At 62.3% G+C, this 115,343-nt stretch carries 99 protein-coding genes, 2 tRNA genes and 2 pseudogenes (2 of these 103 cut by a window edge); 59 read left to right on the top strand and 44 right to left on the bottom strand.

Annotation, left to right across the window (positions count from 1 at the left end; translation table 11 throughout):
* Both GC127_RS05505 and GC127_RS05500 read right to left on the bottom strand, forming a co-directional pair.
* Window positions 1–854 carry the 5' portion of a glycine betaine ABC transporter substrate-binding protein gene (locus GC127_RS05505; protein WP_008283082.1) on the bottom strand. 85 nt of this gene lie to the left of the window's left edge, so 854 of the gene's 939 nt are visible here — the first part of the coding sequence; it begins with the start codon at window positions 852–854; its stop codon lies beyond the left edge, outside the window.
* Between the two features lie 425 nt (window positions 855–1,279).
* Window positions 1,280–2,098 carry a prevent-host-death protein gene (locus GC127_RS05500; protein WP_151976905.1) on the bottom strand — a complete coding sequence of 273 codons (819 nt, stop codon included), beginning with the start codon at window positions 2,096–2,098 and terminating at the stop codon, window positions 1,280–1,282.
* Between the two features lie 110 nt (window positions 2,099–2,208).
* Here GC127_RS05500 and GC127_RS05495 point away from each other — a divergent pair, with 110 nt between their 5' ends.
* Genes GC127_RS05495 through GC127_RS05485 form a run of 3 tightly spaced genes read left to right on the top strand, consistent with a single transcriptional unit; the run spans window position 2,209 to window position 4,459 of the window.
* Complete coding sequence (locus tag GC127_RS05495) at window positions 2,209–2,508, top strand: Cys/Met metabolism pyridoxal-phosphate-dependent enzyme (RefSeq protein ID WP_151976903.1); 300 nt, start codon at window positions 2,209–2,211, stop codon at window positions 2,506–2,508.
* Entirely contained in the window at window positions 2,505–3,173 is a 669-nt protein-coding gene (locus tag GC127_RS05490) for a response regulator transcription factor (protein ID WP_151976901.1), read from the top strand. Before GC127_RS05495 ends, GC127_RS05490 begins: the two co-directional genes overlap by 4 nt.
* Window positions 3,170–4,459 carry a sensor histidine kinase gene (locus GC127_RS05485; RefSeq protein WP_151976900.1) on the top strand — a complete coding sequence of 430 codons (1,290 nt, stop codon included), beginning with the start codon at window positions 3,170–3,172 and terminating at the stop codon, window positions 4,457–4,459. Before GC127_RS05490 ends, GC127_RS05485 begins: the two co-directional genes overlap by 4 nt.
* A gap of 537 nt (window positions 4,460–4,996) precedes the next feature.
* Here GC127_RS05485 and GC127_RS05480 read toward each other — a convergent pair.
* The 7 genes from GC127_RS05480 to GC127_RS05450 all read right to left on the bottom strand — a co-directional run bounded on the left by GC127_RS05480 (window position 4,997) and on the right by GC127_RS05450 (window position 10,988).
* Window positions 4,997–5,578 carry a rhomboid family intramembrane serine protease gene (locus tag GC127_RS05480; protein WP_151976898.1) on the bottom strand — a complete coding sequence of 194 codons (582 nt, stop codon included), beginning with the start codon at window positions 5,576–5,578 and terminating at the stop codon, window positions 4,997–4,999.
* Between the two features lie 161 nt (window positions 5,579–5,739).
* Window positions 5,740–6,366 carry an exopolysaccharide biosynthesis protein gene (locus GC127_RS05475; protein ID WP_199861198.1) on the bottom strand — a complete coding sequence of 209 codons (627 nt, stop codon included), beginning with the start codon at window positions 6,364–6,366 and terminating at the stop codon, window positions 5,740–5,742.
* A gap of 111 nt (window positions 6,367–6,477) precedes the next feature.
* Window positions 6,478–6,816: a hypothetical protein gene (locus tag GC127_RS05470; protein ID WP_151976894.1), complete on the bottom strand. Its 339-nt coding sequence runs from the start codon at window positions 6,814–6,816 to the stop codon at window positions 6,478–6,480.
* A 37-nt stretch (window positions 6,817–6,853) separates the two neighbouring features.
* Complete coding sequence (locus tag GC127_RS22755; protein ID WP_008283073.1) at window positions 6,854–7,000, bottom strand: hypothetical protein; 147 nt, start codon at window positions 6,998–7,000, stop codon at window positions 6,854–6,856.
* 84 nt (window positions 7,001–7,084) lie between these two features.
* Entirely contained in the window at window positions 7,085–8,422 is a 1,338-nt protein-coding gene (locus tag GC127_RS05465) for a HAMP domain-containing sensor histidine kinase (protein WP_151976892.1), read from the bottom strand.
* Window positions 8,419–9,096, bottom strand: a complete 678-nt coding sequence (locus GC127_RS05460) for a response regulator transcription factor (RefSeq protein ID WP_151976890.1) — start codon at window positions 9,094–9,096, stop codon at window positions 8,419–8,421. The genes GC127_RS05465 and GC127_RS05460 overlap by 4 nt, the downstream gene beginning before the upstream one ends.
* Window positions 9,097–9,602: 506 nt before the next feature.
* Window positions 9,603–10,988 (bottom strand): DUF3179 domain-containing (seleno)protein, encoded by a 1,386-nt coding sequence (locus GC127_RS05450; protein ID WP_151976888.1) that lies wholly within the window; start codon window positions 10,986–10,988, stop codon window positions 9,603–9,605.
* 444 nt (window positions 10,989–11,432) lie between these two features.
* Here GC127_RS05450 and GC127_RS22750 point away from each other — a divergent pair, with 444 nt between their 5' ends.
* The 4 genes from GC127_RS22750 (at window position 11,433) to GC127_RS05435 (ending at window position 16,402) form a co-directional block, all read left to right on the top strand.
* Complete coding sequence (locus tag GC127_RS22750) at window positions 11,433–11,573, top strand: hypothetical protein (protein WP_199861197.1); 141 nt, start codon at window positions 11,433–11,435, stop codon at window positions 11,571–11,573.
* A gap of 77 nt (window positions 11,574–11,650) precedes the next feature.
* On the top strand, window positions 11,651–12,487 hold the full coding sequence (locus GC127_RS05445) for a hypothetical protein (RefSeq protein ID WP_151976886.1): 837 nt from the start codon (window positions 11,651–11,653) through the stop codon (window positions 12,485–12,487).
* 30 nt (window positions 12,488–12,517) lie between these two features.
* A complete protein-coding gene (locus GC127_RS05440; protein ID WP_151976884.1) occupies window positions 12,518–13,690 on the top strand; it encodes a hypothetical protein in 1,173 nt (390 codons plus the stop codon).
* 63 nt (window positions 13,691–13,753) lie between these two features.
* A complete protein-coding gene (locus tag GC127_RS05435; protein ID WP_151976882.1) occupies window positions 13,754–16,402 on the top strand; it encodes a hypothetical protein in 2,649 nt (882 codons plus the stop codon).
* A gap of 92 nt (window positions 16,403–16,494) precedes the next feature.
* Here GC127_RS05435 and GC127_RS05430 read toward each other — a convergent pair whose 3' ends face one another.
* The gene (locus tag GC127_RS05430) at window positions 16,495–17,082 is read right to left on the bottom strand and encodes a hypothetical protein (protein WP_151976880.1); all 588 of its coding nucleotides are present in this window, start codon (window positions 17,080–17,082) and stop codon (window positions 16,495–16,497) included.
* Window positions 17,083–17,196: 114 nt separating this feature from the next.
* Here GC127_RS05430 and GC127_RS05425 point away from each other — a divergent pair, with 114 nt between their 5' ends.
* From GC127_RS05425 to GC127_RS23350, 7 genes and pseudogenes are all read left to right on the top strand, one after another.
* Window positions 17,197–17,382, top strand: coding sequence for a hypothetical protein (locus GC127_RS05425; protein ID WP_151976878.1), 186 nt, complete (start codon window positions 17,197–17,199; stop codon window positions 17,380–17,382).
* A 343-nt stretch (window positions 17,383–17,725) separates the two neighbouring features.
* Window positions 17,726–18,895 carry a 2OG-Fe(II) oxygenase gene (locus GC127_RS05420; RefSeq protein WP_151976876.1) on the top strand — a complete coding sequence of 390 codons (1,170 nt, stop codon included), beginning with the start codon at window positions 17,726–17,728 and terminating at the stop codon, window positions 18,893–18,895.
* A 29-nt stretch (window positions 18,896–18,924) separates the two neighbouring features.
* Entirely contained in the window at window positions 18,925–19,467 is a 543-nt protein-coding gene (locus GC127_RS05415; RefSeq protein ID WP_151976874.1) for a sigma-70 family RNA polymerase sigma factor, read from the top strand.
* Window positions 19,451–20,218 carry a hypothetical protein gene (locus GC127_RS05410; protein WP_151976872.1) on the top strand — a complete coding sequence of 256 codons (768 nt, stop codon included), beginning with the start codon at window positions 19,451–19,453 and terminating at the stop codon, window positions 20,216–20,218. Before GC127_RS05415 ends, GC127_RS05410 begins: the two co-directional genes overlap by 17 nt.
* A 96-nt stretch (window positions 20,219–20,314) precedes the next feature.
* The gene (locus GC127_RS05405) at window positions 20,315–20,629 is read left to right on the top strand and encodes a hypothetical protein (protein ID WP_151976870.1); all 315 of its coding nucleotides are present in this window, start codon (window positions 20,315–20,317) and stop codon (window positions 20,627–20,629) included.
* A 208-nt stretch (window positions 20,630–20,837) separates the two neighbouring features.
* Window positions 20,838–21,023, top strand: a complete 186-nt coding sequence (locus GC127_RS05400) for an integrase core domain-containing protein (protein ID WP_151976868.1) — start codon at window positions 20,838–20,840, stop codon at window positions 21,021–21,023.
* A gap of 20 nt (window positions 21,024–21,043) precedes the next feature.
* Window positions 21,044–22,363, top strand: a pseudogene (locus GC127_RS23350) (recombinase family protein); the annotation flags it as partial.
* A gap of 15 nt (window positions 22,364–22,378) precedes the next feature.
* Here the strand turns inward: GC127_RS23350 and GC127_RS23345 are convergent.
* Together GC127_RS23345 and GC127_RS05390 are read right to left on the bottom strand one after the other, a co-directional pair.
* Window positions 22,379–22,888, bottom strand: a complete 510-nt coding sequence (locus GC127_RS23345; protein WP_368074210.1) for a hypothetical protein — start codon at window positions 22,886–22,888, stop codon at window positions 22,379–22,381.
* 43 nt (window positions 22,889–22,931) lie between these two features.
* A tRNA-Met gene (locus tag GC127_RS05390) sits at window positions 22,932–23,008 on the bottom strand.
* Between the two features lie 97 nt (window positions 23,009–23,105).
* Here GC127_RS05390 and GC127_RS05385 point away from each other — a divergent pair.
* Entirely contained in the window at window positions 23,106–23,720 is a 615-nt protein-coding gene (locus GC127_RS05385; protein ID WP_151976866.1) for a rhomboid family intramembrane serine protease, read from the top strand.
* Window positions 23,721–23,943: 223 nt separating this feature from the next.
* Here the strand turns inward: GC127_RS05385 and murJ are convergent, their stop codons facing one another.
* Window positions 23,944–25,482: a murein biosynthesis integral membrane protein MurJ gene (murJ, locus tag GC127_RS05380; protein ID WP_151976864.1), complete on the bottom strand. Its 1,539-nt coding sequence runs from the start codon at window positions 25,480–25,482 to the stop codon at window positions 23,944–23,946.
* Between the two features lie 196 nt (window positions 25,483–25,678).
* Between murJ and GC127_RS05375 the strand changes: the two genes are divergently transcribed.
* The gene (locus GC127_RS05375) at window positions 25,679–27,028 is read left to right on the top strand and encodes a glutamine synthetase family protein (RefSeq protein ID WP_151976862.1); all 1,350 of its coding nucleotides are present in this window, start codon (window positions 25,679–25,681) and stop codon (window positions 27,026–27,028) included.
* A 9-nt stretch (window positions 27,029–27,037) separates the two neighbouring features.
* Here the strand turns inward: GC127_RS05375 and GC127_RS05370 are convergent, their stop codons facing one another.
* The 4 genes from GC127_RS05370 to GC127_RS05355 form a co-directional block, all read right to left on the bottom strand.
* The gene (locus GC127_RS05370; protein WP_008281807.1) at window positions 27,038–29,329 is read right to left on the bottom strand and encodes an arginine/lysine/ornithine decarboxylase; all 2,292 of its coding nucleotides are present in this window, start codon (window positions 29,327–29,329) and stop codon (window positions 27,038–27,040) included.
* Between the two features lie 174 nt (window positions 29,330–29,503).
* Window positions 29,504–31,459: a proline/glycine betaine ABC transporter permease gene (locus GC127_RS05365; RefSeq protein ID WP_151976860.1), complete on the bottom strand. Its 1,956-nt coding sequence runs from the start codon at window positions 31,457–31,459 to the stop codon at window positions 29,504–29,506.
* The gene (locus GC127_RS05360; protein WP_081507785.1) at window positions 31,456–32,487 is read right to left on the bottom strand and encodes a glycine betaine/L-proline ABC transporter ATP-binding protein; all 1,032 of its coding nucleotides are present in this window, start codon (window positions 32,485–32,487) and stop codon (window positions 31,456–31,458) included. The genes GC127_RS05365 and GC127_RS05360 overlap by 4 nt, the downstream gene beginning before the upstream one ends.
* A 73-nt stretch (window positions 32,488–32,560) precedes the next feature.
* Window positions 32,561–33,502, bottom strand: a complete 942-nt coding sequence (locus tag GC127_RS05355) for an ABC transporter substrate-binding protein (RefSeq protein WP_008281804.1) — start codon at window positions 33,500–33,502, stop codon at window positions 32,561–32,563.
* Window positions 33,503–33,661: 159 nt separating this feature from the next.
* On the opposite strand from GC127_RS05355, the gene GC127_RS05350 reads away from it, so the two are divergent.
* Window positions 33,662–34,363, top strand: a complete 702-nt coding sequence (locus tag GC127_RS05350; protein WP_008281803.1) for a winged helix-turn-helix domain-containing protein — start codon at window positions 33,662–33,664, stop codon at window positions 34,361–34,363.
* On the opposite strand, the gene GC127_RS05345 is transcribed toward GC127_RS05350, so the two are convergent.
* Entirely contained in the window at window positions 34,336–37,251 is a 2,916-nt protein-coding gene (locus GC127_RS05345) for an ATP-binding protein (protein WP_151976858.1), read from the bottom strand. The genes GC127_RS05350 and GC127_RS05345 overlap by 28 nt on opposite strands.
* A 78-nt stretch (window positions 37,252–37,329) precedes the next feature.
* On the opposite strand from GC127_RS05345, the gene torT reads away from it, so the two are divergent.
* Both torT and GC127_RS05335 read left to right on the top strand, forming a co-directional pair.
* Window positions 37,330–38,376, top strand: coding sequence for a TMAO reductase system periplasmic protein TorT (torT, locus tag GC127_RS05340; RefSeq protein WP_237183457.1), 1,047 nt, complete (start codon window positions 37,330–37,332; stop codon window positions 38,374–38,376).
* Between the two features lie 159 nt (window positions 38,377–38,535).
* Complete coding sequence (locus GC127_RS05335) at window positions 38,536–40,569, top strand: FkbM family methyltransferase (RefSeq protein ID WP_151976856.1); 2,034 nt, start codon at window positions 38,536–38,538, stop codon at window positions 40,567–40,569.
* Window positions 40,570–40,583: 14 nt separating this feature from the next.
* On the opposite strand, the gene GC127_RS05330 is transcribed toward GC127_RS05335, so the two are convergent.
* The gene (locus GC127_RS05330) at window positions 40,584–41,981 is read right to left on the bottom strand and encodes a short-chain fatty acyl-CoA regulator family protein (RefSeq protein WP_081507781.1); all 1,398 of its coding nucleotides are present in this window, start codon (window positions 41,979–41,981) and stop codon (window positions 40,584–40,586) included.
* Window positions 41,982–42,129: 148 nt separating this feature from the next.
* Here GC127_RS05330 and GC127_RS05325 point away from each other — a divergent pair, with 148 nt between their 5' ends.
* The gene (locus GC127_RS05325; RefSeq protein WP_151976854.1) at window positions 42,130–43,365 is read left to right on the top strand and encodes a urate hydroxylase PuuD; all 1,236 of its coding nucleotides are present in this window, start codon (window positions 42,130–42,132) and stop codon (window positions 43,363–43,365) included.
* Here GC127_RS05325 and GC127_RS05320 read toward each other — a convergent pair.
* Window positions 43,328–43,618, bottom strand: coding sequence for a type II toxin-antitoxin system Phd/YefM family antitoxin (locus GC127_RS05320; RefSeq protein WP_081507779.1), 291 nt, complete (start codon window positions 43,616–43,618; stop codon window positions 43,328–43,330). The two genes, GC127_RS05325 and GC127_RS05320, sit on opposite strands and share 38 nt — an antisense overlap.
* A gap of 160 nt (window positions 43,619–43,778) precedes the next feature.
* Between GC127_RS05320 and GC127_RS05315 the strand changes: the two genes are divergently transcribed.
* The 11 genes and pseudogenes from GC127_RS05315 to GC127_RS05265 all read left to right on the top strand — a co-directional run bounded on the left by GC127_RS05315 (window position 43,779) and on the right by GC127_RS05265 (window position 51,080).
* Window positions 43,779–44,663, top strand: coding sequence for a carbon-nitrogen hydrolase family protein (locus GC127_RS05315; RefSeq protein WP_151976852.1), 885 nt, complete (start codon window positions 43,779–43,781; stop codon window positions 44,661–44,663).
* A gap of 83 nt (window positions 44,664–44,746) precedes the next feature.
* Window positions 44,747–44,965, top strand: a complete 219-nt coding sequence (gene infA / locus GC127_RS05310) for a translation initiation factor IF-1 (protein ID WP_005978431.1) — start codon at window positions 44,747–44,749, stop codon at window positions 44,963–44,965.
* Window positions 44,966–45,155: 190 nt separating this feature from the next.
* A complete protein-coding gene (locus GC127_RS05300) occupies window positions 45,156–45,734 on the top strand; it encodes a nucleoside triphosphate pyrophosphatase (protein ID WP_151976848.1) in 579 nt (192 codons plus the stop codon).
* Entirely contained in the window at window positions 45,731–46,756 is a 1,026-nt protein-coding gene (locus GC127_RS05295) for a ribonuclease E/G (RefSeq protein ID WP_151976846.1), read from the top strand. Before GC127_RS05300 ends, GC127_RS05295 begins: the two co-directional genes overlap by 4 nt.
* Window positions 46,753–46,935, top strand: coding sequence for a DNA gyrase inhibitor YacG (locus GC127_RS05290; protein ID WP_151976844.1), 183 nt, complete (start codon window positions 46,753–46,755; stop codon window positions 46,933–46,935). Before GC127_RS05295 ends, GC127_RS05290 begins: the two co-directional genes overlap by 4 nt.
* A 77-nt stretch (window positions 46,936–47,012) precedes the next feature.
* Window positions 47,013–47,087 (top strand) — tRNA-Phe (locus GC127_RS05285).
* Between the two features lie 273 nt (window positions 47,088–47,360).
* Window positions 47,361–47,525, top strand: a pseudogene (locus GC127_RS22985) (transposase); the annotation flags it as partial.
* Window position 47,526: 1 nt separating this feature from the next.
* A partial coding sequence (odhB, locus tag GC127_RS05280) for a 2-oxoglutarate dehydrogenase complex dihydrolipoyllysine-residue succinyltransferase (RefSeq protein WP_217524478.1) occupies window positions 47,527–48,263 on the top strand: 737 nt, incomplete at its 5' end.
* Between the two features lie 73 nt (window positions 48,264–48,336).
* The gene (locus GC127_RS05275; protein WP_151977121.1) at window positions 48,337–48,732 is read left to right on the top strand and encodes an MAPEG family protein; all 396 of its coding nucleotides are present in this window, start codon (window positions 48,337–48,339) and stop codon (window positions 48,730–48,732) included.
* Between the two features lie 142 nt (window positions 48,733–48,874).
* A complete protein-coding gene (lpdA, locus tag GC127_RS05270) occupies window positions 48,875–50,263 on the top strand; it encodes a dihydrolipoyl dehydrogenase (RefSeq protein WP_151977119.1) in 1,389 nt (462 codons plus the stop codon).
* Between the two features lie 13 nt (window positions 50,264–50,276).
* The gene (locus GC127_RS05265; RefSeq protein ID WP_199861203.1) at window positions 50,277–51,080 is read left to right on the top strand and encodes a glycosyltransferase family 2 protein; all 804 of its coding nucleotides are present in this window, start codon (window positions 50,277–50,279) and stop codon (window positions 51,078–51,080) included.
* 27 nt (window positions 51,081–51,107) lie between these two features.
* On the opposite strand, the gene GC127_RS05260 is transcribed toward GC127_RS05265, so the two are convergent.
* From GC127_RS05260 to GC127_RS05250, 3 genes are read right to left on the bottom strand one after another with little or no spacing between them, the layout of a single operon-like run.
* Window positions 51,108–51,854 (bottom strand): 1-acyl-sn-glycerol-3-phosphate acyltransferase, encoded by a 747-nt coding sequence (locus GC127_RS05260; RefSeq protein ID WP_151977115.1) that lies wholly within the window; start codon window positions 51,852–51,854, stop codon window positions 51,108–51,110.
* Window positions 51,851–52,756: an ABC transporter permease gene (locus GC127_RS05255; protein WP_151977113.1), complete on the bottom strand. Its 906-nt coding sequence runs from the start codon at window positions 52,754–52,756 to the stop codon at window positions 51,851–51,853. Before GC127_RS05255 ends, GC127_RS05260 begins: the two co-directional genes overlap by 4 nt.
* Window positions 52,753–53,430, bottom strand: coding sequence for a cell division ATP-binding protein FtsE (locus GC127_RS05250; protein WP_037296773.1), 678 nt, complete (start codon window positions 53,428–53,430; stop codon window positions 52,753–52,755). Before GC127_RS05250 ends, GC127_RS05255 begins: the two co-directional genes overlap by 4 nt.
* 162 nt (window positions 53,431–53,592) lie before the next feature.
* Here GC127_RS05250 and GC127_RS05245 point away from each other — a divergent pair, with 162 nt between their 5' ends.
* The 5 genes from GC127_RS05245 to GC127_RS05225 all read left to right on the top strand — a co-directional run bounded on the left by GC127_RS05245 (window position 53,593) and on the right by GC127_RS05225 (window position 58,135).
* The gene (locus GC127_RS05245) at window positions 53,593–54,447 is read left to right on the top strand and encodes a zinc-ribbon domain-containing protein (protein ID WP_151977111.1); all 855 of its coding nucleotides are present in this window, start codon (window positions 53,593–53,595) and stop codon (window positions 54,445–54,447) included.
* A gap of 63 nt (window positions 54,448–54,510) precedes the next feature.
* A complete protein-coding gene (rpe, locus tag GC127_RS05240; RefSeq protein ID WP_151977109.1) occupies window positions 54,511–55,212 on the top strand; it encodes a ribulose-phosphate 3-epimerase in 702 nt (233 codons plus the stop codon).
* Window positions 55,209–55,865, top strand: a complete 657-nt coding sequence (gene gph / locus GC127_RS05235) for a phosphoglycolate phosphatase (RefSeq protein WP_081507500.1) — start codon at window positions 55,209–55,211, stop codon at window positions 55,863–55,865. The genes rpe and gph overlap by 4 nt, the downstream gene beginning before the upstream one ends.
* 27 nt (window positions 55,866–55,892) lie before the next feature.
* On the top strand, window positions 55,893–56,858 hold the full coding sequence (locus GC127_RS05230; RefSeq protein WP_151977107.1) for a nitronate monooxygenase family protein: 966 nt from the start codon (window positions 55,893–55,895) through the stop codon (window positions 56,856–56,858).
* Entirely contained in the window at window positions 56,855–58,135 is a 1,281-nt protein-coding gene (locus GC127_RS05225; RefSeq protein ID WP_151977105.1) for an acetylornithine deacetylase/succinyl-diaminopimelate desuccinylase family protein, read from the top strand. Before GC127_RS05230 ends, GC127_RS05225 begins: the two co-directional genes overlap by 4 nt.
* Window positions 58,136–58,216: 81 nt before the next feature.
* On the opposite strand, the gene panC is transcribed toward GC127_RS05225, so the two are convergent.
* Together panC and panB are read right to left on the bottom strand one after the other, a co-directional pair.
* Entirely contained in the window at window positions 58,217–59,065 is an 849-nt protein-coding gene (gene panC / locus GC127_RS05220; protein WP_151977103.1) for a pantoate--beta-alanine ligase, read from the bottom strand.
* The gene (panB, locus tag GC127_RS05215; RefSeq protein WP_151977101.1) at window positions 59,062–59,889 is read right to left on the bottom strand and encodes a 3-methyl-2-oxobutanoate hydroxymethyltransferase; all 828 of its coding nucleotides are present in this window, start codon (window positions 59,887–59,889) and stop codon (window positions 59,062–59,064) included. Before panB ends, panC begins: the two co-directional genes overlap by 4 nt.
* Window positions 59,890–60,083: 194 nt before the next feature.
* Here panB and GC127_RS05210 point away from each other — a divergent pair, with 194 nt between their 5' ends.
* Window positions 60,084–62,591, top strand: a complete 2,508-nt coding sequence (locus GC127_RS05210; RefSeq protein ID WP_151977099.1) for an FAD-dependent oxidoreductase — start codon at window positions 60,084–60,086, stop codon at window positions 62,589–62,591.
* 29 nt (window positions 62,592–62,620) lie between these two features.
* Here the strand turns inward: GC127_RS05210 and GC127_RS05205 are convergent, their stop codons facing one another.
* The 4 genes from GC127_RS05205 to GC127_RS05190 form a co-directional block, all read right to left on the bottom strand.
* A complete protein-coding gene (locus tag GC127_RS05205; protein ID WP_151977097.1) occupies window positions 62,621–63,361 on the bottom strand; it encodes a GH25 family lysozyme in 741 nt (246 codons plus the stop codon).
* A 76-nt stretch (window positions 63,362–63,437) separates the two neighbouring features.
* Entirely contained in the window at window positions 63,438–63,779 is a 342-nt protein-coding gene (locus GC127_RS05200; protein ID WP_037296980.1) for a carboxymuconolactone decarboxylase family protein, read from the bottom strand.
* A gap of 70 nt (window positions 63,780–63,849) precedes the next feature.
* Window positions 63,850–64,506 carry a DUF938 domain-containing protein gene (locus tag GC127_RS05195; RefSeq protein WP_151977095.1) on the bottom strand — a complete coding sequence of 219 codons (657 nt, stop codon included), beginning with the start codon at window positions 64,504–64,506 and terminating at the stop codon, window positions 63,850–63,852.
* Window positions 64,507–64,510: 4 nt separating this feature from the next.
* Complete coding sequence (locus GC127_RS05190) at window positions 64,511–65,446, bottom strand: aldo/keto reductase (RefSeq protein WP_037296976.1); 936 nt, start codon at window positions 65,444–65,446, stop codon at window positions 64,511–64,513.
* Window positions 65,447–65,561: 115 nt separating this feature from the next.
* Between GC127_RS05190 and GC127_RS05185 the strand changes: the two genes are divergently transcribed.
* Together GC127_RS05185 and GC127_RS05180 are read left to right on the top strand one after the other, a co-directional pair.
* Window positions 65,562–66,224 carry a phosphatidylserine decarboxylase gene (locus tag GC127_RS05185; RefSeq protein WP_008279464.1) on the top strand — a complete coding sequence of 221 codons (663 nt, stop codon included), beginning with the start codon at window positions 65,562–65,564 and terminating at the stop codon, window positions 66,222–66,224.
* On the top strand, window positions 66,221–66,970 hold the full coding sequence (locus tag GC127_RS05180) for a phosphatidylcholine/phosphatidylserine synthase (RefSeq protein ID WP_037296766.1): 750 nt from the start codon (window positions 66,221–66,223) through the stop codon (window positions 66,968–66,970). Before GC127_RS05185 ends, GC127_RS05180 begins: the two co-directional genes overlap by 4 nt.
* Here the strand turns inward: GC127_RS05180 and GC127_RS05175 are convergent.
* The 8 genes from GC127_RS05175 to xdhA form a co-directional block, all read right to left on the bottom strand.
* Window positions 66,967–67,806, bottom strand: a complete 840-nt coding sequence (locus GC127_RS05175) for a hypothetical protein (RefSeq protein ID WP_151977093.1) — start codon at window positions 67,804–67,806, stop codon at window positions 66,967–66,969. The two genes, GC127_RS05180 and GC127_RS05175, sit on opposite strands and share 4 nt — an antisense overlap.
* Before the next feature lie 163 nt (window positions 67,807–67,969).
* The gene (locus GC127_RS05170; protein WP_081507507.1) at window positions 67,970–69,043 is read right to left on the bottom strand and encodes a BMP family ABC transporter substrate-binding protein; all 1,074 of its coding nucleotides are present in this window, start codon (window positions 69,041–69,043) and stop codon (window positions 67,970–67,972) included.
* Between the two features lie 34 nt (window positions 69,044–69,077).
* Window positions 69,078–69,998 (bottom strand): ABC transporter permease, encoded by a 921-nt coding sequence (locus GC127_RS05165; protein WP_151979656.1) that lies wholly within the window; start codon window positions 69,996–69,998, stop codon window positions 69,078–69,080.
* Window positions 69,998–71,080 carry an ABC transporter permease gene (locus tag GC127_RS05160; RefSeq protein ID WP_151977091.1) on the bottom strand — a complete coding sequence of 361 codons (1,083 nt, stop codon included), beginning with the start codon at window positions 71,078–71,080 and terminating at the stop codon, window positions 69,998–70,000. The genes GC127_RS05165 and GC127_RS05160 overlap by 1 nt, the downstream gene beginning before the upstream one ends.
* A gap of 60 nt (window positions 71,081–71,140) precedes the next feature.
* Window positions 71,141–72,658 carry an ABC transporter ATP-binding protein gene (locus GC127_RS05155; protein WP_151977090.1) on the bottom strand — a complete coding sequence of 506 codons (1,518 nt, stop codon included), beginning with the start codon at window positions 72,656–72,658 and terminating at the stop codon, window positions 71,141–71,143.
* Window positions 72,655–73,578, bottom strand: coding sequence for a xanthine dehydrogenase accessory protein XdhC (gene xdhC / locus GC127_RS05150; RefSeq protein WP_151977088.1), 924 nt, complete (start codon window positions 73,576–73,578; stop codon window positions 72,655–72,657). The genes GC127_RS05155 and xdhC overlap by 4 nt, the downstream gene beginning before the upstream one ends.
* Window positions 73,571–75,922, bottom strand: a complete 2,352-nt coding sequence (gene xdhB / locus GC127_RS05145; RefSeq protein ID WP_151977086.1) for a xanthine dehydrogenase molybdopterin binding subunit — start codon at window positions 75,920–75,922, stop codon at window positions 73,571–73,573. Before xdhB ends, xdhC begins: the two co-directional genes overlap by 8 nt.
* Window positions 75,919–77,325, bottom strand: a complete 1,407-nt coding sequence (gene xdhA / locus GC127_RS05140; protein WP_151977084.1) for a xanthine dehydrogenase small subunit — start codon at window positions 77,323–77,325, stop codon at window positions 75,919–75,921. The genes xdhB and xdhA overlap by 4 nt, the downstream gene beginning before the upstream one ends.
* 159 nt (window positions 77,326–77,484) lie before the next feature.
* Between xdhA and dnaE the strand changes: the two genes are divergently transcribed.
* A complete protein-coding gene (gene dnaE / locus GC127_RS05135) occupies window positions 77,485–80,985 on the top strand; it encodes a DNA polymerase III subunit alpha (RefSeq protein ID WP_151992556.1) in 3,501 nt (1,166 codons plus the stop codon).
* Window positions 80,986–81,082: 97 nt separating this feature from the next.
* Here dnaE and GC127_RS05130 read toward each other — a convergent pair whose 3' ends face one another.
* Entirely contained in the window at window positions 81,083–81,277 is a 195-nt protein-coding gene (locus GC127_RS05130) for a SlyX family protein (protein ID WP_008279452.1), read from the bottom strand.
* 121 nt (window positions 81,278–81,398) lie between these two features.
* Here GC127_RS05130 and hisS point away from each other — a divergent pair, with 121 nt between their 5' ends.
* The 3 genes from hisS to hisG are packed head-to-tail and all read left to right on the top strand — an operon-like array spanning window position 81,399 to window position 84,780.
* A complete protein-coding gene (gene hisS, locus GC127_RS05125; protein ID WP_151977082.1) occupies window positions 81,399–83,003 on the top strand; it encodes a histidine--tRNA ligase in 1,605 nt (534 codons plus the stop codon).
* Window positions 83,003–84,088: an ATP phosphoribosyltransferase regulatory subunit gene (locus tag GC127_RS05120; RefSeq protein ID WP_008279450.1), complete on the top strand. Its 1,086-nt coding sequence runs from the start codon at window positions 83,003–83,005 to the stop codon at window positions 84,086–84,088. The genes hisS and GC127_RS05120 overlap by 1 nt, the downstream gene beginning before the upstream one ends.
* A complete protein-coding gene (gene hisG, locus GC127_RS05115; protein ID WP_151977080.1) occupies window positions 84,085–84,780 on the top strand; it encodes an ATP phosphoribosyltransferase in 696 nt (231 codons plus the stop codon). The genes GC127_RS05120 and hisG overlap by 4 nt, the downstream gene beginning before the upstream one ends.
* 45 nt (window positions 84,781–84,825) lie before the next feature.
* Here hisG and GC127_RS05110 read toward each other — a convergent pair whose 3' ends face one another.
* Entirely contained in the window at window positions 84,826–85,419 is a 594-nt protein-coding gene (locus tag GC127_RS05110; protein ID WP_008279448.1) for an outer membrane protein, read from the bottom strand.
* 408 nt (window positions 85,420–85,827) lie between these two features.
* Window positions 85,828–86,253: a DUF1489 family protein gene (locus GC127_RS05105; RefSeq protein WP_151977078.1), complete on the bottom strand. Its 426-nt coding sequence runs from the start codon at window positions 86,251–86,253 to the stop codon at window positions 85,828–85,830.
* A 91-nt stretch (window positions 86,254–86,344) separates the two neighbouring features.
* On the opposite strand from GC127_RS05105, the gene GC127_RS05100 reads away from it, so the two are divergent.
* Window positions 86,345–88,621 (top strand): adenosylcobalamin-dependent ribonucleoside-diphosphate reductase, encoded by a 2,277-nt coding sequence (locus GC127_RS05100; protein ID WP_151977076.1) that lies wholly within the window; start codon window positions 86,345–86,347, stop codon window positions 88,619–88,621.
* Window positions 88,622–88,723: 102 nt separating this feature from the next.
* Here GC127_RS05100 and GC127_RS05095 read toward each other — a convergent pair whose 3' ends face one another.
* Both GC127_RS05095 and GC127_RS05090 read right to left on the bottom strand, forming a co-directional pair.
* Window positions 88,724–89,695: a pyridoxal-phosphate dependent enzyme gene (locus tag GC127_RS05095; protein WP_254700019.1), complete on the bottom strand. Its 972-nt coding sequence runs from the start codon at window positions 89,693–89,695 to the stop codon at window positions 88,724–88,726.
* A gap of 250 nt (window positions 89,696–89,945) precedes the next feature.
* A complete protein-coding gene (locus GC127_RS05090; RefSeq protein WP_151977074.1) occupies window positions 89,946–91,784 on the bottom strand; it encodes an alpha/beta hydrolase in 1,839 nt (612 codons plus the stop codon).
* Window positions 91,785–92,177: 393 nt separating this feature from the next.
* Here GC127_RS05090 and GC127_RS05085 point away from each other — a divergent pair, with 393 nt between their 5' ends.
* From GC127_RS05085 to GC127_RS05045, 9 genes are all read left to right on the top strand, one after another.
* The gene (locus GC127_RS05085; RefSeq protein WP_151977072.1) at window positions 92,178–94,895 is read left to right on the top strand and encodes a cation-transporting P-type ATPase; all 2,718 of its coding nucleotides are present in this window, start codon (window positions 92,178–92,180) and stop codon (window positions 94,893–94,895) included.
* A gap of 291 nt (window positions 94,896–95,186) precedes the next feature.
* Entirely contained in the window at window positions 95,187–95,762 is a 576-nt protein-coding gene (locus GC127_RS05080; RefSeq protein ID WP_008279442.1) for an ANTAR domain-containing response regulator, read from the top strand.
* Complete coding sequence (locus tag GC127_RS05075; protein ID WP_081507521.1) at window positions 95,759–96,928, top strand: CmpA/NrtA family ABC transporter substrate-binding protein; 1,170 nt, start codon at window positions 95,759–95,761, stop codon at window positions 96,926–96,928. Before GC127_RS05080 ends, GC127_RS05075 begins: the two co-directional genes overlap by 4 nt.
* A gap of 249 nt (window positions 96,929–97,177) precedes the next feature.
* On the top strand, window positions 97,178–98,542 hold the full coding sequence (locus GC127_RS05070; RefSeq protein WP_151977070.1) for a CmpA/NrtA family ABC transporter substrate-binding protein: 1,365 nt from the start codon (window positions 97,178–97,180) through the stop codon (window positions 98,540–98,542).
* A gap of 29 nt (window positions 98,543–98,571) precedes the next feature.
* Window positions 98,572–99,642 (top strand): ABC transporter permease, encoded by a 1,071-nt coding sequence (locus GC127_RS05065; RefSeq protein ID WP_151977068.1) that lies wholly within the window; start codon window positions 98,572–98,574, stop codon window positions 99,640–99,642.
* A gap of 6 nt (window positions 99,643–99,648) precedes the next feature.
* Window positions 99,649–101,307, top strand: a complete 1,659-nt coding sequence (locus tag GC127_RS05060) for an ABC transporter ATP-binding protein (RefSeq protein WP_151977066.1) — start codon at window positions 99,649–99,651, stop codon at window positions 101,305–101,307.
* Window positions 101,307–103,748, top strand: a complete 2,442-nt coding sequence (nirB, locus tag GC127_RS05055) for a nitrite reductase large subunit NirB (RefSeq protein ID WP_151977064.1) — start codon at window positions 101,307–101,309, stop codon at window positions 103,746–103,748. The genes GC127_RS05060 and nirB overlap by 1 nt, the downstream gene beginning before the upstream one ends.
* A complete protein-coding gene (nirD, locus tag GC127_RS05050) occupies window positions 103,745–104,092 on the top strand; it encodes a nitrite reductase small subunit NirD (RefSeq protein WP_008279434.1) in 348 nt (115 codons plus the stop codon). The genes nirB and nirD overlap by 4 nt, the downstream gene beginning before the upstream one ends.
* Window positions 104,089–106,707, top strand: coding sequence for a nitrate reductase (locus GC127_RS05045; RefSeq protein ID WP_151992555.1), 2,619 nt, complete (start codon window positions 104,089–104,091; stop codon window positions 106,705–106,707). Before nirD ends, GC127_RS05045 begins: the two co-directional genes overlap by 4 nt.
* Before the next feature lie 122 nt (window positions 106,708–106,829).
* Here GC127_RS05045 and GC127_RS05040 read toward each other — a convergent pair whose 3' ends face one another.
* Both GC127_RS05040 and GC127_RS05035 read right to left on the bottom strand, forming a co-directional pair.
* A complete protein-coding gene (locus GC127_RS05040) occupies window positions 106,830–107,531 on the bottom strand; it encodes a sirohydrochlorin chelatase (RefSeq protein ID WP_151976842.1) in 702 nt (233 codons plus the stop codon).
* A gap of 418 nt (window positions 107,532–107,949) precedes the next feature.
* Window positions 107,950–108,510, bottom strand: coding sequence for a DUF4202 domain-containing protein (locus tag GC127_RS05035; RefSeq protein ID WP_008279430.1), 561 nt, complete (start codon window positions 108,508–108,510; stop codon window positions 107,950–107,952).
* 365 nt (window positions 108,511–108,875) lie between these two features.
* Between GC127_RS05035 and GC127_RS05030 the strand changes: the two genes are divergently transcribed.
* From GC127_RS05030 to urtA, 6 genes are all read left to right on the top strand, one after another.
* Complete coding sequence (locus GC127_RS05030; protein ID WP_037296964.1) at window positions 108,876–109,850, top strand: quinone oxidoreductase; 975 nt, start codon at window positions 108,876–108,878, stop codon at window positions 109,848–109,850.
* Window positions 109,851–110,001: 151 nt separating this feature from the next.
* Entirely contained in the window at window positions 110,002–111,063 is a 1,062-nt protein-coding gene (locus GC127_RS05025) for an extracellular solute-binding protein (RefSeq protein WP_008279428.1), read from the top strand.
* 55 nt (window positions 111,064–111,118) lie between these two features.
* Complete coding sequence (locus tag GC127_RS05020; RefSeq protein ID WP_081507527.1) at window positions 111,119–112,219, top strand: ABC transporter ATP-binding protein; 1,101 nt, start codon at window positions 111,119–111,121, stop codon at window positions 112,217–112,219.
* The gene (locus GC127_RS05015) at window positions 112,219–113,076 is read left to right on the top strand and encodes an ABC transporter permease (protein ID WP_151976840.1); all 858 of its coding nucleotides are present in this window, start codon (window positions 112,219–112,221) and stop codon (window positions 113,074–113,076) included. Before GC127_RS05020 ends, GC127_RS05015 begins: the two co-directional genes overlap by 1 nt.
* Before the next feature lies 1 nt (window position 113,077).
* Window positions 113,078–113,938 (top strand): ABC transporter permease, encoded by an 861-nt coding sequence (locus GC127_RS05010; RefSeq protein ID WP_008279425.1) that lies wholly within the window; start codon window positions 113,078–113,080, stop codon window positions 113,936–113,938.
* Between the two features lie 339 nt (window positions 113,939–114,277).
* A protein-coding gene (gene urtA, locus GC127_RS05005) for an urea ABC transporter substrate-binding protein (protein WP_237183444.1) crosses the window boundary here: on the top strand, window positions 114,278–115,343 show its 5' portion. 197 nt of this gene lie beyond the right edge of the window; only the first 1,066 of its 1,263 coding nucleotides appear in the window; the start codon lies at window positions 114,278–114,280; its stop codon lies off the right edge, out of view.

Below are 115,343 nucleotides of genomic sequence, written 5' to 3'. Positions count from 1 at the left end.
ACCGAGTAGGAAAATGCGCCCAGATCATCCGCCGTGATGTCTATATTGCGCATAAGGGCGGCCACCTGCGGCGCATTGGCTTCCATGTCTTTGGCAAAGACCGGCTGAATGAAAGCTGGCGGCCAAGCCATGGTAACATTGGAATTCGCCAGATAGTCCGCGTCTTCTTCCGGTGTCAGTGCATTCCACTTGGCCGCGTCATAGGCTGGTTCGGTCAAAAAGGTCATCTCGGGATGGACGGTGAACAAATGGTGCGGCTTGTAGCAGAATCCGGCCCAAGGCTTGGCCCCAGCAATCGCCGTATCAAGCTGGCTATACGCAACGCCCTCGTCCAGCTCCACAAGATCAACCACCAGATCATACCCATAACCATGGGCCTTGGCCTTTTCCACCGTGGTCGACGCCCAGCCAGTGGCACCGATGAAGACCTCACCCTTGCCATTGCCGTCACTGTCGAGAAGTGCGGCCTTGGTCGGGTCGGTCAGATCGCTGATGTCGACAATGCCCGCATCCAGCGCCGCTTGATTCACGCATATCCCTTGCACGGCCGATGTCGAATTGCTGTTAAGTTCAATCTTTGCGGCGAACTGATCAACCAGCCCTTGCTGGTTTGGCAACCAGACTTCTGGATGGATATGCATAGAGCCCTTGTCCAACGCCTCAAAGATCACCGGGTTGGTGCCGGTTTGAAGCTCGACCTTGAGGCCCATGTTGGTTTCGACGACTTGCTTGATGACGTTGGCCGTCACCGTGACCGACGGCCAGTTCGGCACGCCCACGACGACGTCTTGAGCAAAACTCGCAGTGGAAAAGGCAAGCGTGGTCGCTAATGCCGTGGCAATCTTCAGTTGCATTGGGTCAGACCTCCAAGTCGGAAAGGATGTTTTAAGACGAGCTTTTCTTGTCGCGCTCTTCTAAATCCGATCATTCGCAAATTGCCTCGGATGTCGATTCGGGACTTTGACTTTAAGGATTACGCAGCCCGCGTTCCGATCTTATGAAGCCCTTACAAGTGTCCTGTTCAGGTGCAGCGTAGAGCCACTTCAGGTCACTGAAGGATGAGGTCCGCCCTGATCCTCTGGGGGTTTCCGGTAGCCCAAGCACCACCCTGCACGCCACGCCCGACAGGCTTTGTCCGGGTCTTGTCGAAGGGAAGCCCCCCGAACCCCTCGCCGCCAAGGGCGAGACCCGGACCAGCGCACGGCGTCGCAACACGCTGCCGCGCAAGGCTCTAGCGTCGTCGGCGGGACGAGGTGTATCAGTCCTCGTTTGCCCCCCGTCAGTTCTGCCAAAGGCGTTCGCGCGCAACGCGGCCCTGATCGTCCAGCCGCACTTCGACGGTGTCTCCGAACGGGTTGATCGCCAGCGCGGTGACATGCCGCCCACCACGTTCGATGAAGCCGACATCGGTATAGCCAAGTGCAGCCAGCCGGTCCCGTGCCGCCGCTTCCGACAGTGACCGGCGGTCGTCAAGTTCGCGGTCGTACTCGCGCAGGGTGCCGTTGCGGGAAAACTCGATCTCGATCCGCATCCCCTCGGCAGAGAAGCCCTCGACCGAGATTTCACCGTCGTCGTCCAGGTCAATCTCGGTCAAACGCGCAATTTCGGCCAGGCGCGGCTCGGCCCGGACAGCAGCGGGCAGCATCGAATCAATGAGCGCCGGGGGCAGGCCTGCGCCATCGACCTGTACCTCCAGCAATCGCGCGCCACGCGCCTCGGCGCGCAGCCAGCCGGTGCCACTGCGGGCGTAAAAGTAGGTTTCGCCATCGTCATCGGGGCGGCTGCGAATGTCTGTAAGGCCAAGGCCGCGCAGCGCGGCAGGCAGCATCGCCTCTGCCGGATCAGCGGCGGGGCCTGCCGTCAGAGTGGCAGCGGCAAAGGTGTCTCCCGTCCGTGTGCCGGTCAGGTCCAGCCGGGTGCCGGGGGTGGGCACGGTGGCGCCCTCAGGCAGGGTCACAAGCAGGCGGCCCTCCGGGGTGGTCAGCACGATCTGGGTGCCAAAGATTTCGGCCACGGTGCCCGACAGCGGCGTCTCTTGCGCCACAAGCGGGGTTGCAAGGGCCGTTGTCAGGATCAGGGCGGCAAGGGTGCGTTTCATCAGTGTCTCCTTCGGTTCAACATGACACCATCTTGCGCGATTAGCCCCAAATGCCGCCGCAACGGCGCGGTTTGGTTTCCGTTGAGCTTTGGTGCGGTATAAAAGGGCCCATGCGCTATGCCCTTGTCCCTTTGATCTTTGCCCTGTCGGCTACCACAGCCTTTGCGGACCCTCCCGGGGACGCCGTACCCATTGATGCAGGGGCGGCTTTGGCCTGCGTCGCCGACCGCTATCGCGGCGAAGCCCTGCGGATCGAAGACGAGGAGGATGGCCTCGTGCAGGAAATCCGCTGGCTCACCCCCGCCGGAAACGTGCTGGAGATCGAGATCACCGGCCCCGGCTGCCGGTTTCTAGAGGTTGATGGCGTGGGACAGTCCGAGGCCCGCATCCTGCCGGAGGAACCCCGGTGAAGGTGCTCGTGGTCGAGGATGATCGCGACCTTGCCGCCCAGATCGCCGCCGCGCTGACGCAGGCAGGCTATACGGTCGAAAGCGCGCATGACGGCGAGACGGGCGAGTTTCTTGGCGCGACCGAGACAGTGGGTGCCGCGGTGCTGGACCTTGGCCTGCCGGGGATTGATGGGATCGAAGTGCTCAAACGCTGGCGTGGCGCGGGCCTGACCTTTCCCGTCTTGATCCTGACCGCGCGGGACGCCTGGTCTGACAAGGTGGCCGGCTTTCGCGCGGGGGCGGATGATTACGTTCTGAAGCCCTTCCGGATGGAGGAGGTGACGCTGCGCCTGTCCACCCTGATCCGCCGCGCCGCAGGACATGCGACCGCCGAACTGGCGGCGGGAGCGCTGATGCTGGATACGGCCACTGGCCTTGCCACGCTTGACGGAATGCCCCTGCGCCTGACGGCGTTTGAGGGCAAGTTGTTGCGCTACCTCATGCTGCACAAAGGACGGGTCGTCAGCCGGACAGAACTGTCGGAACACATGTACGACAGCAACGCCGACCGCGATTTCCGGTCGATGGAAGTGGTGATCGGCCGGTTGCGCCGCAAGATCGGCGAGGCGCGCGTGGAAACCCGGCGGGGCGAGGGCTATCGCCTGCTGCCCGTTGATCCAGAATGACGCCGGGATCAATCCGCGCGCGGATGCTGGCCTGGTCCGCCGGGCTGACGCTGGGCGCGCTGGTGGTGGCGTGGTTCGCAGTATCGGCGGTGCTGGCGGATTTCGTGAACCGCCGCCTTAACGCGGATCTGACGGCGGCGGCGCGGGGCGTGATGGCGGCCGCGGCTTGGGATGCAGCGGGGGCCTTTGCCGTACTGCCGCCCCCTGCGGATCCACGCTTTGACCGGCCCCTGTCGGGCTGGTACTGGCAGGTCAGCGACGGGACAGCCGTGCTGGCACGCGCGCCCTCGCTTGTCACCGGCAATCTGGGGGCGGATGGCGCGGGGCGGACCGGCCCCGATGGCGCGGCGCTGGTGGCGCATGTCGCAAGGTTCACTGCGCCGGGCGACGGGCGGCGTCTGACCGTTACCGTGACCCTGCCTGCGGCAGAGGTTGTGGCGGAACTGGCGGCCATCCGCCGCCCGCTCGCGCTGGCGCTGGCGGCTCTGGGGGCGGCGCTTCTGGCTGCGCAGGTTCTGGCCGTCCGGGCGGGGTTGGTGGACCTAACGCGCTTTGCCCGCGCGGTCGCCGCTGTCCGCGACGGGCGAGGCGAGACCTTGCCCCCTGCACTGGCCGCCGAACTGCGCCCGCTGTCGGATGAACTCAGCCGCCTGATCGCTGCCAATGCAGCACAGGTGGCGCGCGCCCGTGCCCATGCGGGCGATCTGGCCCATGCGCTCAAGACGCCACTGGCCGTTCTGGCCAACCGGGCAGACCCCGAGGATACCGCCCTGATCGACCGGATGGACCGCATCATCCGCTGGCACCTGAAACGCGCCCGCGCAGCAGCAGCGGGGCTGGACCCCACGGCGCATGCGGCCGTAGCCCCAGTGCTAGAGGATGTGGCGTTGGTCCTGACGCCCGAAGCGCGGCGGCGCGGCGTCAAGCTAGAGATCGCGGCCAAAGGCGTGCCAGATTTTCGCGGCGATGCCGAGGATCTGGCCGAGATCGTCGGCGCCTTGACCGAGAATGCAGTGAAATGGGCGCGGTCATCGGTGCGGCTTGCGGCAGCGCCTTGTCCCGGTGGCGTTCAGATCAGCATCACAGACGACGGCCCCGGCATTCCCGAGCCCGACCGCGCCCGTCTGCTGGCCCGGGGCGCGCGGCTGGATGAAACTGTGCCGGGCCACGGCCTCGGCCTTGCCATCGCGACAGACCGGGTCGCGGCCTATGGTGGGCGGCTGGACATTGGGCAGTCCGAAGGTGGCGGGCTGGCGGTGACCCTGACATTGCCCACTCGGGGCTGATGCCGTCCCGCTCTAAAGTATCCTTCAATCCCTGTGTCAGGGTGAAATGCGGATGAATACGAATATCCAGTCTGACCGGTCCTTGCCGCGCTGCTGAACTAGCCCCTTGAAAATGCCGCGCCGCATCCAAAGACGGGAACGCGCCTATGACTATCGATTTGGCTTTTTCAAACGCCAAGCGTGATACAGGGATGCCCCAAATGCCAATGCAGCCAGCAAGAGCCATGCATCTCCGGATTGCTCCAAATACACGACGCCCGAGTCCGCTTCGTAACACCGGCCTAGGTCGTTAAAACAGCCGCGCCATTTGAAATACTGGGCATAGTAGAAATATCCAAACACCAATGACAGTCCAAGAAGAGCTAAGGCAGCCACCTTTCTGATCATCGAACGCCTCTCAAATCACGGTCGCAAACTATAGCTTCGCCCATTCACGTAAACTTCGTTTGGATCTGGTGCCATTAGGCATAACAAGAACGGTTGTCGCAACCTGCTCGTCAGTGCGAATAATTCTGCCGCACGCCGCGTAGGGCCGCTTCATTCCAGATTGACGTCGCCCAAGCGCGGAGCATGGACCTGTGTTCGTATAAGGAAGGCAGCGGCTGCGCCCGCAATTGCGCCAAACAGGTGAGCCTCCCAAGAGACGCCGGGTTGACCCGGCAGAACGCCCCAGAGAATGGAGCCGTATAGAACTCCGACGAGGAGTGCTGCGCCCAGCGTGATCGGCGAGCGATCCACCAAACCGCGCGCCACGAGGAAGCCGAACCAGCCGAAGACAAGCCCCGACGCACCGATATGGATGGCGGAGCTTCCAAATAGCCAGACGAGACCGCCGCCGAGTCCGATCACCACAGCATTCACAGCCAGCAAGGCCCGCGTGGCAGTGGCCACCAGCAACCCGCCCATCACCAATAATGGCGGTGTATTGGCCATCAGATGCGAGAAGCTTCCGTGCAGGAGTGGCATTGCGATGATGCCATCCAACCCGCTGACGTGCCGGGGGATCAGGCCGAAGGCCGGGTTAAAGCCGTAGCCTGTGATCCAGTTGACGACTTGAACCGCCCAGAGCAGCAAGACAAAGGCTGCAAGCGCCTTGGCGCGCCAAAAGAATGCGCCCATGTGATCCCGTTTCCTCATGTCGGCAACAGTAGCTGTCTTCGCAGCACCTTCAACGGCTTTCGTGCGCGGCACAGGGGGACACTTCTGGACTTTTCCTGCCTGACCCGCCCTGTGTTGGCGTGGGTTCTGGCCCCGCCTAGTCTTACACTGCGGTTGACCGTCTAGACCAAGACCTCTCTGACAACTGCAAGAACGGCTTCACCGGCGAGCGCGATAACTGTCGACAGACCAGTTACGACAAGACCGCCCGCGGTCATCGAACCGGCAACAAGTGCGCCGTCGCGTTGCAGCATGCCGACGGCGATGCCAAGGATACAAAGTGCTGGCAGCATGTTGCCAAATGGGATTGGCAGCGCAATGACGACGGCAAGAACCAAACAGACCGCTCCGATCACGCGTGTCTGGCCGATCAGCCCGGGCCAACGCGGGCGCGACACGCGCTCCAGCCTATTCAGGGCCTGGCCGATCCGGGTGGATCCCATTTTCAGAAGTCGTAGCGGGACGCGGCGTTCGCTCAGCCAGACAGGCAGGCGCGGTTCGGGGCCGAACAAAAGCATCAGCACAGAGACAAGGATAAGTGGGATGGCGAGAATAGTGCTGAGACCTGCCACGGGCAGCGGAAGCGCCTCTGGCAGGGCAAAGATGAGCAAGATCAACGCATAGGTGCGGGGTCCGGCAAAGCGGGCCACGTCTCCCAATGTCGGGGCGCTTTCGTCGAAGCGGTGGCACAATTGCGCGAACAGCTCAGTAGTGGACTGGGGTGGAGTGCCAAAGTCGTATTGAGGCATGGAATGGCGTCCGGCATTGCTGACAAGAGAAAGCGGGCACATAGCCTGCCACGAGGATGAAATCATAAACAGCTGCGGGCCCTCATGGGCCCGCAGCACACCGCAGCGGCGTCAGTCGTAGCGCCGGTCGAACGTAATCACTGTTCCGTCGGCGCGGGTCAGGCTGCGCGCATAGATTTCGCGCGGGAAGACCAGATCGTCATCAACCGAGCCGTTGACGATGACCGTCTCACCGACTTCGGCGGGAACCCAGTTGGGGCCGACATAGATACGGATATCGCCGCTGGCATCGGTGAGGCGGAACTCATCCTCGTCGGTGATCCGTTCGACAATCCCCTGTACGGTGACCATCGTGCCGCGCTGTACATCGGCGATGGGTGTGATCTGACTGGCGAAGGCCGCTTGGGTCGCAAGGGTCACGCTAAGTGCAGCAATGGCAAAGAGTTTCATGGATAGCTTCCTTGTTGAAGGGTCAAGAGTTCGGAGATCAGTCGAGAGCCACGATCAGCAGCACCGCGATCGCGGCCGCACCGATTGCAAGCCAGGCCTTGGGCAGACGGATTTCCACCTCGCCTGACAACCATTTGCGGCTCTCCCGCAGGTCCATCTTCTTCACGTCATTGCCGTCGTTCATTTGTTTGCTCCTCTGCATGTGGATCGCACATCGATCCAATGAGAGCGTAATGAAGCTTGATTCTGACCGCTGACTGACGGCTTGTCAGAATATTGGGGCTTCAAACGTCAAAACGATTTCCAGGCCAGCGCCTTTGGGCTTTTGCACCGCGACTGTGCCACCCTGAGCGCGCTGCAACCGGTCCACGATGGCCAGCCCTAGCCCCGTTCCGCCCGCAACCGCGCCGCGCGCGCGCCAGAAGGGTTGGAATATCCGCTCCCCTGCGTCAGCCGGAAGCCCAGGCCCGTGATCGCGCACCGAAAGGCGCGGGCCTGGGCCAAGGGTAACCTCGACCTCGCCCGGTCCGCCATGCAGTACGGCGTTCTCAACCAGATTTGTTAGCGCCAGCTGCACCGCTTCGTCATTTGCCCTCGCCAGAACCGGCGTATCCGGCAGCGAAAGAGACAGGTCCACCCCCTTGCTATAGGCGAAGGGCGCAAGGGCCGACAGCACCGCCTCTGCCGGTCTGCGCAGATCAAGCGCGCCCTCGGTCGGCGCACTCAGTGCTTCGGTTCTGGATGCCGCCAAAACCTGCTGAACGGTCCGCGCGAGGGCCGCCAGATCAGAGCGCAGCTTGTCGGTTGTTTCGCCCGGCGGCAGCGCGTCCAGCCGGGCGGTCAACACAGCCACTGGCGTGCGCAAAGCATGGGCGGCCTCAGCCGCGTGCCGGGTCTCTGCCGCAAGCGCTGATGCCAGCCGGTCGAGTGCGCGTTGCGTGCCATCAATCAGGTCTGCCACCTCTGAGGGAACGGGACCCGACGGGGGGGATGTCACGGCTCCGGGACTTAGCGTTCGTGCCCAAGCGGCAGCACGGCCTACCGGTGCCAGTTCGCGCCGGATCACGAATGCGCTGGCGCCGATCAGCAACAGCGCCATGGGCAGGATCGGCCCCCAAACATGCTGGCGCAGCTCGCTTAAGAAAGCATGGCGCAACAGGTTCTCTGGGTCGGACGTCATGACGAAGACCATCCGCAAACCATCGGTCCGGTCACGGAATTCGTGCCCTGCATAGAGCAATCGGCCCGTAGGCAAATCGACCGCTGTCACCCAGTCGTCGGCATAAAGATCGAGAGCGGATGACGGAATGAGGGCGCGGTTCATGGCGTCAACGACCGTTCCGGTGCGATCCACCAACGCGAATGCATAGGCTGTTGGATGTTTCGCGAACATTGCCCGTGCCGGGGCATCGGCGGGCAAGCCGCTATCCTCCAAACGTGCCCCTAAACGTTCAGTCACGTCCGCGACGACTTCGGCCTCTAACTCGGCGCGGTCGGAGCCATAGTAGGCCCCGACCACGATCATGTTCAGGACAACGATGATGACCGTGATCAGTACCAGACGCCGTATCAGCACCTGTGCCAGCGGACGGTTCGGCCGTGTCATCCACTGCCCTCGCGCGGCAGCATCCAGCCGACACCTCGCACGTTCACAATTGGCACCGGGCAGCCCGCCGTTTCAAGCGCGCGGCGCAGGCGCGACACGGCTGCTTCCAGTGCGTTGGGTGTGACCTCGTCGTCGATCGTGTAGATTGCCTCTTCCAGAACCTTCCGCGACGCGACGCGGCCCGCATTGCGCATCAAATGTTCCAGTACCCCCAGCTCGCGACGCCCGAGTATGATCGGTGCATCATTCACGCTGACGCTGCGTGCCGCAGTATCCAGCGCAAGCGCGCCCAATCGAAGAGTGGTGTCTGACCTATCGCCCGGGCGGCGCAATACTGCGCGGGCGCGCGCGACAAGCTCGGGCATCTCCACCGGCTTCACCACATAATCATCTGCGCCGCCATCCAGCCCTGCCAGCCGGTCGGTCAACTGATCGCGCGCGGTCAACACAATGACCGGCACCCGCCCCCCTTGCCGCAGGGTCGGCAGCAGGCGCAGCCCGTCGCCATCAGGCAGACCCAGATCCAGCAGCACCAAGCCATAATCCGAGAGATCCGACAATTCGCGTGCATCCGCAGCTGTCGCGGCATGATCCACGGCAAAACCTGACCGTCGCAGCGCATCACAAACGGCCTCGGCCAAAGGGGGGTGGTCTTCGACAAGCAGGACGCGCATCCGGGGACAGCTTTCAGAGTAGAGCCAAGGCGAACGGGGTGTGATTGGAAAATAGAGCACTTCCAACAAAGTGATAGCGAAATATGACTGCCGTGGTTAGGCGGCGAGGCTGACGGCAGTCTGACAAACTATCCGTCAGCGCCGATTGTTTAAGCAAGATCGCGGGGCAACGCCCGACGGGATCAATCAGTGGCCTTTTCCCTTAAAGGCGGCGTCTGGCACGGACGAATGACCACCCTGCCAATTGGGCGTTATGGCCAAGCTCGCCTTCCTTAGACCTTGTCCGGTGAGGATCGAACCCGTTGAGCTTTGATGGTGGGCGGATCGGATCATGGCATGCCTGCCCCCTTTCCCGGACAGCACGCGGTGCCATCTGTCCACATTCTCTGTAGCGGGACGGCCAAGTTCATGGCCACCGCGACCCTGTCGCGGCGGCGTCCTTTGGGCGCATCAACAGTGCTATTCGCAGCCGCGCAAACTGTTGCTCGGACATCCCGGCTTAGGCTTTAGCCAGACCAGAGGGCTGTACCGGGATGGAATTGTGACCAGGCAAACCAAAAGGCCTGATGACTGCCTTGATCGGCTCCGCGCAAATCGACCGCGCGAATGCCGCCCGCCGTAAGCACGAGGCGGACATTCTCGAACTCGATCTTTTCGCCCCGTTTCAGCGCGATCATGGCCGCGCTGCGCTGGAACGCCACCGGCTTTCCAGAGGCCGCGATGACCCCGATGATATCCTCATGAACCGGAAGGCGCGGGTCGACATCACCCACGGGAAAGATCGGGCCGTTTGCATCACGCCCGTTTCGGAAATCGAAATCCCGGCCCAGCGCCAGCTCCTCGACCAGCACGGTTGTTTCGGGATGCGCGGCGCGCCATGTCCCCCAGTCGGTGGTGATCACGCTGGCCTGTTGCAATTTCAGGCCGCGTTTCGCCAAGGGTCCGGTCACGGCATGGCCGAGGAAGGTATCGAAGATCGAAAATGTCCGGACATCGTACATCACCTTGTTCGACCGGATCAGCAGCCCTGAGGTGCGCAGGATTGGCCGTTCGATCCCGGCGGGCAGCCCATCGGTAAAATAGGCCTGTGCGGCACCGCATAAGGTGCAATAGGGAATACCGAGATTGCGACCGCCCAGCGTATCGTTGACCATCTCGCGCACTTCCATGATGCGCCGGGGATAGGCCCGGGCTTCGCCATTCACCTCGATCCCGAATACGATGTCATCATCGTCGAGCCATGTCGCGGCCTTGGCGCTGCTGACTTTGGGGTTATCGGCAGCGGGAATGCAGTTGCACGGCTCGTCCGTCTGCCCAAAGCCCCGGTCGTCGATCAACACGCCGCCCCACGACACCATCCGCCAGTCGATATCACCCTCGACAAAGATCCGCTCCCAGCCGGGCACGGCAGAGGTGAAGATCGTGCGCTTGATCTCCAGATAGCCCGGTGGCGCCGGGATATCCCAAGCGATCAGAGTGTTTGTGATGACTTCCCAGTGGTTCTCGGCCGGCGGATCGACCTTTAGCAAGTCGGCTGCGGCGTCTGCGAGAGTGATGTTCAAACTGCCATTGGTGACGAAGCGCATCATGTCGCTGATCAGCCACGCAAGGCGGGGGTCCTCCGATCGCACGATCTCGATCAGAGCGTCGGATTGCGCCTCTTTCCACGACGATTGTGTGAAGCTATCGACAAAGGCTATCTGCATCGCGGCCCGCAATGCCTTTGAGGGCGGGCCAAGCGGAACCTTGGGCGGGGTGCCGAATTCCTTGATCACGTAGTCCGGAAGCGCGCCAGTGGTCTGGGCTGGGGCGTCGTTGGACCATAACAACGACAGCGCCAACAAGGGGGCAAATAACCAGACAAATGATGGATTGCGCAATTTCGATATCATACTGGGCCCTTCCGGTTACCGGCTTCACACAGATCGCTGCTGCAGCAGGACGCCTCATATCTGCCGTCCGACATGCCCGATGCGCAGTTCAGAATTGTCGGGCAATATGCTGTGCGTGCCACAAGTGTTGTCGCACTGTCGCGTGGAATTGGCATCTGCACCAATCAAGATTGAATCAAATTTGGGTGATCACGTGGGACAGCGCCGATTCATGATGCGGCCGTGGCGCACCCAAGGCGGAACCACTTGGAAAACGCCCAGAGCCTATGCAGAGCACGCGAACCGCCTCTCTTAGCCCCACGCCGCTTGATCTCCTGCTCCGCGCCGAGGGCATGCCCCTGGTCGACAGCGGCACAGGCGGGCTTCTGCTTGCAATGGCCAAGAGGGGCGACCGAGGTGTTGCACAGTTCAAGCGCCTCTCGCGTACCAAGCGAGGGTAGTTCGGTGATCGCCCAACCGGCGCAGCACACGGTTATTTTGCCGCCGCTGGACGGGTATCAGGCGCTGTCGGCGCTTTTCTCGGGCGTGCTGCCCCCAGCCAAAGAATGCGTCAAAGTTGTAGACATGGCAATTCACTTTACCTAGGGTTACCTGAAGGATAGATTTCCAAGGCCTCTTTTCACACCCGCCTTTTCACCAGAATTATGAGACAAGGCATAGATATGACAGACTCCAGCCCGTTTCAGGGTGTTTCCGAATTACGCTCCTGGGTTGCCTCTGGCGGTGTTGTCCGCGCCGGGCTTCCTGCCAATTTTATGTCCGAGCTGCTGGCTTCGCTGTCAATTTTCGCCGTCCTCGCCAACAATCTATCGGAAAGTCTTGTCAGGATCGACGCGAGATGGCGCGATATGGGCGGGGACAACATGCTGAAGGCCTCACTCGGCCAGCTTCTCGTGCTTCTCGGCGACACGGTCGCGGAATCGCGGCATGCCACGCAACAGGCGATGAGCGTCAAGGTTGCCGGAAACAAGGCCTTCGGAAGGATTGAGCGCGAAATCGCGACACATGGCAAGCAGATCAGAGAGATGACGGCTGCGATCCAAACCTCCGAAGAGCGGATGGAGGCTGCTGCGAAGGCCGCGAAGGAGGCGAGCGACAAACTGAACGCGGGCGATTACATCCTGCACGGTCTGGAAGCGATCTTTACCTTTGGCCAGGTCGACAAAAACCGCGACAATCTCAACAAGCTCAACACTTCGATTGCAATCCACAAGGGCGAGGCCGCGTCGCAACGCCAGCATCGAGAACTCCTTGGGGTGTACAAGGCCGAGCTTGTCGCGCTGCGCAATGGGGTCGAGCGGGTGCTGACCGTCGACCAGACAACGACACAGTTCCAGAATGACTTGGTGGCCTTGGGCCCCCTGCTTCTTCCGGCCTACCAGCAAATCGAGAAATCCGAGGCTACGTCAAACCTGAAGGTCGCGAACATCCACCTCGAGCGGGCACGTCCAAAGATGGACGCGATGTCGAGATGGATACAGACCCTCGCCATCACTTAGGTAGCCCAGCCTGAACTGAAAGGAACCAGCATGACCGATGACAGCATTGAAACAATCGACTTCACCAAGCCGTTCGAGCCCTTGATGTCACTCATTGGGCGCGAGGGATCAAACCGGTCAGAGCTTTGGCAAGCTTGGCACTTTCTTCAGGTCTACGCGAACTGGGGTATCCGCCTGCCGACGTCAGAGACGGACTTCAAGGCGATCATGGGTGCCGATGCTCTGAAGTTCGATTTTCTGCCCCCAATGCAAGACGGCAATTCGCTGATCTCGAAAGCCTGCGAAGCGTTCCTCAAGAACGTCTTCTCTGAGGTCATTCAGGTGGGCATGGACCTAAAGGTCTATGCCGAGACAACAGCCGGGGGCGAGGACGGGATGCTGCAAATCATCCTCGACTCGGTCGAGGACGGCGATACAGAAACAGCACTGGAGCTGCTGACAGATCTTCAAAAGGACGCCAATTCCGCCAGCACGAGGGCGGGCAATGTCAAAGTTGCGCTCGACGCGTTCCGGACGGAGCTTGGCAAGGCATTGGGAAAGCTCGACACCGCGCGCACAAGCCTCGACAGCGACAGCAGCACGAACGAGGAGACGCTCGGTATCCTCGCGGCGGATGCGAACACCGAGGGCTCAATTGCCTACAAACACAAGATGCTGGAAGAGGCGCGGCGGCTGCATACAGAGGCGACAATAGCTGCAGCGACCTCGCCCACTTACATCTGGGTGCTGCCACCCCTTGGCCTGATCGCAACAGGCGTCGTGATGGGCATCTACACGGACAAGGCGATCCAGCGGATGAAGGATATCGAAGAACTGGAGGATTCGATCCAGAAGGAGGGCGCGCATCTGAAACAGGCTCTCGCGGCGCGCAGCGTCTTTAGCCAAGGCTCAAACGGCCTGACGAACGTCATCAGCTATACCGAGGCGGCCTCGGCTAAATGCGGCGTGGTTCAAGAGACATGGAAGGGGATCGCGTCGCATATCTCCGAGATGGCGAAATACCTGGAGAACACCACGAGACAATCACCCGATGGCGAGAACGAGGTGAAATCGAAGCGCTTGCTGGGTGTGGCCCTGCGCAAGGTCGAGAAAAACTGGCAGACGATGCTGCCCGACCTGAGCGAGTTGATGACTGACAACTACGTCAGCATCGCACCTGGAACAGCAACCGTTGCCGAGGTTTTCAAAAAGCTCGGCGGCTGAAGCGTGGGGCCCCTCGCGGGCCCGCACACCCCTTCCAGCACACAAGGCGGAGAAAGTCTTTCGATGAAACACAATTGGGCCGAGCTTTATTCCGCCAAGACCATCCAGCGTTGGCACCTGCCTGAATACCAGCACCTCAACCCAGACTATGGAGAGTTCCGCGCGCCGCTGTTGCGTTGGAGCGAGATCGACGCAAGCATTAAAGACGCCGACAAGCTGGCGATGCTGGTGATCTGCTGCGACGTTCTGGTCCTCGATAAGGCACCGACGTTGCGCTGCCCGACTTTCATCTTTGCGCGTGTGATCGAGATCGGGGCCAAGGCCGACCTGACCTTCGACCTGAGCGACGGCACCAAGCTGTCTTTAATCATCGCGGCGCAACGCATCGTCGATGCCGCCACGGGCGTGCCCGCCACACTGACGCTTGCGACCGTCAGTCTCGACGCTGGCGGCGATCTTGTCGAGGCCGAGACGCATATTGTCGCCGACGGCAGCACAACTGCCTATGTGATGGAACGCGGTGAAGAACGCGCGACAAAGGTTGCCGCCTCGGCGGCTGCGCTCGACTTTCTTGCGCCCGGCGAGCCGCTGGCAGTAATGCTGACGACGACGTTCCAGATCGCGTGTCTGCTCTCGACCGAAGAGCCGCGCCTTGCGGCGGACCAAGTCATGTGGGTTGCAGCCCTGACGGCGCGCCACCCAACCTCGCACATGCTGTCATCGGATTGTCACGCGCTTTACAAGACGTTGATTCAGTTAATGGACATCGGTGCTGGCGCGCTTCTTGTTCCGCACCTTGACCATGAGATCTACGCCGAAAAATCGAAGGCCTGCCTTGCTCTGCTGCACCAGCGCGTGCAGCGCTACGACGCTCTGGTCGAGAAGGCGAGGACCGACGAGCACTGGCGCGACCAGGTGGCGATCACGATCGCAGATAAGCAGAACGAGGCCGAGCTCGCCGCGAACCTACGCGCGCAGACCGAGGCAACCTGCGAGCAGATGCGCAAAGCGCGCCAGATCGCGGCGGCGAACCTTCTGGAATGCCAGACCGATCTGAGCGATCTGATGGTGGACTTCCAGCGCGGCATCAAGAACTGGCAGCGCGACGAGACGATCAAGGCGTCGATCGAGATATTCACCGGCGTGGTGGATTTGGTTCAACAAGTCGGGACGATTGTCGCCTCGGGCGGAACGCTCGCGGCCATCCCCGTCATCGACAATATCAAGATGTTGGCAGGTATGTCGGTAGACCTGTCAACGCGCGCGGCGAAAAGTGACAAGTTCGAGGACGTCATCGATATCAGTTGGCTGTTCGAAGACAACGACGATGGCGATCCCCCGGAATATACGGCCGAGAACGCCAAGGAAGACGTCATTTCGTATTTCGAGACACGCAAAGCGGATCGGGAAGCGGCGCAGAAGGAGAAATCGCGCCAGGACAAGATCAAGAAAGGGGCTGCCGATCTCAAGAAGGCCGGGATTTCGGCTGGCAAGGATGTAAAGGGCATCTACGACGGCATCATGCGCATCGTCGACATAGCGGAGAAGGCGAAGAAGCTCGAGCAGCAAAGCGAGGACTTTCTCGTCAAGGCCGCAGCCCAAGTGAAGACGTCCTTCGGGGCGATAGCGCCCATCGGACTCGACGTTGTGACCGGGGGTGAAGACGGCTGGGCGCAGACCGAGCTGGGCCTTGAGGAGATGTTCGATAAGATCAGCGACATGATGGACAAGCTCGGCGGCGGACGCGCCTACCGGCTGGCGCTCAGGCGGCTGGTGCTGCATGGCCGTACGATGAGCCAGACGCGCCTCGCGCTCGCCAAGGCCAACAACGACCTCGCGGACGCGATCCTGCGCGAGCGGGCGGCGCAGGCCTCGCGGCGGATCTACGATGGCTACCTGCGCGATCTTTCGCAGTCGCAGGCACGCGATACGGCGTTGCGGCAACTTGCCTTCGGGCGCGTGCTCGACAGCAAGCGCAGCGTCTACTTGGCAATGGAAGCCTTCATGCGGGCGGCCAGCTACTTCACGCTGCGTCCGATCGACCGGTCTGTTCTGCCCCGGATCACCGACAGCGTCGACGCGTTCTCCGAAGCGGTGATGACCCATACGGGAACCTGGGTCACCAGCATTGCGCTTGGCCGGTCGCCAGGGCCGATGGATGTCTGGTTAGACGTCGATCTGACTTTAACGGCCGGTGCGACCGACGATCCGGACATGGTCGTCGCGCAAGGCGATGCCAGAGCCACGGACGAGACGCAGGCCGACGGCGATGACGGCCCCCCTGCGTTGGCGATCATGCGAAGCGCTGATGGCTCTGTCAGTGTAACGATCCCAACCGATCACCCACGGTTCAACCGGTGGTACAGGGTTCGGCTCGACGCTGTGCGGGTCTATGCAGACGGGGTGCACTCTGACGGCGATCTCTGGATCGACATCCAGACAGACGGCACCTACCTCGACAAGACGCCCTCCGGTGGCACGGCGCGATTTGTGACCCAGCCCTTTATGCGCGCCTTCGTTTACAACCCGCTGGATGTGGCGGTGATGCCCACTGGCGACAGCGCAACAACCGGGCGCTTTGCCGAGGATTTCTTCAAGCCGACACCCTTTGCGACCTGGCGTTTCACGATTTCCCGGCAGGACGGTCGAAAACTCGATCTGCGCGCTTTGACGAAGCTGCGCTTGAACCTGAAGGGAAGCGTCATGTCATGAGCCGCGCCGTTCCGCGCCCTACCCTGCCGCTGCGTCGATGAAGTGTCGTGCCAATGCAATTGTCGCCATGTCCCACCCCTAAAATAAAACCACTACTTTGATGTTTGCCCGTATGCCGTTCCCCACAGTTGCCCATCCTCGTTCCAGCTTGCGGAGAAGGTTTCTGCGTGCACGACCTTAGAGCACAGAAGTTTGCCTGCCTTAACGCTGGTTGTGGTACTTTCAACCTGTCTGCCTTCACGTACCGCCCGCCCCGAGCTGGTATAGAGTTTCATTCTTCGCAACCCTTGCACCTCAAACCAACGTTTTGCAGCTATGGGGTGTCCGAGGCTCGAGAAAATTCGGAAAAGGCAGACCTTGATGACGGCTTCGGATCGCATCTTGCGCCAGTCGATCTGCGTCAGGTCTGGAGCGTCGTTGCGTTTCTCGGCAGGCACCAGACAATCCCGAACATGACCAAACCGCGCTGCTGCCAAACGGTCAGCATGTTTGATCGGTGGTTTGCCGTAAACCTTGTAAGGATCAGATTTCTCTGTGGCCAGATGGTCGTCCTTGATCGTGCAACTGCCCGTGGATCGACATTGCACCCTAGTGTCTTTTTCTAAAGCGCCCGCCATTGCGCCGCCTGGGATCAGGAGCAGGAATGCTGTAACGGGGAGAGCAAAGACACCAGTTTTCATCACTCATTCCCAAACAACGCTCAAAAAAGCTGACGTCCTCTGCCTAGACAATCAAGGGTTGCTACATACAGCGTGTAAAGCAAGGAAATACTGTCAGAGCCGAACAGTGACGGCATGCTGGAGGCTAAAGAGGCGCTGCGGGGCCTGATCGAGAAGATCGTGCTGCATCCAGACCCCACCACTGGGCGGATGTCTGTCCACCTGCAGGGCGCTCTCGCGGCGCTGCCGTCACTGCCTTTGGGACACAAACAGCAAAATGACCTAAGCGGCAAAGCTCACGCTATTGATATTGTTGACTAATTATTTTTGGTTGCGGGAGCTCGCTTTCAGAAATACTTGCTTTTGTATTCCACGCCTAAGGTAGATCATTTTCACTACGCCACTTCTTAACTGGGGACACGCAGAATGGCGGACTCCAGACTTTCGTTGCGGCCGCGAGTGTATATTTGCGCAAATCAAAGAACAGGCATTCATCCGCCGCTCAAGGAAGGTCGGCGGTGTGCGGGCAAACTGCCGCCGATTTTCTAACCCGGCAGAGCAAGCAGCCGCTCACATTCGCTCAATTGCAGCAATAAACATTCCGAAGGTCGGGATGTGACTGGCCAAGGGCTCCGTATACATTTCAAATACGGCGGATTCCCGAATGACAGCACCTCTTCAGATAGACGCAACAACCCTTCTGACGCCGGGCGATCCGGCACCCAGCTTTATTCAGCGCAGCGTCGCCAACCCGCGCTATTCCTTTGACAGCGCGGCGGGGCGCTATCTGGTTCTGTGCTTCTTTGGCAGCGCGGCGGATGGCCATGCGCAGGCGGCCCTCAAGGCTGCATATGAACGGGCTGACATCTTCAACGATGATCAAGCCTGCTTTTTTGGTGTCACCATCGACCCAGAGGACGAGGCGATTGGCCGGGTCAAGAACCGTCTGCCAGGCTATCGCCATTTCTGGGACATGGACCTGCTGATCTCGCGCCTCTACGGCGTGGCGGCTAAGGATGCGTCTCCGGGCAGCGGTCCGGCCGCAATGGCTCGGCAATGGGTGGTCATCGATCCAACAATGCGCGTCTTGGCGGCGATTCCGTTCCGGCCGGATCGGGGCGATCTTGGCGAGGTCATGGCGCTTTTGGACAGCCTGCCGCCACCAGACCGGTATGCCGGGATCGATGTCATGGCGCCGATCCTGTTCCTGCCGCGCGTGTTCGAGCCAGAGCTCTGTCGTCACCTGATCGGGCTGTATGAAGCGCAAGGTGGGGAAGAGAGCGGCTTCATGCGCGAGATCGGGGGCAAGACGATGGGAATTACCGATCCGGGCTTCAAACGTCGCAAGGATTACAACATCGAAGATCGCGATCTGATCTCGGCGTTGCAGGCGCGGTTCCTGCGGCGGGTCGTGCCCGAAATTGCCAAGGTCCACCAGTTCAAGGTGACGCGGATGGAGCGCTACATCGTCTCCTGTTACGCGGCTGAGGATGGTGGGCATTTTTCGGCACACCGCGACAACACGACAAAGGGCACGGCGCATCGGCGCTTTGCCGTATCGGTCAATCTCAACGACGATTTCGAAGGTGGAGAGGTGAACTTTCCGGAATACGGGCCGCGCAGTTTCAAGGCACCGCCGGGCGGGGCGGTGGTGTTCTCTTGCTCGCTTCTACACAAGGTCAGCAAAGTCACGAAGGGCCGGCGCTTTGCCTTTCTTCCATTTCTATATGACGATGCAGCGGCACGCCTACGCCAAGAGAATGCGCGCTATATTGGCGAGACTGGCTCGAATTACCGTGCGGGCGGCCAGACTTCGGCAGAACAAAGCGCATGACCCCTGCCCGAAAGGAGACGTGAATCGCCATGGCCCATCACGACCTCGACATTGTCGGACAACTCGAGCCCCTTCGACGCTATGCAAGAGTTCTCACGCGTGACGCAGAGGCGGCCGACGACCTTGTTCAAGCAACCTTTCTGCGGGCGCAGGAGCGGCGTGGGACCTTTCGCGACGGTGCGGATGTGCGGGTCTGGCTGATGGCGATATTGCACAATCTTTTCATCGATGGCCGTCGCAGTGCGCAGGCTTCCGAAGCGCGCGAACAGGCCTGGGCGGAAAGTCGGCCAACCTTCGTTGAGGCGTCCGGCGAGATAGCGGCGCGGCTGGCGCAGCTGCGCACCGCCTTTCTGTCGCTCAACGCCGAGCAGCGCGAAGCCCTGCACCTTGTGGCGGTGGAGGGGCTCGGTCCGGCCGAGGCGGCGCAGGTTCTGGGCGTGCCGGTGGGCACAGTGATGTCGCGCGTGGGCCGGGCGCGTGCGGCACTCCGGGCATTTGAAGACGGGCGGGGAGAGGTGGCGACCGTGAAACCACTCAGGATCGTGGGAGGATGCGATGAGCGACAAGACTGAGACCGATCCGGAGCTTGAGGCTGATCTTCTCGCGCTTCTCGAGGGGCGCCTTGACCCCGACCGAACTCTTGCGATTGCGGATCACCTCGCAGAACGGCCAGAGCGGGTGGCGGACCTCCTTGTCGATGCGCGAAACACTGCCGCGCTGCGGATGGCCCTTTCCGGATCAGACGATACCGCGCCGCCCGGTCTTGTGGCAGAGGCGCGCCGCTTGCAGGACCGTCTGCGCGGACAGCGTCTGCTGCGCCGCGCCGCCCCTTTCGTAGCCGCTGTTGTTCTGTTCACGGCGGGCTGGACTGGCCATGTCGCGTGGCAAGCAGCCGGACCCAAAGGCGCGCCCCCGCTTGTCGAAGCAGCGCTCGATGCGCAGGCGGCGTTAGAGCTTCGGCATTGGATGGTGTCCCAGCCCGAAAGCGCGGAACTGAACGCGCAGGAAGTCGTTGCCGCGCTCGGAGTGGACCTGCCGGTCTTGCCGAAGGACTGGATCGTGCGCGATGTGCAAATCGTTGCAACACCTGACCGACCTGCAATTGCCATTGTGGTGGACGCGCCAGAACTCGGGCGGCTCATGCTTTTGGCTGTCGCCCGCAACGCCGGAGACTCCAAGGATCCGCCGACCGCTTTCGAGTATCGGGGACGCACAATCGCCCTCTTCGAGCGTGGTCGATCCTCCTTCGTCCTCGTCGATGAGTCCGGGCATCCCGAGCAGTTGGCGCTCAGCGCAGAGAGGTTACTGTCGCCAAGCAACTGAGCCGACGCAGCTCAAGCGCAATGGGATGCCGATGCGGATTGAAACACCAGAGTTAACTCCGTCGTGATGCACTCGAGAAACGAAAAGAAGGATCACATGTCTTCACCGACACGGCCCAACGATGTCACACCGAAATCCGAGCGCCAGCAGACCTCAAAACCAGTGCGACTTGGCAAACCACTGCCAAGCATGCTGGTGCGTGGCAGACGCCGCAACTCGAACGCATCAATCTGGATTCTCGCGATCTGCATTGCGATTGCCCTGATTTTGCGCACCATCCCAGAGGCGGATTCACGGGAGGTTCCGCAGAGCTACTTGCCCGGGATGATCGAGTATCTGGAGGATGCGGACATCGTCGAGTATCGCGCCATTGGCGCTCCAGCGTTTGCGTTCTCTGGCGAGCGGCTCTGAGGGGTTTATGGTGTATCACCGGCCTGGCAGAGCGTTTGAAGAGCTCCCTGGTCCTCTTCAAAACTATGGTTTGGAGACAACAGGAGAACCAGCTCTATCCCATATTGTGTGAATTAGGTTGTTGATTTTCGTCTCGGATTGACCCATTTTTTTCATTTGGCGCTGCCCCTCTGAAACATGATAATCTCATGAAAAGTCAGCGGAATTCTTGATACAAGTAGGTCACCGCATTTCGGAAAACTGGGTCAATTCCGCGCAGAGTTCAACAGCCCAGATCCTGATCGAGAAATGGCGGCACCACTACAACACTGTCAGACCGCACAGTGCTCTGGGATACCGTCCACCGGCACCCGAAAGCATCGTCCCGATAGACCAGAGACCGACCATGCACTAACTGTCAAACCAGACCACTCAATGGGGGCAGACCACCGGGAAGCGACAGGGAGGTGTCAGGGGCACCGCCCGTCGCTGCAATGCCTCCGAACGACCCTATTGCCCAAGGCCAGTCCCGCGCGGACTATCAGGACCAGATGCTGGCGCTGGTGCGCGCGATGGCGCGGGATGCGGCGCGGGCGGATCATGCGGCCGAGTGCTGTTCAAAACGCCTTCAAGACGGGACAGCTTTGTAATCCAGTTCCGAGGATAGTGATCATGACCAATCGAACCCTTCGCGTTGCCATTTATGCCCGGTTTTCGTCCGACTTGCAGAACGCGGAGTCCATTGATGATCAGATCAGGCTTTGCCGGACCCGTGCCGCGCGCGAGGAGTGGGAGGTTGTCGGCACCTATGAAGATCACGCGACCTCAGGTGCCAGCATGCTGCGGCCCGGTATCCAGCGCCTGCAGCGTGATGCCTCTGACCGCCGCTTTGATCTCGTGCTGTCCGAAGCGCTGGACCGGCTGTCCCGCAATCAGGGCGATATCGCGCATCTTTACCAGATCCTGGCCTTCGCCGGTGTCGGGATCGAGACCGTCTCTGAAGGCCGCGTCAACGAGATGCACATCGGGCTGAAAGGCACGATGAATGCGCTGTTCTTGAAAGACCTCGCGGCCAAGACACGGCGCGGCCTCAGCGGGCGCATCCAGAAAGGCAAATCGGCCGGCGGTAAGGCGTATGGCTATGACGTTGTGCGCGAGCTTGGCGAAGATGGCGAGCTGAAGAGAGGCGATCTGGCGATCAATTCCGACCAGGCGGCCGTCGTGCGGCGGATCTTTCAGGCCTATGTCGATGGCATGTCACCAGGCAAGATCGCGGATATGCTCAATCAGGATGCGATACCGGGGCCGCGCGGGCCTGCCTGGGACAAATCCACAATCCACGGCAATCCCAAGCGCGGCACCGGCATTCTGAACAATGAGCTCTACATCGGCCGCCGTGTCTGGAACCGGCAGGAATTCGTCAAGGATCCTCAGACAGGCAAACGACAGGCGCGGCCAAATTCCGACGCCGCCGTGGAGTATTCCGATGTGCCGGACCTGCGCATCATTCCGCAAGGCCTTTGGGAGGCAGTGAAAGCCCGCCAGCAAAGCCGAAAGATCAAACACACGAAGGCCGAGGCTTGGGAGCGGCGCAAGCCACGGTTCCTGTTCAGCGGCCTGATCAAATGTGGCTGCTGCGGCGGGGGTTTCTCAACCGTCGCCAAGGACCGGTTCGGCTGTAGCAATTCCCGCAACAAGGGCACCTCTGTCTGCACGAACAGGACCACCATCGCGCGTCAGGATCTGGAGGACAGGATACTGACCAGCCTGTCAGGGCATCTGATGGATCCGGCCTTGGTCAAGGCCTTCGTCGAGGAATACATCGCCGAGCGCAACCGCCTGGCCGCGACGCAGACCGATGACCGCGCGGTCAAGCAAAAGGAGCTGGCCAAGGTGATCAAGGATCAGGATCTGCTGGTCAACGCCATTCTGGCGGGCACACCTGCCGACCGCATCAAGGACCGCATGGCGCAGCTGGAGGCACGACAAAAGCAGCTGGAGGCCGACCTCGCCGCCTCCCCCGCCAAGGACGCCTCGCTGCGCATCCACCCGAAGATGGCCGAGAGCTATCATGCGCGGATCAAGGCGCTCATCACTCAGCTGTCCCAGCCGGATGGCGAGGGCGACGCGCGCGAGGCGATCCGTGGAGTGATCAACAAGAGCGTGGTCACGCCTGTGCCCACGGGCGGCAAGCGCATGGAGCCGCAACTGGACCTTCACGGCGCACTTGCGGGCATCTTGGCGCTGAGCCTTGGTGGGGAGGGGAAGCTCGGACAGCAAAAAACCTCCCTTGAACAGGAGGTTATGCAAAGTATAGTATTTTTGGTTGCGGGAGTAGGATTTGAACCTACGACCTTCAGGTTATGAGCCTGACGAGCTACCGGGCTGCTCCATCCCGCGACGGTGTATAGTCCTGATTTGGTATTGGTTTTCGGACTATTTTGCGGCGCCCGTCAACCCCCTGCCGCCCTTCCTGATCGCCCTCTTTCTGGTGATCATGGGGGTCGAAGCCGCCTTTACCTTGGGCGCGCGCGGGCTTGTGGGCGGCCCGGATGCCGTGGGCTGGCGCGCGGCGGCGATTCAGGATTACGGCTTCAACGGCGAAATCCTTGGCTGGATGCTGGAACACAATGCCTATCCGGCGGAACATCTGCGCCGCTTGCTCAGCTATGCCTTCATCCATGGCAGCTTTACCCACGCGCTTTTCGCGGGCGTGCTGCTTCTGGCGATGGGTAAATTCGTCTCGGACGTGTTCCGTCACTGGGCGGTTCTGGTTCTCTTCGCGGTCAGCACAGTGGTGGGGGCCGTGATCTTTGGCCTTGTGGCACCGGGGCGGCCCTGGCTCATCGGGGCCTTTCCCGGCGTTTACGGCCTGATCGGCGGCTTTACCTATATCATGTGGCTCAGGCTGGGGCAGATGGGCACCAATCAGGTCCGGGCCTTCACCCTGATAGGCGTGCTGATGGGGCTGCAACTAGTGTTTGGCCTGTTGTTCGGCGGCAATGCCACCTGGATCGCCGATGTCAGTGGCTTTGCCAGCGGATTTCTGGCGTCCTTCGTGCTCAGCCCCGGCGGCTGGTCCCGCCTGCGGGCCAAGCTGCGTCACGACTGAGGGGACAACTGCCCGCGCGGAATCAAGGCGCGAAGCGCCGCCGCGTGGATCGCTGGGCCGGGGACTAGCGAAACAACAGGCGTGGCTGCCACTTTATGCCTGCCAAGTCCGTATAATCTCTCAGCGAACCGCGCCTTCTCAAAATCGCTAGGCCGCGGGACGGCCCAGCGATCCGCGCGGCGGTGCCTACGGCACCTTGATTCCGCGCGTGAAGACGACCCCCTTACCGCCTTAACCTGCCCCGGATTTCCTGTATCCGAAACGCCCCCAGCCCTTGCCCAAAAAGCGCATAGGCCAGCGTCCCCACCGCGATCAGCACCAACAGCGCCAGCCACCGCCAGCCCCCCATGCCGAAAAGCGGCCCAAGCACCACACCCGTACCCCAGAGCACCGCCCCCATCAGCACCGAGGCCAGACAGATTCGCCACAACCGACGCCGGAATTGCGCATCAAACCGCGCCACCTCGCCAAACTGCCGCGCCCCGGCGGCCAGTTGCACCACCATGATCCATGCCGCGATTGTCGTGGCAATCGCCGCCGCAATCCAGCCGATCAGCATCGCCAGCCCCACCGCCAAAACCCCATTCACCGCCATCGCCCAAACCGCATAGCGGAACGGGCTGCGCGTATCCTCGCGCGCGAAAAACAGCGGTTGCAGGATCTTTTGCAACACGAACGCCGGCAGGCCCAACCCGTAAATCGCCACCGCCAAGGCAGTCGCGGCACTGTCATCCGCGCCAAACGCCCCGCGCTCGAACAGCACCGACACCAGTTGAATGGGGATCACGATCAGCGCCACGGCACAGGGAATGGTCAGCGCCAGTGCGATCTCGCCCGCCCGCGACAGCGCCATGCGTGCGCCCACATCATCCTGCGCCTTCAGCCGCCGCGAGAGATCAGGAAGCAGCACGATGCCCACCGCAATCCCCACAACCCCCAAGGGCAATTGATAGAGCCGGTCGGCAGAATAAAGCCAGCTCACCGCCTTTTCGGTGTTCGAGGCCACCAATTGCCCGACCACAAGGTTGATCTGCACCACCCCGCCCGCCAAGGCAGCCGGAATGGCAATTCGCACCAGTTGCGCCATCTCTGGCGTCCAGCGGGGCCGCACCAAGGGCAGGCTCAGCCCCGCCCGTCGCGTCGCATGCCACACCAGCGCCAATTGCGCGACCCCAGCCACCGGAATGGTCCAGACCAGCGCCTGCGCCACCGCCCCGCCCGTGACGGCAGCAAAACTCATCGTGCCGATCAACAAGACATTCAGCAACACCGGCGCGGCGGCCGCCGCCGCGAAATGCCCCGCCGCATTGAGCATCCCCGAAAACAACGCCGCCAATGAGATGAAAAAGATATAGGGAAACACGATCCGCCCGAACTCGACCGTCAGGTCGAACCGTGCATCACCCACGAATCCCTCTGCCGTGGCCCAGACCAGCGCGGGCATGAACACCATGCACAGCCCCGTCAGCCCCAAAAGCACAAGGCTAAGCCCCGAACAGGCCAGCGCCGCAAAGCCCAAAGGGTTATCGCCTGCCTCCAACCGCTTGGAAAACATCGGCACAAAGGCCGCGTTGAACGCGCCTTCGGCAAAGAACCGGCGAAACATATTGGGCAGGCGAAACGCCGCGACAAAGGCATCCATCACAGCGCCGGGGCCGATATAGCTCGCGATCAGCACATCGCGGACGAACCCCAAAAGCCTGCTCAGCAGGGTCCAACCGCCAACGGTGAGAATGCCAGAAAGCAGGCGGACAGGTTTCATGCGGGGCCTTTCGCCGGGATCAGAGACGAGGATTAGACCATCACCACGCCGGGGGGAAGGGGGCGCAAACGGCGCAAACCGCCCGCATTTTCCGGCGCGCACGCATATTTCGCTACCCAGTCCCGCGACGACACGACAAGGTAAGGCCAGAGGACATCGGCGCACTCCCGTCCATGCCGACAGAAAGAGACGTGAAATGACCACGACCAATATCCGCCAATGGCTTCAGGAACGGCCCGAAATCGAATCCGTCTTTGCCTGCGTCTGCGATCTCAACGGCGCGATGCGCGGCAAACGCCTGCCGATTGAAAAGGCCAAGTCGATCATGGACGACGGGCTGCGCCTGCCGCTCTCGGTGCTCAGCGTGGATATCTGGGGCGAGGATATCGAGAATAACGAACTGGTGTTCGAAACCGGCGACTCGGACGGTATCTGCGAACATACCGGGCGGCCCATCGTCATGGTGAACTGGACAAGCCGCCCCTCGGCGCTGGTGATGTTCTGGATGCACACCGAGGATGGCAGCCCCTTTCCCGGCGACCCGCGCCATGCGCTCTCCAATATCGTGCAGCGCTACAAGGCACGCGGTCTGACCCCCGTGGTGGCCACCGAACTCGAATTCTACCTCTGCGACCCGCGCGAGGCGCAGCCGCGCCCGCCCTGCTCGCCCGTGACCGGCAAACGGCTCGATTCCGACGGCGCGCTCTCCCTCGATGAGCTGGAACATTTCGACGAATTCCTCAACGACGTCTACGACGCCTGCCACGAACAGGGCATCCCCGCCGATGCCGCCATCTCCGAAAACGGCGCGGGCCAGTTCGAAATCAACATGGTTCATGTCGCCGATCCGCTACAGGCCGCCGATGATGCCGTTCTCTTCAAACGCCTTGTCCGCGGCATCGCGCGCAAACATGGCATGGCCGCCACCTTCATGGCCAAACCCTATGGCGACCGCTCGGGCAGCGGCTTTCACGTGCATTTCAGCCTTGTCGATGAAAACGGCGTCAACCTTTTTGACGATGGCGGTGACACCGGCACACCGCTCCTTCTCAATGCCGTGGGCGGGCTGCTGGAAACGATGCATGAAAACACGCTCACCTTCGCGCCGCACCAGAATTCCTATCGCCGCCTTCTGCCCGGCACCCATGCGCCCACTGGCATCTCTTGGGGCTATGAAAACCGCACAGCGGCGATCCGCATTCCGGGCGGCAACCACAAGGCGCGGCGCATCGAGCACCGCGTCGCCGGGGCCGATGCCAACCCCTATCTTGTGCTGGGCAGCATCTTGGGCGGCGCGCTCATCGGCATCGAACAGGGAATAGCACCCTGCCCGCCCATCGACGGCGACGCCTATAGCCAGAAACTCGACCACCTGCCGCTCGACTGGGCCACCGCTATTCAGGCCTTTCGCCGGGGGCGGCATGTGCAGGACATCTTTTCCAGACGCCTGCAAACCATGCTGGTGGAATGCAAGATGCAGGAACTCAAACGTTTCACCCGCTACGTGACCGATTTCGAGTATGACGCCTATCTCGAAAGCGTGTGACGCCCGGCCTCAGCCGGCCACGCAATCCGCGAAATAGCGCGTCACGCCATCCTCGCCCACTTCCTGCACCAACCCGTGAATATCGGTCTCGAAACCGGGGCATTCGCGACCAAACTCGCGGTTGAACCGCAGGTACTGCACGATGGTCTTGTTGAACACCTCGCCGGGGATCAAAAGCGGAATACCCGGCGGATAGGGCGTCACAAGGCTGGTCGTGACCCGGCCTTCCAGATCGTCAATCGCCACCCGCTCGGTGGTGCGCCGCGCGATATGGGCAAAGGCCTCGCTCGGCGTCATCGCCGGGGTCAGATCGCTCAGATACATTTCCGTCGACAGGATCGCCACATCGTATTTCGCATAAAGCGTATGCACATGCTGGCACAGATCCCGCAGCCCCATGCCTTCATAGCGCGGCTGCTTGGCGCAAAACTCCGGCATCGCCCGCCACATCGGCTGGTTCTTGTCGTAATCGTCCTTGAACTGTTGCAGCGCGGTCAAGAGCGTGTTCCACCGGCCCTTGGTGATGCCAATGGTGAACATGATGAAAAAGCTGTAAAGCCCGGTCTTCTCGACCACCACACCATGCTCGGCCAGATATTTGGTGACAATCGAGGCCGGAATGCCCGTCTGCTCGAACCGCCCGTCCAGATTGAGACCGGGCGTGATGATCGTGGCCTTGATCGGATCAAGCATGTTGAACCCCGGCGCCATCTCGCCGAAATCATGCCAAGACTCCTCCCCATCCGAGGCTTGCACGCCATGCGCATCGGTGCGCTTGAGCACCCAGTCACGCATCTCACCGATCCCCTCCTCGTCCAGAACATCCGGCCCCCAGACTTGGAACCACCAGTCGTCATCGCCGAATTCGGCATCGACCTTCTGCATCGCCCGCCGGAAATCGAGCGATTCGGCGATGCTCTCCTCGACCAGCGCTGTGCCCGCAGGCGGCTCCATCATGGCGGCGGCCACATCGCAACTCGCAATAATGCTGTATTGCGGGCTGGTGCTGGTATGCATCAGATACGCCTCATTAAAGAGGTGGCGATCCAGCTTGGTGGTCTGACTGTCCTGCACCAACACATGGCTGGCCTGACTGATCCCCGCCAGCAGCTTGTGGATCGACTGCGTCACATAAGTCACCGAATGCAGCGGCCGTTCCCGCGACCGGCCCATCGCGTGAAAACTGCTATAGAACGGGTGGAAACTGGCATGCGGCAACCACGCCTCATCGAAATGCAGATTTTCCACATAGCCATCAAGCAGATCCTTGATCACCTCGGTATTGTAGAGCACCCCGTCATAGGTGGATTGCGTCAAGGTCAGGATGCGCGGCTTGACCGTATCGGGATCAACCCCCTTCAACAGCGGATTGGCGCGGATCTTGGCCTTGATCGCGTCAATCTCGAACTCGCCGCGCGGAATCGGCCCGATGATGCCAAAGTTATTGCGCGTGGGCCGCAGGAACACCGGAATCGCCCCAGTCATGATGATGCTATGCAGGATCGACTTGTGGCAATTGCGGTCCACCACCACCACGTCACCGGGGGCGACCGTGTGATGCCAGACCATCTTGTTGCTGGTGCTGGTGCCATTGGTCACGAAAAAACAGTGATCGGCGTTGAAAATCCGCGCCGCATTGCGCTCTGACGCGCCAATCGCGCCGTCATGATCCAAGAGCTGCCCCAGCTCCTCGACCGAATTGCACACATCGGCGCGCAGCATGTTCTCGCCGTAAAACTGATGATACATCTGGCCAATCGGGCTTTTGAGAAAGGCCACGCCCCCCGAATGCCCCGGACAATGCCAAGAATACGACCCGTCCTCGGCATAATCCAGCAACGCCTTGAAGAACGGCGGCTGAATGCCCTCCAGATAAATCTTGGCCTCGCGGATGATATGGCGCGCCACGAACTCGGGCGTATCCTCGAACGCATGAATAAATCCGTGCAATTCGCGCAGGATGTCATTGGGCAAATGGCGGCTCGTCTTGGTCTCACCGTAAACATAGATCGGCACATCGGCATTCTTGCGCCGCACCTCTTGCACGAAATTGCGCAGATTGGTGATCACCGGATCAATATCGGGACCGGGGCTGAATTCCTCATCGTCAATCGACAGAACAAAGGCACTGGCGCGCGATTGCTGCTGCGCGAATTGCGACAAATCCCCATAGCTCGTGACGCCCAGAACCTCGAACCCCTCGTCCTCCATAGCCTTGGCCATGGCCCGAATACCAAGCCCGGAAGAGTTTTCGGATCGGAAATCTTCGTCGATGATGACAATGGGAAAGTGGAATTTCATCAACTTCTCCTTTCAGGAGACCAGCAGGGGGGCGATCACGCCAAACGTCGCGAGAGGACCCCCCAAACTCTGAGGGAATCCTACTCCGCGCAGCTTGTTTCTGCTGTGCGCCCCAAGGTCAAGCCCCGCTGCGACCCGAAGGCCGCTTTGCGCGCGCTCATGCCGCCTGTCGGATCAAAGACCCAGTGTGCGGCGCCGTCCCTCGGCCATCTTGTTGATCAGATGATCCGCCGCCAAGCCGATAAAGGCCACGGCAAACCCCAGCACAAGGCCTTTGCCCACATCGGTGGAACTCAGCGCGCGCTGCATTTCCTGCCCCAGATCCTGCGTGCCGATAAAGGCCGCGATGATCACCATGAAGAGCGAAAACATCAGCGATTGATTGATCCCCACCATGATCGTGGGCAGCGCCAAGGGCAGGCGCACATGCCACAGACTCTGGCCGCGCGTGGCCCCTGACATATCCGCCGCCTCGATCACCGCCTCAGGCACACCGCGCAGCCCCTCGATGGTATAGCGGATCAGCGGCACGGCAGCGAACAGCACCACCGCCCCCACCACCGCCACATCATTGACGCCAAAAAGCATGATCACCGGAATAAGATAGATGAAACTCGGAAAGGTCTGAAGACTGTCACACAGCAGCAAGACCCGCTTGGCCCGCGCCTCATACCGCGCAGCCCAGATGCCCAAGGGAAAGCCGAAACTCGTCGCCACAGCCACAGCCACCAGCACCGTGTATACCGTGATCATCGCCCGGTCCCACCAGCCGGTGATCGCAATATAGCCGATAAAGCCAACGCAGATCAGCGCCGAACGCCAACCACCCACCGCCAGCCCTGCCGCCGCGACCAGGGCAAGCACCGCCGTATAGGGCAACCACAAAAGCGCATCGCGCACCGGGATCAGAACCCATGTGATCAGGAACCACCGCAACCATTGCGTCACCGGATCAAGCGTCACGATCACCCAAGACATCATCGCATCCAGCGGGTCCGCCACCGAAAGCGATTGCCCCCGCCCGACCTCGGCAAAGAACGGCACCACCGCCGACAGCGCAAACCCCGCCACCATCAATGCGGCCCAAACGCTCATCACCCGGTGCCGCGCGGTCCAGCTCAGCCCCGGCTCATGATGCACCGGCTGCCGCTCGGCCCAGGCCTTGGAACACCGATCCAGCGCCACGGCCAACAGAACGATCGTGATGCCGATTTCAATCGAGCGCCCGATCTTGAGCGCCTGCAACAGTTGCAACAGCTTCTGCCCAAGCCCCGGCATGCCGATGAAACTGGCCAGAACCACCATCGCCAGACACTGCATGATCACCTGATTGACGCCCACCAAAATCTCGGTGCGTGCAGTCGGGATACGCACCCGCGTCATCAATTGCCAGCTTGTGCTGCCGCACATCTTGCCGCTCTCGATCACCTCGGGCGGCACCTTGCGCAGGCCCAGCAGGGTCATGCGGATCATCGGCGGCACCGAGAAAATGATCGTGACAATCGCCCCCGCCTTGGGGCCCACCCCGATAAAGACCACAACCGGGATCATATAGGCGAAATGCGGCAGCGATTGCGCGATGTTGAGAACCGGGTTCATCACCGCCTCTACCCAGCGCCAGCGCCACGTCGCCACCCCCATCATCAGACCGAGCAGAACCGACACCGGTGCCGCAACCACGATCACCGACAGGGTTTCCATCGCCCATTGCCATTGCCCCATCAGCGCAATCCAGACAAACGTGCCCCCCGCCAAAAGCGCTAGCCGCAAGCCGCCCAGCCAATAGCCCAGACATCCCGCACTCAGCGCCACCACGATCCATGGCAGCGGGCCGATACGCGGCCAGCGGTTCTTGCCATAGAGAATATTCGCCGTCACATCGAGCAGCCACTCGATCCCATCGGCAAAGGCACGGGTCACATGGATCAGGCCCAGATCATCGCGCAGCCATGTGAACACCGCGTTGATCCAATCCGCCAGCGGCAGGATCATCCCCTCGACCGGGCGCATCAGCCCCTCGGGCAAATAGGGCCGCGCAAGAATTAGGCACAGCGCCAGGCCCAGAACCACCCAAGCCGGATTGAGGCGCGGTTTGGCGGTGGTCGCCAGCGGCAGGGCGCTCTCGCTCATGCCTGCCCTCCCAGCAGCACATCCAGCGCCTCCTTGCGGCTCAGCACGCCGGTAATCCGCCCCGCCTCATCCGCCACGGGCAAGCTCTCGCGCGGATCGTCGATCAACTGCCGCGCCAGCGCGCGGATCGTGCTCTTGCCCGCCACCGGCAGCCCCTCGGGCATCACGCCATTGATGGGCCGCGCCAGGCCGGACGCATGCACCACCCGCGCTTTTTCAATCTCTTCGGTGAATTTGCGCACATAATCGGTGGCCGGATTCAGAACGATCTGATCGGGCGTGTCGCATTGCTCGACCGCGCCGTCCTTCATGATCGCAATCCGGTCCGCCAACCGCAGCGCCTCGTCGAAATCATGGGTGATAAACACGATGGTTTTACCCAGCATCCCCTGCAAACGCAGGAATTCATCCTGCATTTCGCGCCGGATCAGCGGATCAAGCGCCGAAAACGGCTCGTCCAGAAACCAGATATCGGGCTCGATGGCGAGAGAACGGGCAATCCCAACCCGCTGCTGCTGCCCACCTGACAATTCGCGCGGAAAGTAATCCTCGCGCCCGCCCAGCCCCACAAGCTCGATCACCTCCAGCGCCCGCTTGCGCCGCGTGGCCCGATTCTGTCCGCGCATTTCCAGCGGAAAGGCCACATTCTCCAGCACCGTGCGATGCGGCAGCAGGCCAAAGCTCTGGAATACCATGCCCATCTTGTTGCGCCGCAATTCGATCAACTGCGTCTCGCTCAGCGCACCAATGTCCTGCCCCTCGACAGACACCGTGCCGCCGGTAATCTCGATCAACCGCGACAGGCACCGCACCAGCGTGGATTTGCCAGACCCCGAAAGGCCCATGATCACCAGCATCTCGCCCCGCGCGATATCAAGCGACACATCACGCACCGCCGAGATATAGCCCGCCTGCCGAATAACCTCGAACCCCGGATCGCCCTTAAGGCCGCCCAGATACGCCTCGGGCGCAGGACCAAATAGTTTCCAGACATTGCGGCATGAAATCACGGGTTCAGAAACCGGCACGCGACACCCCCTTGTTTGTTATGGAAAACCCCACCCATGGCGCACCACGGGCGGGGCAGATTTTAAAATCGGATCAGTTGATCCAGACCTTCCAGACATCGCCATTCTCTTCCAGCCAATGCGTCGCAGCCTCTTCTGGCTCCATCTCGTCGATGTCCACCAGCTTGGCCATTTCCGCGATCTGCGGGTTGGTAAAGCTGATCTTGGTCAGCATTTCATAGGCGTCCGGCCATTTCTCTTTCATCCCATCCCAAGCGGCTTTTTTCATGTAGCCATTGGCGGGATTGCCGCAATCATAGGTCTTGTCCGGGTTCGGCCCAACCGCCGGGTCCTTGTCGCACCCTTCCACCCAAGTCGGGAACTCGACGAATTCGCCCGGCCAAACGGCTTCGGCAAAATTCGGCGTCCAGTTAAAGACCACGATGGGCTTTTTGGTCTTTTCAGCGGCTCCGATTTCCGCCCAGAGGGCTGCGGCAGAACCGGCATTGACCACTTTGAAATTCATGCCCAGCCCATCAACCCGCTCTTGGTCATGCTTGAGCCAGTCCACCGGCCCCCCAAGGAACCGCCCGGCGTCCCCGGTCTCCGGCGTCGCAAAGAGAGCAGCGCACTCATTCAGCGCCTGCCAGTCAGGCAGACCCGGACAGGCCTCTTTGGTCCACATCGGATACCACCAATCCTCGCGCGTCACCGCGTTGTGATCGCCCGCATCATGCAACCCGCCCTTTTCCAGCGCGGCACGGAATGAGGCACCAAATGCCCCCTCCCAAACCTCCATCTCCAGCGCCACATCGCCCAGACGCACCGATTCATAAACCGACTGACTGTCCGTCGAGACATATTCGACATTGTTGCCCATGGATTCGAAAATCTGGCCAACCACATTGCTCATCACGATCTGGCTCGACCAGTTGTGAATGGGGATGACGATCGGATCTTCGGAATCCGCCAAGGCGCCAGTCGCCGCTAGGGCGAGCACGGCGGCCCCGCCGATCAGTCGTAAACGCTGTGTCATTCTTGAAACTCCCTGTGTTGATGTATCCCGCCCGTTTTCCGGGCTTTGGTAAGGGAAGCTTAGGGATCGGATATGAACACGTCAGAGGGGCGGCATGAACGAACTGGACTTAATTGTGAAAAAATATTAACAGGAGGAAACCTTGCAAAGGGCTCCAACGTGCCAAGAGCCGCCCATATCGTCATCATCGAGGATGAGCCCGTTACCCGCACCACGCTGGCGGAGTATCTGATGTCGCATGGCTATACCGTCACCGCCTTTGACAGCGCAGAGCGGGCCGAAACAATGCTGGGCAGCGACCGCGCGGACCTCTTGCTTGTCGACATCACGCTCGATGGCAAGGACGGGCTGCAGATCACCCGCGAACAACGCGCGCGCTCGGATATCGGCATTATCCTCACCACAAGCCTTAGTGATGACGTGGACCGTATCGTTGGGCTGGAACTGGGGGCCGATGATTATGTTTGCAAACCGTTCAATCGCCGCGAATTGTTGGCCCGGATCAAGAACCTCTTGCGCCGAACCGAGGCCCAGCGCCGCCTCTCACGCCAAAACCTGCGCTTTCACGGCTTCAGCTTTGCCTTTGCCACCCGGCAACTGACCGGCCCGGATGGGCAACCCATCCGCCTCACCCGCGCCGAATACGAGGTGCTGGCCGAACTCTTGCGCCACCCCGGTGCCGTGCTCAGCCGCGACCGGCTGATGACCGTGATCACCCACCGCCAAGAGCATCCCGACACCCGCACCGTCGATGTCATCATCCGCCGCCTGCGCACCAAGCTGGAAGAAGACCCCGGCGCGCCGCGCCTCATCACCACCGCCCATGGCGAAGGTTATGTATTCACCGCCACCTTGGACTGATCCGCCAACCCATCTGCCGCGCGCAAAAGCGTGGCACGCGCCGCTGCAATCTCTGCAGGCACAGCGGCCATAGCGCCCCGCATCGCCCCCGCGTCACCCGCGCGCGCCGCCTCTTCCAAGGCCCGCAATCCAGCGCTCAGCCCCGGCAAGCTGAAATTCCCCGCCGCCCCCTTCATCCGGTGCGCCACTTTGGCCACGCCCGCCGCATCCTCTGCGGCCACCGCCGCCGCCAAGGCCCGCGCCTCTTCCCCGACCCCATCCAGATAAAGCCGAATCGCTGCAGCCGTCTGCTCTGGCCCCAGATCGGCCAGCATGGCACCCAGCCCGTCGCGCGCGCCGCCCATGGGCAAAGAGACCGAGCGCGGCGAGAGAAACACACCCCGGCGCTGCCCGCCCGTCACCTGCGCAATCGCGGCGGCCAGCCTCTCGGGCGAAACCGGCTTGGCCACGAAACAATCCATCCCCGCATCCAGTTGCTGTGCCACCTCTTCCTCCTGAACATGCGCGGAAATGCCGATCACCGGCAGGTCTTGGCCCTCAGGCAACCCGCGCAACCGCCGCGTCGCGTCAGTGCCCGACAGGCCCGGCAGGTTCACATCCATCAAGACCAAGTCGAACCGCTCCCGCTTCAGCAGGTCCAGCGCGTCCTCACCACTGTCCACACAGACCGCCGTATGCCCCATCCGCTCCAGATAACTGCGCGCAACCATCTGGTTGACGCTGTGATCCTCGACAATCAGCGCATGCAGACTGCGCCCCGCCCGCTCAGGGGTCCATTCGGGCACGCTCTCAGCCAAAAGCGCCGGATCGGCCAATTCAAAATCTGCCATGAAGGTAAAAACCGATCCCACATGCGGCGTGCTTTCCACGCTCAGCGCGCCGCCCATCACCTCCGCGAATTTGCGACAGATCGCCAATCCCAACCCGGTGCCGCCATAGCGCCGCGCCGTCAAACCGTCTTCCTGCTCGAATGCCTCGAAAATACGCTGCCGCGCCTGCGCTGAAATCCCCTTGCCGGTATCGCTGACCTCCAGAATCAACGTCACCCGCCCGGCCCCCGCAGCCCGCGCTCGCAGCCGCAAAACCACCTCGCCCTCTTCCGTGAACTTGACCGCGTTCGAGACAAGATTGAACAGGATCTGCCGCAGCTTGGCCATATCACCCATCACGGCGGCGGGCGCATCCTCAGGCAGATCAAGCCAGAGCACGATCCCCTTCTCCCGCGCGCCGGGGTCCAACAGGGTTACGATCACCTGCATCACCTCGGCCACTGAAAACACCACCCGCTCCAGATGCGCGCCGCTCAACTCGGTCTTGGAATAGCTCAGAATATCGTTGAGGATCGTCAGCAGGCTCTCACCCGAGGCCCGCGCCGCGCGCAATTGCTCCAACTGCGCGTCTGGCAAGCCCTCAGCCGAAAGCGTGCGCAACATGCCCAGAACCCCGTTCATCGGCGTGCGGATCTCATGGCTCATCATCGCAAGGAATTCCGATTTCGCCCGATCCGCCGCCTCCGCCTTTTGCCGCGCCACGGCATGCGCCTCGACCTCACCGCGCAGCGCCTCGGTCTTTTCCGCCACCAACTCCTGCAAGGCATTGCGATGCCGCGCCAACTCCTCTTCGTTGCGCCGCCGCGCCTCCTCCAAGGTGCGGTTGGCGATGGCCTGACGCCGGAATACCTCGACCGCGCGCTCCATGCCCGCAATCTCATCATTGCCACGCGGGGCCACGCGCATATCAAGCTGCCCCGCCGCCAGCCGCGTCATCATATCCGACAGGTTGTCCAACCGCCGCGAGATATTGCCGCGCACGTAAAACCACAGCACAGCCAAGGACAGCAACAGCGCCAGCCCCGCCGCTCCGGCGCTGCGCAACCGCGTGGCCCGGATCACCTCAAGCGAGGCCGCACCGGCGCGCTGCGCCTCCGCCTGCACCCGGCTCGCCAGATCCGTCACCGCCACATGCAGCCCGTCCGCCGACACGCGCAACGCCGCCTGCGCGCTCTCAATCCGGCCATCCAGTTCCAGAATGCCCTCGGTCAGCCCCAAAAGCCCCCCCGGCCCCGCCGGATCACTCAGCGACAGGATCGTACCCAACAAGGTTTGCGCCTGCGCCGCCCGCCCCGGATCACGGATCGCCGCCACGCGCCGCGCGACAATCTCGGTCCGTTCGCCCAACGTGGCCCGGATCGGCACCAAACCCGCGGCATCGCTCAGCCCGGCAATCCGGTTGAAGAGCAGCCCAATCTCCGCCGTGCGCGACCGCAACTCGAACATCAACCCCAACTCGAACAGATCAACCTCGATCAGCTTGTCCAGCGTCGCCAGATGCTGCGCACTGCCGGTGTCATCGTCATAGAGGTTGGAAATCACCGCCGCCGTGCTCATCTCGGCATTGGCCACCAAAGTATCAGCCATATTGAGCAACGCCGACGTCGCCCCAAGCGCGCGGTCCAGCCCCTCGCGCCGCGCCTGCACCAGCGACAGACGTTGCTTGACCAAGCGGTCAAGCTCGGCAATCCCCGCCTCCATCGCCACAACGGCACGGGTCAACTCGCCCCCGCTGCCGCCACCATGCTCCGCCTGAAACCGGCTCAGATGATCCGAGAGCGCCGCCACCCGCGCGCCCAAATAGGCCGCCCGGTCGCGCCGCGCCGCCTCATCATCCACCGCCGCCAACTCCGGCGCCACCGTGATGATGGCCGAACTTTCCTCGGTAAACCGCCGCATATCCGACAGCACCGGGATCGAGCGGTCATAGAGCTGCTGTTGCGCCTGCGTGACATCGCGCAGCTCGAACCAGCCAAAGAAACCCGCCAGCGCGGGCAGGCCGGCAATCACGAGAAAGGCCGCCAACAGGCGCGCGCCCAATCCGGTTCTGCTCTTCATCCGGCTCTTCCCGCTCCGCTTTTGTTGCAGTCCTGCCGCGACAGTCTATAGTAATTTCCGCAGAGGAGTGAGTGTTTCATGCAAAGAATAATCGCCTGTATGCTCGCCCTCTTGGCACCTCTGCCCCTCGCCGCAGACCCATGGGCGCTGCAAACCCATACGGTGCCCTTCGACTATACCAGCCCCGCGCGTCCGCTCACCTATACGCCACTCGATCGTGCCGCATCCCCTTGGACGCTCTGCATCTCCTATCCGCATCTCAAGGACGCCTATTGGCTCTCGGTCAATTTCGGCATGGTCGAAGAGGCCCAGCGCCTCGGCGTGGGCTTTCGTCTGGTCGAGGCGGGCGGCTATCCCAATCTTGACCGTCAGATCGAACAGATCACCAATTGCGTGGCCCAAGGCGCGGATGCGCTGGTGGTCGGCACCGTGTCTTTCGAGGGGCTGACCCCCACCGTTCAGGCACTCTCCGAACAGGTGCCGGTCATCGCCACGGTCAATGACATCGCCGATCCCGGCATCGCGGCCAAGGCGGCGGTCTCTTGGTATGACATGGGTGCCATCACCGGGCGCTTCATCGCCGAGCGCCACCCCAAGGGCAGCGCCCCGGTGCGGCTGGCGTGGTTTCCCGGTCCCCAAGGGGCCGGTTGGGTCAGCTTTGTCGAGGCGGGCTTTCGCGACGCCATCGCCGAGAGCGCGGCAGAGATCGTGCTCACCAAATACGGCGACACGGGCCGCGAAATCCAAGTGACGCTGGTCGAGGAAACGCTCGATAGCGGGGTTGCCATCGACTACATCGTCGGCAGCGCCCCCACCGCCGAAGTGGCCGTGTCGATCCTGCGCGCGCGCGGGCTCGAAGGGCAGATTAACATCGTCTCGGATTACATGAGCCACGCGGTGTTTCGCGGCATTCGTCGCGGCCGCATCCTCGCCGCGCCCACCGATTTCCCGATCATGCAGGGCAAACTCGCCATCGAAATGGCCGTGCGCGCCATCGAGGGCACGCTTGAGACCCGCCATGCCGGCCCCCGGATCATGCTCGTAACCCCCGATATGGTCGGCAATACCGACCTTGCCGAAACCCTCGCGCCCGCCAGCTTTATCCCCGTGTTCGAACTGGACTAGCGCACCGCTTGCGGTCATCATGGCACCAAGGCCGGATATAGGGGCCGCAGACGGGATCAAAGGGGCAATACGGGGCCGAAAACCCCGTCCTAAGACCACCTTCCTCCGCTGAGCCCCCGCCGTCCTCGTTAATGGGTATTCTTGGGCAAGAGGCAGAGCATGGCAAAAAGCGCAACGATCAAAACTGCCCCGACGCCGGTCTCGGCGGCTCCGGTGCCGGTGCTCAATCTGCCGATGTCGCGCGGCAATCCCTACCAACCCCTGCTTTATGCCGCCCCCGACGCCGGTTTCCGCCCCGAACCCTTGGCCAAGACCGAAATCACCGATCTGCCCCGGATGTTGGCAGAGGGGCATCGCCTCTTGCACCTGCATTGGGATGACCTGATCTTTGGTCGTTCCCGCGACAGCGCCGCCAATGCCAACGAGGCCGAGCGTGATCTGGCCGCCCTTGCAGCCTTCAAGGCCGGTGGCGGCCGTATCCTCTGGACGGTTCACAACCGAACCCCGCATCGCGACATGGACCCAGAGACCTTTCGTGCCGCCCGCGCCCGCGTCGTGACCCTCGCCGATCTGATGCATGTCCACACGCCCGACGCGGCGCTGCATATGCAACGCGACTGGGGGGTTGATCCCGCGCGCCTGCGCATCCTCCCGCATCCCAGCTATCTTGGGCATTACGAACCTGCCGAAACCAGCCTCGGTCGCGATCTGCCCGATTGCGCCGCGCGCGCCTTTCTCTTCTTCGGGGCTTTTCGCGCCAACAAGGGGCTGGATACGCTGGTCGATACCGCCCGCACGCTCATCCGGCGCGACGTGCCTTTTCACCTGCATCTTTGTGGCCGCGCCGCGCGCAGCCATCAAAAGCTCTTTCGCGCGCTGCAAGACACCGATTGCGTCACCCTCACCGACGAGGCCGTGCCAGATGAGGATGTGGCTGGCATCTTTGCCCGCGCGCAGGTCTTTGTTGCGCCCTTTGGAAACCTCTTTACCTCCGGCTCGGTGATGCTCGCGCAGGGCTTTGGCCTGCCTGTGATCGGCCCCGATACCGAGGCTCTGCGCGCCCATGTGGCCCCGGAAAACCACGATCTTCTCTATGACCCCGGCGCGCCGCGCGGCCTTCTGCGGATGATGACACGGCTGGTGGAGATGCCCGATGACGAATTGCGCAGGCGGCGCGCCGCGGCCCTGGCCCTCGCCCAAGACCGCGCGCCCGCGCGCATCGCCGCCCAGATGATGCAGGTTCTCGCCGACCTGCGCGATGGCACCGGTGCCAGCCTGCAAGCGGTACAGCCGACGCCCATCGCCGCCGCCCATCCCGCTGCACCTGCCCCCTCTGCCCAGGCGCGCGCGCAGCAGCGCCTGGCCGATCTGACGCGCACTTTGGGCCTCACGGACCCTCTGCGCATCCTCGACATCGGGGCCAACCCGATGAACCATGACGCCCCCTACAAAGAGCTTCTGGCCGCAGGTCACGCCCATGTCACCGGGTTTGAACCCCAGCCCGAGGCGCTGGCCGCCCTCAACGCCCGCAAATCCCCGCAAGAGACCTATTTTCCCGACGTGGTCGGCGATGGGGCGACGCATCGGCTCAACCTCTATCGTGGCTCCGGCCTCGCCTCCCTGCTCGAAATCCGCCAGCCCACACTCGACCATCTGCTCGGCCTGCGCCGCGCCGCGCGCCCCACCGGCCATGTCGATCTGCCCAGCCGCAAACTCGACGAGATCGAGGGCATTGGCCGGGTTGATTTCCTCAAGATCGACGTGCAGGGGGCCGAAGCGATGATCTTCACGCACGCCCAAACCGCGCTCTCGCAAACGCTGGCCGTGCAAAGCGAGGTCAACTTTTTCCCCCTCTACGACAACCAACCCTCCTTCGGCGAGATCGACCGCCTTCTTCAGGCGCATGGGCTGGTGCCGCATTCCTTCCTGCATATCGAGAAACGGCTCCTGCGCTCCCGCTGGTTGGGCCGGATCGAAGGTACCACGCCGCAACAGATGCTCGACGGCGATATCCTCTACCTGCGCGACCTCTCCCGCCCCGACACGCTCGACAGCACCGACTTGCGCAAAATCGCGCTGCTCTGTGATACCTGCTACGGCTTTACCGACATCACCCTGCGCTGCCTCGAGATTTTGGTCGAACGCGGCGAGATCAAGCCGCGCGTGGCCGAACGCTTCATCGACAGCCTCTGACCGCGCGGCCCGGGCTACCCAACCCGATAGGGCAACACGCCGCGCTCGTCCGGGGTAACCTGCAAGCGTCGCTCCAGCGGCGGCACCGATCGCTGATGGCACTCCGCCCGCTCGCAGATCCGGCAGGAAATGCCAATCGGCTCGAACGCCCGCGCGCGGCTCACATCCAGATCGTCGGCATACACCAACTCGCCCGCATGTTTCACCTCGCAGCCCAGCGCAATCGCAAACCGCCGCACCGGCGCGCCAAAGCTGCCACCGGGTTTCGAGACATCGCGCGCAAGACTGATATAGCGCACGCCATCCGGCGTCTCGGCCAATTGCCGCAGGAACCGCCCCGGCGTCTCGAACGCCCGATGCACGTTCCAGAGCGGGCACGCCCCGCCGAACCGCGCGAATTGCAACCGTGTCGCCGAATGCCGCTTGGTGATCGTGCCGGCCTGATCGACCCGCACAAAGAAAAACGGAATCCCCTTGGCCCCCGGCCGCTGCAAGGTCGAAAGACGGTGACACACCTGTTCGATCGAGGCACCAAACCGATGCGCCAGAACCTCCAGATCGTGACGCACCTCCTGTGCGGCGGTCAAAAACCGGCCATAGGGCATCATCGCCGCCCCGGCAAAATAATTGGCCAATCCAATCTTGGCGATGGACCGTGCCGCGTCTGACTGGAACCGCGCGAAATCCAGCGTCGCCTCCAGCAATTGATCCTGCATCACCAACGCCAATTGCAACAAAAGCTGAAACCGTCGGCTCTCGGGGGCGGCGCGCGACGAGAGCGTCAGCACCCCGGCGGCGCGGTCGTAATGCCGCAACTGTGCGGTATCCGCCTCGACCACCGAAATGCCCAACGCCGCCAACCGCGCGCAGGCCAGATCCGAAATCGCCTGCCCGCCGCCCGCTTCGGCAAAGCGCTCGGCGGCATGGTCCACCGCATCTATGTAATTGTCGCAATAATGAAAAAAGTCGCGCACCTCGTCCCAAGGGCTCGACTGGTTGCGCGCATCCTCGCGCCCCAAGGCCTCGTCGAGGCTCGCCAATCGCTCGTGGGTCTGGCGATAGGCGCTGTGCAACTCCAAAAACGCCCGCGCCAGCGCCGGGGCATTCGACGCCGTCAGCCGCAGATCGGCCAGGGGCGGCGGATCGTCGCCAAACACCGGATCGGCCAGCGCCTCGCGCATGTCGCTCACCATCCGCTCGGCATCGCCCGTACTCAACTCTGTCACGTCGAAGCCGAATTCCTGCGCCAAGGCCAGAACCACCGTCGTGCTCACAGGGCGGTTGTTGTTCTCCATCTGGTTGAGATAGGGCAGCGACACCCCCAGCTTGCCCGCGAAATCCTTTTGCGTCAGGCCCAGCCGCTGCCGCGTCTCGCGCAGCTTGGCCCCGGCATAGAGTTTCTGGATCGCCATGGCGCGCACCCTTTGCAACTTCGCATAGGGGCCAGACTACATTTGCAAAGACACGCCGGCAATCCCCCGCCACGCGCAGCCCCATAGACAGCACCGCCACAACCGCTAATCTACCCCATACGCACACCGCCAAAAGGACTGCGCGCCGATGCCAGACCCCGCGATCCTTCTCGAATGGGCCGGATTTGCCGCCCGCTGGTTGCATGTCATCACCGCCATGGCCTGGATCGGCACGTCTTTTTACTTTATCGCGCTTGATCTCGGCCTGCGCCGCGCGCCCGATTTGCCCATGGGCGCGCAGGGCGAAGACTGGCAGGTGCATGGCGGCGGCTTCTACCATATCCGCAAATATCTCGTGGCGCCGCCGCAGATGCCGGATCACCTGACTTGGTTCAAATGGGAAAGCTACGCCACCTGGCTCTCGGGTGCGGCCCTGCTCATGCTGGTCTACTGGGCCTCTGCCGATCTCTACCTGCTCAGCGCCGAAAGCCCGCTCACCCAATCGCAGGGCATCACTCTCTCGGCGGGCTCGCTGGCCCTTGGCTGGCTCATCTATGACCGGCTTTGCAAATCCGGGCTGGCCGCGCAGCCGACCCGCCTGATGCTCGTCCTCTTCGCGCTTCTGACCGCGATGGGCTGGGCCTATACACAGGTGTTCACCGGTCGCGCGATGATGCTGCATTTGGGGGCCTTCACCGCCACCATCATGACCGCCAATGTCTTCCTCATCATCATGCCCAATCAGCGCATCGTGGTGGCCGATCTGCGCGCCGGGCGCACACCCGAGGCACGCTATGGCCAGATCGCCAAGCTGCGCTCGACCCATAACAATTACCTCACCTTGCCCGTCATCTTCCTGATGCTGTCCAACCATTACCCGCTTGCCTTCGCCACGCCCTACAACTGGCTCATCGCCTCTCTTGTTTTCCTGATGGGTGTCACCATCCGGCATTTCTTCAATAGCCTGCACGCCGGGCGTGGCCGCCCTTGGTGGGCATGGGGCGTCACCGCGCTGATCTTCGCCGCCATTGTCTGGCTCTCAGCTTTGGGCGGCCCGAACACCGCAGACACCACCCCAGAGACCACGCGCCTCAGCCCTGCCCAGGCCCGCCTGAGCGAGGCCCCCGGCTTTGACACGGTGCAAGAGATCGTGGCCCTGCGCTGCGCCATGTGTCATGCCACCGAACCACTCTGGCCCGGCATGATCCACGCCCCCAAAGGCGTGATCCTCGAAACACCCGCCGACCTCGCCCGTCAGGCCCGCGCCCTCTACCTCCAGGCCGGGCTCAGCCATGCCATGCCACCCGCCAACCTCACCGCGATGGCACCCTCGGAACGCGCCACGCTCATCGCTTGGTATCGGGCGGGCCGTACCGCGCCCTAGCTTCCAGCCGTGCCGAATCAAGCCCTGCCTTCAACAGGCCAATGTCCCGCAATCGCGCCTGCGCGCGAATCGCATGATGCTCCATCCGCGCCTGATCCGCCTGTTCCAGCGCCTGCAGATCGCTGACCGAGACAAGGCCCGCCACAGCCACCCCGTTGCGCAGCACCATCACCCGCTGACCACCCGCCGCCAGATGATCCACCACCCGGCGCAGACGGGTTCGCACCCGATGGATCGGCATCTCATCATACATCGCCTGCCTCTTGCCTTGCCTGACCTGACCAACTTGGCAGGCAGAGGTTAAGAAAACGTTGCCCACAGCGCGCGACCCAAGCAAAACCAATCGAGACCTTACAAAATCACCTCCAAAACCTTACAAAGCGTACAAAATACCCCAGCCCGGAGCGCGCCCCATGAAAATCGCCACCGCCGCCTATCCGCTCGACCCGCTCACCTCTTGGGCCGACTACCGTCGCAAGCTGTCCGATTGGGTGGCCGAGGCCGCCGCCAACGGGGCCGATCTCGCCGTTTTTCCCGAATACGGCGCGATGGAACTGGCGACGCTCGCGGGCACCGAGGCCGCCGGCGATTTAGAGCGCTCGCTGCACGCCGTTTCTGGCGTGATGTCAGAGGCTTACGATCTGCATGCCGAGCTTGCGACGCAGTATAATCTGCATATTCTGGGGGCTTCAGCCCCGGTCTTTGACCCAGATCTTGGCCCCCGCCCGGTCAACCGCGCCATGCTTTTTACCCCCACCGGGGCGCGCGCCGCGCAAGACAAACAGATCATGACCCGGTTCGAGCGCGAGGAATGGCACGTCGCCCCCGGCGGCCCCCTGCGCCTCTTTGACACAAGCCTCGGCAAGATCGGCATCCTGATCTGCTACGACAGCGAATTTCCCTTGCTGGGCAAGGCTTTGGCCGATGCCGACCTGATCCTTGTGCCCTCTTGCACCGAGGCTCTGACCGGCTATTCCCGCGTCCGGATCGGTGCCATGGCCCGCGCCCTCGAAATGCAATGCGTCACCGTCATGGCCTCGACCGTGGGCACGGCGGATTGGTCCCCGGCGGTCGATACCAATTGTGGTATGGGTGGCGTCTTTGGCCCCCCAGATACAGGGTTCCCACCCACCGGCGTCCTCGCCGAGGGCACACTCAACCGCCCCGGCTGGACCTATGCCGAGGTCGATCTGGACCGTATCACCCATGTTCGCGCCGACGGCGTTGTGCTCAACCGCCGCCATTGGGAAGACCAACTGGGGCGCGACGTCACGGTCACATCTGAACCTCTACGGTGATTACACCCTTGAAAACCGCGCAAAACCGGCGCATTTACTAGCGCGTTCCGCAAAACGGCGGGGCGCCATATCAAGGAGAGACCATGGCCAAGGAAGACACGCTCGAATTTCCCGGTGTCGTCAAGGAACTCCTGCCCAACGCGACATTCAGGGTCGAGCTTGAAAACGGCCATGAGATCATCGCACATACGGCAGGCAAAATGCGCAAGAACCGCATCCGCGTTCTTGCTGGCGACAAGGTTCAGGTGGAAATGACCCCCTATGATCTGACCAAGGGTCGGATCAATTATCGCTTCAAGTAAACTTGGCCTGCAGCGCCGAGTATGGTCAGGCATATCGTGCGGCCTCCAAGGAGGCGGTCGCGTATCTGCATGAATTGACTGAGGAAATGAACGATCGGCAGGCAAATGCAGTGCTTAACACCGCTGCGTTTTCCTTGGGCGCGACCTTGCGCGCACACGCTACAGCGCTGCAAGACAAGGCAGATCTGGAATGAGACTTATCCTCGGTTCTGGCAGCCCGCGCCGGCGCGATCTGTTGGCACAAATCGGGGTGGTGGCGGATAAAATCCTGCCCCCCGAGATCGACGAAACCCCGGCCAAGGCTGAATTGCCCCGCCCCTATTGCGCCCGCATGGCGCGGGAAAAGGCGTGGGCGGTTGTGGCCGAGGACGATGATATCGTGCTCTGCGGCGATACCACTGTGGCGCTTGGCCGTCGCATCCTTGGAAAACCTCAAGATGTTGGTGAAGCAGCACAATTCCTGCTCGCCCTGTCCGGGCGGCGGCACCGGGTGATCACGGCCGTCGCTGTCCGGCGCGGATCGCGGATATGGGAGCGGGACGTTGTAACCACCGTGCAGATGAAACGCCTCTCGGATGAGGAGCTGAACGCCTACCTTGCCACAAATGATTGGCAGGGCAAGGCAGGCGGCTACGCCATACAAGGCCCCGCAGGCGCGCTAATCCCATGGATTCAAGGATCTTTTACTGCCGTCGTCGGCCTGCCCCTGACTGAAACCGCGGGCCTCTTGCGCGCCGCTGGCTACCCGCTCTGGAAGGACACCCAATGACCCTGCGGACCATCGCGCTCGACCACATAAACGACGCCGAGGCCGCAGCCCTGCTGGTGGGTGGGCGGCTTGAGGACTTGCTGATCGACTCGGATCAACCGCGCCCCGGCACCATCTATCGCGCCATCGCCGATCGCCCCGTCAAAGGGCAAGGCGGCATGTTCCTGCGCACGCCCGACGGTTCCGCTTTCCTTCGCCAGATCAAAGGCTTGACGCCCGGTCAGCCGCTACTGGTACAGGTCACTGGACACGCCGAACCGGGCAAGGCCCTGCCAGTCACGACCCGACTCTTGTTCAAGAGCCGCTACGCCATCGTGACACCCGACGCGCCCGGTCTCAATGTATCGCGGTCCATCAAGGACGAGGCCCTGCGCGATTCTCTCTTGGAAATCGCCCATGCCGAAATGGGCGACAGCCCCATGGGCCTCATCCTGCGCTCCTCATGCGAAAGCACCGAAGCCGCTGATATCGCAGAGGATGTTAACGCCATGCGCGATCTGGCCGAGGCGGTTCTCGCCGATGCCACCGGCCCCGAGCCAGAGACCCTGACCGAAGGCGACGGCCCCCATACCCTCGCCTGGCGTGACTGGGTAGAGCCTGCTGATGTGCTGACTGATCCGGGCTCTTTCGCGGAAACCGGCGTGCTTGATCAACTCGACGCCCTGCGCGAGGCCTTGGTCCCCCTGCCCGGCGGCGCATCCTTTTACATCGAGCCCACGCGCGCCCTTGTAGCTGTGGATGTCAACACCGGCGGCGATGCCAGTCTTGCAGCGGGGCTCAAAGCCAATATCGCCATGGCCCGCGACCTACCGCGCCAATTGCGCCTGCGCGGCCTTGGCGGGCAGATCACCCTCGATCTTGCCCCCATGCCCAAAAAGGACCGCCGGACGTTTGAAGCCTCCCTGCGCGCCGCGCTACGCCAGGACACGACCGAAACCACTCTCGCGGGTTGGACGCCCTTGGGGCACTTTGAATTGCAACGCAAACGCGACCGACAGCCGCTTACGGACCTGCTCAAATGAGTTGCCCGATCTGCCAGCGCAAGACCGACGCCCGCTACCGCCCCTTTTGCTCGCGGCGCTGCGCCGACGTGGATCTGGGCAAATGGTTCGCGGGTGATTACGCCGTGCCCTCCTCCGATCCGGCCGACATCCAAGAGGCCCTCGACGCGCTGGAACAAGAGCAGCAAAAACCCCATTGATTTTTGCTGATACCCTCTAGACACCCCGCCCGCGCTCGCCTAGAACGCATCCACCCGAAGGCGCAGCCTTCTCCCATGCCCGGGTAGCTCAGGGGTAGAGCAGTGGATTGAAAATCCTCGTGTCGGTGGTTCGATTCCGCCCCCGGGCACCATTTTTACTAATAAATAACAAATAGATACGAACATTAAAATGGCAGCCTGTTACTAGGCTGGAATTGCCGGGGTATCATATGGGTATCGTTTGCGCGCCGCTTGGCACTTGAGAGACAATCAAGATGCCTGAGGGTGCGATGCCAGTATGCACTCAATGCGGCAGTGTCTTGGAGCGAACGGCCCACACTTACTGGACACTGAGGTGCCCCTTGAGGTGCCCCTAGATTTGTAGACGCTTTGCTTGGTAATTTTGGAACCAAGGAGAAGCGCGGATGTCATCGCAGAAACGGTTTACGGACGAGTTCAAAAGGGACGCTGTGGCGCAGGTTGTTGATCGCGGCTATGCGGTCAGCGAAGTGGCTGAGCGACTGGGGGTCAGCACGAAGTCGCTCTACACATGGAAGGCTCAGTTTGCGAGGCCTGCCAAGGGTCGAGAGNCCCAAGCGCCGCGCGCCCCCGCCCCGGCCGAGGATGTGGCCCGCGAAGAGCGCGTCAAGATGACCCGCCTGCGCCAGACCATTGCCCGCCGCCTCAAGGACAGCCAGAACACTGCCGCCATGCTCACCACCTATAATGAGGTGGACATGACCGAGGTGATGGCGCTGCGCAACCAGTACAAAGACGAGTTCTACAAGAAGCACGGCGTGCGCCTTGGCTTCATGTCGTTCTTTACCAAGGCCTGTGTGCATGCCCTCAAAGAAGTGCCCGAGGTCAATGCCGAGATCGACGGCACCGACATCGTTTACAAGAACTTCGTGCATATGGGCGTCGCCGCAGGCACGCCCACCGGTCTTGTCGTGCCGGTGATCCGAGATGTGGATCAGATGGGCTTTGCCGCGATTGAAAAGGCCATCGCCGAAAAAGGCGCCCGCGCCCGTGATGGCAAGCTCAGCATGGCGGAAATGCAGGGCGGCACCTTCACCATCTCGAATGGTGGCGTCTATGGCTCGCTGATGTCCTCGCCCATCCTCAACCCGCCGCAATCGGGCATTCTGGGCATGCACAAGATTCAGGACCGCCCCATGGCGATCAACGGTCAGGTGGTGATCCGCCCGATGATGTATCTGGCGCTCAGCTATGATCACCGCATCGTCGACGGCAAAGGCGCTGTCACCTTCCTCGTGCGCGTCAAAGAGGCGCTCGAAGATCCCCGCCGGTTGCTGATGGATTTGTGATCGGTGCGCAACACATGCGCACCCTTCCCGTAGGGTGCGCATTCATTGCGCGCCTTATCACATGAGGCTCTTCATGACCCCCGAACTCACCGCCCTCGCCCTCGCCGCCCTGCTGCAAGCCGTGCAATTCGTGCTTTACGCCATCCCGGCCAATCTCGAGCTTGGGCCGGGCTACACCATGTCCGCGCGCGACCGCGAGCCGTCCAAACAACTCTCGCCGAAAACCGCGCGCCTTGGCCGCGCGCTTTCCAACCATTTCGAGGGGCTGATCCTCTTTACCATCGCGGTTGTGGTCGTCACGCTCGGTGCAACATCGAGCCCCCTCACCGCCGCCTGCGCCTATACCTACCTTGCCGCCCGTGTGGCCTATATTCCCGCCTATTATTTCGGCCTGCGCCCGTGGCGCTCGCTCATTTGGGCGGTGGGCTTTGGGGCCACGCTGCTCATGCTGCTGGCGGCGGTCTTATGATGTTTCATCTGGCTCAAAATACCTCGGGGGAGGCGCGCGCAGCGCGACGGGGGCAGCGCCCCCTCTCTGCCCGGCCCGCACTGACGCAAGACCGATAGAATACCGACGCGGCCCCGCCGCGCAAAACGAAAGGATCTGACCCATGGCCTCTTACGACGTAATCATCATCGGCGCCGGCCCCGGCGGCTATGTCTGTGCCATCCGCTGCGCGCAACTGGGGCTGAAAACCGCCGTGGTCGAGGGGCGGGCCACTTTGGGCGGCACCTGTCTCAACGTGGGCTGCATCCCCTCCAAGGCGCTTTTGCACGCCAGCCACATGCTGCACGAGGCCGAGCATAATTTCGCCGCCATGGGCCTCAAGGGCAAGTCCCCCTCGGTCGATTGGAAACAGATGCTGGCCTATAAGGATGACGTCATCGGCCAGAATACCAAGGGCATCGAATTTCTGTTCAAAAAGAACAAGGTAGACTGGCTCAAGGGCTGGGGCTCGATCCCCGAGGCGGGCAAGGTGAAGGTGGGTGATGATGTCCACGAGGCCAAGCATATCGTCATCGCCTCTGGCTCTGTGCCTGCCTCGCTGCCGGGTGTCGAGGTTGATGAAAAGATCGTTGTCACCTCCACCGGCGCGCTGGAACTGGGCAAGATCCCGAAATCGCTGGTGGTGATCGGGGCAGGTGTGATTGGGCTTGAAATGGGGTCGGTCTATGCCCGTCTTGGGGCCGAGGTGACAGTCGTTGAATATCTTGACGCGATCACCCCCGGCATGGATGCTGAAGTGCAAAAGACCTTCCAGAGAATACTGAAGAAACAAGGGATTAACTTTGTCATGGGGGCCGCCGTGCAATCGGTCGAGACGCTCAAGACCAAGGCCAAGGTGCATTACAAGCTGCGCAAGGACGACAGCGCGCATCAGTTGGATGCCGACACCGTTCTGCTGGCTACGGGCCGCAAACCCTATACCGACGGGCTGGGGCTGGCCGATCTGGGTGTCGAGATGACCAAGCGCGGCCAGATTGCCACCGATGACCATTGGCAGACCTCGGTCAAGGGCATCTATGCCATCGGCGACGCCATCGAAGGCCCGATGCTGGCCCACAAGGCCGAGGATGAGGGCATGGCCGTGGCCGAGGTGCTGGCGGGCAAGCATGGGCATGTGAATTACGGCGTCATTCCCGGCGTGATCTACACGCACCCCGAGGTTGCCAATGTCGGCGCAACCGAAGAAAGCCTTAAAGACCAAGGGTGTGCCTATAAGGTTGGCAAATTCTCGTTCATGGGCAATGGCCGCGCCAAGGCGGTTTTTGCGGGCGATGGTTTTGTGAAAATCCTCGCCGACAAGGAAACGGACCGCATCTTGGGCGCGCATATCATCGGGCCAGCGGCGGGGGATCTCATCCACGAGATTTGCGTGGCGATGGAATTCGGGGCCTCGGCGCAGGATCTGGCACTCACCTGCCACGCGCATCCCACCTATTCCGAGGCGGTGCGCGAAGCGGCACTTGCTTGCGGCGATGGGGCGATCCACGCGTGAGCGGGGCGGCGCGATGACGCCCCTCGTTTCGGTCGTCATCCCCGCTTTTCAGGCGGGCGGCAGTTTGCCCGCCGCCCTTGCCTCCATCGCGGCCTCTGGCCTGCCGCCAGAGCGTATAGAGGTAGTGATCGCCCCGGATGATGGGCAGGGCTATGACGATCTGCCTGATCTGGGGCTGCGCATCACCCGCTGCGCCACGCATCACATGGCCACCGGGGCGGGCCCTGCGCGCAATCGTGCTATCGCGGCGTCAAAGGCGCAGGTGATTGCCTTTCTCGATGCGGATGACACATGGGAGCCGGGCTATCTGGGGACACTTCTGCCCTTGGCCCGGTCGCATGGGGCCGCCTTTGGGCGGACCCGTATTCTGCTTGGGACTGAGGCGCTGTTGCATTTGCCCGGCGGGGGGCAGACCGCCCTTGGCTTTGCCGATCTGGGGCGCACGGGGGCCAGTTTTCATCCGGTAGCGCGGCGCGGGTTGGTGGGACCGTTTCGCAATCGGCCGGCGCAGGATGTGCTACACGCCATGGAAATCCTCTCGCTGGTCGGCGGGCGCGCGCCCTTGGGCCAAACCAGCTATAATCTGCATCTCAGCGCGCAGAGTGCCACGGCGCAGGCCGCCTTTGCCCGCCGGGTTGAACAGGCGTACCGCGACCATATGCGCGCGATCGAGACGGGGCGCACCCGGATTGCGCCGCAGCATGGCCGCGCCGCGCACCACGCCTTTGAGGCCAAGTCGCGCCTCAACCGGGCCTATGCGCAGGCGGGCAAGGCCGAGTTCTTTTACCAATTCATGAAGTCCCGGTTGGCGGTCTAGGGGTTGGGCGCGCCGACCCGGAACGCCTTACTTGCGCGCGGGCTGTTCTGGATCAAATCCCGCCTCGCGCATCAGCGCGTTTGACGCACCTTCGATATCGTGCTCCAGCCGCGCCATAAAGCTGTTGCGGTCCAGACCCTGCGGGATAGGAGGCAGGAATTCCACCACCGCCAGCCCCGGCTTGCGATAAATGCCGCGCTTGGGCCAGAACACGCCGACATTGGTCGCGGCGGGCACACAGGACACTCCCATCTGCTCATAAAGCACGGCAGTGCCGATCTTGTAGGGCATTTTGACCCCCGGTGCCACGCGCGTGCCTTGGGCGTAGATGATCAACTGGCCGGGGGTCTGCGCCCCGCGCGCCACATCCTCGACCATCTTCTTGATCGCAGCGCCCCGCTTGCCGCGATCCACAGCCACACAGCCGATCCGCATTCCGTAAAGGCCGATCACCGGCGTCCAGAGAATTTCGCGCTTCATGATGAAGCGGCCAGTGGGCAATTCGCTGAAAATCAACAGAATATCGAGAAAGGATTGATGTTTTGAGGCGATCAAAACTTGGCCATCCGGCGGCGTGCCGCGCACTTCGGTGCGCAGGCCCACCATCCAGGCCGCGGTCCAACGGACCCAGCGGCAATAGGCCTTGCATCCAGCCAGAGCCCCCTTGCGGCTGACAATCGCGGCGGGCATGTAAACCAGCCCGACCACGGGCAGCATCACATACATCTGCGTCACAAAGAGCAGCGACCGCACCCATTGAACGGCAAACCTCATGGCATATCCTTCAAGGTACGCTGCGCGGCAAGCCGGGTGGCAAGAAAGGCCACAGAGGCCGCCAGCAGCGGAATGATCAAGGGCCAGACCCAGTGCCAGCCCTGAAATCCGAGACCCGTCAAAAAACCGCCCTCAATCTGCGCACTGGGTAAAAGCAGGATCGCGCCGCAGCCCAGAACCACGCCGACGCAGGCCCCGCTGAGTGCCCGAAGCGTGAAACGACGCACGAAGGCATGGGCGATATAGGTATCCTGCGCGCCCACAAGGCGTAGCACGCTGATCACCTGCGCATTGGCTGCAAGGGCTGCGTTGGCCGCCAGCGTGATCATCGCCCCGACCGCCGCCCCGATCAGGATCAGCGACACCCACCCCAAGAGGCGCAACCGGCTGGCCGCGCGCACCAGAGGTTGCCGCCAGCGGGTGTGATCGTCGAGCATGGCCCCCGGCACCTCGGCGCTCAGGCGCAGGCGCAGGCCCTCGGCGTCAAACCCATCGGAGGTTTCGATCACTTCGATCAGGCGTGGGATCGGAAGATCGGAAATAGGCAAGCCGGGGCCAAACCACGGTGCTAAAAGCGCCGCCTGCTCTTCATCGCTGAGGGCGCGGGCACGGTCCACCCCGGCGGTGGTTTCAAGCACGCGCAGCGCCGCTGCGGTCTGCGCTGCCATCTGGCCTTCGGGGGCCGAAATCCGCACCGTTGCTGTGCGCGCCAACTCGTCGCCCCAGCGATCCGCCAGCCGCCCGGTTGCCAGTGACAAGGCAAGGGCGAAAACTGCGAGAAAGGCCATGACGCCCGCGCTGAACAGCGTGAGCCAAGCGGTAAAGCCGGTCGGCGGCACCACGCGGTCGGCCTGTCCATCGCTGCGCAGCAGGGTCTTGACCTGCGTAAGATCGAGCTTCATAGATCCGCCCCCGCCAATTGCAGCTTGCGCGATGCAATCCGCAGGACGCGGGCCTGAACATGGCTTTTGGCGGCGCGGATGAGGGCAAGGTCGTGGGTGGCGATCAGGATCGTCTTGCCCATCCGGTTCAGCTCGATCAACAGGCGCAAGAGGCGCTGCGACATTTCCCAATCGACATTGCCGGTCGGTTCATCCGCCAGCACCACATCGGGCGACATGATGACCGCGCGCGCAAGGGCGGCGCGCTGGCGTTCGCCCCCCGACAATTCCGGCGGCAGGGCATTGGCGCGTTCCTTAAGACCGACCCAGCCGGTCAATTCGCGCAGATTGGCATCCTCAGCCAAAAGATCACGCCCCGATACGGCCAGTGGCAAGGCGATGTTTTCGGACACGCTCAGATGATCGAGAAACTGGCAATCCTGATGCACCACGCCGATCCGTCGCCGTATCATCGCGATATCGTCGCGCTCCATCGTGCGCCGTTCCTGTCCGAACAGGCGCACCTGTCCCGCCGTGGGCACAAGCGCCCCATAACACAGCTTGAGCAGCGTCGTTTTGCCCGATCCCGACGGTCCGGTCAGGAAATGAAACGAACCGGGGCTGAGCGCCAGCGATACATCTGCCAGCAATTCCCCGCCACCATAACTATAGGCCACATTTTCCAGCTCGATCACGGCTGTCCCCTTGTCACTCACAGCCCCTAAATGCCCCAGAGGCCACACATGTGCAATGATCCTGCGCGTGATTCGCTTTGGCCTTTTCCGAAAGCCGCGAACCGCCTATGCTGACGGCTAACGAGAGGGGCCGGACAACGGCGGCAAGAAGCAGGTGGCAGAATGAGGCTGATTTGCCCGAATTGCGGCGCACAATACGAGGTGCCCGACGAAGTGATCCCGTTGAGCGGGCGCGATGTGCAATGCTCCAACTGCGGGGACACGTGGTTTCAGCATCATGCGTCGCATGCGCCCGACGCCTCGGGCGACGATGATCTGGGGCCTCCGCCGCGTGAGGAAGATGTGCCGCCCCCCGCGCCGCCGGTCACTGAGGACCTATCCGACGCGCCCTATGAGGACGACGAGTACGACGACGATCTGTTGGACGAAGATTTTGCAGAGCCAGAGCCCGCGCCCGCCCGTCCTGCGCGGCGTGGCATTGATCCGGGCGTTGCCGATATCCTGAGGCAAGAGGCAGAGCGCGAGCGCCAGGTACGCAGCGCGCCGGGTGGCATTGAAATGCAGCCCGACCTTGGCCTGACAGAGCCGGAGTTGACCGAGGATGAACGCACCCGTCAGGCCCGTGCCCGGATGGAGCGTCTGCGCGGCACCTCTGGCCCTTCGGCACCGGCCGCGCCCGAGATGCCCGATGCCCATGCCAGCATAGATCCCTCATCCCGGCGCAATCTCTTGCCTGATATCGAAGAGATCAACTCGTCGCTCACCTCGACCGGCGACCGCGCAGACCCCGCGCAAAGCCCGATGCCCGAGGATATCGAATTGCCGGTTGGGCGTGGCGGTTTTCGCAGCGGCTTTCGGCTGGCGATCATTACCTTTGGCTTGGCGGCGCTTGTCTATGCTCTGGCGCCGCGTCTGGCCGCATCCATTCCCGCCGCCGAGGCACCGCTGACGCAATACGTCAGCGCGGTCAATATGGCGCGGGTTTGGCTTGATCAGTTGGTCGGGGGCTGGTTCTAGGGGTCTTGACCTCTGGCTATGGGCGGCGCATGTCCCGTGCATGCGCCCTAGTGGAGACCTACCATGAGCTTTACTCGTTCGATCAAGATCGCCCCGTCCATCCTATCGGCGGATTTCGCCAACTTTGGCGCTGAAATCCGCGCCATCGAGGCCGAGGGCTGTGATTGGGTGCATGTCGATGTGATGGACGGGCATTTCGTGCCCAATCTGACCTTTGGTCCGCCGCTCTGCGCTGCCATTCGCCCGCATATCAAGACGGTGATGGACGTGCATCTGATGATCTCGCCGGTCGATCCCTATATCGACGCCTTTGCACAGGCGGGGGCTGATGTGCTGACCGCGCATCTTGAGGCGGGGCCGCATATCCACCGCACTTTGCAGGCCATTCGTGGGGCTGGATGCAAGGCGGGTCTGGCGCTTAATCCCGGCACGGGGATCGACGCGGTTGAGCATCTGCTTGATATGGTGGATCTCATTTGTGTGATGACGGTAAACCCCGGCTTTGGCGGGCAAAAGTTCATCCATAGCCAGATCGACAAAGTCAAACGCCTGCGCGCGATGATTGGCGACCGACCCATCCATATCGAGATTGACGGTGGCATCACCACGGAAACCGCCCCCCTGATGGCGGCGGCAGGGGCCGATGTGCTGGTGGCGGGCTCTGCGGTGTTCAAGGGCGGCAGCGTCGACAATCCGGGCGTCTATGGCGAGAATATCCGCGCGATCCGTCGCGCGGCAGAGGCGGCGACCGGTGCCATGGCATGAGCCGTGCGGTCATTTTTGATCTCGACGGCACACTGATCGACAGCGCGCCGGATATCCATGCCGCCGCCAACCGCCTGATGGCACAGCATGGGTTTGCGGCGTTCACGCCCGACGAAACCCGCAGCTTTATCGGCAGCGGCGTGCCGCATTTCATCACCTGTTGCCTGACGGCGCGCGGGCGGGCAGGGGATGGCGCGCTGCGCGCCCGAATGATCGAAGAGTTCATCGCCGATTACGAAACCGCCGTGACCCTGACACAGGTTTATCCGGGTGTCATGGGCGCACTCGATGGGCTGGCGGGGGCCGATCTTGCCCTTGGCCTCTGCACCAACAAGCCCAAAGGTCCTGCTCATGCAGTCTTGGCGCATCTGGGGCTGGATGGCTATTTCCCGGTGATCATCGGGGGTGACAGCCTGACCGTGCGCAAGCCGGACCCGGCCCCGCTTCAGGCCACCGCCGCAGCGCTTGGTGCGCGGGACATGGTTTTTGTCGGCGATAGCGAGGTTGATGCGGAAACCGCAGCGCGGGCGGGCGTGCCTTTTGTTCTGTACACCGAGGGCTATCGCAAAGGGCCGGTCGAGCGGATCACCCATGACCGGGCGTTTTCGGATTTCACCGACCTGCCGGGGCTGATCACAGACCTCTTGTCCTGAGGGGGATTGCGCGGGCATACTCGCCCCATGCGAACCCGTTTGACCGAGGCCTTTGGCCTGACCCATCCCATTCTTTGCGCGCCAATGGCCTTTGCGGCCGGGGGGCGGCTTGCGGCGGCTGTGACCCATGCGGGCGGGTTGGGCCTGATCGGTGGCGGTTATGGCAAGGCCGACTGGCTGGATAGCGCCTTTGCCGAGGCTGGGAATGCGCGGGTGGGATGCGGGTTCATCACGTGGAAAATGGCCGAGAATCCGGCTGTTCTGGATCAGGTTCTGGCGCGCAAACCGGCGGCGCTCTGCCTGTCGTTTGGCGATCCGGCCCCCTTTGCGCCACGGATTGCCGATGCTGGCGTGCCGCTTGTCTGTCAGGTTCAGACCCTGCGTGACGCGCAGCGCGCTGCGGACTGCGGCGCGCAGGTGATCGTGGCGCAGGGGGCCGAGGCCGGGGGCCATGGCGAGCGGCGCGGCACGATCACACTGGTGCCCGAGGTGGCCGATTGGCTGGCGGTTCACGCCCCCGAGGTGCTGCTCGTGGCGGCGGGGGGCATTGCCGACGGGCGGGGATTGGCTGCCGCCCTCATGCTGGGGGCAGAGGGCGCTCTGATCGGCTCACGCCTCTGGGCCTCTGCCGAGGCGCAGGTGTCTGAGGCGATGACCGATGCTGCGATTGCCGCCACCGGCGATCAGACGATCCGCTCCACGGTGATGGATGCCGCGCGCGATCTGCGGTGGCCCGCGCGTTATACGGCGCGGGTGCTGCGCAATGCGGTGACAGAGCGGTGGCATGATGATCCCGACGGTTTGCGCAAGGATGGGCCTGCGCGTGCCGATTGGGCGACGGGCTGGGCAGCGGGTGATCCTGACCGCGCCAATACCTTTGTCGGCGAGGCGACGGGGTTGATCCATGACCGCCCCCCGGTGGCCGAGATCATCGCACGCATGGTCGAGGATGCCGAAGCGCTGTTCCGGCGCGCGCCGGGCTGGGCACAATGACCCTGCCAGATCGCCTGCGCCAAGAAATCGCTGCGCGGCGCGCCGACCTGATCGCGCTGACCCAAGACCTGATCCGTATTCCGACGCGCAATCCGCCGGGCGAGAATTATCGCGAGATTTGTGATTATCTCGACCGTCGTTTGCGTACATCGGGGTTCACGACCGAATTGATCCGCGCCACAGGGGCCCCCGGCGACAGTGACCGGCACCCACGTTGGAACATCGTGGCGCGGCGTGAGGGCGCGCGCCCCGGCGCTTGCGTGCATTTCAACAGCCATATCGACGTGGTCGAGGTCGGCCATGGCTGGAGCGTGGACCCCTTTGGCGGGGCGGTGATCGACGGGAAAATCTATGGTCGGGGCGCCTGTGACATGAAGGGCGGACTTGCGGCAAGCATCATCGCGGCAGAGGCGTTCATCGCCACCTGTCCCGATTACGCCGGGGCCATCGAGATCAGCGGCACGGCGGATGAGGAATCGGGCGGCTTTGGCGGCGTGGCCTATCTGGCCGAGCGTGGCTATTTCAGCCCCGGCCGGGTGGATCACGTCATCATTCCGGAACCTTTGGGCAAGGATCGGATTTGCCTTGGGCATCGCGGTGTCTGGTGGGCCGAGATCGAGACCCACGGCGAGATTGCCCATGGCTCTATGCCCTTTCTGGGGGATTGCGCCGTGCGCCACATGGGCGCGGTCATCGCGCGGATGGAGGAACAGCTTTTCCCGGCACTGGCGGCCCGGCGCACCGAGATGCCCGTGGTTCCCGAGGGCGCGCGGCAATCGACGCTCAACATCAATTCCATCCATGGCGGAGAGCCAGAGCAAGACGCCGATTACACCGGCCTGCCCAGCCCTTGCGTGCCCGACCGTTGCCGGATGGTGATCGACCGGCGATTCCTGATCGAAGAGGATATCGGCGCGGTCGAAACAGAAATTCGCGACCTGTTAGAGGCGTTGCGCCAAGGCAGGCCGGGGTTTGACTATACAATCCGGGAATTGCACCGCGTCCTGCCCACAATGACTGACCGCGATGCGCCGGTGGTGGGGGCGGTGGCGCGGGCGGTGGATCAGGTGTTCGGCCATGCCGCCGATTACGTGGTCAGCCCCGGCACCTATGACCAGAAACATATCGACCGGATCGGGCGGCTGAAGAACTGCATCGCCTATGGTCCGGGCATCCTCGATCTGGCGCATAAGCCGGATGAATATGTGGGGATCGACGATATGGAACACTCGGCACGCGTGATGGCGCTTGCCCTTGCAGAGTTGCTGGGGGTTTGAGTTCGCTGTTCAGCAAATACTCAAAGAGCGGCGCGTGTTGCGGGCGCCGGACTTTGAGGGTTTAGACACCGGTGAAACCGCTCAGCTTCCGATCGCGATATTGTCGATCAGGCGCACGCCCGCAAGCCATGCGGCCGCAAAGAGACGGGCCGGGCGCGTGGGGGCCGCCAAGGCCGATAGATCGTCCTGCGCGCGCAGATCAAGGTAATCGATCCCGGTAAAGCCCGCACGTTCCAGCCGCGCCACGGCCTTGGTGTGCAGCGCTTGGAAATCGGTGCCGGCGCGCAGCCCGTCGGCGATCTGCTCCATCACCTCATGCAGCACGGGGGCCGTGGTGCGGGCGCGGTCCGACAGCAAAAGGTTGCGTGAGGACATAGCCAGACCGTCGATTTCCCGGATCGTCGGGCAGCCATGCACAGTGATCGGAATATCGAGATCCGCCGCCATCCGGCGCACGACCATCAGTTGCTGATAGTCTTTTTCGCCGAAAAAGGCGTCGGTGGCCGCCGTCTGGGTAAAAAGCTTGGTCACGACAGTGGCCATCCCGTCGAAATGGCCCGGTCGATAGACACCCTCCATCACATCGGTGAGGCCCGCGACAGAGACGGTGGTGGCGAAATGTGGCGGATACATCTGATCGCCCTCCGGCACCCAGAGGGCGTCTACCGCAAAGCGTTCCAGCTTGCGCGCATCCTCGGTCTCGGTGCGGGGATAGTTCTTGAGGTCTTCGGGATTGTTGAACTGCTTGGGATTGACAAAGATAGTCACGATCACCCGGTCGCAGATGGCCTTGGCTGCCGCTGCGAGTGACAGATGCCCGTCATGCAGCGCGCCCATGGTGGGCACGACGCCAATCGTCTCGCCCGCAAGAATCCAAGGCCGGGTGGCGGCACGCAGCGCGTCAAGGTCGCGCAGAATGGGCGCGCTCATCCGCGCGGGGCCTTGTCGGCAAAGGTATGTTCGGGCGCGGGGAATGTCCGGGCGCGCACCTCGGCGGCATAGGCGGCAATAGCCGCCTCTCCCTCTGCGCCCAAGCTGGCGTAGCGCTTGACGAATTTCGGTTTGAAGGCGGTGAAAAGCCCCAGCATGTCATCGACCACGAGGATTTGCCCGTCGCAGCCCACCGAGGCACCGATGCCGATGGTGGGAATGGGGATTTCAGCGGTGATCCGGTCGGCCAGCGTGGCTGTGACCTTTTCCAGCACCACCGAAAAGGCCCCTGCCGCGCTGACGGCGCGGGCATCGGCCAAGAGCGTCTCGGCGGCATCGCCGCGCCCCTGCACCTTATAACCGCCAAGCGTGTTGATGGACTGCGGGGTAAGGCCGATATGCGCCATCACCGGCACGCCACGCGCCACGAGAAAGGCGATGGTGTCGGCCATGTGCCGCCCACCTTCGAGCTTGACCGCCGCAGCCCCCGTTTCGCGCATGATGCGCGCGGCATTACGGAACGCCTGTTCCGGGCTTTCCTCGTACGAGCCAAAGGGCATGTCGATCACCAGCATGGCATGGCTCAGGCCGCGTGCCACCGCCTGACCGTGCAGGATCATCATCTCCATCGTGACACCGAGGGTCGAGGGCAGGCCATGCACCACCATGCCCACGCTGTCGCCCACCAGCACGAAATCACAGTCGGCGTCCATCATTCGCGCCATCGGTGTTGTATAGGCCGTGAGGCTGACGATGGGCGTGCCGCCTTTCATCGCGCGGATATCCTCCGGCAGGGGGGCGGTCTTGTTGGCAGTGGCGCTCATAGGCTGAATTCCGGTCATTTCTGCATTGCGGCGCACGCTATCAATCCTCGCCAGAGAAATCCACACCTCTGTTTTCGCATACGATCCGGCGCGACGTCGCTTTCGTGCGGCGTTGCGTCGGATGGGCTGCGCGCGAATTGGCAGGATTGATAAACATCGCCCCAACTCAAGTCACCCTAAGGGAGTCGCTCGTCATGAAAACCCAGGTCAAAGCCCTCGTCGTTGGCGGCGGTGCCGTTGGCACCTCGATTGCCTATCATCTGGCCAAGGCCGGGTGGGAGGATGTCATGCTGCTGGAGCGGGACGAGCTGACCTCTGGCTCGACCTGGCATGCGGCGGGATTGCTGCCGCTCTTCAACATGTCCTTTGCCACCACGCATATCCACAAATATTCGGTGGAGTTCTACAAGACGCTGGAGGCCGAGACCGGGCTGAATGCGGGCTTTGCCGTCGTGGGGAACCTGCGCATGGCGCAGACCGACGAGCGGATGGACGAGTATATGCTCTATGCCTCGACCGCCGAAACCTGCGGCGTGCCCTATCAGTGGCTGACCCCCGACGAGATCAAAGAACGCTGGCCGTTGATTAATACGTCCGACCTCAAGGGTGCGCTTTATCACAACACCGACGGCTATATTAACCCCGCCGATGTGACGCAGGCCATGGCCAAGGGGGCGCGTCAGCGCGGCGTGATGATCGAGCGCAAGTGGCAGGCGGATGCGTTCCACTGGACCGGCACCGCGTGGGAGGTGACCTGCACCAAGATGGTGGAAAAGGGCGGCAATCTAGTGCCCTCGGACGAGCAGATCGTGATCACCGCCGAGCATGTCGTGACGGCGAGCGGCAACCATGCGCAAACCACCGCCAAGAAGCTGGGCATCAAGATCCCGGCAATCCCCGTCGAGCATCAGTTCGTCGTGATGGATCAGGACCCGGCGCTGGTCGAATTCCGCAGACAGGGCGGCAAAGAACACCCCGTCGTGCGCGACGCCGATGCGCAAAGCTATGTGCGCGAAGAGCGCGGCGGCTGGATTCTGGGTGTTTATGAGAAAAACGCGCCCGCCTGCTTTGAATATGGCGTGCCGGACAGTTTCCGTGCTGATCTCTTCCCGCTGGCGCTGGAGCGGATCGAAGAACAGTATATGGCGATGATCCACCGCATCCCGTCCTGCGAGGAATCGGGCCTCAAGGACGATTTCAACGGTCCGATCTGCTATACGCCCGATGGCAACCCGCTGGTCGGTCCCGCACCGGGGCTGCGCAACATGTGGCTGGCCGAGGGCTTTAGCTTTGGCATTACCGCTGCGGGCGGCACGGGCTATTACCTTGCGCAGTTGATGGTGAATGGCGAGGCCGAGATCGACATGGCAAGCCTTGATCCCAAGCGCTATTCCTCAAACTGGATGACGACCGAGTTTGCCGCGCGCAAGAACGAAGAATGCTACGATCACGTCTATATCCTGCACCACCCGGATGAAGAGCGCCCCGCGTGCCGCCCGCTGCGCACCTCGCCCGCCTATGACCGGCAAAAGAAGCGCGGCGCGCAGTTCGGGTTCGTCAATGGCTGGGAACGCCCCAACTATTACGGGCCACTCGACGCGCCGGAAAATTTTGACCATGACGCGCGCAGCTTCCGCCGGGGCGGCTGGTGGCAATATGCAGTGGAAGAGGCGCGCGCGATCCGTGAAGGCGTAGGCCTGATCGACGCCACGGCGTTTTCCAAGCATATGGTCAAAGGGCCGGGGGCGACCGCGTTCCTCGATTGGTTCACCTGCAACAAGCTGCCAAAAGTGGGCCGCATCAACCTGACCTATGCGCTGACCGATCATGGCACAACGCGTACGGAATACACCATCGTGCGCCTCAAAGAGCATGAATATTACCTCGTCTCTGCCGGGGCCTGGACCGAGTATGACGCCGATTATCTGCGTAAATCGGCCGAGGATATGGCGGGCGAATTCGGCTATATCGAGATTCAGGACGTGACCACCCAATGGGGTGTCTTTGCCATCGCCGGGCCGAAATCGCGCGACGTGCTGAACGCGGTCATCAAGGATGCCGATCCGGCAACTGCGCTGAGCAACAAGCGGTTCCCGTGGCTTTCGGCGCAGCGCATCGAACTGGGCATGTGCCCGGTCAATGCCATCCGCGTGGCCTATACCGGCGAATTGGGCTGGGAATTGCATCATCCGATCGAGATGCAAAACTACCTTTTCGACCTGCTGGAAAAGGCTGGCGAGAAGTATGGGATGAAGCTGGTCGGCGCGCGCGCGCAGAACTGGCTGCGGCAAGAGAAAAGCTATCGCGCCTTTGGCAACGAGCTAGGCCGTGACGCGACCCCGCTCGAGGCCGATCTGCCGCGCTTTGTCGATCTGGACAAGGACTTCCGCGGCAAGGCCCGGATGGTCGAGACCGGCGTGCGCGTGAAATGCTGCACGCTTCTGATCGACGGGCCCGCCGATGCCGATCCCTGGGGGCGTGAGGTGCTCTATACGCCCGAAGGCGAGCGGGTTGGTCGCCTGACCTCGGGTGGCTATTCGGTGGCCTTCGGGAAATCCATCGGTATGGGCTATGTCAAACCTGAACAGGCGGTTGAGGGCACCAAGCTCAAGGTCAAGATGCTCGATCAGCTTTGGGATGCGGTCGTGACCTGCGACAGCCCCTATGACCCCAAGAACGAGACCATCCGCAAGGATGGGTGAGGCGGAATAGGGGGCACCAATTGGTGCCCCTATTTCCAATGCGTGCCCAGCCAGTCTTTCCACTGCCTCTCTGACCCGGCAAAGACGTTGATATCGACGCCGCCCTCGACCCCCGGCACGATGCCCGTGCCGGTATATTGCCAAAAGGTCCAGCGTTTGCCGGGGTAGACCTGATCGGGCGTCTTCGCCACCGCGCGCAGCCAGAATTCCACCCCCTCGATCTGCCCAATGCCGGTTTGTTCGTAGAATTCCGGCGTGGTGTAGATGATCGGGCGTTGGCCGTAATACCGCTCGACGATATCAAGGAAAATCTGCGCTTGCCTGCGCACCTCTGCCCCCGGTGGGCGCACCACGCAGGTGGGGGAAAACGGGTTCCACTCCATGTCAAGCACGGGCGGCAACGCGCGGCCCCGACGTGGCACATTCTGGATGAACCATTGCGCCTGCACCTCGGGCGGGGTGCAGAAATAGTAGAAATGATAGGCCCCGCGCGGGATGCCCTCGCGCGCCGCCAATTGCCAGTTGCGGTCGAATTGCGCGTCCTTGAGATCGCCGCCCTCGGTCGCCTTGATAAAGGCAAAGGCCACACCCGAAAGCGCCACGCGCCGCCAGTCGATTTCGTTCTGGAACCGGGCCACATCAAGGCCATGCACCGGATAGCTAGACGGCCCGCGCGGGCCGAAATCGACCGGGGCATAATCGCCATACCGCTCGGTGGCCAGAGCGGGCCCGCATATGAGGGCGAGGCAGAGTAAAAGAGGACGCAGCATCTGAAAACCCGTTACAGTGATACCTGTTTCGAGCCTAACGCAAAGACTGCCGCCCGGTCAGCCGTTTTTGTACGGCCTACCCTTTTTCCGCCAATTCATCGTAACAGGCGAGCGCCTTGGCGGCATACATCATCGCCGGGCCGCCGCCCATCTGGATTGACATGGCCAGCACATCGCCCACCTCTTCGCGGGTGGCCCCAGTGCGAATAAGCGCCTCCATATGCAGGGCGATGCAGGGTTCGCATTTGGTGGCGACCGCAATGCCGAGGGCCACGAATTCCTTGACCTTGAACTCAAGCGTGCCGCCTTCCTTGACGGCCTTGCCCAAGCCGCCAAAGGCGCGGGCGGTGTCGGGGATAAGCGCATTCAGCGCGCGCAATTCCTGTCGGGTGGTGTCGATCTTGTCTGGCCAACGCATTTGCGGGATCTCCATACCTGTCTCTGCCTCGGCAGAAACCATGCTGCGCCTCTCGTGGCCTTGATCCAGATCAGGCGGAACGCTCAGCAATCAGCAGCACATTGTTGGCAGGCATCGCACGGCTTTCGATCAGGATGAGCCCCGCGTCGCGCAGCCAATGCTGGACCTCTTCCAGATCCTTGTAGCCGATGGCGGGGTCCTGCGCGATGAGGCTGGCATGAAACCGGGCGTCACCCTCGGAGGTGGCCTCGCCTGACCGCAGGAACGGCCCGTAAAGGGCAAAGCGCCCGCCGGGGGCGAGGGCATCGGCCCCCTCTTGCACCAGCGTTTGCGCCTCGGGTGTCGAGATGAGGTGCAAAAGGTTGATCAGCACGATCAGGGCGCGGTTGCCGTGCTCTGCGCCCCAACCGGCTTGGGTGGCGTTCAGGGGCAGGGCGGCGCGCAGATTGGGCAACCCGGCCTCTGCCGCCCAGGCGTTGATACTGGCGCGCCGCGCGGGGTCAATCTCGGTTGGTTGCCAGTCAAGGCCAGGCATCGCGCGGGCAAAGCCCACGATATGCTGCCCCGTGCCGCTTGCAATCTCAAGCGCACGGCCTGTTGCGGGGGCAATCGAGGCAAGCGCCTCGGTGATGGCTGCTGCGTTGCGTTCGGCAGAAGGCGCGTGCAGTTTGGCCCCGTCGCCCGCATGTGCGATCGACGCCGTGGGCGGCAGGGGGCGTTGCTCCATCGGCTCAGGCCTCTTCGGTGCGGTCAGTGGCGGGGGGCGGGGCCGGGCTGAGCGCGGCCATCCGCGCATAGAGCGCCGCGTCCATATCGAATTCCAGAGCGGCCAGCGACGGCGCAATCTGCGCGGCAGAGCGCCCGGAAATGATTGGCACAGGCCGCGCCGGGTGCTGTGCTGCCCATGCCACCGCAAGGGTCGCGGGATCGGTGCCCAGCTCTTGCGCGATCTGGCTCAGGTGAACGGCGGCCTCTTGCATCCAGCCCTGACCATAGCGCACGGCGTAGCGTTCATTGCCCGTGAGCCGCCCGGTTTCGCCACGTGCATATTTGCCGGTGAGCAACCCACCGGCCAACGGCGAATACCCCGCCACCACCATCCCTTCAGAGGCGGCCATCGGCAGGATTTCAACCTCGGCCTGCCGCTTGATAAGGCTATACATCGGTTGCAGGATCGAAATCGTCAGATCAAACCGCGCCGCGATGCACGCGGCCTTCATCACCTGCCAAGCGGCGAAATTCGACAGGCCGACATGGTCGATCTGCCCGCGCGCGCGCAAATCGGCAAAGGTTTCCAAGGTTTCTTCGAGGGGCGTGTCGGGATCAAAGCGATGAAGATAGAGGATCTCGACCTTGTCCATACCAAGACGTTGGCGGGAAATGTCGAACTGCGCGAGGATATTTGCCCGCCCCGCCCCGCCGGAATATCCGGCCTTGGTGGCAATCGTCAGCCGGTCGCGGTGCGGTGCGGCGAATTGGCCCAAAAGCGTTTCCGCCGCCCCATCGGTGTAAAGATGCGCCGTGTCGAAATGCGTAATGCCCGCCGCAAGGCACGCATCGAACATCGCGCGCGAGGCGGCTTCATCAGCGGCATCGCCGAATTGCATGGTGCCAAAGGCAAAGCGGCTGGCCGGGGTTCCATCGGGGGAGGTGATCACTGTTCTCATGGTGCACAGAGTGCCACGCGCAAGCAGCAAAGAAAAGCTGTCACCTTGCATGTTGAGAGGCATGAGCTTAGGCGGATAGAAAGAGACCTGAACCTGCCGCAAGGAGTGCCCGCGCATGAAAATGCATGAAACCTTCATCAAGCCGATGCATCCGGAGGGGCGCAAGTTCGTGGCGATCTTTGCGCTGATCACCTTTGGGCTTTTCATGCTCTGGGATGTTTTGGGCTGGATCGGTGTGGGCCTCACGGTCTGGTGTTATTATTTCTTTCGTGACCCAGAGCGTGTGACCCCCGAACGCCCCGGTCTGATCATCAGCCCCGCCGACGGCATGGTGTCGCTGATCGAACCGGCGGTGCCGCCTGCCGAACTGGGCCTGCCCGCCACGCCGCTCACGCGCGTCAGCGTGTTCATGAGCGTGTTCAACTGCCATGTGAACCGTGCGCCAGTCGCCGGGCGGGTCAGCGCGGTTGCCTATCGCCCCGGCAAGTTCTTCAATGCGTCGCTCGACAAGGCCAGCGCGGATAACGAGCGCAATGGCGTGGTGATCGAAATGGCCGATGGGCGGCTCTTGCCGGTCGTGCAGATCGCGGGGCTGGTGGCGCGGCGGATCGTGTGTTTCGTAAAACCGGGGGATGCCCTTGGGCGTGGTGAGCGCTTTGGCCTTATCCGCTTTGGGTCTCGGCTTGATATTTATCTGCCCGAAGGTGTGGTCCCAAGCGTGCGCGTGGGACAAACCATGGTGGCAGGGGAAACCGTGATCGCGGAGTTGGGCCAGTGACACCAGAGCCAGAGCCGCCAGCGCGCCGCGAGGTCACGCTCGCACAGCTTTTGCCAAATATGCTGACCGTTGCCGCGATCTGTGCCGGGGTCACGGCGATCCGGCTGGGCGTGCAGGGGGATTATGTGCGCGCCGTGCAACTCCTGCTGATCGCCGGGGTGCTGGACGGGCTGGATGGGCGTTTGGCGCGGCTCTTGCGCAGTTCAAGCGCGATGGGCGCCGAGCTTGATTCGCTCGCGGATTTCGTGAATTTCGGCGTCGCGGCCCCGCTGGTGATCTACTATTGGGGCCTTCAGGACGCACGACAAGCAGGCTGGATTGCGGTTCTCTTCTTTGCCGTGTGCTGCGTCATGCGTCTGGCGCGGTTCAATGTCAGTGCGCGCGAAGAGGGCGGCAAGGGCGGATCGGGGGCCTATTTCCAAGGCCTGCCCTCGCCCGCAGGCGCGCTTTTGGCGATGCTGCCGATGTTCGTGACCTTTGCCCTGCCGGATATGTCCCCGCCGCCTGCGTTCCTCACCGGGCTTTATATGGCCGGTGTCGGCCTTCTGATGATTTCGCCGGTGCCGATCTGGTCGTTCAAGAAAACCCGCATCTCGCGCGAGAACGTCAAGTTCTTCCTCTTGGCCTTTGCCTGTGTCGCCGCGGCGCTGGTGATCTTTACTTGGGCGGCGTTGATCGTGATGTGTCTGGCCTATGTCGGCATGGTGATCTGGGCGGCGCTCTTCTGGTACCCCAACGAGGGTTAATCGAGATAGGCGTCGGCCCTCTGACCTGCGCGCTCGTGATGGATCGGCAAGGTGCGCCCGTAGAGCTGGCGACAGCGTTCAGGCGTGCCGACCATTCCCGGCTCTTCCACATAGGACAGGATCGCGACGTAACGCGGGGTCTTGCCGCGCAAGGGGGCGACCCGGTGGAGCGAATAGCGACCCCGGAAAATCTGAAGATCGCCCGGTTCCAGCACAAGCGTTCTGACCGTGTCAGAGGTGCCATCCAGCACCTTTTCCACCTCGGCAAAATTCTCGCCCCCGGCGCGGATATTGGGCGCATATTCAAACGCGCCCCCCTCTTCGGCATTCTGAATGGCGATGGTGACGGTGAAATTATTGGTGTCGAAATGCCATGGAAATCCATTGCCTTCGTCGGCGGCATTCACGATCACATCGGCCAGCGGATCGGCGTAGGGATAGAAATTCTCTTCCTCCAGACAGTCCTGAATAAAGACGCTCAGCGCTGGATATTCATAAAGCGCGCGCAGCGGGCTTGCGGGCGGAAAGTTATCCGCCGGAATAAAGCTGTTGGAGCGCTCGAAAAACCGCCGACGCGGATCGTGCGCGGGCAGGCTCGGGTCGTCCTTGGTGAAATAGGGATTGGTGCGATTAAAGGAGCGAAAGGCCCTGTGGGCGACGCTCTCAGCCTGCGCACGCAGGATCTCCACCCCCGCCGGGGTAAGGAACCCTTTGAGCACCGCACAGCCATCGCGGCCAAGATCGGCGCGGACGCGGTCTAGGATGATGTCGCGCGCGGGCCCCGTTTGGTGGACCGGGTAGCGGGCAAGATCAATCAAGGTGTCGGGGGGGCCCATGGGCAGTCTCCTGGCGGTGCGTTTGCCCAAGAGTATGGCCTGCGGCGCGCGCGTCTGTTCTGAAACCGACCGGCGGTGATGTCGTGCTCCAGGCCTGCGGTGTACAAACAAACAGCCGCCGGTTCCCCGGCGGCTGTCGTTTTTCAAACCCTGTCAATTCGGCTTAGTTGGGGATCTCTCCGGTCAGCCCTTCGACATAGAAATCCATGCCCAAGAGCGTGCCGTCATCGGCAACCTCGCCCTCGGCCAGCCAATCCGACCCGTCCTGCTTTTTCAGCGGCCCGGTGAACGGGTGATAGCTGCCGTCCGCCATGGCGGCCTTGAGGGCCAGCGCCTCTGCCTTAACATCCGCAGGCACCGCATCGGAAATCTCGCCAATGCCGACCATGCCCGGCCCGATGCCGTCCCATGTCTGCGTGCTCTCCCAGGTGCCATCAATCACCGCCTGCGTGCGGTCAATGTAATAGGGGGCCCAATTGTCAATGATCGACGACACGCGCGGGAAGGGGGCGTATTCGGCCATATCCGACGCCTGTCCAAAGGTCACGACATTGCCCGCCTTTTCGGCAGCGGCCTGCGGCGCGGTGGAATCGGTATGTTGCAGGATCACGTCCGCGCCCTGCTCGATCAGGGCAGTGGCGGCGTCTGCCTCTTTTGCGGGGTCAAACCAAGTGTAGGCCCAGATGATCTTGAACTCGACATCGGGGTTGACCTTTTTCGCGTGAATATAGGCCGAGTTGATGCCGCGAATGACCTCTGGGATCGGATAAGAGGCGATGTAGCCCACGATATTCGATTTGGTCATCTTGCCCGCGATATGGCCCTGCACCGCGCGCCCCTCGTAGAAACGGGCGGAATAGGTCGAGACATTGGGCAGGGTCTTGTAGCCGGTGGCGTGTTCGAATTTCACATTGGGGAACTTTTCGGCCACCGCCAGCGTCGGCTCCATAAAGCCAAACGAGGTGGTAAAGATCAGATCCGCCCCTTGCAGCGCCATTTGCGTGATGGCGCGTTCGGCATCGGCGCCCTCGGGCACGCTTTCTTGATAGACGGTTTCGACGGCATCGCCGAAATGCGCCTCAACCGCGAGCCTGCCTTTGTCATGCTCATAGGTCCAGCCGCCATCGCCGATGGGGCCAACGTAGATAAAGCCGATCTTGGTCTTGTCCTGCGCCACGGCGGCGCTTGCCAGACCAAGCGCCAAGGCGGCTGAGGTCAGTAGATGCGTGAGTTTCATTCGGGATCTCCCTGTTGTGATCTATGATGTGATCTTATTGCGAGGCGTGAAAAATGCGGCCCAAAGAGCCGGGCGCGCGGGATTTGTCAGACGACATGATGACCAGCACGAGGATGGTGATCAAGTAGGGCGACATGGAAAGATATTCGACCGGGATCGCAACGCCTGCCGCCTGAAGATTAAGCTGCAATACCGAAACCCCGCCAAAGAGCCACGCGCCAAGCAGAACGCGCCCCACTTTCCACGAGGCAAAAACCACTAGGGCAAGCGCGATCCAGCCCCCCCCAGAGGTCATGCCTTCGGTCCATTGCGGCACCCGCACAAGGCTGAGATAGGCCCCGCCCAACCCGGCGCAAGCCCCGCCAAACAGGATCGCCAGAACGCGGATGCGCACCACCTTGTAGCCAAGCGCATGCGCGGCCTCATGGTTTTCACCCACCGCCCGCAGGATCAGACCGGCGCGCGAATATTTCAGCAGCGCCCAGACCAAAGCCACAAGCGCTAGGGCGAAATAAACCATCAGATCATGGGAAAACAACACGCGCCCGACAAAAGGCAGATCCCTCAGCACAGGCAGATCAAGTCGCGTGGTCGGCGGCGGCTTGATCCCGACATAGCCCTGTCCGATCAGCGACGAGAGGCCAAGGCCAAAGAGCGTCAGCGCGAGGCCGCTTGCCACCTGATTGGCAAGGGCAAATTGGGTCAGCAGCGCGAAGAGAAGCGCCAGAACAGCGCCCCCGGCGGCGGCGGCCACAAACCCCACGACCGGCGAGCCGGAATTGACAGCCATGGCAAAGCCGCAGATTGCGCCGGTGATCATCATCCCCTCGACCCCGAGGTTGAGCACCCCCGCCCGCTCGACAACCAACTCGCCCAATGCCGCCAGCAGAATGGGCGTAGAGGCGACGATGAGCGAGGCCAAAAGCAGCGCCGGATCAATCGAGGACAAAAGCATCACGCCACCTCCCGTGTCACCAACCGGACGCGGTAATTGGTCAGCAGGTCCACGGCCAAAAGGAAAAACAACAGCATCCCCTGAAAGAGTTGGATCGCGGCCGCAGGCAGCCCCATGTTGGATTGTGCCAATTCGCCGCCAATATAGGTGAGCGCCATCAAAAGCCCCGCAAGCAGGATGCCGACCGGGTGCAACCGGCCCAAAAAGGCCACGATGATCGCCGTAAACCCATAACCCACGTTGAAATCAATGCTGACCTGCCCGGCGGGCCCCGCCACTTCAAAAAGCCCCGCCAATCCCGCCAAAGCGCCCGATGTGCCCAGACAGAATAGAACCAACCGCGCCGGGCGCACGCCGGCAAAACGGGCGGCGCGTGGCGCCTGACCCGCAAGCCGGATATGATAGCCAAGGATATGGCGGCTGAGCAGCACATAGGCGAAGATGACCGCGATCAGCGCCGCCACCACTCCCCAATGCATGCCCGTGCCGGTAATAAGCTCTGCATTATGCGCACTGTCATATTGGCGCAGGTTGCGAGAGCCGGGAAATCCGCGCCCCTCGGGGTTCTTCATCAACCCAAGGGCCATGGCCGCCAGCAATTGCTCTGCCACATAGACGAGCATGAGCGACACGAGGATTTCATTGGTGCCGAACCGCAGCTTGAGCACCGCCGGGATCATGCCCCAGGCCCAGCCCCCTAGCGCGCCAGCAAGGATCATCAGCGGAAAGATCAGCACGCTCTCCGCTGGATAAACCGCAAGCGCCACCCCGGCCCCTGCCAGTGCGCCGACGATATATTGCCCCTCGGCCCCTATGTTCCAGATACCGGCACGAAACCCAAGGCTAAGCCCGATGGCGATCAGCACCAGAGGCGCGCCCTTGATCAGCAATTGCGGCCGGTAGTAAAACGCGAACTCGCCAAAAAGCGGTTGCCAGAAAATCGTCGAGATGGCGGCAACCGGGTCTTCGCCAAGTGCTGCAAAAAGCGCCCCACCCGCCAGCATGGTGATCAGCACCGCCAGAACCGGCGTGGCCCAAGTCCAGAGCCGTGAGGGTTGAGGGCGCTTTTCCAGCTTCAGCATGGCGCGCGCCCATGTTTCTTTATGCGTTTCTTTATGGCTAAAATACTCAATAACGACAGGTCACACATGCGCCACCTCCATGCCATGTGCGCCGCCCATCATCAATCCGATCTCTTCGACACTCAGGCCCTGGGTCGGCCTGATGTCCGAAAGCCGTCCTTCGCTCAACGCGCCGAACCGGTCGGAAATCTCGATCAACTCGTCAAGGTCCTGACTGATGCAGATCACCGCCGCCCCCCCAGTGGCCAGATCAAGCAGGGCTTGGCGGATCGCGGCAGCGGCGGCGGCATCGACACCCCAGGTGGGCTGGTTGACCACCAGAACCTCGGGCCGTTGCAGCACTTCGCGGCCAATCACGAATTTTTGCAGATTGCCCCCCGACAGCGCCCGTGCGGCGGTGCCCGGGCCGGGCGTGCGCACGTCAAAGCCGGTGATGATCCGGCGGGCAAAGGCCTCGGCCGCCTCCCATCTCAGAAACCCGCGGTTGAGCAGGCTTTCCCGCGCTGCCCCGGTCAGGATGGCATTCTCTGTCAGGCTCATGTCGGGGGCGGCGGCATGGCCCAGCCGTTCCTCAGGCGCGGTAAGCAGGCCCATCGCACGGCGGGTGCCGGGGCCGTGCTGACCGATGGCCATGCCCTTCAGGCGCACAGCCTCTGCCGTCACCGGCATTTCGCCCGACAACGCGGCCAAAAGCTCATCCTGCCCATTGCCCGCAACCCCACCGATGCCCAGCACCTCTCCGGCCTGCACGGCAAAGGAAATCGCGTGAAGCGCGGTGCCGAACTGCCCCTGCGCCGCGACCGACAGGTCAGACACCTCCAGCACCACGCCCGCCTTGGCACGCCCGGCGCGTTCCGGCGCGGCAAAGGTTGTGCCCACCATCATTTCCGCCATCGCGCGGGCCGAAGTGTCGCGCGGTGTGCAGGTGCCCACGTTGCGGCCCTGCCGCAGGATCGTGGCATGATCGCAGAGGGCGCGGATTTCCTCGAGCTTGTGCGAGATGTAAAGGATCGCCACGCCTTCGCCCGTCAGCTTGCGCAGGGTCTGAAACAGGATATCCACCTCTTGCGGCGTGAGCACCGATGTCGGCTCGTCCATGATCAAAAGTCGGGGTTCCTGCAAGAGACAGCGGATGATCTCGACGCGCTGCCGCTCTCCTGCCGAAAGATCACCAACGGTCCGGTCGGGATCAAGCGGCAGGCCATAGGTTTCCGAGACGGCACGGATGCGCGCAGCCAGATCGCGCAGCGCGGGCGGGCGTTCCATCCCGAGGGCCACGTTCTCGGCCACGCTCATCGCATCAAAAAGCGAGAAATGCTGAAACACCATCGCCACCCCCGCCAGGCGCGCGGCATGGGGGTCTGGTGGGGCATAGGGGGTGCCACGCAGCGTCATGGCGCCGCTGTCGGGCTTGACCAGCCCATAGATCATCTTGACGAGGGTTGATTTCCCGGCGCCATTCTCGCCCAGCAGGGCATGCACCTCGCCCTCGCGGATGGCAAAGGATACGGCGTCATTGGCGACAACTCCCGGATAGGCCTTGGTCAGACCCGAGACGGTCAGCAAATCGCCTGTCACGCGGTTCTCCTTCGGTCTGCGGCCTTGATACCCGGCTCTTTCAGTAACGCAGCCGCCACGCCAAGCGCAATGGCTTGCGGGTGTTTGCCAAGGTTTGGATCGCCAATGGGGCAGGAAATGCGCGAAATCTGCGCGTCCGTATGCCCAAGTGCTGTCAATCTCTGCCGAAACCGCGCCCATTTGGTCGCGGAGCCGATGACACCCGCGCACCCAAAGGACCGTTGCAACAGGCGGTGGCACAGCTCCAGATCCAGCGCATGATCGTGGGTTACAATGATATGTGCAGCGGTATCAGGCGCTTGGCCGAGGGCGCGCAGGGGGTCAACGCCGGCGGTGATCCCTTGGGGCAGCCCGCGCAGCATCTCGGCCCGCGCATCGGCCAGCGTCACCGCCAGATCGGGCAATGGGGCAAGCAGGGCGGCCAAGGCGCGGCCCACATGGCCCGCCCCGTGGATCACCACCGCAAGGCGCGGGCAAAGTGGCTCGATCAACCAGCCGTTTGCCCATGTAACACCTGCACCGGCGCTGGGCCGGGCGGCAGGCGGGGGGGTGATGTGCCCTTCAATCTGCCGTGCCCAACGGCCCGATCGCTCAAGCGCCTCAACCGCTGCGTCAAGTTTGTGCTGGTCGAACCGCTCGATCACCAATACCACCGACCCGCCACAGCATTGGCCAAGGGCCGGACCAAGCGCTTGGCGCAGCACGCGGGCGTTGCTGCCCTCTGCCAAAAGCCGTCGTGCCGCACCTGCTGCCTCATGCTCCAGCCGCCCACCGCCGATGCTGCCCGATTGCCCCCCGGGCCAGACCTGCATCGCGGCCCCGGCGGCGCGTGGCGCAGAACCACGGGTGGCGGCGATCACCACCCGTGCGATCTGTCCCTCCCGCGCGACGGCTGCGCGCAGATCGTCGAGGTCACGCATCGCGGCGCGCTTTCTGACGCGCGATAGCGCTCAGCAGCCGCTCGGGTGTGGCCGGGGCGTCAAGCGCCGGATAGCCCGAACCGAACGCCGCCACCGCAGCGCTGAGCGCCATCAGCGCCGAAATCCCCAGCATAAAGGGCGGCTCGCCGACAGCCTTGGAGCGATAGATCGTTGGGCGCGGATTCTGCGCCTCCCACAGCGCCACGTTGAACACCGCTGGCCGGTCTGAACAGGCGGGGATCTTATAGGTCGAGGGCGCGTGGGTGCTGAGCCGTCCGGCCTTGTCCCACACCAGTTCCTCGAGCGTCAGCCAGCCCGCCCCCTGCACATAGCCGCCCTCGATCTGGCCGATGTCGAGCGCGGGATTAAGCGAGGCCCCGCAATCATGCACGATATCGGCGCGCAGGATGCGGTTCTCGCCGGTCAGGCCGTCGACGATCACCTCGGTCACGGCCGCCCCATAGGCAAAGTAATAAAATGGCCGCCCCTCCCCCTTGACCCGGTCCCACGCAAGGTCGGGCGTCTTGTAAAATCCGGTGGCGGATAGGCTCACGCGCTGCTCATAGCAGAACCGGGCGGCCTCTGCGAAGCTCAGGTGGGCCGTTCCCACCCGCAGGCGACCGCCGTCAAATTGCACCTCCTCGGGCGGCACGGTGTGATGCGCCGCCAGACAGGCAGCCATCCGGTCGCGGATCGTATCGCAGGCCGCCTGAACCGCCATGCCGTTGAGATCGCTGCCGGAACTTGCCGCTGTGGCCGAGGTATTGGGCACTTTGGCGGTATCGGTCGCGGTGATCTTGATGGCCTCTAGCGGCAGGCCAAAGCACGCGGCGGCCACTTGTGCCACCTTCTGAAACAGGCCCTGTCCCATTTCCGTGCCCCCGTGATTGAGATGCACAGACCCATCCTGATAGACATGCACCAAAGCGCCCGCCTGATTGAGATGGCTGAGCGTAAAGGAAATCCCGAACTTGACCGGCGTCAGCGCCAGGCCCTTTTTCAGCACGGGATTGCGGGCGTTCCACGCCGCCACCGCTGCCCGCCGCGCGGCATAGTCCGAGGTTTGCATCAGCCGCTCGGTCATCTCGTGCAGGATGAAATCCTCGACCTTCTGCCCATAGGGCGTGACCTGCGGTTTCATCTGGCCCGAAATACCTTCGGGGGGGCGCGCAGCGCGGGGGGCAGACAGCCCCCCTCCAACGGCTGCGGCATAGTAATTGCGCTGCCGCACCACGACAGAATCAAGGCCCAAATGATGCGCCACATGATCCATCACCCGCTCGATGCCCAGCATGCCCTGCGGCCCGCCAAAGCCGCGGAACGCGGTGGCAGAGGCGGTGTTGGTGCGCAGCCGATGGCTCTCGATCCGCACGGCGGGCAGGAAATAGGCGTTATCGGCATGCAGCATGGCGCGGTCGGCCACCGGCAGCGACAGATCCTGCGACCAGCCGCAGCGGGCGTAGTGCACGAAATCCACCCCTGTCAGCCGCCCGGTGGCGTCGAACCCGGCCTGATAGGTGATGCGGAAATCATGGCGCTTGCCGGTGATCACCATGTCATCGTCGCGGTCATAGCGCATCTTGCAGGGCGTCCCCGTGTGCCGCGCTGCGACGGCGCAGGCGATGGCGGGGGCGTTGGCTTGGCTCTCCTTACCGCCAAAGCCGCCGCCCATGCGCCGCGTCTCGACCCGGACGGCATGCATGGGTCGGCCCAGGGCCTCGGCCACCTTGTGCTGCACTTCGCTCGGATGCTGGGTCGAGGCGTGGATCACCATGTCGCCCCCCTCTTGCGGCAGCGCAAGGGCCGCCTGGCCTTCAAGATAGAAATGCTCTTGCCCGCCCATCTCGATCACGCCACCCACCCGGTGGGCCGCCTTGGCGATAGCCGCTGTGGTATCGCCCCTTTGCCAGATACGCGGGCCGTCTTCGAAGCGGCTATTGGCGACCAATGCGGCGTCGATGGTCAGAAGGGGCGTCGTTTCTTCGTAACATACCTGTCCCCGGCGCGCGGCGCGGCGTGCGGCCAGATGGCTGGTGGCGATAACCAGAAAGAGCGGCTGGCCGTGATAATGCACATCGCCCGTGCACAAGAGCGGCTCGTCATGGGCCGAGGGCGAGCAATCGGCCCCCTGCGGCAAGTCAGCGGCCGTCAGCACGGCGACGACCCCGGCGCATTGGCGCACCGGCGCAAGGTCCATTTCGGTCACGCGCCCCGCCGCGATGGTGCTGAGGCCAAAGGCCAGATGCAGCGTGCCGCGTGGGCTGGGGATATCATCGACATAGCGCGCGGTGCCCGTCACATGCAGGCGTGCGGCGTCATGGGGCAGAGGGCGCGCCACGCTCATGGCTGCACCTCAAGAACCGATGTGGCGATGCCCTGATCCTCTAGAAAATAGCGCATCAAAAGGTTGCGCGCGACGCAGAGGCGATAGTCGGCAGAGGCGCGCATGTCTGACAGCGGCGCAAAATCCTGCGCCCACGCTGCATCGCTGCCGGTAATCGTCGCCTCGGTCCAAGGCTGGCCAATCAGTGCCGCTTCGACATGGGCGGCACGCTTGGGAATGCCCGCCATGCCGCCAAAGGCGATCCGCGCGTCGGTGATCCGGCCCGCCTCAATGGTCAGGTTGAAACAGCCCAGCACCGCCGAAATATCCTGATCACAGCGCTTCGAGACTTTGTAACAGCGCAGGCGGTCGGGCTGGCGGGGCAGGGTGATGGCCTCGATCATCTCGCCCGGCGCGCGGTCCTGCTGGCCGTAGCCCAGAAAGAACGCCTCGAGCGGCATCTGGCGGCGCGTGTCACCGTGGCGCAGATGCAGGGTGGCCCCAAGGGCGATGAGCGCGGGCGCGTTGTCGCCGATGGGCGAGCCATTGGCGATATTACCCCCAAGCGTCGCCGCCGCACGCACCTGTTCCGAGCCATAGCGCCGCAGCATCGCGGCATAGGAGGGGTGATAGGGGGCAATCGTCTGCATCAGCCGGGCAATGGTCAAGCCCGCGCCAAGGCGTATATCCCTGTCTGTCACCTCTGCTGTGCTCAGGTCCGTGCAGCCCCCCAGAAAGATTGGCAGGTTGATGTCGCGCAGCTGTTTGGTGATCCACAGGCCCACATCGGTTGCGCCCGCGATCAGCGTCGCCTCAGGATGAGCGGCATAGAGGCGCGCCGCCTCATCGGCGCTCTGGGGTTGCAGCAACGCAGGGGGGCTGTCTGCCCCCCGCCCTTCGGGCCCCCCCGAAGGTATTTCGGGCCAGATGATATTGCGATCTTGCGTCATCCACGCGGGAATGGCGGCAGGTTCGGCGGCGCGGGCGGCGGTCAGGATGGGGGCATAGCCGGTGCATCGGCAGAGATTGCCCGCCAGAACCCGGTCGTGATCCCGCTCGCCATTAAGATGCGCGCAGGCCATCGAGGCGATAAAGCCCGGCGTGCAAAACCCGCATTGCGAGCCGTGATGCGCAATCATCGCCGCTTGAACCGGGTGCAATTGGCCCTCGGGGCCGCTGATCCCCTCGACCGTGCGCAGGGCCTTGCCCTGAAGCTGTGGCATCAGGAGAATACAGGCGTTGAGGGGCCGCGCGCCGGTCTCGTCACTGACGATCACGGTACAGGCCCCACAATCGCCCTCGTTGCAGCCTTCCTTGGTGCCGGTCAGGCCGCGCGCCTCACGCAGCCAGTCAAGCAGAGTTGTGGTCGGGGTCACATCCCCAAGCGCCACGCTCTCTCCATTCAGAAGAAACGTGAGGGTCATGAGCCGCTGCCCGCCGCGTTACCATGCCTGCCCTCGCGTGCCTGACCTTCGATGCGGCGTAGAAGGTGGCGGGCTTTGCCTATCGTGACCCGATGAAAGCCGGGGGCAGGCGGTTTGGCAAGTCTTTTGTTCAGCCGCAACCGGGGCTAGGGTGCGGATATGAGCGCTGATCCCCGATTCATTCACCTGCGGGTGCATACCGAATATTCCCTGCTGGAAGGGGCGATGCGGCTCAAGAAGCTGCCCGGCCTCTGCGTGGCCGCAGGCATGCCCGCCGTCGCCGTGACCGACACCAACAACATGTTTGCCGCGCTAGAGTTTTCCGTGAGCGCGCAGGGCGCGGGCGTGCAGCCGATCATGGGCTGTCAGGTCGATCTGGCCTATCTCAGCCTGGCACCCGGAGAGCGCGCGAAGCCGCCCGCGCCCCTCGTCCTCTTGGCGCAGAGTGAGTGCGGGTATGAGAACCTGATGAAGCTCAACTCGTGCCTTTATCTGCGCGGCGATGGCAGCCTGCCGCATGTGACGCTGACCGAGTTGGCGCATCATGCCGAGGGGGTGATCTGCCTGACGGGTGGGCCGGATGGGCCGGTGGGTCGGCTCTTGCAGGGGGGGCAGCGCCCGGCGGCGGAGGCGTTGATGCAGCGTCTGGCGCAGGCGTTTGGCGACCGGCTCTATGTCGAATTGCAGCGTCATCCCGGTGACGGGGGCGCGCCTGAGGCCGAGCGCCTGACCGAGCGTGGGCTGATCGAGATGGCCTATGCCATAGGCCTGCCGCTGGTGGCGACCAACGATGTCTACTTTCCCAAATCCGACATGTATGAGGCGCATGATGCCATGCTCTGCGTGGCCGAGGGGGCCTATGTCGATCAAAGCGCGCCGCGCCGCCGCCTGACCCCGCAGCACTATTTCAAAAGCCAAGAAGAGATGGCCGCGCTTTTTGCCGATTTGCCCGAGGCACTGGAAAACACGGTCGAAATCGCGCGCCGCTGCGCCTTTGGGGCCTATAAGCGCAATCCGATCTTGCCGAAATTCGCGGATGACGAGGTTGAGGAACTGCGCCGTCAGGCGCGGGCGGGGCTTGCTGCGCGCCTGGCGGTTATCCCCCATGCCGCGCCGGTGGAAGACTATGAAAAGCGCCTCGAATTCGAGCTGGGCATCATTGAGGGTATGGGCTTTCCCGGCTATTTTCTGATCGTGGCCGATTTCATCAAATGGGCCAAGGATCACGATATTCCGGTGGGGCCGGGGCGTGGCTCGGGGGCGGGCAGTCTGGTGGCCTATGCGCTGACCATCACCGACCTTGATCCGCTGCGCTACAGCCTGCTTTTTGAACGGTTCCTGAACCCAGAGCGGGTCAGCATGCCCGACTTTGACATCGATTTTTGCATGGATCGCCGCGAGGAGGTGATCCAATACGTGCAAGAGAAATATGGCCGTGACCGGGTGGGCCAGATCATCACCTTTGGCGCGCTCTTGTCCAAGGCGGCTGTGCGCGACATCGGGCGCGTGTTGCAAATGCCCTATGGGCAGGTGGACCGCCTGTCCAAGATGATCCCGGTCGAAGGCGTCAAGCCGGTGAGCATCGAAAAGGCGCTGGCCGATGAGCCGCGCCTGCGCGAAGAGGCCAAGAATGAAGAGGTCGTGGATCGGCTTTTGACCTATGCGCAACAGGTTGAGGGGCTGTTGCGCAATGCCTCGACCCATGCCGCCGGGGTGGTGATCGGCGACCGGCCGCTTGATGCGCTCGTGCCTGTCTACCAAGACCCGCGATCCGATATGCCCGCAACCCAGTTCAACATGAAATGGGTGGAACAGGCGGGGCTGGTCAAGTTTGACTTTCTCGGCCTCAAGACGCTGACGGTCATTCAGAACGCGGTCGACATGATCCGCAAGGCGGGCCGCCCGCTGAATGTGGCGGCGGATGGCACCGTGCTCTATGATCCCCCCGAGGGGTTTGAGTATGACATCGGGGCGATCCCGCTCGATGACGAGAAATCCTATAGGCTCTATGCCAGTGCCAAGACAGTTGCCGTGTTCCAGGTGGAATCGAGCGGCATGATGGATGCGCTCAAGCGCATGAAACCCACCTGCATCGAGGATATCGTGGCGCTTGTGGCGCTCTACCGTCCCGGCCCGATGGAGAATATCCCGACCTATTGCGAGGTGAAGAACGGCCTGCGTGAGCTCGAGTCGATTCACCCCTCGATTGACCATATCCTAGAGGAAACCCAAGGCATCATCGTCTATCAGGAACAGGTGATGCAAATCGCGCAGGTGATGGCGGGCTATTCCTTGGGCGGTGCTGACCTGTTGCGCCGCGCCATGGGCAAGAAAATCGCCGAAGAAATGGCCAAGGAGCGCCCGAAATTCGAGAAAGGCGCCATGGAAAATGGTGTCGACAAGAAAAAGGCCAGCGAGGTCTTTGACCTGCTCGAGAAATTCGCCAACTACGGCTTTAACAAATCCCACGCGGCGGCCTATGCGGTGGTCAGCTATCAAACCGCCTGGCTCAAGGCCAATCACCCGGTCGAATTCATGGCTGGGGTGATGAATTGCGATATTCACCTCACGGATAAGCTGGCGGTGTATTTCCAAGAGGTTAAAAAGGGGCTGAGCCTGCCTTGGGCCGCGCCTTGCGTCAATCGCTCTGAGGCGACGTTCGATGTGCAGGGCGGCGTGCTGCACTATGCGCTGGGCGCGCTCAAGAACGTGGGCGTCGAGGCGATGAAGCTGATCACCGTGGGGCGGGGCAACCGGCCCTTTGCCACGCTCTACGATGTGGCGCAGCGGGTCGATCTCAAGCGGGTTGGCAAGCGCCCGCTGGAAATGCTGGCCCGCGCCGGGGCGTTTGACGCGCTGGACCGCAACCGCCGCCGCGTGTTCGAGAGCATCGAGGCGCTGATGAGCTATTCAGCGGCGATCCATGAGCAGAAGAATTCGAGCCAGGTCTCGCTCTTTGGCGAGGCGGGCGATGATTTGCCTGAACCGCGATTGGCCCCGGTTGATGATTGGCTGCCCGCCGAGCGGCTGACCGAGGAGTTCAAGGCCGTGGGGTTCTATCTCTCGGGGCATCCGCTCGACGATTACATGACCGTGTTGCGGCGTCAGGATGTGAAAACGCTGGACGAGGTGACAGCACAGGCCGAACGCGGCCCGGCACTGGTCAAGATGGCCGGGGTCGTGGCCAGGCGGCAAGAGCGGAAATCGGCACGTGGCAACCGCTTTGCCTTTGCGCAGCTCAGCGATACGACCGGCGGTTACGAGGTGACGATATTCTCGGACACGCTCGAGAAATGCCGCGAATTTCTGGAAACTGGCGCGCAGGTGGTGATCACCGCCGAGGCGACGCTTGAGGCGGATCAGTTGAAACTGCTCTGCCGCGCCGTTCAGCCGATTGACGGGATGGTGGCCGGGGCGGGCGCGGTGGGCCTGCGGATTTTCGTGGATCAGCCGGGGGCAATCGGATCGGTTGCTGCGGTGTTGCAGGGGGCCAGCCAAGCGGCGCGCGGTGCGCGCCCCGGCCCGATCCATTTCTGCCTGATGGGCGCGGGCCTGCCCGGCGAGGTCGAGATTGACAGCGGCGCGGAATATCCCGTGACGCCACAGATCAAGGGCGCGATCAAGAGCCTGACCGGCGTGGTGATGGTGGAAGAGATCTGACGACGTCTTCGCAGTCGTCCCGGGCCTGACCCGGGACCTCTTGCCCCACGAGACCCCGGATCACGTCCGGGGTGACACAGGCCTTCACAGGCCCGTGTCAGTAATGCGGCGGGCGCTCGTCGCCAAGGATCACGCCACCATCGCTCTCGCCGTGCCGGGCCGCTTCGCGCGCGAGCAGCATCTCGACTCGGGTGCGCAGGCGGTCAAGCTCGCGGTCTTGGCGTGCGATAACATCCGACAGGTCATCGACCGTGCGGATCAGGTGGGCCAGTTTTTCTTCGATCTCGGTCATGGCATGGGATTACGCGCGGATGCGCCTGCGGTCAATCGCGCAGCCGCCTTGCCCCGGCGCGGCCCTTGGGCTAGACCGCGCCACGACAGATGCCGCAAGAGTTGCCGCAAGGACGCATGCCATGGCCAAGCCCAAAAAAGAGCCCCGCCCCAAGGCCGAAACGCCCAAAGGGTTCCGCGATTATTTCGGCGCCGAGGTGACGACGCGCGCCGCGATGCTGAACGCGATTGCCGGGGTCTATCATCGCTATGGCTTTGACGCGCTGGAATCGAGCGCGGTCGAGACGGTCGAGGCGCTGGGCAAGTTCCTGCCCGATGTCGACCGGCCCAATGAGGGGGTCTTTGCCTGGCAGGATGAAGACGAGAAATGGCTGGCGCTGCGCTATGACCTGACCGCGCCCTTGGCCCGCGTTTATGCCCAACACCGCAACGATTTACCCACGCCCTATCGGCGCTATGCGATGGGGCCTGTCTGGCGTAATGAAAAGCCGGGGCCGGGGCGGTTTCGCCAGTTCTATCAATGCGATGCGGATACGGTGGGCACGGCGTCAATGGCAGCGGATGCCGAGATTTGCGCCATGCTGGCCGATGCGCTGGAAGAGGTGGGCATCCCGCGAGGCGATTATGTGGTGCGGGTGAATAACCGCAAGGTTTTGAATGGTATTTTAGAAGGTTTAATGGTCGATAACGAGAAAACGCGCGCTTTGCCACGCAGCTTCCCTGAGACGCTTGATACTAAACTGAGCGACTGGGAGTTTGTCGATCCTGAAGCAGTGCTTCGCACAATCGACAAATTCGACAAAGTGGGCGTGAGCGGCGTGCGGGAGTTGCTGACAAGTGGTCGTAAGGACGCTTCGGGTGCATTTATTGACGGCTTAGGACTCTCGCAAACCCAGTCGGAAATCATTCTTCGATTTCTAACCGCGAAGAACAATATACAAAGTGAAGATATTATTCGTTCAAATCTAACAGAAAGCGGCTTCAAGACTGATCCGAGTTCGATAAACGGCGCAACGCTTAGCGCTTTGATCGAGCTCGTTGAAGAATCGGAGATTGGTTTGGCAGGACTACGTGAGTTAGACGAAATCGCCACCCTTCTCGCCGCCCAAGGTTATGGCCCTGACCGGATCGTCATTGACCCTTCTGTCGTCCGTGGCCTTGGCTATTACACCGGCCCGGTGTTCGAGGCGGAATTGACCTTTGAAATCCTTGATGAAAAAGGCCGCCCGCGCCAATTTGGCAGCGTGGCAGGTGGCGGGCGCTATGATGATCTTGTCGCGCGCTTCACCGGGCAGCAGGTGCCCGCTGTCGGGGTCAGCATCGGCGTGGATCGCCTGCTTGCCGCGCTGCATGCCAAGGGCAAGATCGGCAGCGCAGAGCGTGGCCCGGTGGTTGTCACCGTGATGGACCGCGACCGGATGGCCGACTATCAGGCGATGGTCGGCGAGTTGCGCCAAGCGGGCATTCGCGCCGAAGTCTACCTTGGCAACCCCAAGAACTTTGGCAATCAGATGAAATACGCCGACCGGCGCGGCAGCCCTATCGCGGTGATCTGTGGCGGCGACGAGTTTGCCAAGGGCGTGGTGCAGATCAAGGACCTGATCCTTGGGGCGCAGATCGCCGAAAATGCGACGGTTGAAGAATGGAAAGAACGGCCCAGCCAATATGAGGTGCCGCGCGCCGCACTTGTGGACAAAGTCCGAGACATCCTCGCGGAGCAACGCTGATGCCGGAACGTGCCGCGATCCGGGCCGAGGCTGCGCGCCTGCGGGCGCTCTTTGAGGCGGCAGGCGCGCTGCCGGTGGAAACCTCTGTCTTGCAACCCGCCGAAGTGCTCTTGGATCTGTACGGCGAGGATATCCGCGCACGCGCCTATGTGACGTCGGATGCCCTGCGCGGCGAACAGATGCTGCGCCCCGATTTCACCGTGCCGGTGGTGCAGATGCATATGGAACATGGCGCGGAACCTGCCCGCTATACCTATTCCGGCGAGGTGTTTCGCCGTCAGGAAGAGGATGCGCAGCGCGCCAACGAATACACCCAAGTGGGGTTTGAAATCTTTGAACGCGCCGCACCAGAGGCGGCGGATGCAGAGGTTTTCGCGATGTTCTTTGACATCCTGCGCCCGCTTGGCCTGCGTGCGGCGACGGGGGATATCGGCATCCTGATGGCGGCCGTTGAGGGGCTGCGCACGACCGAGCGCCGCAAGGCCGCACTGCGGCGGCATATCTGGCGGCCCCGGCGGTTTCGCGCGTTGATTGACCGGTTTTCGGGGCGCGCCGTGGTCCCCGAGGCGCGGGCCGCCCTTTTGGCAATGGCAGACCCGATGGCGGGGGCCGAGCCCCTGATCGGGCTGCGTGGCCCGGATGAAATCGCAGGCCGGATCACCGCGCTGCGTGAAGACGCAGAGGCGGGGCCGATTTCCACCTCTGAGGTGCAGTTGCTGGATGCCATCCTCGCGGTGCGCGAAACCAGCGATAACGCGCTGGAACGGTTGCGCGATATCGCCGTGGACATGCCCGCCATTCATGGCGCGGTGGACCGTCTGGCACGACGGCTTTCGGCGATGTCCGAACGCGGGCTCGACATCACCAAACTGGATTTCGAGGCCAGCTATGGGCGCACGCAGATGGAATATTACGATGGCTTCGTCTTTGGCTTTTACGCCGAGAGCCGTCCCGACCTGCCGCCCATTGCCACCGGCGGGCGCTATGATGCGCTAACCCGACAGTTGGGGCGGGGGCGGGAAATTCCGGCGGTGGGCGGCGTCATCCGGCCCGGTCTGGTGCTTGGCCTTGGGGGTGCGACATGACCCTGAAACTGGGGGTGCCGTCCAAAGGGCGGCTGATGGAGAAAACCTTTGACTGGTTCGCCAAGCACGGGATCACGCTGGGGCGCTCGGGGTCCGAGCGGGAGTATGCGGGCTATGTGCAGGGCATCGACAACGTCGAACTGATCCTGCTCTCCGCCGGGGAAATCCCGCGTGAATTGGCAGCCGGACGCATCCATCTGGGTGTGACAGGCACCGACCTGATCCGCGAAAAGCTGGGGCAGTGGCAAAATCAGGTGGCAGAGCTGGCGGAACTGGGCTTTGGGCAGGCCGATCTGGTGCTGGCGGTGCCACGTTGCTGGGTGGATGTCAGCCATCTTGACGATCTTGATGCCACTGCTGCGGCATTCCGGCTCAAGCATGGGTTCCGCATGCGCATCGCCACCAAATATCACCGATTGGTGCGGGATTTCCTGCGCGAGAATGGCGTTGCGGATTATCAACTGATGGACAGTCAGGGTGCCACCGAAGGCACGGTCAAGAACGAAACCGCCGAGGCGATTGCCGATATCACCTCGACCGGCGATACGCTGCGGGCCAATCATCTCAAGGTGTTGGAGGATGGCCTAATCCTGAAATCTCAGGCAACGCTTTTCAAATCGCGGGTGGCCCCGATGGAGCCTGCCGATAGGCTTACGCTCAAGGCGCTGAAGCAAAGGCTTGATCTGGAATAAAAAAATGGGGCGGTCCGTTAGGACCACCCCACTGCTTGCGCCTTATCAGAAGCGGAATGCAGCCCGCGCCTGTACCGTGGTGGCATCGACATCAACACCAGCGGTGCCGAAATTTTCGAACTTGTGATAGAGCACTTCACCGCCCAGAGACAGGTTCTGGCTGATCATATGCTCATAGCCCGCGCCAAAGAAATAGCCGTTGTCATCACCAAGCGTGTCGGTGTCGGCCCAGGCATACCCGCCGGTGCCGTAAAGCAGGCCGTTGCCGACCTTGTAACCGAGACGCGATTTGATCCGAAACACGTCTTCCAGCGAAGCAGCGGCCCCAAGGTCAATATCAGCAAAGTCGTAATCGAGACCCAGACCAACAACCCAGTTGTTACCATAGTCATAATCATACCCGGCGATCAGACCGCCGATCAGGCCGTCTCCGTCCACGCCAGCAGCGCCGGTGTCAACATCGCCATAGCCAAGCTGGCCACCCGCGTAAAAGCCAGTCCAATTCGGGCCAACAGGTGCCGGCGGTGCAACCGGGGCTGCGATCACCGGCTCCGGCGTTGGCTCTTGCACATTGCCAGCAAAGGCAGGGGCGGCCATCAGGGCGGTTGCGGTCATCAGCGCTGTGGTTGTTTTCAGCATCTTGTTTCCTTTCAGTCAGTTTATGTCGCTCAGGTCGGGGAGGAGGATCGCCCCTTCGACACACGGTTCGCACCGTTGCTGGATATATCGGGCGACCGTCCCATCAAGACAAGCACCTGACCCAGCCATTTCGATCACACACCCGTGAGTGGCAGGGAAATGCCCAGAATATACTTTTTTCGGCGGATTTTCGCAAGTCGCCGTGTGAAATGCGCAACCCTATGGCGAAAACTGCCTCAGGAGAGTTGAAGCGCAGGGCGCATGGTTTTTCGCGCGCAGTGGCGTTGGACAGCGGCATTTGTGTTGGGTTTGCGCTCAGCGTCACCCACACTGATCCGCACGTTCACATGCGGGCGGCGCGCCAGTGGTTCGCGTGTTTTTACCCCGTCAGCGCCATGGCGCATCCGTTCACAGAACGCCAATATCCGCCAGAGCGGCCGAGAGGGCAGGCGGCAGCGTATCATCCTTGGCGCGCGCTGATCCAAGGTCGGGCGGCGCATCAGAACCGGGCAAATACCGCCAGCCCTGAAAGGGGCGCTTTTGCGCTGTCGCCGTGCGGATCAACCCCGGTTCAAGCACGATGGCACAGCGGCGGATGCCGTCACCACCAGTCACCTCATCCAGCCGCAGGATCGGTTGGCGGCATTGCACCAGCCCCTGAATGACCCAATAGATCGAGCCACCGTCCAACAATTCGCCTTCGCGCTTGGGCCACATGCGGGTGACGTGGCGCGGCAGGCCGTCCGGCCCTTTGGCGCGGGGGTCTTTATGCCACTCCTCCAGATCCTCGACAGAGGTGGTGCCGACGCTCAGTTTGATCAGGTGCAAGGCCACGATAAAGAATCTCCCATCCGGGCAGATAGGGTAGTGGAAATACCGGCAGCTTCAAGCTATTGTGGTTCTCTGCCCGTGGATGGAGACCGCCGTGACCCGATTTGCCGCCCCGATTTCCGAACAGATATGGAACATGAAATACCGGTTCCGGAATGGGGACGCTGGCGATGCAAGTGTCGAGGACAGCTGGCGGCGGATCGCGCGCGCTTTGGCAGTGGCCGAGGCAGAGCCGGCGCTCTGGGAAGAGCGGTTCTATCACGCGCTTGAGGATTTCAAATTCCTGCCCGCAGGTCGGATCACCGCCGGGGCTGGAACCGCACGCAAGGTGACGCTCTTTAACTGTTTCGTCATGGGCACCGTGCCTGACGATATGGGCGGCATCTTTGACGGGCTGCGCGAGGCGGCTTTGACCATGCAGCAGGGCGGCGGCATCGGCTATGATTTCAGCACGATCCGGCCCAAAGGGGCCGAGGTCAAGGGCGTGTCGGCGGATGCAAGCGGCCCACTCAGCTTTATGGATGTGTGGGACGCGATGTGCCGCACGATCATGTCGGCAGGCAGCAGGCGCGGTGCGATGATGGCCACAATGCGCTGTGACCATCCAGATATCGAGGCCTTCATCGCCGCGAAATCCGATCCGGCGCGGCTGCGGATGTTCAACCTGTCGGTCTTGATCACCGATGCTTTCATGGAGGCGGTCAAGGCTGACGGCCCGTGGGACCTGCAGTTTGGCGGCAAGGTCTATCATACCGTGCAAGCGCGGGATCTGTGGAACCGGATCATGCAGGCCACCTATGATTATGCCGAACCGGGCGTGATCTTTATCGACCGCATCAACGCGGCCAACAATCTGGCCTATTGCGAAACGATTGCGGCGACCAACCCATGCGGCGAACAGCCCCTGCCGCCCTATGGTGCCTGCCTCTTGGGCTCGATCAATCTGGCGCGGTTGGTGGCAGAGCCGTTTGCAGCGGCCGCGCGGGTGGATGAGGCCGCACTTGACGATCTGGTGCGCGTGGCTGTGCGCATGATGGACAATGTCGTGGATGTCAGCGGTTTTCCCTTACCTGCGCAGGCCGCCGAGGCGCAGGCCAAGCGGCGGATCGGGCTGGGCGTGACGGGCCTTGCCGATGCGCTCTTGATGGTCGGGCTGCGCTATGGCTCGGACGCCGCCGTGCAACAGACCGAGGCGTGGTTGCATGCCATCGCGCGGGCGGCCTATCTTGCAAGCGTTGACTTGGCCCGCGAAAAGGGCGCGTTCCCGCTCTTTGACCGCGACGCCTATCTGGCCTCTGGCACGATGCAGACGATGGATGCCGATGTGCGCGCCGCCGTGGCCGAACATGGCATTCGCAACGCGCTTCTGACCAGCATCGCGCCGACCGGCACCATCAGCCTTTATGCGGGCAATGTCAGCAGCGGAATCGAGCCTGTCTTTGCCTATAGCTACACCCGCAAGGTGCTGCAAAAGGATGGCAGCCGCACCGAGGAAGAGGTGATAGATTACGCCGTGCAGATGTGGCGTGACCGGATGGGCGATGCGCCTCTGCCCGAGCATTTCGTCAACGCCCAGACCCTGCCGCCCGAGGATCACGTCAAGATGCAGGCGGCGGCGCAGAAATGGGTGGATAGCAGCATCTCGAAAACCATCAACTGCCCCGAGGACATCTCGTTTGAGGCGTTCAAGAATGTCTATCTTCAGGCTTGGGATCTGGGGTGCAAAGGCTGCACCACCTATCGGCCCAATGCGGTAACAGGCAGCGTCCTGAGCGTGTCCGAGACCACGGACAAGGCCCCGGGTGAAACGCGGGGCGATGTCCCTGCAACCGGCGGCGAGGTGGTCTATATGTCCGAACCGCTCGACCGCCCCAAAGAGCTGGAGGGTGCCACCTACAAGCTGAAATGGCCCGACAGCAACCATGCGATCTATGTCACCGTCAATGACATTGTTCTGGGCGGGCATCGGCGGCCCTTCGAGGTGTTCATCAACTCCAAGAACATGGAGCATTATGCCTGGACGGTGGCCCTGACCCGCATGATCTCGGCGGTGTTCCGGCGTGGGGGCGATGTGTCCTTTGTGGTGGAAGAGCTCAAAGCGGTGTTCGACCCGCGCGGCGGCGCTTGGATGCAGGGCAAATACGTGCCCAGCATTCTGGCCGCCATCGGCGGCGTGCTCGAACAGCACATGGTCCAGATCGGGTTTCTGGCGGGCGAAGGTATGGGCCTCAAAGAGGATCCGCATGCGCAGGTCGCAGGTCAGGACAGCCCCCGCAAATCCCCCGCCTGCCCCGCCTGTGGCCAATACGACATGCGCATGATCGAGGGTTGCATGACCTGTGCAAGCTGCGGACACAGCAAATGTGCCTAAGGCGGCACGGTGACATCGTTTCGGTTTTTAGTTGAAACGCCGAAACGGTTTCACTGCATGATCTGGCGCAATTTCTAGCCCCTAAGGTCCATCAGCCTTCTCTCACGCGTCGCCTCTCAGGATCGGCGCGAGTGCGGCCCGATCGAAATTCGCGCCACACAGCAAGACCACGCTTGGTCCTGTTCCGCGTCGGCCCGTGTCTTTTGTCCAAGCCGCCAAGGCCAGTGCCGCCGAACCCTCGACCAGCATCTTCTCGGTCCATGCGATCTGCTCGATGCCTGCGGCGATTTCCGCTTCGGTGCAGTCGATCATGTCATCGACCACTTCAGCGGCAAGCGGTAGGGTGATCGTATCCGCGTCGAAACCACCGGCGACACCATCGGCAAGCGTTGGCTTGTGGTCCACTTCGACAGGATGACCGGCACGCAGGCTCGTGGCAAAGGCCGAGGAATTCACGGCGCTGACCCCCACGATGCGCGTTCGCGGCGCGTAGGCTTTCAGCACGCAGCCAATGCCGGAAATAAGACCACCCCCGCCCATGGCGATATAAACGGTGTCAAGCTCTGGCAATTGGTCAATCAACTCTAGCCCGATGGTGCCCTGTCCGGCGATGACATCGGCGTCGTTATAGGGCGACACATAGGTGATCCCCTCTGCGACGGCCATCTCCCTCGCGTGTCGTTCAGCAAGGCCGGAATCGTTTGAATGCAGGATCGTGCGCACGCCAAGCGCCTGAATACGCGACAGTTTTTCCTGTGCCACGGTTTCTGGCAGCACAACCGTCAGCGCATGGCCTGTCATCTGCGCCGCCGTGGCAACGGCCAGCCCATGATTGCCCGACGAGGCCGTGATCACCGGCGTGTCCGTGGGTAGTGTGGTCAGTTTGGCCATGGCCCCGCGAAATTTGAACGACCCGGTTCTTTGCAGATTTTCGCATTTATAGGCCAAACGCGACTGATCGTTCGACCCACCTCGAGAGAAAATACAAGGCGTCTCGTGGATTGCCGCGCGAATCCTTTGTCGGATTTCGACGGATCGCGCCGCCTGTTGGTAGACATTGACCGAAAGACGCATTCAGGGCTTTCCTTTGACATTACTGGCCGGGGCAGGGCCGATGCGGCTGCGCATTTACGCCGACGGCATGCAACGCGCAGGCCCCGCCATTGTGACCATGAATTCATGGCGAAGCTACAGTCAAGGCGTGCTGTGTCGCCGTTGATTTTCCAGCGCCGCCGCAGGCACCACGACAGCGCCAGAGAGATTGCGGGGCACCGCGTCGGGGCGGTCCCGTTCTTTTCAAACCCGGCTACGCCCCTGCACGGCCTCAGGTCTGGTGGATATATGTCCCCGGTGCTGTCGCGATACTGGGATAGTTTGCATCTGTGCCGGGTTGGCGCGCAGGGACGGTGCCACTGCTTTGGCGTGCCAGCCATTTTGACCATTCGGGCCACCACGATCCGGGCACAGGATCATGCGCCGCCAGCCATGTATCGGGATCGCGATAAAGCGCCAGCGCCGGGCGATGGCCGATCCGATAGTGCCGCCCTCTATGCCCCGGCTCTGACAAGATGCCGCTGTTATGGCCCCCTTTGGTCAACAGGAAATGCAGGTCGCAATCGGTAAAGAGGGCTGTTTTGTAGACGGAGCGCCACGGTGCGATATGGCCGGTCTCGGTGCCAATGACAAAGACCGGCCCCGAGATATCCTTGAGCGCGATAACCTTGCCATCCACGGCAAATCGCCCCGCCGAGATGCGGTTCTCCAGAAAAATCCCGCGCAGATATTCCGAATGCATCCGGGCTGGCATCCGGGTGGTGTCATTGACCCAAACGGTGACATCGGTGGGCAAGTCCGGCTCTCCGAGGAAATACCGCCGCACCGCGCGCGACCAGATCAAATCCTCAGACCGGATCGCGGCAAAGGCCCCCGACATCTGCGGCCGGTCCAGATAGCCCTGCGACCACATCAGATCCTCCAGAAAGGCGACCTGACTTTCGTCGAGAAAAAGCAGCAATTCGCCCGCTTCGGCGAAATCTACCTGGGCCGCCATCAGGGTGACCGATGCCAATCGGTCCTCACCGTCGCGCGCCATCGCCGCCGCCGCGATAGCCAGCAGCGTCCCACCAAGGCAATAGCCGTTGGCATGCACCTTTTGCCCCGGCACGATGTCGTTGATGACGTCCAGCGCCTGCATGACGCCTTGCTTGCGATACGCCTCTAGCGACAGGTCCGCGTCTTCCGCTCCCGGATTACGCCACGAGATACAAAAGACAGTAAATCCCTGTCCAACCAGCCACCGGACCAAGGAATTCTCGGGCGAGAGATCGAGAATATAGTATTTCATGATCCATGCCGGCACGATCAGCACTGGTTCGGCCTGCACGTCGGATGTGGTGGGCGAATACTGGATCAACTCCATCAGGTCGTTGCGATAGACCACGGCACCCGGCGTGCAGGCCAGAACCTTGCCAAGCGCAAACTCCTTCGGCACAGGCCGATGCTCCTGCGCCAGAATATGCCGGGCGTCGTCAGCACAGCGCGCAGCCCCGTCAATCAAGTTGCGCCCGCCTGTCGCCCGTGTCTTTTCCAGAATTTCCGGATTGCCCAATGGGAAATTGGAAGGCGACACCGTATCAAGAAGCTGTCGCATCATAAAGCCGGTGCGATCCGCATTCTGTCGGCGCAACCCGCGCAGCTCTGATGTTGCCGCATGCCACCAATCTTGCGTGGCCAGAAACCCCTGCTGCCAGAGGGAAAAGGGCGGCTTGTCCCAGCCTTGATGCGACCAGCGCGTATCATAGGGCCCCGGCTTGAATGGCTTTTCCGCAGGCTGATCCAACGCCTGCGCGGAGGCAAATTGCATCAGCTTCAACGCATTGGCCCGCCACCGTTCCATCAGTTCCAATTGCCGCCCCGGCGCACGGCCCAGATGCATGGCCCAGTCGCTCCAGGCATCAATCATCGCGTGTGGCGACAGCCCACCGGTGAATTGCGCAAGACTGGCCATAGCACTTCGGTCAAGGGCCGCGTGGGGATGTGGATCGCGGCTGTCATGGGATGGCTCTTCTGCAGGTGTTTGCACCAAGGGCACGACCAAGGGCAGGCGCTCTGCCGCGTCAGTCTTGGAGCGCGGTTTCTGGCTTCGGCTGGGGGTGTGGGCCATGCTGCAATGCTCTCCTGTGATCTGAGGGGGCAACTCAATGCGCGTGTTCGTCTGATGCTCACCGGCTACAGTCTCGCGCGCAGTCCTGCGCGCACCGCCCAAGGTAGCCAAGGCACGCAGGCACACGCTGCCGGGCCATCAGGGCGAAAGACCACTCATGGGCCAAGTATCCTCCTAATTGCGGGGAATGCCCCTGACATGAATCAAATACGCCTCCGATCTGGGGAACTATGCTGGCAGATGTTGCCCCAAGTTTAACCATTCGAGAGTTGCGCGTCGGGGGCATGACCAAATTTCCATGAGAATGGCACAAACGCTTCGGCAAAACTCTCATGTCACTCTGGACGGCACGCGCGTCCCCGCCGCAGTTTTAACCACGTCAAGGAGAGCAGAATGAACGACGCGCGTCAAACAGCCGCCATGCACGCAACATCCCCCGAAAGCGCCCTTGCCGCGCTCGATGTCACGCGCGACGGGCTGGGATCACAAGACGCCGCTCGCCGTCTGGCGGCCCATGGCCCAAACCGTCTGCCAGAGCCGCCCAGACGCAATCCGATCCTGCGGTTCCTCGGCCATTTCCACAACGTGCTGATCTACGTTCTCCTTGCCTCTGCGATGGTGACGGCGGCCTTGGGGCACTGGGTCGATACCGGGGTGATCCTTGCTGTGGTTCTGGTCAATGCCCTCATCGGCTTTCTTCAAGAAGGCCGGGCCGAACAGGCGATGGCGGCACTTCGCAAGATGCTTGCACCGAACTGCGCCGTGCTGCGCGATGGTCAAAGGGTCAGTATCGACGCCGCTGATCTGGTGCCGGGCGACATCGTGCTGATCGAGGCGGGTGATCGGGTGCCTGCCGATCTTCGGCTGATCGAGGCGCGCGGCCTCAAGGCCGAAGAGGCGATCCTTACGGGCGAATCCGTGCCCACCGACAAGACAATAGCGCCGGTGCCCCAAGATGCGCCGCTTGGCGATCAATCGTCGATGCTGTTTTCCGGCACGTTCATCGCAGCGGGCAAGGGGCGCGGTGTGGTCACGGCCACCGGTGGTCACAGCCAGATTGGTCGGATCAGTGGCATGTTGGGCAGCATCGAGACGCTGACCACCCCACTCGTGGCGCAGATGGATCTGTTCGCGCGTTGGCTTTCGGTATTCATCCTCATGGTGGCCGCCGCGCTGCTGGCTTACGGATATTTCGTGGGGCATCTGCCATTTCGCGAATTCTTCATGGCGATTGTCGGCCTCTCTGTTGCGGCCATTCCCGAAGGCCTGCCCGCCGTCCTCACGATCACGCTTGCCGTCGGTGTAACGGCGATGGCGCGGCGCAATGCAATCATCCGCCGCCTGCCTGCGATTGAAACGCTGGGGTCAGTGTCTGTGATCTGCTCGGACAAGACCGGCACGCTCACGCGCAACGAAATGATGGTGGTGGCGCTGGCGGGCGCAGGGCATGTGTTCTCGGTCGGTGGCACCGGCTATGCCCCGCACGGCGCATTGCGCGGGCCTGATGCCGATACAGCCCCCGCCGACAAGATGGTTTTGCAGGACTTTGCCCGCGTGGCAGCACTTTGCAACGATTCCATGCTGCACCCCCATGGCGATGCGTGGCACGTTGAGGGGGATCCGATGGAGGGCGCCTTGTCGGCCTTGGCCGGCAAGATCACAGGTCAGGGTCACAGATCTTTTCAAGACTGGATACGCATTGATGCGATCCCCTTCGATGCGGCGCATCGCTACATGGCGACGCTTGATCGTGATCCAGAGGGCCGCTTGTGGATTCATGTCAAAGGCGCCCCCGAGGCGGTGTTGGGCCTTTGCGCCGACCAGCGCACAGCCGGGCACAAGACAGAGCCGCTCGACCGTGCCTATTGGCATGCCAGGATCGAAGACTTCGCCTCAGAAGGGCAGCGCGTGATTGCCGTTGCCACAGGCACCGCCCCCGTCACGCAGACTGGCCTCACCTCCTTGGGACTTGACGGGCATCTCACCCTGATTGGTCTCGTCGGGCTTGTGGATCCCCCCCGCCCCGAGGCGATTGCAGCGGTTGCCGAATGCCATGCCGCCGGAATCCGGGTCAAGATGATCACCGGCGATCATGCCGCGACGGCCCGCGCCATTGGCGGAATGATCGGGCTCAGAAACAGCGCGCGCGTGCTGACCGGCGCTGATCTTGCGGCGATGGATGACGCAGAGCTTGCCGAGGCTGCGGTTGCGACCGATATCTTTGCCCGCACCTCTCCTGCGGACAAACTGCGCCTCGTTACCGCGTTGCAGGCGCGCGGCCTGGCCGTGGCCATGACCGGCGATGGGGTAAACGATGCCCCCGCCCTCAAGCGGGCAGATGCCGGGATCGCCATGGGCCTCAAAGGCAGCGAAGCCGCAAAGGAAGCCGCCGATCTGGTTCTGGCGGATGACAATTTCGCCTCCATCGCCGCCGCAGTGCGCGAGGGCCGGACCGTTTACGACAACATCAAAAAGGTCATTAGCTGGACGCTGCCCACAAATGCGGGCGAGGCGATGACGATCATCGTGGCCTTGTTCGCCGGGATGGCCCTGCCGATCACCGCTGTGCAAATCCTCTGGGTCAACCTTATCACCGGCGTCACCCTTGGTCTGGCGCTCGCGTTTGAGCCGTCAGAGCCTGGCACCATGCTCCGCCCACCCCGTCCACGCGGGGCGCCGCTTTTGACCGGTACGCTGATCTGGCAGATCGCGCTTATCTCAACTCTGATCTTGATGGCGGTTTTCGGGATGTATTTCTATGCAACAGACAGGGGGTATCCGGTTCCTCTCGCCCAGACCATCGCGATGAACACCCTCGTTGTGCTTCAGATTTTCTACCTGTTCTTCATCCGCAACATCTATGGCACCTCCCTCACTTGGGCCGCAGCAAAGGGCACACCGATTGTCTGGGCCTGCGTGGTCGCCGTCACTGTGGCACAGGTCGCAATCACCTACCTGCCGCCGTTTCAGGCGATCCTCGGCACCCAGGCCGTGCCCCTCTTCGACGGGATGCTGATCCTTGTGATCGGGATCGCCTTCTTTGCGCTGATAGAAACAGAAAAGCAGATGAGGCTTGCCGTCTTGCCACTCAAGCCAGATCGGCACGTCTGAACCGCCTAGGCGCTTCAGATATATCTGAGACAATCGTGCAGATCCCACAGCGCACCGGGCGTAACGCAATCCTCTGACGGGCCATAAAATCCGTGGCGGGATTGCCCGGCACTCCGCCGAACAAGGGCTCATCGCCCGGCTTTGCAGTTCTGCCTGCCTTATAGGCGGTTTGCCTGCGAAGCACGCGAAACGGGCGATGGTCCGGCCCGGTGCGATGGGTATCCCGCCAAAAGCGATTGCACTTGCCCACCGCCCATGACCTCCAACGGGGCACGGCAGCGAGCGCAGGGCATGAAACTTCACATCGTTATTGTAGAGCCAGACGAAACCCGCGCCAAACTGGTAATCGACAGCCTGCAACCGCTTGGCCATCAGGTGACGGTCATTGCCGAACCGGCAGGCCTCTCCCGGCGTGTATCTGATATTGCCCCCGATATCGTGCTGATAGATATGTCCAACCCGTCGCGCGACACGCTCGAGGAAATGGCCCTTGCCTCTGGTCCGATGGAGCGGCCTGTCGCCTTTTTCGTCGACCGCACGGATAGGGATTTGACGAAACAGGCAATCGAGGCTGGCGTATCGGCCTATGTCGTGGACGGTCTTCAGCCCGAGCGTGTGGCCTCTGTGATGGACGCCGCCATTGCCCGTTTCCAGATGTTCCGTCGCATGCGGAGGGAGCTGGAAACCACCCGCCGCGCGCTGGAAGAGCGCAAGCTGATCGACCGTGCCAAGGGTATCTTGATGAAAGCGCGCGGCCTGACCGAAGAAGAGGCCTATGCGCTCTTGCGCAAGACCGCGATGGATCAAGGCCGCAAGGTGGCCGAAGTGGCCAGCGCGCTGGTCACAGCGGCGGGGTTGCTCTCATGACCCTTGCCGTGCTGCGTATTGGTTTTGTTCCGCTTCTGGATATGGCCCCGATTGTCATCGCGCATGAAATGGGATTTGCCGCAGCAGAGGGGCTGGCCTTTGACCTGCGCCGCGCGCCATCATGGTCCAGCCTGCGTGATCTGTTGCTCTGGGGCCAGGTGGATGCGGCGCATATGCTGGCCCCCTTGCCGGTGGCGATGGCCTTGGGGTTGGGCGGCGCTGTGGAACGGCTGGATATCCTTCAGGTTCTCTCGCTGAACGGCGATGTGATCGGGGTTTCGCAGGCGCTTTCTGATCGGCTGCGCGCCACGGGCCATGATTTCGGCTTTGCCGACGCGGCGTGCGCGGCGCGCGATCTCGCTCTGGCGGCGAACGGCGTCTTGCGGATCGGTGTGCCGTTTCCCTTCTCGACCCATGTCGAACTTGTCCGATACTGGCTGCGGGATGCTGATCTGGAATTCGCGCTGAATACCATTCCGCCGCCGCGCATGGCCGAAGCACTCGCCGCTGGCGAAATCGACGCCTTCTGTGTCGGAGAGCCGTGGGGCTCTGTCGCGGTCGAGCAGGGCGCTGGCACGCTCTTGCTGCCCAGCCGCGCGATATGGGCGGTCGCCCCGGAAAAGGTATTGGCCGCCCGCCATGACTGGGTATGCGAGAATCCCTCTCTGACGGGGCGGCTGATGCGCGCGATCTGGCGCGCGGCGCGGTGGCTCTGCCTGCCCGAAAACCGCGCCATCGCCTCTGAAATTCTGGCACGGTCCGAATATGTGAACGCCCCCGCCGAACTGCTGGATCGCGCCCTAAGGGGCGAGATGGTGATTTCCCCACAGGGCGAATTGCGCCGCGTGCCGGATATGATCCGCTTTTTCGATGGCGCGGCCAGCTTTCCTTGGCGGTCCCAAGCGGCTTGGTTCGCCGACCAGATGGCGGCGCGCCACGGGTTTGATCGCAGCCTCAGCCTTGCCGCCGCCAAGGCGATTTGTCGGACCGATCTCTATCGGCTTAACCTGCGATCCGCCGGCGCAGACCTGCCCGGTGCCTCTGAAAAGCTGGAAGGCAGCCTGCTTCACCCGACTGCCGTCGCCTCTGAACAGGGGGAAATGATCCTCACGCCCGATGTATTTTTCGACGGGCAGATTTTCGACTCCGGCCAGAAATTCGGATGATTTTTTAGGCATCAAAGCGCTCGCGCAGAAAAACGCAGGGCCGTCGCGCGCTTTTTTGCTGCAATGCAGCGCCCGTCTTGCCACATCATAGGGACGGGTTGGCAAGGACGCCGATTCGTTAAATCAGGGTCCAATGAAGGACCCCCATGGGCATAGCCGCCTGACCTGCTTGTGCATTCTGCGCAAACGAGGTCGGCGGCTTTTTCGTTTTCAACCCGGTGTTCCGGGCCATCGCCAGAGGAGACCTTCATGATCCGCAAGCTCATTACAACGACGACCCTGATCGCCGCTCTTGCCGCCACATCGCTGCGCGCCGATACCCTGCCCGAAATTGAGGATCTGACCCTCGGGTTCATCAAGCTCACCGATATGGCCCCGCTCGCCATCGCCTATGAAAAGGGCTATTTCGAGGACGAGGGCCTGTTTGTCACCCTCGAGGCACAGGCCAATTGGAAGGTGCTGCTTGACGGGGTGATCGACGGCAACCTGCACGGCGCGCATATGCTGGCGGGTCAGCCCTTGGCGGCGACCATCGGTTTTGGCACTCAGGCGCATATCGTCACCCCCTTCGTGATGGACCTGAACGGCAACGCGACAACGGTCTCGAACGAGGTTTGGGATCTCATGCGCCCGGCCATTCCGTCGGATGCCGAGGGCAAGCCCCTTCACCCCATTTCCGCCAAGGCGCTGCGCCCGGCGCTCGAGGCTTTTGCCGATCAGGGCCGCCCGTTCAACATGGGCATGGTCTTTCCGGTCTCGACCCATAATTTCGAACTGCGCTACTGGCTTGCCGCAGGCGGTATCCATCCCGGTTTCTACAGCACCGACAACATCTCGGGCCAGATCAACGCCGAGGCGCTCTTGTCCGTGACACCACCGCCCCAGATGCCCGCCACCCTCGAGGCGGGCACCATCTCGGGCTATACCGTGGGCGAGCCGTGGAACCAGCAGGCCGTTGCCATGGGCATTGGCGTGCCGGTGGCCACCGATCTCGATGTGTTCCCGATGCGTGCCGAAAAGGTGCTTGGCCTGCGTGCCGACTTTGTTCAGGACAACCCCAACACCGTGCGTGCCCTGACCCGTGCCTTGATCCGCGCCGCGCTCTGGCTGGATGAAAATGACAATGCCAACCGCGAAGAGGCGGTGCAGATCATCAGCCGCCCAACCTATGTCGGCGCGGATGTGGCGGTGCTGCGCAACTCCATGACCGGCACCTTTGAATATGAACAGGGAGACGTGCGGCCGGTGCCCGACTTCAACGTGTTCTTCCGCTACAATGCCAACTATCCCTTCGCCTCTGATGCCGTCTGGTATCTGACCCAGATGCGCCGGTGGGGCCAGATCACGCAGGCGCAAACCGACGACTGGTATGTCGAAACGGCGCGCAGCGTGTTCCGCACCGACCTGTTCGAGGCCGCAGCCCAATCGCTGGTCGAGGATGGTGTGGTGCCTGCCGATGCTTTCCCGTTTGGCAATGACGGGTTCCGCGATGTGGTGGATCACGCGATAGACGGCATCCCCTTCGATGGCCGCGCGCCCAACGCCTATATCGACAGCCTGCCAATTGGCCTCAAGGGCGATCAAACCGTTGTGGGCAACGAGGTGCAGGGCTGAGGCCCCGCCATTGGCAAGGAGTGCAAGACATGACGGCAATCGACCCCGCCCAACTTCAAACCGAACGCCGCGCGCGGCTGTTCACTCGGATCAACAGGCTGGACGGCTGGTTCAAGGTGCTGGGCCTGTCCTTCCTGACCCCGCTGCTCAAGGCGGCGGCAGGCGACAACCCCAAAGCACAGGCCAGACAGATCTGGCAGCTTCTGGGTGTGCCGGTTCTGGCGATCCTCGGATTCCTCGTGCTTTGGGGCAATTTGGCACCACGGGTGGAAACATCGCTTGGGGCTATCCCCGGCCCGGCGCAGGTCTGGGAACAGGCGATCGTACTGCATGACGAGCATGTTGCAGAACAGGCGCGCAAGGCCGACTTCTTCGCGCGTCAGGATCAACGCAACGCAGAGCTGATTGCCGCCGGTCAGGCCGACCGCGTGCGCGAACGGCCCTACACCGGCTCGCCCACCTATTATGCGCAGATCTGGACCTCGGTTCAGACGGTGTTCTTCGGCTTTCTGATTGCCACCGCCGTGGCTGTGCCGCTGGGCATTGCGGCGGGGCTGTCGCCGACCGCCAACGCGGCGCTCAATCCGTTGATCCAGATTTTCAAACCCGTCAGCCCTCTGGCTTGGCTGCCCATTGTCACCATGGTGGTCTCGGCGGTCTATGTGACGCAAGACGGCCTGTTTTCGCGGTCTTTCCTGACCTCGGCCATCACCGTGACGCTCTGCTCGCTCTGGCCCACGCTGATCAACACCTCGCTGGGGGTGGCCAGCATTGACCGTGACCTGATCTCGGTCAGCCGGGTGCTGAAACTAACCACCTGGACCAAGATCACCCGCCTCGTGCTGCCCTCGGCGCTGCCTTTGATCTTCACCGGGCTGCGGCTCTCGCTTGGTGTGGGCTGGATGGTGCTGATCGCAGCGGAAATGCTGGCGCAAAACCCCGGCCTTGGCAAATTCGTCTGGGACGAATTTCAGAACGGCTCGTCCACCAGCCTCGCCAAGATCATGGTTGCGGTCTTCACCATCGGCATCATCGGCTTTTTGCTGGATCGCCTGATGTATGCGGCGCAATCGCTCTTCACCTTTTCGGACAACAGGTAAATCGCCATGGCCATTCTGGAATTCAAAAACCTGTGCAAGGGCTTCGGCACCGGATTGCAGCGCCGCGAGGTGCTCAGGAACATTACCCTTGCGGTCGAAGAGGGCGAGTTTCTGGCGATCCTGGGCTTTTCCGGCACGGGCAAGACCACGCTGATCAACCAAATGGCGGGGCTCTCCCAGCCTGACAGCGGCGAGGTCTTGTTCAAAAACAAACCCATCACCGGGCCGGGGCCGGAACGCGGGGTGGTGTTTCAGTCCTATTCGCTGATGCCGTGGCTGACGGTTGCGGGCAATGTGGCGCTTGCGGTGGATGCCGTGCACAAATTTGCAGGCCGCGCCGAACGGGCGGCCATGGTGGATAAATACATCGCCATGGTGGGCCTCAGCCACGCCAAGGCGCGGTATCCGGCGGAATTGTCCGGGGGTATGCGCCAACGGGTCTCGGTCGCGCGTGCCCTTGCCATGACACCCGAAGTCCTGCTTCTGGATGAACCGCTCTCAGCGCTTGACGCGCTCACCCGCGCCAACCTGCAGGACGAGATCACGCGGATCTGGCAGGCGGACCAAAAAACCGTGGTTCTCATCACCAATGATGTGGACGAGGCGCTCTTGCTTGCCGACCGCATCATTCCACTGACCCCGGATGGCACCCTCGGCACCGCCTTCAAGGTCGCGCTGCCGCGTCCACGCATCCGCAGTGCCATGAACAACGATCCAGCGTTCAAGCGACTGCGCGCCGATGTCACGAAATACCTGATGGAGGTGGGCATCGCGGCCAAGGTCGCAGAGACACGGCACTTGCCACAGGTCACGCCCATTCACAGCACGCCCAAGGCCTATGCCGAAGCCGCCAAAAGCCCGCTTGCCGAAAAATATCTCGAATTCTCGCAGCTCTCCAAGGTCTACCCAACCTCCGAGGGGCCCCTGACCGTGGTCGACCGCTTCGACCTCAAGATGAAAAAGGGCGAATTCATCAGCCTGATCGGCCACTCGGGGTGCGGTAAATCCACCGTCCTGACCATGGCGGCCGGTCTCAACGAAATCTCCGGTGGCGCGATCAAACTTGATGGTCACGAGGTGCGCGGGGCCGATCCCGAACGCGCCGTGGTGTTTCAGGCGCCCAGCCTCTTTCCTTGGCTGACCGCCAAGGAAAACGTGGCCATCGGTGTGGATCGTGTCTATCCGCGTGCCAGCCGCGCGGAACGTCAGGATGTGGTGGAATACTATCTCGAACGTGTGGGCTTGGGCGACAGCATGGACCGGCGCGCCGCCGATCTATCCAACGGTATGAAACAGCGGGTGGGCATTGCCCGCGCCTTCGCCCTCTCCCCCAAACTTTTGTTGCTGGATGAGCCTTTTGGCATGCTGGACAGCCTGACGCGCTGGGAATTGCAAGAGGTGCTGATGGAGGTCTGGTCGCGCACCAAGGTGACGGCGGTTTGCGTGACCCATGACGTGGACGAGGCGATCTTGCTCGCGGATCGTGTGGTGATGATGACCAACGGGCCGCATGCCCGCATCGGCAAAATCGTGGATGTAAACCTGCCCCGCCCCCGCACCCGCAAGGCACTGCTCGAACATCCCGACTACTACAGCTACCGCGCTGAGGTTCTGCAATTCCTTGAGGATTACGAACACGGCGCCCACAAGAAAGAGGCTGCATGATGAAACGCAAACTTGTTGTCATCGGCGCGGGCATGGCCTCCGGGCGGGCGCTCGAGCATCTGCTGGCTGCCGATCCCGACGGCTGGGATATCACCCTCTTCAACGCCGAGCGGCGCGGCAATTACAACCGGATCATGCTCTCGCCCGTCCTTTCAGGGGAAAAAACCTATGCGGATATCGTCACCCACGACGATGCCTTTTACGCGCAGCACAACATCACCTGCCGCTTCGGCGAAAGCGTGGTGCAGATCGACCGCGCGGCCAAGCTGGTCTATTCCAACTCGGGCACCGCACCCTATGACAAGCTGCTGATTGCCACCGGATCGGCCCCCTTCCTGATCCCCGTCGCAGGCAAGGATCTGCCCGGCGTCCTTACCTATCGTGATATGGACGACACGCAGGCCATGATCGACGCCTCTGCGCGACCATGCGCCAAGGCCGTTGTCATCGGCGGCGGTTTGCTCGGGCTCGAGGCGGCGGCAGGTCTCGCGGCGCGCGGCATGGAGGTGACGGTCATTCACCTGATGGGCCACCTGATGGAACGACAACTTGATCCCGCTGCAGGCTATCTGCTGCAAAAGGATCTCGAGGTGCGCGGCATCCGCGTGCATTGCAAAGGGGCCACCAAGGCAATTCTCGGCCAAGACCGGGTCGAGGCCGTGTTGCTCGAGGATGGCACGATCTACGCGGCTGATCTGGTCTGCATGGCCGTCGGCATCCGCCCCGAAACCCGCATCGCCACCGATGCCGCCCTCGAAATCGGGCGCGGCATCTTGGTGAATGACCAGATGATAACCTCTGACCCCGATATTCTGGCCGTGGGCGAATGCGTGGAACATAACGCACAGCTTTTTGGGCTGGTGGCCCCCCTCTACGATCAGGCACGGGTGGTTGCGGCAACGCTTCTGGGACAGGCGGCGGCGTTTCAACCGGCTCAGACCGCAACCAAGCTCAAGGTCACGGGCGTTGACCTCTTCAGCGCCGGCGACTTTGCCGAGGGCCAAGGGCGCGAGGACATCGTGTTTCGCGACCCGGCGCGCGGCGTCTACAAACGCTTGATCATCGAGGCCGACCGCCTGATTGGCGCGGTGATCTATGGCGACACTGCCGATGGCTCATGGTTCTTTGGCCTGATTAAGGACGGCACCCCGATTGCCCCGATGCGCGACACGCTGATCTTTGGCCCGGCCTATCAGGGGGGGGACCAACCGGACCCTTTGGCAGCCGTTGCAGCCTTGCCGCCTGAGGCGGAAATCTGTGGCTGTAACGGCATTTGCAAAGGCACGATCGTGGCCGCAATCCATGGCGGTGCCACCACCCTCACAGCGATCAAGGCCCAGACCAAGGCCAGCGCCTCTTGTGGCACCTGCACAGGGCTGGTCGAGCAGGTTCTGGCCAGCACGCTCGGCGATGCCTTCCAGAGGCCCGCAGCCCAGCCAATCTGCGGCTGCGCCGACCTGACGCACGAGGATGTGCGCCGCCTGATCAAGGCGCGCGGCCTCAAATCCATGCCTGCCGTGATGCAGGAACTGGGCTGGAGAACCTCTTGTGGCTGTCATCACTGTCGACCTGCCCTGAACTTTTACCTGCTTGCCGACTGGCCGATGGATTATACCGACGATGCCCAAAGCCGCTTCGTCAACGAACGCAACCACGCCAATATCCAAAAAGACGGCACCTATTCGGTGGTGCCGCGCATGTGGGGCGGCATGACCAACCCCCGCGAATTGCGCGCCATTGCCGATGCCGCCGACAAATACGCCATCCCGGCGGTCAAGGTGACAGGCGGCCAACGCATCGACCTTTTGGGTGTCAGGAAAGAAGACCTGCCGCATGTCTGGGCCGATCTGAACGCGGCGGGGCTGGTGTCAGGCCACGCCTATTCCAAGGGCCTGCGCACAGTCAAAACCTGTGTCGGCACCGATTTTTGCCGCTTTGGCACGCAGGATTCGACCGGGCTGGGGATCAAGCTCGAACAACGCCTCTGGGGGTCGTGGACCCCGCACAAGGTCAAGCTGGCGGTCTCGGGCTGCCCCCGCAACTGCGCCGAAGCCACCTGCAAGGATGTGGGCATCGTCTGCGTCGACTCCGGGTTCGAGATCGGCGTCGGCGGTGCCGCCGGGATGGACCTGCGCGAAACAGATCGTTTGGCCAAGGTCGCCACAGAACAAGAGGCGATTGACCTGACCGTGGCCTTTGTGCAGCTTTACCGCGAACACGCCAAATATCTGGATCGCCCCTATAAATGGCTGGCCAAGGTGGGTTTGGCATGGGTGCAGGCGCAGATTGTCGAGGATGCCGCCACCCGCGCCGCCCTGATCGCCCGGTTCGATCTGTCGCAAAGCCTGTATCAACGCGACCCATGGGCAGACCGCGCCACCCCACAGGCGCAGGCGGATTTCGCGCCGCTGGCCGATCTGACACAGGAGGCGGCGGAATGAGGAGCCCCGATCAAAACTGGCTCGATATCGGCGCGCTAGAGGATATTCCGCAACGCGGGGCGCGGGTTGTTAAGACCGCTCAGGGCTGCGTCGCCGTCTTCCGCACCGCCGACGATCAGGTCTTTGCCCTCTCGGATCGCTGCCCACACAAGGGCGGCCCCCTGTCAGAGGGGATCGTGCATGGCCATGCCGTGACCTGCCCCTTGCATAACTGGGTGTTCAACCTTGAAACCGGGTTGGCGCAGGGGGCGGATGCAGGGGCGGTCGCCACCTACGCGGCACGGGTCGCGGGTGGGCGCATCCTGCTGGATGCGGCGCGCCTCATCCCTGTGGCGGCGGCATGAGCATGCGCACCACCTGCCCCTATTGCGGCGTCGGTTGCGGCCTTCTTGTCTCGCCCGATGGTCAAGGGGGGGCCACGGTAAAAGGCGATCCCGATCACCCGGCCAATTTCGGGCGGCTCTGCTCCAAGGGCACCGCCTTGGGCGAAACCCTCGGGCTTACGGATCGTATCCTGTCACCGCAGATTGGCGGCAAACCCGCCGATTGGGAGACGGCGCTCGATCTGGTGGCCAGCCGCTTTCAGGCGGCCATTCGGGATCACGGGCCTGATAGCGTGGCCTTTTACCTCTCGGGCCAGATGCTGACTGAGGATTATTACGCCGCCAACAAGCTCATCAAGGGTTATATCGGCACCGCCAATGTCGATACGAACTCGCGGCTCTGCATGGCCTCGTCGGTCGCGGGGCATAAACGGGCCTTCGGGTCAGACACCGTGCCCGGCACCTATGAGGATCTCGATACCGCAGATTTGGTGGTGCTGGTGGGCAGCAACCTCGCTTGGTGCCATCCTGTGCTCTATCAGCGGCTGGTCGCCGCGAAAAAGGCGCGCGGAACCCGGATTGTGGTGGTGGACCCGCGCCGCACCGCGACCTGCGATAGCGCCGATCTGCATCTCGCCCTCACCCCCGGTAGCGATGCCGCACTCTTCAACGCGACTCTGGTCGCCCTCGCGGATCGTGGCGCGGTGGACCGCTCTTATGTGGCGCAGCATGTCAGCGGGTTTGACGCGGCACTTGCCGCCGCGCGCGCCAGTGATCCCGGTCTGACGGGGCTGGCCCCCGGTGATCTCGCGCAATTCCTCGACTGGTTCACCACGACGGACCGGGTCGTGACCGTCTATTCCCAAGGGATCAACCAATCCTCCAGCGGCACCGACAAGGTCAATGCGATCCTGAATTGTCACCTTGCCACAGGTCGGATCGGACGCCCCGGCATGGGGCCGTTCTCCGTGACCGGCCAACCCAACGCCATGGGCGGCCGCGAGGTGGGGGGGCTTGCCAATATGTTGGCCTGTCACCTCGACCTTGAAAACCCCCAACACCGCGCCGCCGTGCAGGGGTTCTGGGCCAGTCCCGCAATGCCCGATCAGCCCGGCCTCAAAGCGGTCGAGATGTTTGAGGCCGTGGCAACCGGACGGATCAAGGCGCTCTGGATCATTCACACCAATCCCGCCATCTCCATGCCCGATGCCGATGCAGTGGCCGCCGCCATCAAAGGCTGTGATTTCGTGGTGGTCAGTGACATCACCCGCACCGACACCACCCGGCTTGCCGATGTGGTGCTGCCTGCCACCGCATGGGGCGAGAAATCCGGCACTGTCACCAATTCCGACCGCACCATCAGCCGCCAACGCCCCTTCCTGCCCGCCCCCGGTCAGGCGCGGGATGACTGGCGCATGATCGCCGATGTGGCCGCGAGGATGGGCTGGGCTGATGCCTTTGGCTGGACCAGCGCCGCCGAGGTCTTTGCCGAACACGCGGCCCTGTCCGGCATTGCCGGCCATCTGGGGCGCGACTTTGACATCTCGGGTCTGGCGCAGGCTGATTATGACGCGCTGCCGCCCACCCGCTGGCCGGTCACAGCCCAGCAACAGGGGGGGCGTTTCTTTGGACAGGGCGGATTCTTCACGCCCGATGGCCGCGCGCGGATGCTGCCCATCACGCCGCGCCTTCCGGTCGCGCAAACCGCACGCCGCTATCCGTTCCGGCTCAATACGGGCCGCATCCGTGACCAGTGGCATACGATGACGCGCACCGCCCTTGCCCCGCGCCTCACCCAGCACATCGCCGAGCCGTTCCTCGAAATCCACCCGCAGGATGCCGCGCGCCTTGGCCTTGCTCCGGCGACCCTCGCCCGCGTCACCAGCCCCCAGGGTGCAGCCATCCTGCGCGTGGCCATCACCGACCGGGTGCAACCCGGCCAAGTTTTCGCACCGATCCACTGGACTGGCGATACTGCCCCGATGGGCCGCGTCGATGCCCTCATTGCGCCGGTGACAGACCCTGTCTCTGGCCAACCCGAGAGCAAGGCCGCCGTTGTCGCCATCGCCCCGCTTGCCCCCGCATGGTATGGCTTTGCCGTGTCTACCGGCCCGCAACATCCCAACGCCACCTATTGGGCGCGCGCCCGTCATTCAGGCGGCTGGCGCAGTGAATTGGCCGGGGTAGAGCGGCCCGAGACATGGGAAGCCTACGCGCGCGCCCTCTTTGATTTGCCCGATGCCATCTGCCTCAGTGTCGAGGATCGCATGCGCGGCACGCATCGCTTGGCCCTGATGCACGATGGCTGCACACTGGCCGCGCTCTTTATCGCGCCTGACCCCGTGCAGCTTGCGCGCGGCCATCTGGCCGCCGAGGTGGGGCGGGCAGGGGCCTCGCTTCTGGCGGGGCGTCCGGGGGTGGGCACGTTCGATCCCGGCCCGACGGTCTGCGCCTGCCTCAATGTCGGGCTCAATACGATCATGGCGGCGATTGCAGCGCAAAGCCTGACCAGCGTCGAGCAGATCGGCGCAGCCCTACACGCGGGCACAAGCTGCGGCTCCTGCCGCCCGGAACTGGCCGCGATGCTGGCACTTTCACAGCTGCCTCTGCCCCGGCTCAAACAAGCGGCCCCATGACAGCCCGCTCAACCAGCGCCTTTACTGGCGGCAGCCCAGCACATGGCCCATCCGCGCCAGCAGGACGAGAGTAATCGCCCCGCCCGCGCGGTTGACGGATACAGCAGCAAAAGAGCCGCGCATCATGCCGCCACCATCGCCCGCGCCAAACTGCGCGCCACCAGCGCCGCCGCTCCCGGCGCACAGCCGATAGGATCCAGCAAAACACCCTGAAACGCCGCCAGATCCAGCGCTTCTGGAACATCGTCCAGAACATGCCCGCCCTTTGCGGCAAAGAACGGCAGGCAAATCGCCGTCGCGCCCAGATCGAACGCCTGATCCGCCAGATAGGGGGGTTCCTCGACAAACCCCACCCGCAATTCCGCCAAGGGCAACACCGCGGCAAGTGCTTCGGCAAACCCTTGCGTATCGCGCGCCGTTTGCGTGCTGCGCCCTGATCCATGCGCCGCCAGAAACACCCGCACCTCCGGTGCCTGCCATCCCCGCGCAGCCATCGTGTCTGTCAAGAGCGCGGCCGCCAAGCCCGGCAATCCGGGGTCAAGACCAAAGGGCGGCAAGACAACCGCGCGCGACCCTTCCAGCCGCTGCATCAATGCATCGCCGGTGAACCACCCCCCCGTCATGAAATAGGGATAAACATGCGCGCCCGGCCCAGCCTCAACCAGCGCCGCCTCCAGCGCGCCGGGTTTGGCCAGCGTGGCCGATCCCACACGCCAGCCGGGCAGAGCCTGTGCCACTTCAGCGGCAAAATCGGCCAGCGCCGCTTCGGCGGGGTCCGGGTCCGAAGGTTGGCCATGGCTTACAATGATTGCGGCGGTGTTCATGGCGGGTTCCGTCCGGGAATGTGATCTTGGTATCGGCAATGTCTGTCCCCAAGGGTTTGCGCATCGGCAGGCGGGTCACTTCGTCTAGCGTGACCGCATCGTAAACGATTACCTCACCGGCGTCCTGTCAGATGGACACCAAGACATAGCGCCCGTCGTGGGTAAACTCCACATGCGCCACACCGGCCCCCGGCTCTGGCCGCAATCGGATGGGGCACGCACCCGTTGTTAACCTTTTGTCCCCATCTCACCTGCTGTCACGCGGTGGATGTTCTGGCGGGTGTCGGCTCATTCTGACGGCTTGGACTTACCATCGCGCTGGCACGTTTCTGCCTGCGCTGGCCGGTGCTCTGTCTGATCGCGAAATGTTCTGGAAAACCTTACAAAATCGCCTCAAGCTTCGTAAGCTCTGTAAGGTTCAAACCCGGAAATGAACGGCCAAACTCTCGGGCAGATCGAACTCCTCCAACACCCGCGCGCGCCCCTCCTCCGACATTTTCAGCGCGGTCTTCGTAACGATCCGATCCAGCTTTTCCGGGTCTTGCGAGGGGGCGAAGGGGGCGAAATACCACTTGAGAAAGGTGAAACAGATGACATCCTCCAGCGCCTGCACGTCCGCATCGCGCTTGATGCCCTCTTTTCGGATCATTTTTCCTGCAATATCAATGTCGTGGCTGTCATAGCCTGCGTCTTGCATGATTTCGCCCACGCGGGCCGCGTGATGCTTGGCAAGGGTCGTGCGCCATGTCAGATATCCGGCACGCCCCTCTGGAAAATCCTGTCTTTTCAATACCCAACGCTCAATATGCTGGCCGCGCGCGGCAATCTGCAACGGCTCTGATGCCTCTGGAAACAGCCGAGTGCATTCCGCGCTCATCCGTCGCCCATAAAGCCAAGCCGCCGGTTCGCCCTCGCGCAAATCCGGGTCATGACGGTTGGCCGCGTCAATCGCAGCAAGTGCAGTTTCCAGTTTGTTCACAATGCTTTACCCCATGTTTCTGCCGGGTCCTGCTCAGCATAGCCGCGCAGGGCCTCGCTGTCATTGATCTATTGGATCTTGGATCGGTTGGCCCATTTCACGCCGCCACACCTCAGGTTTCAAAGGGACATATTCAGCGGTCAAAGACAGAGCGTTGCGCATGCACGCGTTCATCTTTGCCCTTTTTCCGTTTTTTTACAAACACTTGGTCGTCATGCGGCACGGCTGGTCAGGATTGGGTCATGCGGATTGCAGACTGGGAAATCCCAAGCGCCGGGATTGCCTTTCGCCGCGGACTGGCCTTTATTCCCCGCCAATCGCCACATGGCGACAGGGATCATGCAATGAATGAGAGGGAGCACGACATGGCGCGAACAGTCATTATCGAAAAAGCGGGCGGCGCAGACGAGTTGAAGCTGGTCGACTGGCCCGTAGGAGAGCCGGGGCCGGGTGAAATCCGCATCCGCCACATGGCCTGTGGGTTGAATTTTATTGATGTTTATCAACGCACTGGCCTCTATCCGCTGGCCTATCCGCATGCTTTGGGGATGGAGGCGGCGGGTATTGTCGAGGCAGTTGGCGAGGGTGTCACCCACCTGAAAGCCGGTGATCGCGCCGCCTATGCCGCGACCCCGCCGGGTGCCTATGCCGAGGCGCGGGTGATGCCCGCGTCGCAGGTTTGCCCACTGCCGGATGGCATTTCGTTTGAAGATGCCGCGTCGATCATGTTGCAAGGGATGACGGTGGAATATCTCTTTCATCGGGTCTGGCCTCTTGAGGCGGGGCAAACCGTGCTGTTCCATGCCGCTGCGGGGGGTGTCGGCCTATTGGCCTGCCAATGGGCGCGCTCAGAAGGTATCCGGTTGATTGGCACCGCAGGCACGGATGAAAAATGCCGCCTTGCGATGGAAAACGGCGCCTCAGCCTGCATCAACTATCGCGACAGCGATTTCGTGGCAGAGGTCAAGGCGCTGACCGATGGCAAGGGTGTGGATGTTGTGATGGACGGTGTTGGCAAGGATACGTTCGCGCCATCCCTCGATTGCCTCAAGCCCTTGGGAATGATGATGTCTTTTGGCAATGCCTCTGGCCCGGTTGAGCCGGTGAGCCTTTTGACGCTGGCAGCCAAGGGATCTCTCAAGCTGACGCGCACAACGCTGTTCACCTTCCTCGCCGATCACGCCCGCTGTCAGGATATGGCGCGGCATCTCTTCGACAAGGTCGAGAGCGGCGCAATCAAGGTCAATATCGGGCAGCGTTTCCCTCTGGATCAGGTTGCAGAGGCGCATCGCGCGCTGGAAGGGCGGCAGACGACGGGCTCGACGATCCTGACGCTCTGATCCTCTCGGCTCTGTTGCTGTTGAATAGCGAGGGTTGGCGACAGCCCTCGCTCATGCGTAATCTGCGCATGGCTTGACGCATGCCGGGCAGCGGCATAGCGTCTGGCCACAACAAAGGCCCGGGAACCGGGCGATACACAGGGAGTGGACTATGAGAAAGCTGTTGGGAACCGTCCTGACCAGCGCAGCCTTTGCGCTGATCGGCACTGCCGGGTCTGCCGAGACCTTGCGCCTTTTGACTTGGGGCGGTTACGCGCCCGAGTCTGTGATCACCGCCTTCAAGGCCGAGACCGGCATCGACGTAGAAGTGACCCTGTCCAATAACGAGGACATGATCTCCAAGCTGCGCGCCACGGGTGGGGCAGGTTTTGATCTGGCACAGCCCAGCCAAGACCGTATCCTTGGGCCGCAACAGGAATTCGGCATCTACAAGCCGCTCGATCTGAGCCAGATCGACAAAGAGCAATTCATCGGCGATCTCTATGATGCCTCGGTGGCCGCAACCACGGTGGATGGCGCGGCTTACGGCGTGGCGCATATCTGGGGCGTGTCAGGCTTTGCTGTGGATCGCTCGGTTGCAGGCGATATCAAGACCTATGCCGATCTCTGCTCGGCTGACTACGCGGGCAAGATTTCCATGCGGACCAAGCGGATCGCCCTTCTGGGCTTTGCCTTTGCCGCCGGAGAGGATCCGTTCGCGGCCTATTCTGACCCTGCGAAATACGAGGAAATCATCACCGCCGCCGCCACTGCCATGGGCGAATGCAAGGCCAATGTAAAAGCCTATTGGAGCGGTGCCGATGATCTCTTGGCGATGATGCGCTCAGGCGAGGTTGTGGCCGCAGAGGCCTGGGATGCCACCGGCTTCAAGCTGAATGCCGAGGATGCCAAGTGGAACTTCGTGGCCCCTTCGACAGGTGCCTTGGGCTGGATCGACACCTTTGCCATTCCCGCCAAAGGCGAGAATGATGCGGCCGCCTACAAATGGATCAACTTTGTAATGCGCCCTGATGTTGCGGCGCAGATCGTCAATCAAGCGGGGTCTTTCTCGGCCTCCAAAGGGTCTGACGACTTGGTCGATCCGGCACTGCGTGCCGCCTATCAAGAGGCGTTCCCGCCCGAGGTGATTTCCAACATCAAGTGGTTCCCGCCAATCCCCGCCGGTCTTGAGGATATCGAAGGCCGTTTGCTGGATCAGATCGCGGCGCAATAACTGGAATGGGGCGCGGCGGGTCAACCGCCGCGTCACCCCTAAAAGGTCAAACCACGTGGACAGTATTTCCGCCGATCTCGAATGCCGTAACCTGATCAAGCGGTTCGGCAGCTTCACGGCTGTGGACGACGTGTCCTTTGCAATCCCCAAGGGATCCTTCTTTTCAATTCTCGGCCCGTCTGGCTGCGGCAAGACCACTTTGCTGCGGATGATGGCAGGGTTTGCGCGCCCGGATGCGGGCGATATCCTGATCAAGGGTGCGTCGGTTCTGGATACGCCCCCCAACCGGCGGCCTGTCAATCTTGTGTTTCAGCATCTGGCGCTGTTCCCGATGATGACCGTCGCCGAGAATATAGCCTATGGTCTGCGCCGTCGCGGCACACCCCGCGCCGAGATTACCCGCGCGGTTGCAGGTGTGCTGGGCCGGGTGGGTCTAGCGGATGCTGGACCCAAGCGGATCGATCAGCTTTCGGGCGGACAAAAGCAGCGGATCGCGATTGCGCGGGCGATGGTGCTCGACCCGGCCGTGTTGCTGCTGGACGAGCCATTGGGTGCGCTCGATCTCAAACTGCGCGAGCATATGAAAATCGAACTCAAGCAGTTGCAGCACGAATTCGGCACAACCTTTGTTTACATCACCCATGACCAATCCGAGGCGATGATGATGTCGGACCGGGTTGCGGTGATGAACGCCGGGCGGTTCGAACAGGTGGGCACGCCAGAGGAATTGTATTTCAGGCCGCAGACCGCCTTTGTCGCCGGGTTCGTGGGCGATGCCAACAAACTGCGCGCGCGCGTGATCGCGGCGGATAGTGCGGGATGCAAGCTGGCAACGGATCAGGGGCTGACACTGGTTGCCGCGCCCCCCCGGTCGGGTTCGGTCGAGGTGGGGGGAATGCTCGACATCTTTATCCGGCCCGAATCCATCGCCGTGGGCGCGCCTGCGCAAGACAGCACCAACCGGCTGGAAGCAGTGATTGAGGATGTGCTCTTTAACGGTGCGCAAAGTCGGATATTGGCACGCCTGCCGGGGGGCGACGTGATCGAAGCGCTGTTGCCACAATCAGGAGAGGCTGAACCCTTGCGGCGCGGGGCCTCTGTGGCGCTAGGGCTAGGGCCGGGGTCTGTCGTGTCCTTTGCGGCGGCGGGGGTGTGATGCGCGAGGGCAAGCTGGTCTTTTGGTTGCTTTTCGCACCCTTCGTAGCATGGATCGCGCTTTTGATCGTGATCCCGCATATCGACATGCTGATCCTGTCCTTGCGCGAAAAGGTGGCCCCGCGCGTCTATGAAACCGGGTTTCGCAACTATGCGGATTTCGCTGCGACGTGGGTCTATCCTTGGACGTTGTTGCGCACGGTGGTCTTTTCCATCATCGCCACGGTTCTGACATTCCTCATCGGATTTCCGGTGGCCTATTACATCGCCAAGATTGCGCAGGGCCGCACCAAGGCGGCGCTCTTCATGCTATGCCTTTTGCCGTTCTGGGTGTCCGAGATCGTGCGCGTATTTGGCTGGATGCTGCTCTTGCGGGAAACCGGGCTGATTTCCAACGCCTTGCAGGGCTTAGGGATCACATCGGGGCCGGTTGAGTTTCTTTATAATGACGCAGCCATTCTGATCGGGCTGGTTTATACCTCGATGCTTTTCATGATCGTGCCGCTGATTTCCACCATCGACGGCATGGATGATGCGCTGGTCGAGGCGGGGTATGATCTGGGCGGCAATGGCTGGACCGTGCTGACGCGGATCGTCATTCCCTATGCCATGCCGGGGATCATCGCGGGCTCTATCGTGGTGTTCATGCTGGCGCTGGGCAATTATCTGACGCCGACTTTGCTGGGCGGCAAAAGCGGACAGTGGTTCACCGCGCAGATCTATTCGCAGTTCATCACGCGCTTCAACTGGGAGTTGGGATCGGCCTTTGGCTTTATCCTCTTGGCCACGTCGAGCGCGCTTGTCTGGCTCTTGTTGCGGCTGTCGGGGCAGTCGCTCTCGAATACGCTGGGGCGCTAGGATGCTGGCTTCGCTCCCCCGTTCGCCGCTGTTGCGCTTTGCCTATGCGGCCTATGTCGCGCTGTTCTTTGTCTACATGGCGCTGCCGCTGGCGGTGGTGGCGGTTTTTGCATTCAACGATAGTCAGTTTCCGGGCCTTCCGTGGGAAGGGTTTACGCTGGATTGGTTCATCGGGGCGGAGCAACCGCGCTTGGGTCTGATCAACGACCGGCGCATCGTCGCGGGCTTCTTCAACTCGGCGTTTGTGGCATTCTGGGTCACGGCCCTGTCGCTGAGTGTGGCGACCACCACCGCCTTTCTCTTTGATCGCCACGATTTCCGGTTCAAGGAATTCGCCTATATCATGATGCTGGCACCCTTGGTCATTCCGGGGGTGATCTTGGGCATTTCCATCCTCGTGTTTTCGTCCACGTTGGCAGAGGCGGTGAATTCACTGACGGGATACGAGGTTTCCGCCCTGCGACCGGGGCTGTTTCTGGTGATTCTCGGGCAGTTTTCCTTTATCACCACGATTGCGACACTGGTGATCGCCGCGCGCCTGCGCCGCTTTGATCGCACGCTGGAAGAGGCGGCGCTCAACCTCGGGGCAAGCCCTGCGGTGGTCTTTCTGACTATCACCTTGCCATGGCTGCGGCCCGCGCTTTTTGGGGCGGGGATCGTGGCCTTTTTGATTTCGTTTGAGAATTTCAACACCACGCTGATCCTCAACGGATCGAATGCGCCGCTGACGGTGACGATGTTCGACCGTATGCGCGAAGGCTCTACCCCTGTGCTGAACGCCGTATCGGTCACGCTGATGGTGGGATCAGGCCTGTTGGGCCTTCTTGGTATTCTTGTGCAAGGGCGCGGGCAGAAGCCTTGATCGCGCAATGCCGCAGCGCGGCATTTTTTCTGCAATCGCAAATAAAATAGGCGGTGCGCCTGCGAACTGCCCAAAAAGCGGTAATCTTGGCAGGTTCGCCACCGCGCTGCACGCTCTCGCTAGAGCAAATCGCCGCAAATCTGTTTGCTTCGTTCTGTCTGAAATCGCTCAGACCCTCTGAAGGCGGCGCTGGTCACACCAAACGGCGCTCCTCTGCGGAGAGGTGCAAACAAAATGCTGCGTCGCCAAAATGACGGTGGGGGACCCGAAATTGAACAACGCCACGACGCGCGCAGCCCGGACAAGGGAGTTCCGAACAATATGACGAAAAGAACATTTATGGCGAGCCTCGTTGCGACCACCGTTCTTGTGGCGGCCCCTGCGCTGGCTCAGGATTGCCCGGTCAAGGTGGGCGTGCTTCATTCGCTCTCGGGGACGATGGCAATCTCGGAAACCACGCTCAAGGACACAGTCCTGATGCTGGTGGAACAGCAGAATGCCAAAGGCGGGTTGCTGGGTTGCCCGATTGAGGCAGTCGTGGTCGATCCGGCCTCTGACTGGCCGCTTTTTGCCGAAAAGGCGCGCGAGTTGCTGACGGTGAACGAGGTTGATGTGATCTTTGGCTCTTGGACCAGTGTCAGCCGCAAATCCGCCCTGCCGGTGCTGGAGGAACTGAACGGCCTGATGTTCTATCCGGTGCAATACGAGGGTGAAGAATCCTCGCGGAACGTGTTCTACACCGGTGCCGCGCCCAATCAGCAGGCGATCCCGGCGGTAGATTACTTCCTTGAAGAATTGGGCGTCGAGAGCTTTGCTCTGTTGGGTACAGACTATGTCTATCCCCGCACCACCAACAACATCCTTGACGCTTATCTCAAATCCAAGGGCGTCGCCGCCGAGGACATCTTTGTCAACTACACCCCGTTTGGCCATTCCGACTGGGCGACCATTGTCGCGGATGTGGTTGCTTTGGGCGCTGGCGGTAAAAAGGTCGGTGTGATTTCGACCATCAATGGCGATGCCAATATCGGCTTCTACAAGGAACTTGCCGCCGCCGGTGTCAGCGCCGACGACATTCCTGTCGTGGCCTTCTCTGTGGGTGAAGAAGAACTCTCGGGTCTCGATACCACCGAACTCGTGGGCCATCTTGCGGCATGGAACTATTTCCAGTCCGCCGATACCGAGATCAACGCCGAATTCGTCAAGGCGTGGAAGGCCTATGCCGGTGAAAACCGCGTAACCAACGACCCGATGGAGGCACATTACATCGGCTTCAACATGTGGGTGAACGCGGTCACAGCGGCGGGCACCACCGATGTGGACGCGGTGCGCTCGGCGATGTGGGGACAGGAATTTCCGAACCTCACTGGCGGCACGGCGGTCATGCTGCCGAACCATCACCTGA

Source organism: Roseovarius sp. EC-HK134, from assembly GCF_902498815.1.
Classification (GTDB): domain Bacteria; phylum Pseudomonadota; class Alphaproteobacteria; order Rhodobacterales; family Rhodobacteraceae; genus Roseovarius; species Roseovarius mucosus_A.
This window is presented reverse-complemented; position numbering and strand designations above follow the sequence as displayed.

Bases quoted from the DNA above. Each gene is read 5' to 3' on its own strand.
- GC127_RS05500 (WP_151976905.1), bottom strand. From the start codon at position 2,098: ATGAAACGCACCCTTGCCGCCCTGATCCTGACAACGGCCCTTGCAACC.
- GC127_RS05495 (WP_151976903.1), top strand. From the start codon at position 2,209: ATGCGCTATGCCCTTGTCCCTTTGATCTTTGCCCTGTCGGCTACCACA.
- GC127_RS05485 (WP_151976900.1), top strand. From the start codon at position 3,170: ATGACGCCGGGATCAATCCGCGCGCGGATGCTGGCCTGGTCCGCCGGG.
- GC127_RS05480 (WP_151976898.1), bottom strand. From the start codon at position 5,578: ATGGGCGCATTCTTTTGGCGCGCCAAGGCGCTTGCAGCCTTTGTCTTG.
- GC127_RS05475 (WP_199861198.1), bottom strand. From the start codon at position 6,366: ATGCCTCAATACGACTTTGGCACTCCACCCCAGTCCACTACTGAGCTG.
- GC127_RS05470 (WP_151976894.1), bottom strand. From the start codon at position 6,816: ATGAAACTCTTTGCCATTGCTGCACTTAGCGTGACCCTTGCGACCCAA.
- GC127_RS22755 (WP_008283073.1), bottom strand. From the start codon at position 7,000: ATGAACGACGGCAATGACGTGAAGAAGATGGACCTGCGGGAGAGCCGC.
- GC127_RS05465 (WP_151976892.1), bottom strand. From the start codon at position 8,422: ATGACACGGCCGAACCGTCCGCTGGCACAGGTGCTGATACGGCGTCTG.
- GC127_RS05460 (WP_151976890.1), bottom strand. From the start codon at position 9,096: ATGCGCGTCCTGCTTGTCGAAGACCACCCCCCTTTGGCCGAGGCCGTT.
- GC127_RS05450 (WP_151976888.1), bottom strand. From the start codon at position 10,988: ATGATATCGAAATTGCGCAATCCATCATTTGTCTGGTTATTTGCCCCC.
- GC127_RS05445 (WP_151976886.1), top strand. From the start codon at position 11,651: ATGACAGACTCCAGCCCGTTTCAGGGTGTTTCCGAATTACGCTCCTGG.
- GC127_RS05440 (WP_151976884.1), top strand. From the start codon at position 12,518: ATGACCGATGACAGCATTGAAACAATCGACTTCACCAAGCCGTTCGAG.
- GC127_RS05435 (WP_151976882.1), top strand. From the start codon at position 13,754: ATGAAACACAATTGGGCCGAGCTTTATTCCGCCAAGACCATCCAGCGT.
- GC127_RS05430 (WP_151976880.1), bottom strand. From the start codon at position 17,082: ATGAAAACTGGTGTCTTTGCTCTCCCCGTTACAGCATTCCTGCTCCTG.
- GC127_RS05425 (WP_151976878.1), top strand. From the start codon at position 17,197: ATGCTGGAGGCTAAAGAGGCGCTGCGGGGCCTGATCGAGAAGATCGTG.
- GC127_RS05420 (WP_151976876.1), top strand. From the start codon at position 17,726: ATGACAGCACCTCTTCAGATAGACGCAACAACCCTTCTGACGCCGGGC.
- GC127_RS05415 (WP_151976874.1), top strand. From the start codon at position 18,925: ATGGCCCATCACGACCTCGACATTGTCGGACAACTCGAGCCCCTTCGA.
- GC127_RS05410 (WP_151976872.1), top strand. From the start codon at position 19,451: ATGAGCGACAAGACTGAGACCGATCCGGAGCTTGAGGCTGATCTTCTC.
- GC127_RS05405 (WP_151976870.1), top strand. From the start codon at position 20,315: ATGTCTTCACCGACACGGCCCAACGATGTCACACCGAAATCCGAGCGC.
- GC127_RS05385 (WP_151976866.1), top strand. From the start codon at position 23,106: ATGGGGGTCGAAGCCGCCTTTACCTTGGGCGCGCGCGGGCTTGTGGGC.
- murJ (WP_151976864.1), bottom strand. From the start codon at position 25,482: ATGAAACCTGTCCGCCTGCTTTCTGGCATTCTCACCGTTGGCGGTTGG.
- GC127_RS05375 (WP_151976862.1), top strand. From the start codon at position 25,679: ATGACCACGACCAATATCCGCCAATGGCTTCAGGAACGGCCCGAAATC.
- GC127_RS05370 (WP_008281807.1), bottom strand. From the start codon at position 29,329: ATGAAATTCCACTTTCCCATTGTCATCATCGACGAAGATTTCCGATCC.
- GC127_RS05365 (WP_151976860.1), bottom strand. From the start codon at position 31,459: ATGAGCGAGAGCGCCCTGCCGCTGGCGACCACCGCCAAACCGCGCCTC.
- GC127_RS05355 (WP_008281804.1), bottom strand. From the start codon at position 33,502: ATGACACAGCGTTTACGACTGATCGGCGGGGCCGCCGTGCTCGCCCTA.
- GC127_RS05345 (WP_151976858.1), bottom strand. From the start codon at position 37,251: ATGAAGAGCAGAACCGGATTGGGCGCGCGCCTGTTGGCGGCCTTTCTC.
- torT (WP_237183457.1), top strand. From the start codon at position 37,330: ATGCAAAGAATAATCGCCTGTATGCTCGCCCTCTTGGCACCTCTGCCC.
- GC127_RS05335 (WP_151976856.1), top strand. From the start codon at position 38,536: ATGGCAAAAAGCGCAACGATCAAAACTGCCCCGACGCCGGTCTCGGCG.
- GC127_RS05330 (WP_081507781.1), bottom strand. From the start codon at position 41,981: ATGGCGATCCAGAAACTCTATGCCGGGGCCAAGCTGCGCGAGACGCGG.
- GC127_RS05325 (WP_151976854.1), top strand. From the start codon at position 42,130: ATGCCAGACCCCGCGATCCTTCTCGAATGGGCCGGATTTGCCGCCCGC.
- GC127_RS05320 (WP_081507779.1), bottom strand. From the start codon at position 43,618: ATGTATGATGAGATGCCGATCCATCGGGTGCGAACCCGTCTGCGCCGG.
- GC127_RS05315 (WP_151976852.1), top strand. From the start codon at position 43,779: ATGAAAATCGCCACCGCCGCCTATCCGCTCGACCCGCTCACCTCTTGG.
- infA (WP_005978431.1), top strand. From the start codon at position 44,747: ATGGCCAAGGAAGACACGCTCGAATTTCCCGGTGTCGTCAAGGAACTC.
- GC127_RS05300 (WP_151976848.1), top strand. From the start codon at position 45,156: ATGAGACTTATCCTCGGTTCTGGCAGCCCGCGCCGGCGCGATCTGTTG.
- GC127_RS05295 (WP_151976846.1), top strand. From the start codon at position 45,731: ATGACCCTGCGGACCATCGCGCTCGACCACATAAACGACGCCGAGGCC.
- GC127_RS05290 (WP_151976844.1), top strand. From the start codon at position 46,753: ATGAGTTGCCCGATCTGCCAGCGCAAGACCGACGCCCGCTACCGCCCC.
- GC127_RS05275 (WP_151977121.1), top strand. From the start codon at position 48,337: ATGACCCCCGAACTCACCGCCCTCGCCCTCGCCGCCCTGCTGCAAGCC.
- lpdA (WP_151977119.1), top strand. From the start codon at position 48,875: ATGGCCTCTTACGACGTAATCATCATCGGCGCCGGCCCCGGCGGCTAT.
- GC127_RS05265 (WP_199861203.1), top strand. From the start codon at position 50,277: ATGACGCCCCTCGTTTCGGTCGTCATCCCCGCTTTTCAGGCGGGCGGC.
- GC127_RS05260 (WP_151977115.1), bottom strand. From the start codon at position 51,854: ATGAGGTTTGCCGTTCAATGGGTGCGGTCGCTGCTCTTTGTGACGCAG.
- GC127_RS05255 (WP_151977113.1), bottom strand. From the start codon at position 52,756: ATGAAGCTCGATCTTACGCAGGTCAAGACCCTGCTGCGCAGCGATGGA.
- GC127_RS05245 (WP_151977111.1), top strand. From the start codon at position 53,593: ATGAGGCTGATTTGCCCGAATTGCGGCGCACAATACGAGGTGCCCGAC.
- rpe (WP_151977109.1), top strand. From the start codon at position 54,511: ATGAGCTTTACTCGTTCGATCAAGATCGCCCCGTCCATCCTATCGGCG.
- gph (WP_081507500.1), top strand. From the start codon at position 55,209: ATGAGCCGTGCGGTCATTTTTGATCTCGACGGCACACTGATCGACAGC.
- GC127_RS05230 (WP_151977107.1), top strand. From the start codon at position 55,893: ATGCGAACCCGTTTGACCGAGGCCTTTGGCCTGACCCATCCCATTCTT.
- GC127_RS05225 (WP_151977105.1), top strand. From the start codon at position 56,855: ATGACCCTGCCAGATCGCCTGCGCCAAGAAATCGCTGCGCGGCGCGCC.
- panC (WP_151977103.1), bottom strand. From the start codon at position 59,065: ATGAGCGCGCCCATTCTGCGCGACCTTGACGCGCTGCGTGCCGCCACC.
- panB (WP_151977101.1), bottom strand. From the start codon at position 59,889: ATGAGCGCCACTGCCAACAAGACCGCCCCCCTGCCGGAGGATATCCGC.
- GC127_RS05210 (WP_151977099.1), top strand. From the start codon at position 60,084: ATGAAAACCCAGGTCAAAGCCCTCGTCGTTGGCGGCGGTGCCGTTGGC.
- GC127_RS05205 (WP_151977097.1), bottom strand. From the start codon at position 63,361: ATGCTGCGTCCTCTTTTACTCTGCCTCGCCCTCATATGCGGGCCCGCT.
- GC127_RS05200 (WP_037296980.1), bottom strand. From the start codon at position 63,779: ATGCGTTGGCCAGACAAGATCGACACCACCCGACAGGAATTGCGCGCG.
- GC127_RS05195 (WP_151977095.1), bottom strand. From the start codon at position 64,506: ATGGAGCAACGCCCCCTGCCGCCCACGGCGTCGATCGCACATGCGGGC.
- GC127_RS05190 (WP_037296976.1), bottom strand. From the start codon at position 65,446: ATGAGAACAGTGATCACCTCCCCCGATGGAACCCCGGCCAGCCGCTTT.
- GC127_RS05185 (WP_008279464.1), top strand. From the start codon at position 65,562: ATGAAAATGCATGAAACCTTCATCAAGCCGATGCATCCGGAGGGGCGC.
- GC127_RS05175 (WP_151977093.1), bottom strand. From the start codon at position 67,806: ATGGGCCCCCCCGACACCTTGATTGATCTTGCCCGCTACCCGGTCCAC.
- GC127_RS05170 (WP_081507507.1), bottom strand. From the start codon at position 69,043: ATGAAACTCACGCATCTACTGACCTCAGCCGCCTTGGCGCTTGGTCTG.
- GC127_RS05165 (WP_151979656.1), bottom strand. From the start codon at position 69,998: ATGCTTTTGTCCTCGATTGATCCGGCGCTGCTTTTGGCCTCGCTCATC.
- GC127_RS05160 (WP_151977091.1), bottom strand. From the start codon at position 71,080: ATGCTGAAGCTGGAAAAGCGCCCTCAACCCTCACGGCTCTGGACTTGG.
- xdhC (WP_151977088.1), bottom strand. From the start codon at position 73,578: ATGCGTGACCTCGACGATCTGCGCGCAGCCGTCGCGCGGGAGGGACAG.
- xdhB (WP_151977086.1), bottom strand. From the start codon at position 75,922: ATGAGCGTGGCGCGCCCTCTGCCCCATGACGCCGCACGCCTGCATGTG.
- xdhA (WP_151977084.1), bottom strand. From the start codon at position 77,325: ATGACCCTCACGTTTCTTCTGAATGGAGAGAGCGTGGCGCTTGGGGAT.
- dnaE (WP_151992556.1), top strand. From the start codon at position 77,485: ATGAGCGCTGATCCCCGATTCATTCACCTGCGGGTGCATACCGAATAT.
- GC127_RS05130 (WP_008279452.1), bottom strand. From the start codon at position 81,277: ATGACCGAGATCGAAGAAAAACTGGCCCACCTGATCCGCACGGTCGAT.
- hisS (WP_151977082.1), top strand. From the start codon at position 81,399: ATGGCCAAGCCCAAAAAAGAGCCCCGCCCCAAGGCCGAAACGCCCAAA.
- GC127_RS05120 (WP_008279450.1), top strand. From the start codon at position 83,003: ATGCCGGAACGTGCCGCGATCCGGGCCGAGGCTGCGCGCCTGCGGGCG.
- hisG (WP_151977080.1), top strand. From the start codon at position 84,085: ATGACCCTGAAACTGGGGGTGCCGTCCAAAGGGCGGCTGATGGAGAAA.
- GC127_RS05110 (WP_008279448.1), bottom strand. From the start codon at position 85,419: ATGCTGAAAACAACCACAGCGCTGATGACCGCAACCGCCCTGATGGCC.
- GC127_RS05095 (WP_254700019.1), bottom strand. From the start codon at position 89,695: ATGCGTCTTTCGGTCAATGTCTACCAACAGGCGGCGCGATCCGTCGAA.
- GC127_RS05090 (WP_151977074.1), bottom strand. From the start codon at position 91,784: ATGGCCCACACCCCCAGCCGAAGCCAGAAACCGCGCTCCAAGACTGAC.
- GC127_RS05085 (WP_151977072.1), top strand. From the start codon at position 92,178: ATGAACGACGCGCGTCAAACAGCCGCCATGCACGCAACATCCCCCGAA.
- GC127_RS05080 (WP_008279442.1), top strand. From the start codon at position 95,187: ATGAAACTTCACATCGTTATTGTAGAGCCAGACGAAACCCGCGCCAAA.
- GC127_RS05075 (WP_081507521.1), top strand. From the start codon at position 95,759: ATGACCCTTGCCGTGCTGCGTATTGGTTTTGTTCCGCTTCTGGATATG.
- GC127_RS05070 (WP_151977070.1), top strand. From the start codon at position 97,178: ATGATCCGCAAGCTCATTACAACGACGACCCTGATCGCCGCTCTTGCC.
- GC127_RS05065 (WP_151977068.1), top strand. From the start codon at position 98,572: ATGACGGCAATCGACCCCGCCCAACTTCAAACCGAACGCCGCGCGCGG.
- GC127_RS05060 (WP_151977066.1), top strand. From the start codon at position 99,649: ATGGCCATTCTGGAATTCAAAAACCTGTGCAAGGGCTTCGGCACCGGA.
- nirB (WP_151977064.1), top strand. From the start codon at position 101,307: ATGAAACGCAAACTTGTTGTCATCGGCGCGGGCATGGCCTCCGGGCGG.
- nirD (WP_008279434.1), top strand. From the start codon at position 103,745: ATGAGGAGCCCCGATCAAAACTGGCTCGATATCGGCGCGCTAGAGGAT.
- GC127_RS05045 (WP_151992555.1), top strand. From the start codon at position 104,089: ATGAGCATGCGCACCACCTGCCCCTATTGCGGCGTCGGTTGCGGCCTT.
- GC127_RS05040 (WP_151976842.1), bottom strand. From the start codon at position 107,531: ATGAACACCGCCGCAATCATTGTAAGCCATGGCCAACCTTCGGACCCG.
- GC127_RS05030 (WP_037296964.1), top strand. From the start codon at position 108,876: ATGGCGCGAACAGTCATTATCGAAAAAGCGGGCGGCGCAGACGAGTTG.
- GC127_RS05025 (WP_008279428.1), top strand. From the start codon at position 110,002: ATGAGAAAGCTGTTGGGAACCGTCCTGACCAGCGCAGCCTTTGCGCTG.
- GC127_RS05015 (WP_151976840.1), top strand. From the start codon at position 112,219: ATGCGCGAGGGCAAGCTGGTCTTTTGGTTGCTTTTCGCACCCTTCGTA.
- GC127_RS05010 (WP_008279425.1), top strand. From the start codon at position 113,078: ATGCTGGCTTCGCTCCCCCGTTCGCCGCTGTTGCGCTTTGCCTATGCG.